This is a genomic window from Pedobacter polysacchareus, assembly GCF_019802255.1.
Classification (GTDB): Bacteria; Bacteroidota; Bacteroidia; order Sphingobacteriales; family Sphingobacteriaceae; genus Pedobacter; species Pedobacter polysacchareus.
Genome location: NZ_JAHYSS010000009.1, coordinates 1 through 115,343 on the forward strand (window position 1 = coordinate 1; position 115,343 = coordinate 115,343).

Sequence of the window (115,343 nt, forward strand, 5' to 3'; positions counted from 1 at the left end):
GACAAGTCAACAGTTTTCAAGACTGCCGCAATCGACCACTCTGCCAACTCTCCGGCACAAAAGTACGAACTCCAGTCGGTTCTGCAAATTATGATTCATTTTATTTAATGAAGTCTTTATAAAGAGCTAAAACTGAGTAGTTTTATTTTTCAGGAAATCTTGTTTTTAATCAAAAAGCGTCGGTATAATCAGTTCGTTGTATGGTTTAATGAGGTCAAGACCCTTATTCGGGCTCTTTTTTGTCGAAACCTTATTCACTTTTTTACTCACTTGCGTCCTGCTCATCAGATGATCAGGATAGGGTTTACACATCTCCAGCAATTGTTCTACAGATAGCTTTTTGTTTAACCACCTTAGTTCTTCATTTCGATGCAGGATAACCGGCATTCTTTGCTTATCATGAATTTCGCCTACCGTCTTATTCGCTTCGGTAGTCATGATGCCAAAAGTCCGGTATTTCTTGCCGGTTTCCGGGTTTACCCACTGACTCCATAATCCTGCGAAGCAGAAAGTTTTTCGCTCATTGGTAAAGCGATATGGCCGCTTGTCGGTATCAGTAATCTTTTGCCACTCATAAAAGCTATCTGCAATGATCAAACAGGTTTTACGATGTTTCATTAAAGGAGCATAGGTTTTCTTTTCCATGACCTCTTCACTGCGAATGTTCCAGGTATCAAAGGTTAGTACATTGCTGCTCGCAGTGTGGGGAACAATACCGAAAGACATCTGTTGAATCATATCAGGCTCATCAGAAGTAATGACCAAACCACCATCGGTAACGGCAATATTAGCATCCGGCTCGTAAGCACCAACAAGTTGATACGGATTGTTTTTTAGAATCTCTTTTTCTTCGGCTGTTAGGGTATATCTTGCGCACATAATTTAGGATAGCAAATCTATTTTATTTCTGCTGAATTTAGAAGGAAGCGGATCCTGTTTTACAAAAGATTAGACCGCTGTGAATAACCTAAGAATAAAGCGATAATATCTTGCTGGAGCTGATCGTTAATTGAAATTAATTTAACATCTTTAATTTCATCTATAAACACTCTCATCTTAGGCGAAATGACTAGATCTTTTTTGTTCTCAATTACTTTATGGTTTCTGTTTTCAATATTTTCTATGAGCTTATATGCTCAAGGCGTACCTGCCATTTTCTTACATACAGATAAAGGTGCCTATTTTCCAGGTGATACCGTTTGGTTTAAAAGTTATGTGCTAAATGATGGGTTCCTGGATGAATCGTTAAGGAATTTGTATATCGACTGGGGAAATACTGAAGGCACAATTCTGGAGCATAATGTTTACCTGCTCAGTGATGGCGTTAGCCCATCTCATTTTGTCATTCCCACAAACTATGAAGGCGATATCCTCAATTTAAACGCTTATACCACCATCATTGCGAAAAACAAGGAGATGGGGTATTTCAGGTCGATCCCTATTTTACAGCAAAAAGCAAGGAAAAGGGAAAGAGTTAAAAGGGAGTATTTTCTGTCTATCCAGCCGGAAGGGGGTGTACTTTTAAAAGGCGTTATGAACAAAGTTATATTGAGTGCTTACGACCAAACTGGTCATCTGGCAGCACTTAATGGTAAAGTGTTAATGAAATCCGGTGAAGAATTACTCAGCTTTAGCAGTAAGGAGGATGGCTTTGCTGAAATCGCGATGATTGGGACGGAGGAAGAAAAAACAATCGAGTGGTCTGGTCCGGATGGAAAAATATCCAGTATAAAGCTTCCTGCAGTACTTAAAGAGGGTGCAAAACTCAGTGTCAGCAGTACAAAAGATACCCTTAGTATAGCGCTGTTGACCGCAATATCGCAGCAAGATCCGCAGACAGGTGTCTCACAAGAATATACGATTGAAGCAAGATTAAACCGTCATCAGCTATTTAGAAATCAATTCAAATTAACACCCGGAGCACGTGGTCATGTAAAGCTGCCTAAAAATGACCTTGATGCTGGAGTATTGCAATTGCTGTTATTTGACCAGAAGGGTAAAATGATTGGCCAGCGTTCGGTAATGATTGAAGACGAAGAATTAGTGATCAGCCCTAAACTGGAGGTGAAAGATTTTTCCAGGTATCCAAAAGGAAGGAATACACTTCAGATTGGATTACCTGAAGGAGAATATGCCAACCTATCAATTTCGATTACTGATGCGCAAGCTCCGGTAGACAGTACACATACGATTGTGGATGCTTTACTATTTAGCTCCTTGAGTAAGCATAGAATCATTGAGCCATTTAGTTATTTTAAGAATAAAACGATGCTGAACCGTTTCGTTCAAACCAATTCCTGGCAAACTGATTTCTCTAGTTTTGATGCGTTAAAGCCATTAAAAGATAGCTTGTTGTATTTAAAAGGTCGCATTCGGATGAACAATAAAGATAAGCTGACTTTTGATAAAAGGCTCGCTTCCTTAAAGGAAAGAAATTCGAAAAAGGGTAAATCAGTTAAAGGGGTTTCTTTAGGGTATCGGCCGTTGTCGGAGGGTCTGATGAAGTATACCACACTTTCTCTTGATGAACAGGGTAGGTTTGAAATGAAAAAGTTTAACTTTTTAGACTCCATGGAGCTGCGGTTTGTGCAAATTGAAGAGGCGGTTAATGCGATTAGATTTCATGTCGATTACGAGTTTGCGGCAGTCCCTAAGCCTGATCGTTTATACCTCCCATCTGCTGTGGAAGGCCTAATTGAAAATCAAACCTTCCCGGAGAAAATATGGGAATATAACCCACGCTACTTTAAAGATAAAAATGGAGTAGTCACACTAAGGGAAGTTCGCATCAAAACAAGGCGAAATTATCGAATAGAAAATATGGATAAATACTACGCCAAAGGTTGGTATAGCAGGGAAGGGCTCGCATCTATTGATATACAGAATGATTCAAACCTGATTGATATCTACGATTATAATGATCTGGTACGCTACCTGCAGCTTAAATACCCTATTATACATAAATTAAGGCCTATTTATGTGTTCGACGGGATTTATCATACCAACGGAATTCCAAATAGTGGTTTCAGCCCCCGAGTGAGAGATTCAACTGCTGCAGCTGTTGAATATCCTGATGTGAATCAGATCGCTTTTATTAAAATTTTCGAAACCCATCCCAATAATCCTAATGGTGGGGCAATTGTATTTTATACAACAGGGCCGGATGGCGCTAATAAGAGTCTGGGCCGAAGAATAGATCTCCAAACTGTTGGAGGTTATGTAGGGATTATTCCATTTTCTAATCGTCTTTACTCGAATAAAGAGAAAATGAATCTTTTTTATGATGATGATAGGCAAACCCTATACTGGAATCCAATGGTATTGATGGAAGATAAGAGTTATAGCCTTGAATTTGATAACAATAGCAACCCCAGAGGTTACTGGGTAACGATTCAAGGGGTAACAAAATCAGGTAAAATGGTTTATTATCAAAAATTGATAGAAAAAGCAGATCAGTAGGGAAGGAGTCTTCATTTATATATCTCTGGTAAATCTAGCCGGGCAACGCCAATACGGTTATCAGCCATGCCATAATAAACATCGAAACGATTGGGCATTCCCAGATCATCCCGCCTGTCTATACCCGTTGGAAACACCACATTGGCAATAGTGCCCACCTGCTCTTCCGGTAGATCTGGCGCAAGAACAGGTTCCGGTGAACGGTATAAGATTTGGTGGGGCTGTTCTTTATCCAATATCATGATACCAGCGGAATAACTCAGTTCATGCTGACTACTATTCTGAAGGTCTGTTTCCCTAACCCCGTGGTATAAAATCAGCCAGCCATGTTTTGTAAGTACAGGCGGTGTGCCTGCACCTATTTTTATATTTTCCCAATCTGCCTGTGGAATTGCCAAAGGTTGGTTGGATACAAATTTAGGCAAGTGTCCAGAGGGATGATTCTCCTTGTTAATGTGAGAATAAGAAATCCAGATACATTCATGATGCTGTCTGATTTCATGGTCGTGTGGACGGGTTCTAAGCTCTTCCGGGCTGGTTCCAGGGAAAAGTGGGCGATGGAGCATGGCAAAAGAAGGATGGCCATGTGGACTCACAATAGATTCTGGAAATAGACAGGCATCCTTGTTGTTAATCTCGTTAAATTGAATGTGTTCATAAGGTTCAAAACTGGCCAGACCAAGTCTTTCCCAATAGATCAAGTCCTTGGAATAGGCAATCGCGATGCGAGGACCATTTGCGGAAAATGCAGTATAAGTCATCACATAGATCTTTAACGATATGATATAAGTAACCCTGGGATCTTCACATCCACCTCCACCATCCGGTCGCTTTTCATAATCAGCCTCGGGTTCCAGTGCTACACCCTGTCGCTCAACACCAATTGGGTCACCAACTTCGTTAAAGATGACTTTCGCAATCCCGATTCTGGAATAGTTATTTTTACCGACTAAGCGTGGAAATAAGTAAAGGTCTCCATCAGGACCTCTTACTGCAGCTGGATTTAGCACACCTTCTATTTCCAGCTCATTTCCTGGCTGAGGCTCCATGATCAAGCCCATTCGCTTTAATTTGATCGAATCCATCTGAGATTTATTTGCTTTCATTTAAGGTGTTTTTATCAGAGTTGTTTAGACAGGCAATAATGGTTTCGATTACTTTTTTAGTTTCCTGAGGGTCTTTAACAGAGATACAAACTACCCCCGTTTTTCGGGCAGGATGGTCATTTCCTCCTTCAAAAAGCGCATCGCCAATGAATATCATTTCTGCAATGGAAATTTTAAGCGTTTCCTGAAGTTTATGAATGCCGTAAGCTTTGTCGATCCCAGGTTTCGTGATGTCGATAGAAGTGGCACCACCCATCTGCACGGAAAATTCAGACAAGGACTGGTCTAGCTGTGCTTTGATCACCTTTCGTTTGCTAAAATCAGGATCCCATACTTTCTTGGCTTCAAGAGGGGCCTGCTGACCTAAAGCTGAATAGGTGATCTGGCTGCCGCGATCTTCAATCTGCTCTCCCCAGGTCTGCGCAGGCGTAAAGCCGGAAAGCGATATGGCATGATGCAAATTATCCAGTATTTTTTGCCGTTCTGCTGCAGTAAAATTTTCTTCGTAAAGCTGCTTCCAGTCATGTTTATATTGATAATATTTGGTGCCGCAGGTCGGTAAAATTGACAAATGCGTAAGATTAGCTGCAGCAGGAAGATGAGAAAGGACCTGCTTTTCAAATTGTGGCCAATTGCCGCCAGAAATGATCGCTACTTGGGCAACTTGCAGTAAGTCGTTTAAGCATACGGACATTTCCGGGTCGATGGCAGCTTTGCTTTCCGCTAAAGTGCCATCAAGGTCAAATATGATCAGTTTTTTCATGATGCTTCAGCGTCATTTTCCATTCCATGATGGTACTCCGCTCTGCGTGCGGCACTGTTGCAGGCTGCACGATGGGCCAATGCCTTTTGCGCCCTGGCCACGTTTTGATCCTCACCCTTCCAGATTTCTAATGCCGGTTGCTGGATCGCCCTGGAAAAGGAAAAAGTTAAAGGCCATGGCAGAAGTGATCCAAACCTGAGCTGCATCATGTTCAGCCGCTCAGAAGCAAGGACAGGAGATTGTCCTCCTGAAAGAAATGCAATGCCGGCAACAGCCGCAGGGACAACATGGAGAAAAGTAGACACGGTTTGCTGGGCGATCGTTTCTGTATCACTTTGCGCTGGACAAGCCAGACCAGGTAATACCATATTCGGTTTTAAAATCATGCCTTCCAGAAACACTTTCTGTTCATACAAAGCATTAAAAACTTCTTTTAAAACATCCTGTGTGACTGCTGCACACCTTTCCAGGGTATGGTCTCCATCCATCAACACTTCTGGCTCCACGATAGGCACTATTCCGGCCTCCTGACAAAGTATCGCATAACGGGCAAGGGTATAAGCATTGGCTGCTATACAGGCTTTTGTAGGAATATTTGTGTCGATATGGATCACCGCACGCCATTTGGCAAAACGTAAACCCATTTGATAATAATCGGCCAGGCGAATTCCTAAACCGTCCAGTCCTTCTGTAACCGTTTCTCCTGAAAAAAATGGTACCGTTCCCCGATCTACTTTTATCCCCGGAATTATGCCTTTTTGTTTAAGAATAGCCAGAAAAGAATGTCCATCACCAGTGTTTTGATGAAGCGTTTCTTCGAAAAGTATCGCACCGCTGATGCTTTCTTCCAAATGAGGCGTAGTTACGATCAATTGGCGGTATTTGCGGCGGTATTCTTCGGTTTGTGGAATGCCTAAGGCCTTAAATCTTTTGTCGCAGGTACCGGTACTCTCGTCCATCGCCAGCAATCCTTTATCCTCTCTCATGAGCCTTTCGGCTATGTTTTTAAGTTCTTGGGTGTTCATGCTTTTAAGGGTTTTTGGAAGAATTAATTTCCTGAATGATCTGCTGTGTAGTAGCGAAGTCCTGGTGATGAAAGCTTCGGATACCGAGTTTCTGAGCAGTTTTTATCAGCATCAGACGGTCGTCAAAATAAATGCATTCCTCCGGGGAAACCTGTGCGATGCCCATAGCCAGATTAAAAATACCTGGATCAGGTTTACGCATCCCCACCTCGCAGGAGGAAATAAAAGCATCAAAGCAATCGTGTAAACCAAACTTCTGAATGCGGTAATTGTTGAGCTCCCGACCTTCATTATTGATAGAGATGAGCCTGTGGCCGCAGGTCTTTTTCCATTCTTTTAACCAGGAAAGCAGTCCAGGCAATTCTACCGATTGCGCAAACATGAAGTCCTTAAAATCTTGTTTGCTAAAAGATCTTGGATGATTGAAAACGACTACATCCAGGTAATCGTCCAGGGTAATTTTCCCTATCTCATACACATTGAAGATAAAATCGTGGAGCACATCCATTTCTTCATAATTCAGGTCGAAAAGTTTGGCCGCCTCTTGCCTGGATTGGTGCCCCCAGCCATTATTGAGCAACACACCGCCGACATCAAAAAAGAGTACTTTAATTCTGGAATCTTTCATAATCAAATTTAGATGATAACAAAAATTCCAGACGTTAGTTTGCGGAGCGCTTAACCCAAGTGCAGCTCTTTTTTATTTTTTGATTTCCTTAGGCCCTAAAAATAAGAGGATAACGGCCGTAATTTTTAAGAAACCAGAAAATAGCTGTAAGGTATAAGGGGAGTTGAGGTTGATTTCTGGCGCGGTGGCCGACAGCAAAGGGAAAATGCTCAGCACAGTCACAAACAGGGCCACCCATTTTACCCAATGTTTTCCAATGAAAGCAAAGTAACCTAATGTCATAAACATTAATGAGGTTTCTACGCCAACAGATAGCTCAAAGTTTGCATCTTGTCGACTTTGAATGACGCCGACAATTACATCAACTAATATAGCCGCAAAAATTATATAGGAGGCAAATTTGAAACTCTGGTGCACCTGATCTTCCATTTCTATCTTAAAATGGCCAAGGTACTATTAAATTCATCAGAGCCCAAACCCAATCAGGCTTTGTCGCTTAGCCTGTTAAGGCTTTTAGCGGTAGGAATGAAATTATAAGCGTCTTTGCTCAGGTAGATAAACGGGGAGAAAAAGCAATAGGAACAATCATTTTTTTATGAATGGGGAGGGCTAAGTTGTTAATTGTCTTGATTTTAAATACCTTGTTTGTAAGATCGCTCCTCTATGAATAAAACCGCTCTCCCTAAAACGCAGCAACAGCACCGCACAAAGGTTGTTTTTCTGTTGATTTTTATGATCATCCAGTTGCTCACCGCTGGATCAATTCTCAACGCTCAAAAGCCTAAGACATCCGAGATCCTATGGGATAAATACGGGGTACCTCATATATATGGGAGAACTACGGTCGAAATGTACTATGGTTATGGCTGGGCACAGATGCGTAACCATGCGAATCTGATGCTTAAGTTATACGGACAAGCCAGAGGGCGTGCAGCCGAATTCTGGGGAGAAGAATACTTGCACAGCGATCAGGTAGTTCATTTGTTTGAATTGAAAAAACATGCAATGCAGGAGTATCAAGCACAGTCACCATTGTACAAAAGTTATCTTGATGCTTTCGTTGCAGGGGCAAATGCTTATGCTAAAGCACATCCTGAAGCCATTCAGCCGGATAGGAAAGCAGTTTTACCCATCAGCCCTTATGATGTACTTGCCCACACTAAATCTATGATTTACCTGAAATTTTTAGCCTACAGCGACCTCATTATGCCGGAAAAATTGGCCGCCCCGCCCGGCTCTAATGCGATGGCAATTTCTCCTTCAAAATCAGCAGCTAAACATGCGATGCTCATGGCCAATCCACATTTGATGTGGAGCGATTCTTTTACTTTTTTTGAAGCACAGCTCAACGCGCCGGATTACAGCGCCTATGGCGTTAGCCTGGTTGGCACCTGTACCCAAATTATTGCATTTAATGATCACCTGGGCTGGACGCACACCGTAAACACTATTGATGCTGCAGATCGTTATGAACTTAGCCTGTCTAATGGTGGGTATTTACTGGACGGAGCCACAAAACCATTCCTAAAAAGAACAGATACGATAAGGGTCAGACAAAAAGACGGCAGTCTTAAATCAGAGATATTGGAATTTAAATATGCCCTGCATGGTCCTGTCATGGAAGAAAAAAATGGCAAAGCTTATTCACTCAGAATGGCCGGAATGAACAATCACCAACTTTTGCAGCAGTATCATTTAATGGGAAAAGCAAAAAACTGGAAGGAATTTGAAACTGCTGAAAAGATGCTGCAGATACCGATGTTCAATGTGATTTATGCGGATCAGGCTGGTAATATTCATTACCTCTTTGGAGGAAATGTACCCATTCGTTCTTCCGGTGATTTTGCCTTTTGGAATGGGCTTATTGATGGGACTCAATCCAAATATATATGGCAAAAGACACATCCCTATAAAGACTTACCAAAACTCTTTAATCCTTCCACAGGTTTTGTTCAAAACTGTAATGATGCGCCTTGGATTAGTACCTATCCGGCACAGCTCAATCCCCTTGATTTTCCGGCTTATATGGCTCCTCAGGAAATGGATTTAAGAGCGCAGCGTTCCGTTAACCTTGTGAAAAATAATCCATCTATCACATTTGATCAGTTGGTGGCCTATAAATTGAATACCGGAATGGAAGCCGCTGATCGTTTCCTGCCGGCACTTTTATCAGCAGTAAAAAACACTCCGGATAGTGCGATAGCAAATGCTGCGAAAGTGTTAAACTCATGGGATAAACAAACTGAAAATACCAGTAGGGGGGCTGTTTTGTTTGCAGCCTGGTTTGATAAGCTGAAGCCTGAAATGTTTGCCAAAGCATGGGATATTAAAAATCCGGTAAGTACACCTTCTGGCTTTAAAGACGACCAGCAGATCCAGCTGCTTTTTAAAGAAGCAATAGCAGAAGTCCAGCAAAAATATGGCAGTATCGAGGTTGCTTGGGGGGATATTAGTCGCTTCTCAAAGGATGGAATTGATTATCCTGCGAATGGTGGTCCAGGAGAATATGGGGTTTTCCGAACGATTTATTATAAGGGGAATACCCCTCACAAAGTACAAGCATACTTTGGCGATAGTTATGTTGCTGTAACAGAATTTGGACCTAAAGTTCGTGCTAAAGTAAGTTTAAGCTATGGCAACGCTTCACAAGCTGGTATTAAACAATATGATCAATTGAAGATGATGTCTGATAAACAACTGCGTGATGCTTTATTGGATAGAAAAGAAGTCCTGCAGCATTTAGAGGAAAGAGAAGTTTATCTGCCATAAATAAAATAAAGAAGCAATATTGCTATATGATCTCTTTTTTATCACATGTATCGCTATCATCAGCCTCTGTTATAGCTCAGATAGGGAATGCAAATTCTAATAAAATAAAATATTAGCTTTGGATAACCTATGTTTAAAACTATGACGATCACCCTAAAAAAATACAGTCGATTTTTCTTTCTGGCATTTGGAATGCTGACTTCAATTCCTGTTTTCGCGCAGGAAGACAATCAAGCATGGATAGAAGCTAGTTCTGCCAGCAAGGCCTATCATGCCAGCCGTTTTAAAAATACAACACCTCCTTATGGATTGTCCAAAGTAAAGGCAATGATCGCCGGAATAAAATCTACAGGCGGCGATGGAGATACTTACTTTAATGTGCTGAGCCCAAAACTTTACCAAAGCCTTTCGCTTCCGGAAAAGTTCACTTATCACATGATCCACCCTGAAATCTCCAGTCAGAACTGCGATATCCCTACGCCGATTTTAGAAGAAGACCTGAAGATATTCGGCAATTTACCTGATCCTTTTGAGGAGCAAAACTGGAGTGAAAGACAGCTGAATTTTATGGTCAGCAACCGGGATACGGTGCTTTCGCTGATTTCAGAATCGATCAATAGGAGTAAAAAAGTAGGCTTGAACTACAAAACTGCCATTGAGCATGTCAATGGCTGGGAACTGATTCCAGTATTGATCAAGGCCTATAAAACGGACCGTAAAGATCATGATATCCTGACTGTCCTGATCCAGCTCATGAAGAAAAATGACTATCAGCCTTTCATGACTTCCGCCTCCTATATCAAACTGTATGGCAACAATAGTACCTACACGAGTTTCATTAGTTTTAATCAGGCCAATGAAGACCTGGTGATCAATAGGGCCGAAGCCTTTTACAATGGTCGTAAAAAATAAGTTTATAAGGATACTGCTGCTTTGCTTGATGGGCTTGACCTATCAGGAAGCAGCAGCACAGTCAGACACCAGTTTTGTCCATATTCCCAAAGGAGAATATTGGCTGGGTAGTCGCGAACATCAGCTTAATCCACTAAGAAAGGTCAGCAGCCCTGGTTTTGCTATCGCGACCACAGAATTGACCAACCGCTTGTTTGAAAAGTTTGTAAAAGCTACACATTATAAAACAGATGCAGAACGTTTCAAAAATGCGATGGTTTTTGCACCCGGACTTGCAGAATTCCGCTGGCTGAGTGACAGCACTGCTTATTGGAGATTTCCAAATGGAACCAGTCGGGAGGGAATAACAGATAAAATGAACCATCCTGTAACCACCATCAGCTATGCAGATGCGGAAGCTTATTGCAAATGGGCAAAAGTGAGGCTGCCAACACTCGATGAATGGGAAATCGCTTCACGTGCAGGCGCTAAAACTATTTATTTCTGGGGCGAAGATCCTAAGCAGATCAGGGAATATGCCAACATCTGGCATGGACGTGACCACCTCAGCACAGACCTTACAGATGGCTATATGTATACCGCCCCAGTGGCCAGTTTTAAACCCAACGGCTTTGGCTTGTACGATATCTATGGCAATGTATTTGAATTTTGTGAGGGAACGTTAAAAACAGATCCCAAAAACCGGAAAATAGGCCATGCCAGGGGAGGCTCCTGGTGGTGCAGCAATTACGCCTGTGGCTTTTTCAATTCATTGGATGTTGGAAGGAATAATCCGCATGCTTCTTTTAGCAACCAGGGCTTTAGGGTAATTAGAATTTCATCAAAATAATGCCAATTAAAGAAATTATTTCTTGCGATTGCTGTAACCTATCCTATTAAGGTTAAGTCAAACGACCATATACCTTATACATGGCGCTTTCGATCAACAACCTGAGTAAACAATACAACGCACAAAAGACCGCAGTTTCCAATCTATCGCTTCAGATAAATAAAGGAGTTTTAGGCTTATTGGGTCCAAATGGTGCGGGTAAGTCAACCCTAATGAAGATGATTGCTACCATTAGCATCCCTTCCAGTGGCAGCCTCCTTTTAGAGGGGATAGATATTGTACAAAATCCCAATTCCATCCGCAAGGTGCTGGGCTATTTGCCGCAGGATTTTGGGGTGTATCCCAACCTCAATGCTTATGAGTTTCTGGAATATATAGCCGCTATGAAAGGGTTGGGAGGCAAAGGACTTCGCCAGAGAATAGACCTGCTTTTAGAAAGTGTCAACCTGACTGCTGATGCCAGGAGACCTATCGGCACTTATTCCGGCGGGATGAAACAGCGTATCGGCATCGCACAAGCCTTACTCAACGATCCGAAAGTGTTGATTTTTGATGAGCCTACAGTGGGCTTGGACCCTGAAGAACGGATGCGTTTTCGTCAGTTGATTGCCGATCTTGCCCAGGATAGCATCATCATCCTTTCCTCACACATTGTGTCTGATATTGAAAGTATTGCTGATGAGGTGGCGATTATGCAGGAAGGCAAACTGATCACACATGCCAAGCAATACGAAATCATTAAACAAGCCGAGGGGAGGATCTTTGAAGTATTATTGGACAATAATGACCTTAACGCCTTTAAACAACGGTATAAAGTAATTGATACCGCACGTCAGGCGGATCAGGTCAGGACACGTTACATCAGTATGGTGCAAGCTGCAGCGCCATTGTCTATCCAGGTAACGGCGACTTTAGAGGATGCTTATTTGCTTTTAACCCAAACTAACTAAGCGTATGTCTTATATGTATCCCATCATCAAAGCGGATTACCTGCAGCGTACCCGCAGTTATTCCTTTTTGATTACACTGGCCGTAACTGTATTTATGGCTTATTCATTTATTCCTGACCAAAATGCCAACTATACGACCTTAAGTGCCTCAGGGTACAAGGGAGTTTATAATTCAGCTTGGGTGGGCTATGTATCCGGTATTATGACCACGGTAATGTTATCTTATTTTGGCTTTTTGCTGATCAATAGTGGTATCAAAAAAGACATTGAGACTGAAGTCGGACTCATCATCGCCACTACGCCCATCAGCAACTTTAAATATCTGCTGAGTAAACAGCTGAGCAATTATCTGGTACTCCTAACCATCGCCGGGATTACTTTTTGCGTCAGTATTGTGGTGTTTTTTATTCGCGGAACTGGCTATCCTTTTATTTTAGGCAATTTTATATTTCCCTACCTGTTTTTTGCAGTACCCGCATTGTATGTTGTATCCGCACTAGCGGTAACAGGAGAGGTGTTTTTGGGGAAGCGCAGTATCCTGCAATTCATCGTCTACTTCTCAATATGTGGGATCGGTATGGGCTTCATCAATAGTAAGGCCGGAGCGGAAACTGCTGGAGCTTTTGACCCCTTCGGTCTCAGCCTTTTGACCAAAAGTGTGACTCAGCATATCAATACCCATTTTAATGAAAATATCACAAAGGTATCCTTTGGGTTTATTTTTAATGGACAGAAAAGTTATAAGCCCTTTGTCTGGGAAGGCTTGAATTGGTCGGCCCTGTTTATAGGAAGTAGATTGCTGTGGATCGCTTTCGGGTTCGCATTGGTCTATTTCTCCTCCCTATTTTTTCACCGCTTTGATTTTAAACAGGCAGTCAGCACTAAAAAGAAGAAGGAAGTCATCAATACAGTCGCAGCTAAACCGCTGAACAGGCCTATTGGATTAAGCAGGGCGAGTCTGCCAGCAATAAGCTTCAACTATGGGATCTATCCTTTTATAAAAACGGAATTCTTATTGCTGATCAGGCAAGGGAAGAAATGGGTATGGTTGTTGAATGCTGGTTTATGGGTAGCATTATGTTTTGCACCGTTGCAGTTCGCCTATAGCTATCTCCTGCCGATACTTTTGTTTTTACAGGTCACCCGCTGGTCGGAGCTGGCCACGAAAGAGAAGAGTAACCGCGTCCATTATTTTGCTTATGCGGCTTACAAGCCTTTACAGCGTATGCTGCCCGCACAGGTTTTAGCTGGTGTCATCTTAGCCATCGGATTGTGTTTGCCGGTCATCATTCGCTGTGCTTTAGCCGGTAACGGCTATGCTGTGTTCAATATCGTCAATGGGGCAGCATTTATTGTGTTGTCTGCTGTAGCACTAGGAATATTAACCGGGGGTAAAAAAATGTTTGAAGTGTTTTTCTTCCTGCTAACTTATGCGGTAATGAACAAGGTACCTGTGACAGATTACCTGGGTAGTCTGCCCCATCAAAATATACAGTTGTTGATGCTGGTCATATTGGGTATAAATGTGGCGCTGGCCCTAGTTAGTCTGATGACAAGAAGGTACCAGGCCAGACATTTGTAAGCATAGCGCTGCTATTTAGGGCAGCGCATTCTTACGGGCAGTTATTTTATTTCCTGACTCAATGCCAGGGCAACCTCCAGGTGTTTTTTTAAAGCAGGTAATTGTTTTAAGCTGAAAGCTTTAAGTTCTGTATCCTCAGCATTACTTGCTCTGGTATAAAGGGAAATGAGGTTACGGTTACTTTCCAGCATCATGGTCACAAAGCCCAGATCTGTTTTAGGCGTGCCTCCCCATAATACATCTTTTTCCAGTACAATGTTTTTCTGTGAACTTAACTTTTTCAAGTCCTTTTGGATTGTGGTAAGATCGGCAGAAACCATATTGGCATAGTCCTTAATTTTGTCCTTGGTTACCGCATGAACAGCCCTATTACTTGCACTGATTTCCATTTGCTGAGCTGCAACGATCCTGCTGATCAACTCTGCGTCGGTCAGTGCTTCCAGAGACAGCTGTTTTCCTCTAGCGATCATATTAGCTCTTCCAATTGCATCACTGGCGATGTTGTTCGCCGCTACCTTTGAACCAGCAGCCCTGGTTTGAGTGATTCCGGGTGTTAGCCCATCACCACTGGCATTAATTACAGACCTGGTTGGGTTATTTATCGTCGGGTTAACCGTAGTGATTTTACCGCCTTTTCTTTTTCCTTCAGCAGAGAAATTCCTGGAAGTAGAGCAAGAATAGATCAGACAGGATAGCAGTATTGAAATTGCAGTGATGCGAAGTGTATTCATGGGGCCTGGATTTAAATGGTTTGGCAAATCAAAGCTATGGAAATACTACTAAGATAAGCTAAATAAAAATGTGATAACTGCTAAAATGATCCGAAATTAGGGAATACTAACCCCACTGAAAAACTTATAAAAGGAAATGATCGCTGAGTTCTTTAAATCCATCAAATTTGAGCTGGTACTCTGAAGTCTGACCAAATCCATAACTGACAAAAGCAAAGGGGATTCCTGCGAGTTTACTTTGCTTGCTATCGCCATCGGTATCACCAATATATATGGGATGCTGTAGCTGATGTTTATCGATCAGGAGCTGGATGTTGTGGTGTTTTGGTTTGAAGTTTATACCATGGGCAACTTCATCGGTTATCCAATCATTGATCTTTGCCCAATCCATAAACAAACGTATCACACCTGCATCGCAATTGCTCACAATAAACAGTTTATAATGCCTGGAAAGTGCTGCTAAGCCCTGCTGAACATCCTGATACAATTGCCCTCCGGTTTCTGGAAGCAGTTGTCTGGTGAACGTTTCCACGTCAAGTATCACCCGGTCACAGATGGATGCTTCATATCCAGGCATAATTTTATCGATGAGGTCACTTCTTTCCAGTCCGGTTAAAGCACCAATGTCTTCCCTGCTCAATTGAAGGTCTAATCCATTCTTCTTAAAACTACTGTTCCAGGATGCTGCATATAGATTTGCAGCATCCCATAACGTCCCATCCATATCAAAGATCAGGCTGTCGTACTTCATTATTTCCATGTTTTAAAGAATGGATGTGCTTCCGTATTCAGGACACATTTATCTAAACTAAACGACTTTTCCGGAGCAAAAAGCAGGTAGCAATATTTCATGGTCTCTGCAAAGAAGAAGCTTTCCAGCGTGTCCCATTTTTCCATGGTATTCACATCTTTTATCTGGACATAACCATTGTCTACCTGACAATATTTCTCAATAGATTCGAACATAGTCTTACCCTGCTGATAGTATTGGTCATCTTTGGTGTAGTGCCATAAGTAATAAGTAGATTCAATGGCTTCAGGGCGGATCATGTAATAAGGCGCTTTGATTTCCATGTTGCTATAATCTATAGATTCCGGCTCCAGACCTTTTAAAGTCCACATTTTGTAAATAGAAGCCTGCAGTTTCTTTGCGGTCTCCATGTCATCGTCCAAGCATAGAATGGCACCATAAAAACAATCCAGGGCACCAAAAATGGTAGCGGTTCTTTTTCCAGAATCCATATCTGCATAACCATACCAGAACCCGCTTGGAGCCTGATCACCGAGGTGTTTAGCGATTCCTGCCTTACTTACATCCCACATGTTTTTCAAATCTTTGTCTCCAAAAAGCAGCCAGCCTTTTAGCAAGTACTCATAATAGGCGTCAATGCGACCGCTGATATGGGCACTTTTGTCCAGCCATTCTCCAGTCTCCACGCTAATCTCAGTACCTACCAGGTCTGTTTTTCCCCTGCGATCGTAAAGGGCTACAACACCTCTTTTACATTTCTCATAATAGATGGGATTGTTTGTCAGCTTGCTCAGCATGCCATACTCCAATAACATAGATCCGATTTCGCATGGATTTGTGGTGGCACCGCTGACCTTTCCTGTACGCAGGTTTACCAGACGATAAGGCATTCCCGTAGGAGATTCAAAAACGGGTAACATTCTTTTGCCCAGATCTTCCGCCAGACTAAGAAAGCGTGGGTCCCCATCCAGTTGATAGGCGGATAGGAGCCCGCCCATGATCCGGATCGCAATTTCAAATTGCTGAATCTCCATATCTTTATCGAAATTAAGCTTGCTGAAGATGAGCGCTTTCGCTTCTGCCATTTCCTTTTTAAGGCCCATCACGTGCATGGTGCTAAAAGCATCTACTGGGGTCATGAGTAAGGTTTCCGAGTACCAATTGTGCCCTTTTTTAGCGATTGGGTTAACGGCATCCATTCCTTTGGCATAGTCCATATAAGCTTTCCATCCCTTTTTAAAGGCTGTTTTTACGCGCCCCGCATATATTTTTTTCTCATTTGCTGCCGGATCTTTTTTCTGGGCATTGCAAATGCCAAAAGTAAAGCAGAAGAGGAGGATTAAGCTGATTTTGTATTTCATAGTGTGTTTGTTAGTGTTTATAAAATGGGTATTAGCGATCATTTAAGTAAAGGATTTATTTGTACTTCTCTAGCGGGAATCGGGAATTTTAAATTCTCTTCTTTAAATACGGCTCCGCCAGGCATGACATGGCCAACTGCTTCGCTAAAAGTTCCGGTTACGGGATCAAAGATTTTTCTGGTTCTCACGATGTCAAACCATATTTTGCCTTCTGCACATAATTCCCAGTACCTTTCCTTCCAGACTTCCGTCCTAAAGTCGTTTTTACTCATGCCGCTGAGTGGTGTTAATCCCGCACGCTTCCTGATGCTATTTAAGGCATCATAAGCGACTGCATCTGCTGTGCCCTCAGCTTCATTCTGTGCTTCTGCATAGGTTAATAACACGTCGGCGTAACGGATCATCGGGAAGTTTTTGGCAGAGTTTGGAGCTGTGCTAATGATTCCTGGGTCAAAGAACTTATAAATAGCCCAGGGGAAATTGTACTCATTGCCTTTTACAATAATGCGGTTAAAGAAAAATCCCATATTGTGCATGCCCCTTAGGTCGTCAGTATGGTATGATTTAAGGAAATTAGCAGTTGGGTAAAAGCCGCCAAACTGCAATGCATTTACAAATTTCACTTCTTTTGGAAGAAAATAAACCGGCAAAGAACTGTTGGCATTATTTATCGCATAGTTGGCCATCCAGATGTGCTCCTCTTTATTGTCGAAGGCTGGGTTATTCAGTTTATTAAACCAGGTTAAATTGGCATCGCTTTGAAACAGTCTGTGCTGCTGACTGCTGATGACTTCCCCTGCTTTTGCTTTTGCCAGGGCATACTTGTCGGTTTGTTTTAGAGCACCTGCCATACTTAGGTATACTTTGGCTAATAACGACTTCGCAGCGGCAACAGACACCCTGCCATTTCCTTCTGTGCGAGGATTTAGCGGCTGAGCTTCTGCAAATTGAAGATCTGGCACGATTACTTTTTCATAAATATCTTTTACAGCAGTTTTCGCAATATTGGCCTCAGATGGTTTTGAAGTAGGGCTGATCTTCATAGGGACATCTCCATAGATGTTGACCAGGGTGTAGTAATAATAAGCCCTTAGAAATCTGGCTTCCCCAATTAATCTATTTTTGATCTCCTCATTCATGGCAATTGCCGGGATATTTGCAATGGAAAGGTTTGCCGCTTCAATGCCTTTATAGCTTTGTTCCCACCATACCAGGAAATCTGGATTGGAAGCATCATACTTCAGGTTCATGTAATCCTGCCCGTATTGCCATTGTGCTTTACTGTCATAAATCCCGGTCACCAGTTCCAGCATGGAATAAGGTACGTCATCATATCCAAGCTTATTAAATGGTTGTTTGAGGTAGTTGTAAATTCCAGCTACTGCTGCTTGTGCATCACCTTCGGTTTTAAAATACTGCTGGGTAATGATGGTTGATCTTGCATCTTCCAGCAATTGGTTCTTGCAGGATCCGGCTGTCGTCCCAATTGCGACTAGTGCCAATAGGTATATTTTTACTATTTTTTTCATGTCTGTGCTACTTAAAATGTAAGATTGAGGCCTAAAATATAGCTGCGTGCATTCGGGTATCCGAAGTAATCTACCCCCTGGCTAAAAGTGCTGCCTGCGGAAACACTGGACAATTCAGGGTCATAGGCTCTATATTTGGTGATCAGGAAGAAGTTCTGCGCATTGGCGAATATCTTCAATGATCTGATTTTTATTTTGCTGAGCGTCAGTTCGGGAAAAGTATAACCCAGCGTAATGTTTTTACCACGGATGAAAGAACCGTCTTCTACAAAATGACTGTCGATATATCCGGAAGGATAATCACTATACATCGCGTCTGCCTGCGTTCGGATAGCCGGAACCATGGTGTTTTGGTGCTGAGGTGTCCAGGCGTCATCGATCAGGCTGGCATAACTGCTCAGATAATACTGCCTGTCTTCGAGTTCGAAGCTGGAAGCATTCACCTGCTGGTTACCTCTTCTCATTTGGATGGTAGCAGTCAGGTCAAATTGCTTGTAACGCAGCCCTAAATTGAAGTAAAGCTCATATTTAGGAAAGATATTGCCGAGTATGGTGACATCATTCTGGTCGTACACGTAATCTTTGTTTACATCTTCTCTTTTGATATCACCAGGTTTTCTATTGTATCTGGCGGCTTCTGCGGCTTCGTCAGTACCCCATGTTCCTAATCGTTTATAACCAATCAGGTCACCTACAGCTCCACCAACTCTTAGCACATTGTAAACCAGGCCTCCAGGTACTCTACCTGGTAAGATATCTGCATTTGTTTGTCCCAATGCCAGGATTTTGTTTCTATTCTGACTAAAAGCAACACCCAGATTAGCAGAGAAGTCTTTGCTTTCCACGATCGTGCCATTCACAGAAATTTCTACTCCACGATTCCTGACACTTCCTATGTTTTCCGTTACACTGCCATATCCGGAAACGAATGATACCGAATTGTCCAAAAGCAGGTTGGTTGTTTTTTTAGCATAGACATCTGCAGTAAGGGCCAGTCGGTTATTAAACATGGTTAGGTCCGCTCCGGTGTTGAGTTGTGCGGTGCGTTCCCATTTTAAGTCGGGGTTGGAAATGTTACCCATAGTGGTCCCCACATTACGGATGCCATTGAGGTAAACCAGCGTGTTGTTGCTCAAGGTTCCCAATGATAAATAAGGAGCAATTCCCGAGTTACCAGTGATCCCATAACTTCCTCTTAATTTTAAGGACGAAATGGCTTTAGATGATTTAAGGAAATCTTCTTCTGAAACATTCCAGCCAAGCGCTACCGATGGAAAGAAGGCGTATTTATTTCCGCTTCCAAATTTAGATGAGCCATCTGCCCGTCCGGTTAGGGTAATCAGGTATTTATCCATCAGGCTATAATTTACACGGGTGTAAAAGGAGTTCATCCGCTGACTGGAGTAATTGGAGCCGGGTGTTCCTGGAACAGAGCCCGCAGATAGGTTGTAATATTTAAAGATATCGGTTGAGAAACCTGTTGAACCTGCATTAAAGCCTTCGCTGGTTGATCCTGTCCAGCTGCTTCCCAATACGGCATTGATGCGGTGTACATCTAGTTTTTTCGTATAGGTCAGGAAGTTTTCCGACTGCCAGTAAAGTGTTCTGGAGTAATCGATTGAAGCTCTTCCGCCAACATCTTTACCAATGTCCAGCAGCTCTTTTGAGGCATAGAACTGGTTGTTGCTATCGAAAAACTGTGCACCAAAAGTAGTTTTAAATTCGAGGTCTTTTGTAAGGCTAAACCTGGCATTCAGGTTCCCGAGGAATTGATGCTCCGTTCTATTGTAAACAAGGTCTTTTAATAATTGAACAGGATTGTTGGCGGTATAAATGCCAGTCTTATAAAAGCCAAGAAAGTCATTGTTACTGTTGTAATTATAGCCAAATCCAAAATCTTCCATGGTGCTGTATCTGCCATCCGGGAATTTTACAGGGGCGATAGGGATCATGCCGGCAAGAAGACGGGTAGCAGTCATGGATCCTACACTATAGTCATCCGCCTGGTTTTTTTTGTTGTAGTTATAAGCCAGACTTCCACCGATAGCCAGCCAAGGTTTCAGGTTGATGTCTGTGGTATAACGAATGGTGTGCTTTTTATAAAAAGACTCTTTTAAAATCCCATTGTCATTTATCAAACCAAGATATAGGCCCTGTTTTGATTTCTCTGTCCCGCCAGTAATGGAAAGATAAGTGTTGTTGGATACGGCATGGCGACTAGATTCCTTTTGCCAGTCGGTATCATAAATAGGAGATCCATCTGCTTTAAAGAGCTCAGGGTATAAAGTGCTCAGCTGATTGGTGGGGAAATTCCCTCTTTTAGGATCATATTCCCAGGAACGTTTTTGATATTCCATGTATTGCGCTGCGTTTAACATTTTAAGTGGGCGCGCCATGGTGCCCACACCAACATTACTGCTCAATGAAACCGTAAACTCACCTGCTTTTGCACGTTTTGTGGTAACGATGATGACACCATTTGAAGCTTGAGAACCATAAATCGCAGTTGCGGAAGCATCTTTTAAAACGTCGATCGACTCAATATCAGCAGGGTTGATGGATTGAAAATCTGCACCAATAATCCCGTCCACTACAAACAATGGTGAATTAGAGGCATTAATGGAATTGATTCCCCTGATGGTGGCGCTGAAACCACCGCCTGGCCTGCCAGAGCCATTGCTGATGTTCAATCCCGGCACTCTTGAACCGAGTGCGGCCAAAGGATTGGAAACCGGCATTGCGGCCAGGTCGCTGCCCTTAATCGTGGAAACGGAACCGGTCAGGTCTTTCTTTCGGATAGTTCCATAACCGACTACTACGACTTCATTAAGTCCTTGTTTTGTCTCATTTAAGGTGATTTTTAGTGGCCCCTGGACATCAGCTGTATGCTCCAGGGCTTCATAGCCGATATAAGAAAATACCAAGATGGCATCTTTGCCAGGTACCTGGAGTTCAAAAGCACCATTGCCGTCGGTGGTGGTACCAGTTTTTGTCCCCTTCAGGTAAACACTAACGCCGGTAAGCGGTAGTTGCTCTTTGTCGACTACAGTACCCTTCACCTTAAAGGGTTGCCGGGCAATCGCATTAAAAGAAAGCAGCACACCTGCAAACAGGCAGAAGAGCAGCATGATTTTTTTTAATTTCATAATAATTTCTGGTTAATAATTGGTTAGGTGATCAGCAATGAAATCCCTGCACCTGTAAAAGGCGTGCTGGTACTTGCTTGATTTTATTAGGAATCAGGCAGGCAATCACTGCGGAAATGGTGAATTGAATGGTTTATCCTCTAGGTCAGTTTGTCATTGCTTTCTGGTCATAAGGCCTACATAAAAAGGCTGGAAGATCACTGTTCCGGTCTACAGTAATATTCAGTTCTTTCTATTCGTTTGCTGGTTTATTTTGGTGATATCCTTTAACAAATATAAACCGTCATTTTAATATAAAAACGACAGAAGTTTAGCTATAACCTTACATTATTTATGTTATAACGACTCAGGCAATAATTTGAGTGGTTTTGCGGTAGACCGATGGAGGTTGGTGATAGGTGTCTTTAAAGATGTTGTAAAAGTGCCCTAGATTAGTAATGCCGCAATCCATACAGATGGTCTTTATGGGAACATTGGTAATAGAAAGCTGCTGTGCTGCATAGTTCATTCTCAGTTCGTTTACCAGGGCAGAGAGCGTTTTGTTGAACACTCTTTTCACGGTCCTATTGACATGGTCAATATTCTTCTCACATAAACGGGCAAAACCATTTGGGCCTGTCTTGAACAACTCCGGTGAGGAGAACTCCTGAAGTCCCTTATTCAGCCATGCTGGAATAGATTCATTCTCTACTTTCACCTTGTCATAAAGACTGATGAAGCGGAAAATACTCAGCAATATGCTGTCAATATAAAGGTGTGTTTTCTGGCATTTCCAATAGTTTTCTGCCCGTTTAGAAATCTGGTTTATGGTGTTGAGGTCCATGAGTTTATGAAAGGGCAGGGCATCCTTAGTCCAGAAATAGGAATTGCTGTCTGGAAAATACCGGCTTCTTAAATGCTCCATTGTTTCCAAAGGAAAGGCCAGGTTCATAATCGTAATGCCATTCTTATCGGAGGTAAAAGTATGCTGATCCTGAGGACGGATCATCACCAGGTGCCCGGGAAGAAGGTTGATTTTATGACCATTCACCAAATGCTGCCCAGTACCTTTTTCTACCCAAAATATTTCAGCATAATCATGATCATGCAAAGAAAGGTCATTGCGGGAATGAATGGTGGTACGGGCGATATGAAACTTATCATTTTCCTGAATGAAATTTTCTAATAGGAACCTTTGGGTTTTCATAAGCATGTTGATTTTATGTGTTGCTGATCTTCAAAGATAACAGGATTCCTGTATTCGGTTTTACAGATAAATTAGTGGATTATTTCCTTTATTTTCCCCTCTGCAATGGTAGATTTTATGCTTTTCATTATCTGGGTGCTCCGGATTGAGGATCAGGTCAGTACTGAAGTAGCGCATGGTATAGCCAGTTCTTCTCGTGGTACTGGTATTGGCATTGGCCCCATGTATAATGCGGGAATCATGCAAAGAATAATTGCCCTGGTTTAATTCAAACCAGACTACATTGCTTTCATCCAGCTGATTTGAATCTTTAATCTGAATGGTGAAAATCTTATGATCAGTATCGATCTGCTCATATTCTGAAGTCTGGTTTTTATGAGTACCAGGGAAAACACCCATGCATCCGTTTTCCTTAGTCGCTCGATCTATGGCGAGCCAAACCGTTACGATTCCGTCAAAACTGTTGAAACGGCCATCCCAGTAGGCACTGTCTTCATGCCAAGGTGTTTTATTTCCACTGCCAGGCTCTTTACAGATGAAATGACTGCTCCATAAGCCAATATTTGGACCGATCACCGCTTGTACGATATCGAGGACTTCATCTGCCATCAGGAATTCAAATAACCGCTCATCATGCATGTGAGGTACGTCCAGCTCATCAGGCTTTAAAGTCCCCCGACTGGCCAGGTGATCTTCAAAAATCTGGAATAGGCGATCAAATTTCTGTGGATTAAACATGGGCGCTTCAGGAAGCAGATAACCGTTTTCATGATAAAAAGTAGTCTCCTGCTGGCTCAAGTTATTGCTAGTTGTTTTCATATTTTAAGTGGTCTTGTAAATAGGTTTTCATTAATAAATTCAATTCCCATTGGGAGGCGATAGGTGCATTTGTGAAAGGCAGACTGTGCATATAGGGGCTGGGCCCAAACTCACAGGTAATGGTTAACCGTTCTTTTTGCTGACTGATGTGTGCTTTCAGAATGGCCATCCACCAGCTTAAATGCTGCTGCAGTTCCAAATGGTACTCTGGTGCAAAAGGGTGGGGAACCTGTGGGCCCTGAGCATAGCCCACTCTGGCATGGAGGTGACTGCAATGCTGAATGGCCCTGTCTAATGTAGCCTGCTGCTGTTCTAACAAAGATTCTGAAACGACGCACCAATGAGAAAAATCCGCAGTTAGTTTTAGTTCAGGGAAGGCCTCAAAGTAATCGCTGATCAGGGGGGCGCAGAAACTAAACCTGCCCCGGTGAATTTCATGTGAAACGGAGATACCTGCTGCTTTGGAAAGCTGATCTGCTGCAGTTAAGAATTTCAGGTTATCGGGGATGCTAAAATAGTCCCGCCCGGTATGGCAATTGACCATCACAGGTTCGATTGCAAGAATGCGCTCAAGTTTGCTCAGGTAGTCAGGCAGCATCTCATTTGCAGTAACACCAGCAGCGTAAGGATGCTGTGCGATCAGTTCCAGCTGAGCATCATCACATTGTTCTTTGATGGTTTTAATATCCATCGTATCGGGATTCAATGCGATTTCGACACCATGATACCCGTCATTTCTAGCCTTTTCAAGGAAGGACGTGATGGGCATCGGGCGCATGCCCCAATAGGGGCAGTAAAAAAGGAGTTTTGTCATGTTTTTCCAGTATGGCTCTACTATGTAAAAGTAGAACTTGATGCTGATGTTAAAACGACAGAGTATTACTGGTATAGGTGTTTTTATTATGCTATAGCGATGTTTTTTAGCAATGGCTGATTTCCTTACTCATATTTAAGTGCATCAATGGTATTGGCAGTTGCCGCTTTGTAAGATCTGATACTTACGGTGATCAAGGTGATGATCATAGAAATACACATGGCCAACACGAAAGGCCATACGCTCAGGTCTATCCGATAAGCAAAAGTCGACAACCATTTGGAAACAAATAGGTAGGCCAATGGCCAGGCCACCAGGTTTGCCAGAAAAACCATCACCAAAAATGATCCATTGAGCAGCTTCACCAATTCTAAAGTAGAAGCACCTAATACTTTTCTAATGGCCACCTCTTTAGTCCTTTGAGCAGCTACAAAAGAGATCAAACCAAATAAGCCAATGAAAGAAATAAAGATAATTACAGCGGCAAAGACCTTAAATAATACTCCCATTATCGCTTCACTTTCATAGTAGCTATTGATTCTTTCCTCCACAAAACTGGACTCGTAAATCCCTTGTGGGAAGCTCACATTCCATAAGGCTTCAATTTGCTGCATCGCAGGAACCATATTTTTACCCTCCAGCTTTATAGCTGCAAGCCAATATTGATTTTTATCTGAAGAAATGGCCAGGCCCGAAATGTTCTCTTTTAAAGATTTATCATTGTAATCTTTGACTACACCAAGGATAGGGATATTGACGTTTGACGTCCTAATCATTTTGCCAATGGCCTTTTGAGGGTTAGTAATCCCTACTTTTTTAAGAAAAGTTTCATTGACCACATAACCATTAGTTGTATCGCTTTTCTTAAAAATCTTGCCCGCAATAATTTTCAGGTCAAACAGCTTAAAATAATTTTCATCTGCTTTAGAGACCCTGACTTCAAAATCATGATTTTCCTGCCCATCGAAAATGAAGCTGCTTGAATTTACATCCTGGGAAAGTGGGGGAGACTGACAATAACTCAGCATCTGAACACCCGGGATTTGAAGGACCTTCTCTTTGAAAAGTTGGTGTCTGCTTTTACTCGTACTATCTCCCGGCATGCCAATCATGGCTACCGCAGTGGAGCTAAATCCCAATGGCTTTTGCTTCAGATATTCCATTTGACGAACGATCACCAAGGTGCCGATAATCAGTATGATGGTAATCGCAAACTGTACCACTACCAGGATTTTACGCATGCTTAGGCCACTGTTATTCAGTGCTACCTTATTTTTTATGGCCAGTGCCGGATTAAATCCAGAGATAATCATTGCGGGATAGAAACCTGCTAAAAAGCTAACAAACACCACCAACAAGGCCATAAATACAAAAATAACAGGATGACCAAACAGGCTGAATGTGATTTGATTTTTGAAAAGATTCTGCATTAATGGGATCGCCAGCTCCGCAAGGATGCAGGCAAATAATAAGGCGATGACCACTAAAACGACCGTCTCGGTTAAGAATTGTACCATCAGCTGTTTACGTTTACCACCCATTACTTTACGAACGCCCACTTCTTTAGAGCGGTTTACCGCCTGAGCAGTATTTAAATTGATAAAGTTGATGCAGGCGGTACAGATTAAAAATAAACCAATGATGGCCAGACCATAAATCTGATGTTTATTTATCGTCGAACTGGCGAAATTATCATAGAGTTCCGCAAAGTGAATCTCTCTTAAAGGCTGTAGTCTGTTGACCTGGTTACCAGAAACCTTTTTATCAGTGTAATGTATTTTGTTGAATTTGGCCAGCGTCTCTTTAAGGTCCTCAGCTTTTAAGCCCTCTTTAAGCAATACATAACTGCTGTAGCTTGAATTTATACAATCCCAGCAGGTACCATTTCTTTCCGAAAAACTTTTGTAGCTAATGACCAATTTTATGGGTAAACTGGTGTTTTGAGGCATATCCTGAAATACACCTGTCACCTTTAATTCTGTTTTAGTACCCATGGTGATGCTTTTGCCAATTGCATTTTCAATGCTGCCAAAATATTTTAAAGCATTCGCCTTAGATAAAGCGACGGTATTGGGTTCTTTTATGGCTTCTGAAGGTTTACCATATAACCAATCTATTTGAAGCACCTCAAAAAACTCTGGCTCAGCATAATAAACATCTTCCCGGGTTTTAATAACCTCTTTACCTTCTTTATCTTTGATACGTACTATGTTCCCTCCCTTGGCAATTGTACCTATCTTTTCTATGCCCGCAATTTCATTTCTGGCTGCCGCAGTGAAAGGTAAGGGCACACCAGAAGAGTAATCGTCAAAAGAATTGTATTTCCAATCGGTCACCACACGGTAAATGCGGTCCTCATTTTTAAAGCCTTCATCAAAACTCAGTTGGAAACGGATAAATATAAAAATCAGGATACAGCTTGCCATGCCAATGGAAAGACCAAGAATATTAATCAAGGTGTAGCTCTTGTTTTTCCAGAAGTTGCGCAAAGCGATTTTTAAATTGATCCTAAACATCATGCTGTTTTTCTTTTCCCCTTCGCTAAGGATATGCCAAAGCCTAAAATAGGGAATAACTAAGTGTTAAATCGCATTTAGAGATTTTAAACTGTTCGTTAATGCACAGCAGCTGATCGAAACTGCACAGCTTATTCTGGAATATTCCAGATAAAATTAATAGGAGAGAGTTATGTATTTCATACAGCCTCCCGTTTTGTTTTCCAATTAAAGTAGTAATTGATGATCAAATTGTAGGCTTAGGTGCTACAATTGTTCATTGTGATGTAGCCTGGCTTGGGCATGTGATTGTTGATGCTGGATATAGATTGGCCTAAGGAATTTATGGAGCATGTTTTTAATAAGAGTGGTTAAGTATTAAGGAAAACAGAAAATCCTGGAACCGGTAGATTCCAGGATTTCATTTACTTTATTTTTACATATTTAAAACCACAACCTTCTATACATGGTGGGCTCAGAATTAACGTGTCATTTTTTATCTTATAATAATAATTCCATACAGAAGTATCTTTTTTTACAAATGATAAACTAGTGCTGTCGGATTTAGTGTAGATTTTGAATGCTTTGTCACGACTCCACTCCAGTTTTCCATCCTTTTTGAAAAGAATATTTTCAATAGGAGCATTACTATCGACAGGTCGCCATTTTCCACTGCCATCACCTGGGTCTGCTAGTGTTTCAATAAGTTTCCAATTTCCAGAGAGTGCCGGATCAAGATTTGGCTTGTTAACCGATTTATCTTTGCTGCAGGAAATCACAAAGAATAAACACAGAATAGAGGTTAATTTAAATAAGGTTTTCATAATGTTTTGGTTTTTCTATAAAAACGTAATTTTTTGGAAAAACGCTACACTATAAAAAAATAAATTTATGATCATTCAATTCATTCCTATAGCTGCCTAATGACTTATTTTATAGCGTATAAAATTATAGAACCGTTTTTTCGCCGTGAGATGTTGGTTTGGAAAACCGACTCCACAAAAGGCTTTTTAAACTTGGATAGGTCTGTACAGGCGGGTTTAATTAGTCGGAGATAGCAATAACATAGCACAGGAAATCCAAGGTAATAAACAACAACCATCATCAATGGTACTATGCCCTCTGGTTTAACAGGATCTGTGTGGTATGTTTTTACCAATAGCTGCGAGCCAATTGTCTTTTCCTTCGAGAACAAAATCATGGAACAGAAATTATACCCCAGGTGAATTATTAATGGGAGTAGGATAGTGCTGGATTTTACAAATGCCAATGCCAGCAAATATCCCATGATACCGGTAGAAATAAATACCGTCAGCATTTTAAGAGGCTGGCCTATTATGCCATAGGAGAACCAATGAAAAATGCCGAAAGCGATTGCGGATATGGCAATGGCTTTATTGGTGCCGAGTTGCCTGATCAGCAGGTAAAACAATGCGCCGCGAAATAGGAGTTCTTCAAAGATGACCCCTTTAAGGACAAAAAAGGAACTTTTAAAAAAATCAATAATTGTATAATCCGGATTGAATTGATAAGGGTTTTCTACCAATAAAGAGATGCTGAGGTAAAGGAGGGATAGATAAAAAAGGGGGAAGGCAAATCCGAATCCCATTAAGCGGGCTTACTCATCATATTATTGACAGCTGCCTTTCTTTCTCAATCCAACGGCTTTCCTGAAACAAGTTTTGAACTGTTCTTATTTCTGGCCCTAATTGTGGCAACGAGTGGATTTATATTTTGGCGTATAAACACATACTAGTACCTTTAATTGTAGTAGTAAAAAAACAATGATGAAGAATTTGATAAAATGTTTATTGTGCTGTATTCTGATGTCAAATATAACTGATGTCAATGCACAAAATCCGCTGGTTAATAAAACGGTTAAGGACTCAGATATGCTGGTTCGTATTTCAGAGATCGAAGTTTTTCCCGAGTATTTGGAATCTTATAATGCCATATTAAAGGAGGAAGCTGCGGCTTCTGTAAAAATTGAACCTGGTGTTATCGGAATCTTTCCAATGTCTATAAAAGAACAACCTAACCAGGTTCGGATTGTTGAAATCTATGCCAATAGGCAAGCCTACCAGGCACACCTGGAAACAGTGCATTTCAAGCATTACAAGACAGCAACGTTAAAAATGGTGAAGTCGCTGAAACTAATGGATATGGATGCCCTGGATTCTAAAACTATGAAATTAATATTCAGTAAAATGAAGTAGCATTTTTAAAAGGAGTGTAGTCCTGGATGCGGCTACTAAAGTGATGCCATTGCTACAAAGCGCCTAAAGTTTATTCTGCCAATCTACTTAGGTGTAAAAATACCCTAGCAGATCGTTTTCTGATTAGGTTTAAATTATAAATTAACTACATGAAATATTTCTTTTTAATCTTGCTGGGCATGACTGTCCTCTCCTGTAAATCACAAACAAAAACAGATCTTTTAGCCTTAAAATTCGATGAGAGTATATCAGGTATTGCCCAGGCAGATCCGCAATTGAAAAAGGATCAGGATCCTAATCTTGGATTGAACGCGTTCAGGACAAATCAACCAGGTAATTATAATATTGGTGAAATTAAACTGAGTACTTATTCTTTTCCTACTGGGTACCCTGCAGATTATAACCAGCTGTATTTGTTTGTTGACAATAAGGATCAGGCCAGCTATTTAGGTTTTAAATACAACACTGTTCATCAGGAAGAAACAAAGGCCATCATCAACTATTTAAAGAAAACCTATCCAAAGTACGAAGAGAGAGCTACGCAGGGAAATGGCGAGTCGTTTTTCTGGGATTTACCAACGCTGAATGCATGGGTTTTTGTTGATCAGGGAATTTCAAAAGACAAGAATGCAAAGCAATTTCTGAGCACCAATTTTATCTATGTAAAAAGAGGTACACGAATGGAGAATAGCAAGGATAGTAAAGTGATCACTATTAAAGAATATGATAAAATGATGTATCCGGATGTCCTTAAATAATCCTGGCTTGGCTGCTTGTAATAAATCGATCGTCGCTACAAACCTTCTTCTGCATTGTGTTTTTAGCGCAGAGGAAGGTAAGTTTCTTTTAGAGGTTCATTTTTACGATGAATAATTACAGCAGCACAGTTTCCTTCTGCTGTGATTTCAAATGCAATACCTTGATGACTATCGTATAAATCGTAATTACGAGGAGAAGCATTAGACAGACTGACCTTTTTGAGGTCAAATTTATCTTTTAACAAAGATAAAGGGGAGGAAACGCCCAGACCATCTTCAGTGCGGTATGCTGGCGAATTGAGTCGGATTTGCCTGATTCTCGCAATAGGATTACTTCCTGTATCCCTTACCGTATAAATGGCAAAGGAAGTAGACCTGGGATCATGTTCTTTATACCAGAAAGCAACTGTTTTTTGCATGGCTGCATCGCTTGAATCAGGTTTTCCTAAGGTTTTCAAAGCCTCCGAGGCATCCTGTTCTATAGCGATATTCCCTGCTGAAACACCAGGTATGAGTAAGGAATCTCTATTCAGTTTACTTTGTGGAGTTTTTGTGGTATCGCTTTCGCTTACAGCTGTATTTTGGCTACTTTGGTTACATGCAGCCAATATGGTACATAGGAGTAGAGTCGGGTAAAATAATTGGTGCTTGAAAAATTTCATGGTATTTTGTTGTTGATCGGTAAACCAATAAACAGGCAACCACCAGCATTGTTTGATCATCAAGCCTAGTTCAGCTCAAGTAGAGATTTGAGTCTACAATAGGTTATATATGATTGGTTGTATATATCTTTACCACAGAGATGAAAAGCGAGTATATTAAAGAAGCCTTCGGAAATATTGATATTTATTTATTCGACCAATTGGCTAAAGGCACCTACGATGAGTGCAATGTCATTTTGGATGCCGGTTGTGGAACAGGCAGGAATTTGCTTTACTTTTTAAATAGTGGCGCAAAGGTTTTCGGGGTAGATCAAAATCCGGCAGCGATCTTGCAGCTCAGGAACCTTGCCAGTCAATTTCCTCAGATCAATCCAGAAGAAAACTTCAAAGTGACAGCAGTTGAACAGCTGCCCTTTGAACCAGAGCAGTTCGACCTGGTGATGAGTAGTGCTGTACTCCACTTTGCTGAAAACCTCAATCACTTTGAAGCGATGCTGAATTCCATGTGGCGCGTTTTAAAGCCTGGAGGTTATTTTTTCTGCCGGCTAGCATCAGATATAGGAATAGAGTCGTTGGTAAGGTTTATCGGAAACGGCAGGTACATACTTCCAGACGGATCAGAGCGCTTTCTGGTCAATCAGGAAATGTTGCTCAGACTCACCAAAAATCTTGGCGGGGAACTCCACGAACCCATAAAAACCACTAATGTCCAGAACCTGAGAAGCATGACGACCTGGTGTGTACGTAAAAAATGAAAACCTGATTTTCGACTTCAGTAAGGGTATGACGGGTGAATATCATTCTTGCTACCTTATAAAAGTCTTTCAATTTCGTTATTTAAATCTTCAATTAAAGTATTTGAATATCCATCCAGTGTAAATGCAATTTCGCCGCTTTGGTTTATGATAAATAATGCAGGTGAAGTATACACATGGTATAGTTTTTCTATCAGATTCCCTTCGTAAACGGTGGTCATGGTTAAGGCTCTATTCTTCATAAATAAGGCTAGCTTATCCTTTATTGGATCATCTTTTGTATTTACACTCACAAAAACCACTTTACTCTTGTCAAATTTATCATGAAGTTTTTGCAAGTCTATCATCTGCTTTTGGCAAGGTGCACAGGCCTTGTACCAGAAGTCAAGGATAACAATTTTGTTTTTAAGATCATTTAGTTTTAATGTTCCGCCAGTTAACAATGGCAATTCCCAATCAGGCGATATACTGCCTTTTTTGAGGAGTTCATCACTTTTAAGCTCAACTGTCTCATCAATTGTGATTTCCCTGTCATAGCCTGATAAGGATTCCTTATTGAATTGTTTGTCGTTAATAGTGGTATTAGGTTTAAAGTCCGAAATCCAGATTTCAAAAGTCTGGATTTCTTTTGCGCTTGCAATCGTATTTTCAATAATATGCTCCAGGCCAACAGGTATAAAACTGTTAACAGAGACATAATAGTTCGCAAAACTCCTGTTATTTTGACCAATGTATGGTGGTGCGCTTATCTTATAGCAAGATTGTCCTTTATAGCTGACCTTATTTGGGAATAAAGTCCATTTTTCTAGCTTTTGTTGTTTAGTAGTACGCTGAAATTCATAATTAATTGATTTAATAAGGGGAACAAATAAAGTGCCTTGTTTTAATTGTTTAATTTTCTGAGGATTGTTCACTAGAGGGGCTATTTCGAGCTTCCTATCCCATGGTATTAATACGAGCAATTCGCTGCCGTTATAAAGCTGCTGAACGCCTGAACTGCCTAATGATGAGATCTTGTAGCCAATTATTGTATCTAAAGGATTTGACTTAAAATAATAATCGTAGGACTCGAATCTCTTACTACTATCTTCTCCCACTGACACTTTTGTATAATTGTCATTTAGTTTGAGATGGCCACTTTTTATTTGTTGGGTAGCATCATCAACCTTCTTGAATAGTGTAGGCAAATCAATTGTTTGTGATTTTGCATATAGACAAATCACCTGGAATAGAATGGTAAGAATTAGATTTTTCATTAAAAGAGCGCTTGATATGAGATTTGAGAGGTGTATGATTTGAAGGCTTAATATACCTCTTTTTTAAATGTTGACTGAATTTATGTCTATTTGATTCGTGGATCTTCAACCTGTGAGTTGTTTAGATAGAAAAATGGTATGTGATTCAAGTTGTTCATTAACTGTGAAATGAGGTTTGTTCGGTGAGTACCTAAAAATACCTTTAACCTTATATTTGAATTTGTACTTTATTTGGCTTTGGTTTTAAATTGGATAGACCATGGCAAATTGATCCCACTTCGGCAATTTTGTAATAACCCCAATTGCTATTAATGGTAAGTTGATTAGATCTTGTTTTGAAAATGGCGAAGTAGGGACAGTCAAATTGGTTTCTCCAGTGTGGTTACTAAATTAAATCAGCCTAAAACTTACTTTAGTAAAGCCATATCTTTTCCCACTTTAAAAAAGTAAAACAAATTTAACTTTGCTACTAAAAAAGGATTGGTTGAACATCAAAGCAAGATAGTCTGCTTTGGAAAATCAAATTGTTCTCCGTCAATGGTGGCTCTTTGTTCCAGACAATCGTGAAATATTTATTGGTGCCGTCTCTGCCATAAAAAAACGATCAAAATTTAGCGGTTCGTTTCTGCAAAATCGCACAAAGTACCGAGTATGACGCTCAGAATTTCACCTTTAGGGGTCAAAGAATATTGAGTTCTTGCTGTTGAATTCAGTATATTAATTTTAGTAATCAGGCCATGCTGGTGGAGCAGTTTAAGCCGGACAGCTAAAATGTTGTCACTAATGTGCTCAAGATCTTCTTTTAAGCAACCGAAATGATGGTTGCCCTCCTCGATACTGAATAGTACCTCAGTCATCCATCTTTTACTCAACATATGGATCAGTTCATTAAGTGCACATTTCTCTTCTAAAAAAGATTGGTTATGGAAGTTAGTAGAGCTTTCTTTTCGTTCAGCAGTCATTGTAGCAGTAAATTGATCCACCCTAAGTTAGCTATCTTTTGGATGAATCAATTGTAACATTCTGGCTTACTTTATCAGCCTCAGTTCATTTACATATTTGGTAATCAGATCTATTTCTTCCTGGTTGAGTTGAATGTCGGCTGCCTCTGCATTTTCCAGTGCCTGTTTTGAATTTCTTGCTCCGACAAGAGCAATGGTAATGCCTGGTTGCAGCACTGTCCATTTAAGAACGAGCTGGCTTAGGGTGATGTTCCTTTTATCGGCGATTGGGGAGATCCGGGCAAGGAAATCATTCACCTTTTGTAGGTTTTCGTCCTTATAAAAGTGAATCCCTGACCGGTGGTCACCTGCAGTGAATTTATAGCCAGGCTTCATTTTTCCGGTCAGAAGGCCTCTTTCCAACGGGCTGTAGGCAAGTATTGATTTACCATGTTCCATGGAATAAGGGATAGTTTCCATTTCAATCTCGCGCTTGACCATGCTGTAGGGAACCTGATTGGAAACAAGGTTAACGTATTTTTCCGCTTCGTGCATATGCTGAGCACTGTAATTACATACGCCTGCGTACCGAACTTTTCCCTGTTCGATCAGCCGACTGACGGCTTCCATACTCTCCTGTATAGGAGTAATGATGTCCGGCCAGTGGATCTGGTAGAGGTCTATGTAATCGGTACCAAGCCTTTTCAGGCTGTCTTCACATTCCTTGATGATACTTTCTTTACCAGCATATTTATAGATGTCAATCGCTTTACCGCTGTTGTCTTTACTGTGCATGGCCAGCTCTCCTTTAACCAGATTCCAGCGCATACCAAATTTGGTCAGTATCTGTACCTTGTCCCGGGAAATGTATTTGATCGCTTCTCCGACAATCTCCTCACTCAGGCCTTGTCCGTAAATCGGTGCGGTGTCGATCGAGGTCACCCCCGCATCAAAAGATTCTTTAATGGCATCTATCGCTTCACCTCTTTCGGTGCCTCCCCACATCCATCCTCCTGCGGCCCAGGCACCAAAAGTGATCACTGATAATTTAAGATCGCTGTCACCTAATTTTCTATATTCCATCGTATTTCATATTATTGTTTTATCTCAGCGCTTGGCAATTGTGTATTTCGTTTGCAAATTAACATGAAATTCGCGTTGAACCCTGCAACTCATAAAATTGTGAGTAACTCATTGAGCAAGGTATTTGTTAGCTTTAATCTCTATTTACACACAAATCAAATATTAAACTACATGTCAAAGAAAGTATTACTGTTATTTTCGCTGCTGTTTGTTGTTCTGGTACCACAGATGTCAAAGGCAGCCGCAAAGCTTGATTTCTACCAGATCAAAATCTATCATCTAAAGACTGCTGAACAGGAGAGCCGGGTCGACCAGTTTTTAAAGGATGCCTATCTTCCAGCTTTGCACAGGGCTGGGATTTCCAGTGTAGGTGTATTCAAGCCCATTGTTGAAGCCGGTAAGGTAGCTGAAGAGAAGTTGATCTATGTGCTGATCCCTTTTACTTCCCGGGATGAGTTTTTTAAACTGGATTCGAAACTAAGCAAAGACCAAAAGTTCCATTCGGATGGTGCAGCGTACCTGGATGCCAAATACAATGAGCCTCCGTACAGCAGAATGGAGACGATTTTGCTGAATGCATTTGAAAAGAACCCGAGGTTCGGTCTTCCAAATCTAAGCGGAGCAAAGAAGGATAGGGTTTATGAATTGAGAAGCTATGAGGGGCCAACAGAGAAAATATCAGCTAATAAAATCCGGATGTTTAATTCAGGAGATGAGGTTGGTTTGTTTAAACGATTGGGCTTTAATGCCGTGTTTTATGGACAGGTGGTGGCGGGTAGTTCAATGCCGAACCTGATGTACATGACCACGTTTGAAAACCGTGCTGACCGTAACAAGCACTGGGATGCGTTCGGAAAGGACGATTACTGGAGAAAGCTTTCTGCAATTCCCGAGTATCAGAATAACGTTTCCAAAGGAAATACTTGGTTTCTGTATCCTACTGATTATTCAGATATATAAATTATTGGTTAGAATGGCAATATAAGCTGCGCTGTCTTTGGCAGTGCGGCTATTGCAGGCATGATAGGCTATTTTAAAACGAATTGTTGGCAAACTCACCCTTTTCTGTGACTACCTGATTTCCCCAATCAGTAATTGTTTTTAAGACTGGTATAAATGTTTTTCCAAAATCCGTTAGACTGTAAACAACTTTAATAGGAGGTTTTTGGCCATATGCTTTCCTCAATACTAAGCCGTCCTTTTCTAGTTGTTTTAACTGTAAACTCAATGTCATTTCAGTAATATTTGGTATTTCTTTCCGAAGCTCGCTATACCGTTTTTCAGCATCTTTTAAATGATACAGAATTACCGCTTTCCATTTGCCGCCTATCAAATCCATCGCAAGACTTATCGTACACGGATAAGCTCTCCCTTTTAGTTTTACATAATCACCAATACATTCTGTTTTCATTCTGCATTTTTTAACCTATCTGTTTGGATAGTTATTGTAAATGTAACCTACTTAAAATAGTTTTACGCCCGTTTGCTGGACGGTGATAAAGCAAATGAAAGTCTCAATTTATTATTAAGTAAGTATACGCTGAACAATTTGTTTGATACTCATCCACCTTTTCAGATCGACGGTAATTTCGGTGGAACAGCTGGTATTGCAGAAATGCTTTTACAAAGTACCAATGGAACAATTCGCCTGTTGCCGGCCTTACCAGGCGCTATACCTGATGGTCAAATGAAAGGGCTTTGTGCCCGTGGTGGTTTTGAGTTAGAAATGGATTGGAAAAATGGAGAATTGATAAATGCCAAAATTTTGTCTAAGCTTGGCCATCCGCTAAGGATTAGTTACAAAGGTAAAACTGTAGAATTTAAAACCGATAAAGGTGGAAGGTATGCTTTGTTAAAAGATTTGGCTTTTGTGAAAAGCAATTGATGTGTACCCTTCCATAATCTCTAACCTGTCTGCTGACCAGAATGCAAATTACAAAAGCATCAAAGTTATTAGCCAGGATAAAATTTTTGATTTACTCACCGAATCACTCACCTACAGGATTGGAAATCGTGCAAAAATTGTAACCCTTTAAAATGCAAAAAGCCTGCTATCTTACGATTTGCAGGCTTTTAGTTGGTTTTGATGACCATTTAGCGGAGAGTGGGGGATTCGAACCCGCGGACCCTTTGACAAGTCAACAGTTTTCAAGACTGCCGCAATCGACCACTCTGCCAACTCTCCGGCGCAAAAGTACAAATCTTAACTGGTTTTCCAAATTTAGATTGAAATATTTTTAACTTTTTTCAAAAACCTTGATTTAACACCTGTAATGGCCTATTCGAAGGCTATTTTTATTTCTTCAACCTGAATTAAGAACCGAATTTCTACATGTTTTACCGGGCTAACCTTTCTATTTTGATCGCACTTCCCTCAAATCCGACTAAAAACCTAATCAAACTACCTGGAAAAACAAGTTCATTACCTGTCTTATTTGCCCCCTCATTATGTCGTTTTTGCACTAGTACAAATTCTACTTTCCGATATAACTTTGGATTAGTAAATTTAACTTAATCTCTAATGCCATGATAAACAAACTAATTAGTCAGAGGATTACTGCAAACTTATGGTTTGACAGAAATGCGGAAGAAGCGGTCAATTTCTACACCTCAATATTTAAAAACTCGAGCATCAAAGGAATGACTCATTATACAAAAGAAGGGTTTGAAGTACATCAAATGCCGGAAGGAACCGTGATGAACATTGTATTTGAACTTGATGGGCAAGAATTTCTAGCTTTAAACGGAGGCCCTATTTTCAAATTCAATGAAGCCGTTTCTTTTGCGGTCAACTGTTCCGATCAAGACGAAATCGACTATTACTGGAATAAACTTGCTGCAGGTGGAGATCCGAAGGCGCAAGTCTGCGGCTGGTTAAAAGATCAGTTTGGACTTTCCTGGCAAATTGTGCCAACGATTTTGTCAGAACTGCTCAAAGACAAAGATCAAAACAAAACCAGCAGGGTAATGGCGGCAATGATGCAAATGAAAAAGATCGACCTCAGTTTGCTGCAAAAAGCTTTTGCTCAGCCGTAAAAGCTTTCGCCAACTCATGAAAACAATAGAAAAATAATCAACCTAATTATAAACCAATAAACACAATTTTAAACCAATGAAAAGGAACAAAATAATCTTCTGGACGGCCACCATTCTTATTTTCTTATTTGAAGGAGTAATGCCAGCATTCACTTCTCAAACAGAAATGGCAAAAGAAGGCATCCGACATCTGGGCTATCCCGAATATTTCGGCATTGCGCTCACTGTTTTTAAAGTACTGGGTGCAATTATATTGATTGTCCCTAAAGCACCAAAGCGTGTCAAGGAATGGGCTTATGCAGGCTTTGGTTTTGATTTCATTTTCGCCTCAATCAGTCATTGGGCAGTGGATGGCTTCGGAATGGAGGCGATATTCCCTTGGATCGTTTTCGCGGTTCTGGCGGTATCTTATGTGTATTATCATAAACTTTCCGATGCGAATCCAATAGGATAAAATGCAGCTGTAAAAACCTCTTTAATGAACAATGCCCAACTGATGCTGGGCATTGTTTTATATTTTAAGAAATATTGCGCTTTATTAAAAGCCAGCAATGTTATTTCTTATTGTTCTCCAAATAAGTTTCTAGAATGCTTTTTAGATAAAGCTCAGGCTTAGGCATGATGATCACTGTACCAGGCTCTTTATCTTGAGAATGCTTGATGTAATTCGCTTTGATCTTTCCCCATTCTTTTGAATAAAGCTGGATAAAAGTATCTACAAATTGTTTATCAGTATAATCTTTTGGAAGCTTACTTAATACAACTTCAATTTTCTCTTCTTTTCTATGTAATACTGCCATGGTAATTTCTTGATATTTTCTACGGCAAAGCTATGAAACAAATCCGAGTTAAGGCTTATGATTCTTCAGGATATGTGCGGCAATAAGTATTTTTAAGATAAAATGGTTTTATTTGGATATAATTTTCCCATATCGGATTAAATTCGAATCCCGATCAATGTCATTGATAAAATAGAAGATGGCTTTTAGTGTTAGCCAGGCTTTCCTGGCAAGTGTTCCAGTTTGTTTTTGAGCACCTTATATTCTTTTTCCAGGTATTTAAAAGCCTTCGTTTCCAACGGCATGCCATAGTTTTCTTTCAATTGACCTAAATAACTGCTGGCCACCTGATCAAACCTCGTTTTTACCTGCTGATATTGCTGCTTTGCCTTCTTTTCTTCCTGATTTTCAGCGATACCATTCAAATTACCCAGGTAAACACTGTCGGACACCATGGCCCATCCGCTGAAATAAAGGAAATGTAAGGTTCTATTTGTTGGGTTAATTCTTTGGCAGATAGTGGAATAAAGCATTTTCCTTCAGACCTTCTGGCAATGTTCAGATACTGACGACCCTTTTCGATTTCCGGTAAGCAAATCATCAGAATCACACTGTCGTTGCCTGCTAATTCCTCTTCCTCTTGAGTATCCCAGCTGATTTCCAAACCATTTTCCACTTTAATGATTTTTAAACCTTGAGTTTCCGGCATGCTGCCCTGACTCGGCATCACCTTACTGTAATCGATCTGAATATTAGGATATTCGCCCTTTAAAGCATGTTTTTTATGGTAGGAAGTAGCCAGATTATGGGCATTATGAACGGTACCTCTGGCCTGTAAACCATAACCGAGCTTAATAAAATTACCCATGGTTCTGAGCAGTTTGGTAGTCACTGCCATTGCCAATAAGATTGAAGCACAAACATGCCGATTCAGCACTTAAGCTGAACACAGGTAGAATAGGGAAGAAGGTTAGAGGTAGCTTTAAGTAGGTAGCCTTAAATAGGTATTCAATCTAAGGAACAGGAAAACCGATCGCCGCAAGAAGCTCGAATGGTAAAAAGAAGCTCAGAATAGGTTTCGAAAGCGCGCGCGGGAATCTGGAATGAAAAGCAAATGCTAAAAATGGGAGCCGTTTAAATCAATAGCCTGGCTTTACTACTTGTTAGTTTTTGTTCCTGTTTTTTCAGGATGTAAAAATTTATCTGTTTCAGCCCTTAATTCGTCCAGCCGATGGTTGACTAGTTCGGTCTTTTTTTTAAGCTCAGCAGTATGTGCTGCAAGATTTTTGGTGATTTCGGCACTGCTTTGTGCAGCATCCTGTTTGTTTGATTGATCCATGACGATTGGAATTAATACTTAAATATACTAGAAAAATTAATCCTTGTTATTAAAAACAGGTTAAATTTTTCTACTTAAACCAAATAGGAGTGTACTCGTTTTTTTGCTTACATTTCTCCTTTTTTTAATGGTAATTTTTCATGTTTACCATCCGATTTTAAGTCGTCGATTTCTTTGTTTAAGAAATAAGATAAGCCCGTTCTAATCACTACAGTGCCCGCTAAAATCCCTAAATCCTGAAAAGAGGGATTAACGATGGTTTCTATAATGTCTGAAGCAATTAGAAACTCTAAGCCCAATAACAAATAATAGCCGACCTCAATTTTAATATGAACTGTTTTTTGTAAGGAGAACCCTTTACCCAATCGGTTTAACTCATTCTTTATAAAATGATAGAGTCCGATTACTGCACCGTAACAGATAATACCGATACTGACATAACTGATGATATGAGAGGTATAGATCAGTATATCATGCATAGCTGATTACAATGTATTAGAAAACGTAATGAATTAACCCCCTGTTTATTACAGGAAGTTACGAAACTTATATCAATTTTTTAAATCCTTTTTAATTTCTTTCCTCAATTTGTAATCCTGTGGAGATATGCCCATTATTTTGCTAAACATTCTAGAGAAATAATAAGGATCATCAATGCCTAATGCTGCAGCAATCTCTTTGATCCGAAGGGTCGTCAACTGGATATACTGACAAGCTTTTTGTACTTTTAATTGGTTGAAATATTTAATCGGTGCGAGTCCGGTTTGCTCTTTAAATATAGCTGAAAAATGAGATGGGGAAAGATTTACCGCATTGGCTATCGCTTCCAGCGTCAAGGTCGTATGGAGGTTTTTCTGCATATAATCTATCGAAATCTCTACCGGATTTAACACGTTTTTCCTGGAAGCATAACTGAATTTTTCTTCAAAAATGAAGGAAGAAAGAAAGTGCCAGAAACTCATACTCGCATAACAAAGGTTATCCATGCTATATCCTCTTTCCAGATTCAGGTAGATGTCGTCAAAAAGCTTGATCCTTGATTCATCATATTGAACGTTTCCCTGCAAACTCTTTTGCCGTTTCAACAATAAAGCAATTATAGAAGGTACTTGTTCTCCTTTAAAATGAGCCCAGTAAATTGTCCATGGCTGCTGTTCATTTGAGCAATAAGAATGCGCTTTTTCTGCCGGAATAACCAGGAAATTTCCAGTACTGATCAGGTAACTGCTTTCTTCGATACTTACCGCTCCTTTTCCACCCACGCAATAAAGGAGAATATATTGGTCAATGCCTTTACTGCGTTCCCGGTAATGGAACTTTGCTTTCGGGTAAAAGCCGATGTCTGTGAGCTGAATGCCCGCTAAAATTGGATGCTGACTGGCCGCTTTTTGAAGAATTCCCCTTGGGATTACAATGGATTTCTGGCCGTTAAACCCTTCTTTTTTCTTCATCACAGGACTTGGTTTGATCGTCATTTTTACACTGGCTTGAAGCCCTGAATTTATAAAGATAAACCATAAGATTGTCCATTATGTCAGGATTATTTTTTTTGACACACACATTCTTTACTTAACTTGCATTAAACCACAGCAAATGAATACCTTGAATTTTAACCATAAACTAACTGCAGTGTTTGTTTTCCTCCTATGGATGCAAACTCAGGCACAAGGGCAGTCGAGACTGTCCCCCTTGCCAGAAAAAATGAGCCCAAATATCATTCAAAACCATACTGAAAACAGCAGCTCAAATGTGCTGAAAAAGCAGGATAGAGGCAGTCAGCCCATCATTTCTCTGGATGGCAATTGGGAATTTAAACAAGGCAATAAACGAAGCAGCATTGCTGTTCCCGGCGAATGGGGCATGCAGGGCTTTGAAGTCAGTCCCGGAGAGAGTGTCACCTATAGTAAAAAAATAAATATCCCCGCAGATTGGCAGGGAATGCGTGTTAAAATTCGTTTTGATGGGGTAAGTTCACATGCTGTTTTGCGAATCAATCAGCAGAAAATAGCAGAACATGAAGGTAGTTTTGTTCCTTTTGAAGCGGACCTCAGCAGCCAGGTAAAACCAGGTGAAAATATACTGGAACTGGAAGTTTCAGCATTGACGATCAGTGATATTCTGGCTTGTACCTCCCAATATGCCGCGCATACCGTTGGTGGCATCCTGCGCAAAGTGACCCTGTTCGCGCTTCCGCAAATGAATATTGCTGACCTTAGGATAGAGACGGATTTCGATCCGCAGTATAAAAATGCTTTGCTCAAAATCAATGCTAAAATAGTCAATGAAGCTGCTATTGCTACAGCTGACGCTTTTTCATTACGTTATACTTTAACTGATCAGAAAGGAAAAACTGTTTTTCAAAAAACAACCGCATTAAATGCCCCTGCTCCCGGAAAAGACCTTCTTTCTAAACAAGAGTTTAAAGTGCTGCAGCCGCAGCATTGGAATTCCGATGTGCCTTACTTATATCGTCTGCATACAGAGTTGTTACGGGATGGAAAAACCATTCAGAAAAACCTGCAGCGTGTTGGTTTTCGGGAAATAGCCATCCGTGGAAATGAGCTGCTCCTGAATGGTAAACCGGTGAAATTGCGAGGGGTAAACCGACATAGTGTACATCCATTAACTGGAAGAAGTATCTCTAAAGATTTAGAATATCAGGATGCCAAACTGTTCATGGAAGCCAACTGTAATTTTATCAGAACTGCTCATTATCCACCTTCAGAAGAATTCCTGGAAGCCTGCGATGAATTGGGTCTTTTTGTAGAAAATGAATCTTCTTTAACCTGGATCAATCACCATGCTTCGCCGATCTGGAAAATATGGAATTATAAAGATGAAAAGTTCTTGCCAGTGATGATGAATGCGAATCTGGAAAAAATGCAGGCGGCGATCAACCATCCATCAGTCATCATCTGGTCGCTGGGCAATGAATCGAACTGGAGTCCTTTATGGCAAAAAGTGCAGGATGCGGTAAAAGCATTTGACCCAAGCCGACCTACTGCTTTTCATGACCAATGCTGGGGAGGATTTAACAATCTAGGGAGCAAGGCTGATATTGCCAATTATCATTATCCTGCAGTGAACGGACCTGCCGCAACAGACACCATGAGCCGGCCTACTTTATTCGGTGAGTATGCCCATCTGAGTACTTATAACCGCAGAGAATTATTGACAGACCCAGGCCTGCGCAGTGCTTATCAATTGCCGCTGGTCAGTATGTATGACTCGGTTTACCAGCATAAAGGTACCCTTGGAGCGGCGGTCTGGAGTGGAATCGACGATACTTTTCATCTTCCTGATGGCAGGATAGTAGGCTATGGGCCATGGGGGATGTTAGATGGCTGGAGAAGACCAAAACCGGAATATTGGGGAATGAGAAAAGCATATGCGCCCATCCTCGTTAAAAATCCCAGATCTCCGAAGATAAAAAACGGTAATTTGACATTATCAATTGAAAACCGCTACGATTTTATCCGCTTAAATCAGGTGGAAATCATTGCGCTAGTTGATGGGAAACGGGTAAAAATAAGTGGAGATCTGGCACCACGCAGTCAGGGGGAAATTAAGATTTCTGTTCAGGCAAACACAAAAGAGGTTTATATTTCATTTAAAGATCCTAGAGGTTTTGTACTCAATGAAGAGCGGATTTTGATCGCGCAGCAAGAAGTTCCGAATTTGCTTGCAGCATCAGACTTAAACGAACTCAAATCTATGCCAGATTTGAAAATGCATGAAAATGAAGCCGCTTATCGAATTCAGCATGGCTCACTGACTTTTCTTTTGAATAAAACGACCGGCATATTGACTTCAGTAGAAAACAAGGGAAAAAAAGTGCTTAAACAAGGACCAGTATTCTGTTATGTACCTATAAATAGTGAAGATGGAGGTAAACCTAATGTAGCTGGTGAAACGTATCAGAATGATATCTATCCGGTAAAAAATTATCCGCTATACACTTTATTTGTTAAAGAGCTATTGGTGAAAAGTACGGACAGCGGACTGGTCTTTACCATGCACACGACTTATACCAATGCCACTGGAAAGATCCGTTACCTCTTCAGAAAAGATGGAAAAGTGCAGCTGGACTACGAAATTCAAATGGACAAATCAGTGAAAACAGGACCTTATCAATATGGCATGCTATTTCAGCTCCCCAGCAGTTATGAAACCTTAAAATGGAAACGCAAAGGAGATTTTACGGTTTACGACGAACAGGATGTCAGTAGAAATGAAGGTACTGCGAGTTTAAATGCGAAGTGGTTTCCTGGAGTAGAAGCGTTTGGTAAAGCACCTTCAGGCGCCTGGAAAGATGATGCAAATGAAATGGGTTCCAATGATTTTCGTGCTACAAAAGCCCATATCTTACAGGCAGAATTACTGGATAAAACCGGTAATGGTTTACAAGTCAATTCCAATGCAAAACAATCGTCCAGAGCCTGGCTGCAGGATGGCAGCATTCAGTTTTTAGTGGCTGATTATAGCAATGGCGGATCTGAACCTTTTTATGCTTCTCCATTTGACCAGGGAAGAATAGATGGAACCAGTACCAAGCTAAAAGGCAGTTTACAGTTTGAATTAAAGTAGTCAATCGTAATATAGTCCATTAAAATAAAGGTTATATCCATTTAAGATTGCCCTGGCTTCGTTTAAGTTTGTGTCTGCTGAAGATCCAATTTGAAATCTAATCTGAATCGGAGCAATCGGCCTATAAAGCTGGCGCTCCCTGATGGGAATTGCCAGTAGACACAAAAATGAAAAGGAATGAAAATTAGATTTTTAGCATGGGTAGGAATGCTGCTTTTATTTGCCAATAAGAACTTCGCACAGGAAAAATTGTCGTTGGCAGGAACATGGAACTTTCAACTGGATGCAGCCAATATCGGTGAAAAAGACAAATGGTTTGATCAGGAGTTGAAAGCTACAATTGCACTTCCGGGAACCACAGATGAGGCAAAACAAGGGACAAAAACACAAGGTGCAGATTATGGGATTCTATCCAGAGCCTATAAATATATTGGGCCAGCATGGTACAGCAGGACCATCACCATCCCGGCAAACTGGAAAAACAAAGAGATTTCCCTATTCCTGGAAAGGGTAATGTGGGAGTCTAAAGTTTGGGTTGATGGTCGGTTAATGACTACACAGGACGGTTTGGGTGTTCCTCACCTACATACTTTGGGTAAACTCAGCCCTGGAAAACATAGGTTAACCATTCGCATCAACAACGATTTAATTCATAACATAGGAGATAAAGGCCATGCCTATACGGAATACACACAAAGTATCTGGAATGGGGCAGTGGGTAAGATTCAGTTACAGGCAGCAGCAAGTACGGCAATTGAAGATTTGCAGGTTTATCCGGATGCAGAAAAACGACAATTGCGGGTATTGATGACAATGAAAAATCCAGTTCGCATGAAGGTGAATTACCGCATCATTGACCTGCAGACAAACGAAACAGTTTTCAACAAGATGGAGGATTTGCTGGCAGATCAACCGCAAAGAAAGCAACCGCAAAGAAAGCAATTGCAGGGAAAGCAATCGCAGAGACCGCAATCGGAGAAACAAAAATCCGGAAAACAGGAACTAGAGCGAAAGGAGCAAAAGGATCTGGTTTTACAACTGGATTTCCCCATTAAATTGTGGGATGAGTTTACACCAAACCGCTACCGCATGGTGCTGAAACTTGAAAATAATAATGAAACAGCTGCGGATTTTGGTTTTAGAAGCATCGGACATAGCCAGTCGAAAGTATTGATCAATAATGCCCCGGTATTTATGCGCGGTAACCTGGATTGTGTGCATTTTCCATTAACCGGATACCCTTCCTGCGATGTCAAAGAATGGGAGCGGATCTTTAAAATTTATAAATCTTACGGCTTAAACCATGTGCGTTTTCACTCCTGGTGTCCACCAGAGGCAGCTTTTGAAGCGGCAGACAAGTTAGGGATTTACATTCAGGCAGAAGCGATCTGGATTGATTGGTGGATGACCGATCCGCCAAAAGATAGACCGGATATGCTGACCAAAGGATTGCCTCCCGGCTTAGGGAAAAATCCTTCTGCGGACAGTTATACCCAGGATGAGCTGGAGCGCATGCTCAAAGCGTATGGAAACCATCCTTCATTTACCATGATGTGCATCGGCAACGAGCTTGGAAATTCCGACTTCAATGTGATGGCCAAATGGATTGAAAAACTAAAGCTGAAAGACAATAGGAGATTATATGCGGTGTCTACCGCAAGAAAAATTATGCCAGTAGACGATTATTCTGCGACGCATAACATTCCAAATGTAGGTGGTACCTATGGCTTGCAAGGTGGAAGAAGCGATTATGACCTGGAAAAGAACTATTCGAAAAGTAACATCCCCATTTTCGCACATGAAGTAGGGCAATTTCCAGTCTATCCTTTATGGTCGGAGATAGACAAATATACCGGTGTTTTAAAAGCTAGAAATCTGGAAGTCTGCAGGGCATCAGCCATTGCTAACGGACTAGAACATAAGGATGCGGCCTTTCATCAGGCTAGTGGAGCGCTTCAAAAGATTTTGTATAAGAGCTTAATCGAAAACTTTTACCGTACGCCTTCCAGCGGAGGATTCCAGATGCTGAGCATGCAGGATTATCAAGGACAAGGGGAAGCTTTGGTGGGATGGCTCGATGCTTTTTATGACGACAAAGGAACCACGGATACCACTTATTTTAAGCAGTACAACAATGAAGTGGTACCTCTGGCAAGAATAAAGAAATTTGTATGGGAAAATACAGAAACTTTTAGCGCAGGGTTAGAAGTTGCAAATTATGGAAGAGGGGACCTGAATACGGAGATAGAATGGAAGGTGATTGCTGAAAATCAGCAAGTATTAGGCGAAGGGAAAATCCCTGCTTTATCCATCAAAAGAGGAACAGTAAAAAGTTTCGGAAATATAGAACTGGGATTGGGAAAAATCAGGGCAGCCACAAAAGCAAAGCTCATGATCAGTTTGCCTGGTACTAATTTCCGAAATGAATGGGACCTTTGGATTTACAGCGATTCATCAGTTAGTTCTTCAGATGCAGCAGGAAGATGGGCTGGAAAGGAAAACAAAGTTTCGAAAAGTAGCAAGGGTTTGAAAAACAACAATGTACTCGAAACCAATGTGCTGGATCAGAATGCATTGGACGCCCTAAAAAAAGGTAAAACGGTCCTGCTTTACGCTGCAAACTTAGGCAGTGCCGAGGTGTCCAGACCTTTGTTCTTTAGTCCTTTATTTTGGTCCAACGTTTTCTTCCCCGGACAGGAGAACACCACACTTGGTGCCTTAATTAATGATAAACATCCTGCATTTGCATGTTTCCCCACCGATTCATTTACAGATTGGCAATGGGAATCCATCAGCAAAGGAAGGTCCTTCAAAATGAAAGACTGGCCGGCAAATCTGGAGCCTATCGTGCAGCCGATCAGTGATTTCCACCTGAATGAAAAATTAGCAGCAATTTTTGAATGTAAAGTCGGAAAAGGAAAGCTGTTGGTTTGTGGCTATGATATCGATCCTCTGAAGCAGCAGGGAGCGAAACAAAATCCAGTAGCCAAACAATTAAGGTACAGTTTACTGAAATACATGGAGAGCTCCACTTTTGATCCTCAGGTGCTGATCGATCCCCTGCAATTAAAGAAAAGTTTTCCTTTCATTAAGGAGGCGGCATCAGGCGTTCCCGCAGAATTTTCAACAGCTTTATTGTATGTGAAAACTGGGGATCAGGCTCCGGTATTGAAACGCAATACCAGTTATAAAATGAGCGGCGAAGAAGGAATTTGGGAATGGGATGGAAAATCTGCCTGGTATGGAAAAAACCTGGAAATCACAATTAATCCACCTCAAGGTGTGATTGGGGAGCTATACTTACATTTCGAAGATTGGAATAATGAATCCAGATCTGCGAAAATATGGATGGATGGTCGGGAATTCATGACTGGTACGCTAGACAAAAAGGGAAAATGGATCAAGCTTTTTGTGATGCGGGAGGATACCAACGACGGAAAGCTAACTATCAAAATAGGAGCGATGGCGGGCAGTAATGCCATGATTTCTGAAATCGTGTTTGTGGAATAGAAGTAGTGTTTATGGAACATAAATAGTCATGTAGGCGGAACAGAGATCGTGTATTTACATAGTAGAGATAATGGGAATAAAAGTTCCGGAATAAATGGATTGTGGTACAGTAGTTGCTCCTTTAAAATTTTACAAATTAAGTTGTACTGTAACGGATATATAAGATTATGAGATTACCTATTGTACCATCCTTGTTGATCGCTGTGGCTTTATTAGGCCAGGGTTGTGTGAGTAATAAAAAGTTTGCAGACCTGCAGTCTAGTTATACGCAATTACAAGAGAAAAACCAGGGCGTGAATCAGGAGCTTGCCAGTTCAAACACTCGTGTAAAAAGTTTGGAAGAGCAGATCGCTACCCAGCAGGAAAATGTTAAAGCCTTACAAATCGCGTTGAATAAATGCTTGAACTCCAGCAGCCAAGGAAATACCAATATTTCTAAACTGGTAGATGAGATCAATGTAGCGAATAAATATATTCAGCATTTAGTAAACACTAAAAATACCAGTGATTCATTGAACCTGGTATTGACCACCAATCTGACCCGTTCATTGAGCAGGGAAGAAATGAGTGATGTAGATATTAAAGTACTAAAAGGTGTAGTTTACATCTCCTTGTCGGATCAAATGTTGTACAAGTCAGGAAGTTATGAAATTTCTGATCAGGCAGGCCAAACCTTAAGCAAAATTGCTAAAATCATTAAAGATTACCAGAATTATGATGTGTTGATTGAAGGAAATACGGATAATGTGCCTATTTCACAAGTCAACATTCGCAACAACTGGGATTTAAGTACTTTGAGAGCTTCTTCTGTAGTTCAATCTTTACAGAACAATTACGGTGTAATTCCTAAAAGATTAACCGCTGCAGGTAGAGGGGAATATAACCCGATTGCCAGCAACGATACTGAAGCTGGAAGAGCAAAAAACAGACGTACAGAAATTATCATTACCCCTAAACTGGATCAGTTTATGGAGCTGATTGGAAAAGCCCCGGAACAAGCAAAAGAATAGTTGATTACAAACAACACGTTAAACAAAACGCTCTGCTCATATCCATGTTCAGGGCGTTTTGTTTGGATCAATATATTAAGCATTTTCCAGATCTGCGATAATCAGCTTTTTCATGCCCATTACGGTCTGCATCACCCGCTGACCACGCTCCGGATCACTAATCAGTTTTCCGATTATTTTAGGAACGATCTGCCAGCTGATACCGTATTTATCGGTTAGCCAGCCACACATCACCTCAGATCCTCCATGAGCAGTCAGCTGATTCCAGTAATGGTCGATTTCTTCTTGTGTTTCACATTCAACTACTAAAGAGATCGCATCATTAAAACCGAACCCATGTTCCGCGGAACTGTCCATCGCCATAGCTACATAACCATTTAGTTTAAACTGTGCATGTTTCACAAAATCGGTGCGGTCGCCTTCTCCTTCTGCGTATTTCAAAACTCCTTCAATCTCGGAATTTGGGAATATGGAAGTGTAAAAACGGAGGGCAGTTTCTGCCTGACCGGCCTTATCTCCGGTAAACATTAACGTCGGACAGAATTTTTGGGAGGAATCTTGTTTTGCTGCAGTATACAATTGCCAGGAAATCCCGAACTTGTCTTGTATCCAGCCATATTTCGGACTCCATGGATAGCTGTCTAAGGCCATCATAATCTTTCCGCCATCTTGTAGATTATTCCAGTATTTTTCGGTTTCTTCCGCGCTTTCGCACATCACCATAAATGATATGGAAGGATTCGGATTGGAAGAAGGCCCTTCATTTAGCAGCAAGAACTTTTGTCCGCTCATTTGTATTTCTATTACATAAGGGTTGGAGACGCCGGTCTTACTTCCCCCATACGTCTGGGTATAAAATTCGGCAACCTCGCTGATCTTTCCCCTGATGGTTAAACAAGGATAAATGAAATTTTTCATATAGATTGAGCTTTAGGGTTTTATAAAAATAATTTATGGTTTTATCAGCTCTAAGTTACCGAATCTTCCAGCAGCAAGGGCAGGGGGGTAAAAGACATTTAAGGGGGGAGCTTGCGACAATAACTCTAGAGCATAACAGGTAGATTTACCTCTTTTAAGAATATAGGTATTTATGCCTGTAAATTTTATTGTTCAATTTGTCAACTTTAAATCATATAAACATCGTATTTAAGCGCTCTCTTAATCGTACGGTAATATCTTTATTGGTGATGGCTGTTGTTTTAAATAGAAGTCAATTTTGGTATTCCTGAGGTTTGCTCACTCATTTAAGATGTTTTGTAGGAAAACAACTTAATCTCCCAACATAATGGCTTATTTAAATTCACCACGACTCACCTTTTCGGGGAAGTTTCAGGCAGATCCTTCCACAGTCAACAATGACGTCGAACACTACGACAATGCAACATTCCTACCGAGTTATCAGGATTATGGCCCAAGCGGCACTAATGGCTGGTGGAACCCAGATGGGACCGGAAACTGGCGATTGCTGGATTGTGTAATCAACAGTGTCACCTACAAAGATGGAACCAGTACCACTGATCCGGCAGTAGATCCTATTATTGGAATGAGTGTCATGGATGCAAACACGCGTGTCGCAGGAAAAATTGTAGACCTGGATCCGCAGCAGCAATCTGTTTCACAGATCTGGGGCATGGTAGTTAGACTCGGACAAGCAGAGAATTTCTTTTTAAAAGGGGATTTCACACCCGTTGGTTTCAACGACATCTGGTGGAATAGGTCCATGGATCTGAAAGGCTCTCCGGGGGCCGCGGCAACGTACCAATCGGTACTGACCAACCTGAACTGGTCGATTGATGGGATCGATTCCCGTTACCTGAAAGAGTTGCAGGCGGAAAGTCCAGATCAGCTGTCCATGAAATTTAACGTAGACATCTTCAATCAAACAGTCACTGATGCACATTTTACCATCGGTAGATTGGTGGGCAGCATAGGTCCATCCAGCGCAGCAGAGCCCGATCATTTTACTTTGGGCAGGCAGTTTGTTCCCGATATGGTTTGTCAGAGTGGAATGTATTTACCGGAAACAGTAGGCAGTTATCCTTTATATATGGCCACCGCGCTAGTTAGAGAGGACACCAAACAAATTGTACTGGATTTGGGAAATTGTTTAAAAACCAAAACTAAAGAAGGACTGATGGCGGATGACAGCGACCTGAAACTGGCCTACAATAAAGGAAGTGGACAATACATCCTTCTGGGAGATCTTCCTTTCCATGCCCCTGGCTGGTACGAAACCAACGCCGGTCTGATCACGCTTCCTTTAACTGATGACCAGCTGGCAGCAGTATTGGAATACCCTTTAACTATCGTTACACAAAACAATATCGGAGGTATCAGCCCTTTATTAGCAGAAAAAGCGAGTTACCTCAGAGCCGATCAATTTGTCTTTAGAATGAATGATGGAGAAACTGATGAAATAAATTTTTATGCCACTTATTTAGGAAAACCATTGGCCGGTAAAACGGTGTTCTGCGAAATCCAGGACAGCCTGATGAACATCATGGGACAAGGGAATGGAACCCCGACAACGGCTACTCCGGCAATCCTTGCTTTTGATGCACAATTGAATACAGATGAGAACGGGAAAGCTGTGATGGGCATCGCCGCATCTGATCCGAAAAACCCAAGGGGATATATCGACGGACAAGTATATGCTTTATGGTATTACCTGGAAGGGGAAGAGAATACGCCTTTTTCTTTCACTGTTCCTGCCGATCCTAAAGCAGCCCCAATCGTATTGCCTGCCACACTTTCAGGTGTTGATCCTAATAATTTCATTAGTGTGCTGGTGTTCAATAGCCTGAGTCAGGAAGCCATTCAGAATCCGCAATGGGAGCAGGATGTGCAGCCGGTGATGCAGCAATATGCCAACCTTTATCCGCTCATGTCTAAAGGAATTTTCAACCTCGCCGACAAAACTGTGGTAGACAGTAATGCGAAGATTTTAAGGTTCGTGTTTGCCTTGCCAATTGATGATCCTAACCATATGCCAGTCACCAGAGACCTATCCAGGGATAAACAGCTCATGATCCTGAATTACCTGGATACGGTGATCGCAGAAACTGCCTTACAAGAAGGTGCCATTACTGAAAATGTTAATCAAAACAACGCCTAAACCCGAACCACATGCTTTTTCTTAAAGATATAAAACTGGATACGCTCGCCGACCTGAAGTCTGCCCTGCAAACCGCCATTATGCTGGAACATTCCACCATTCCTCCGTATTTAACCGCTGTGTTTACTTTGGTGAACACAGGTAATGATCAGATATCCAGTCTGATAGGATCGGTGGTAAAAGAAGAAATGCTGCATTTATCCATTGCCTGTAATATCTTAAATGCGATTAACGGCACACCCGTGTTGAATCAGCCAGGCTTTATTCCTACCTATCCCGGACCGCTTCCTGGAACCGTGGAAAGTGGCTTGATCGTACCCATTGCCAAGTTCTCTAAAGACCTGATCAAAAACGTGTTTATGGTGATCGAAGAGCCGGAAAATCCAATGCATATTCCAGTTAAAGCGATGAATGAAATGGCAGCGCCGCTGACGATCGGTATGTTCTACCAAAAAGTGAAAAACCTGATCACTATACTGGAAGCCGAAGCAAAATTACTGGGGAAAACCATTTTTACTGGTGACCCTGCCAAACAGATGACCAATGAAAAGTGGTTTCCACTGGAAGAATTGTTCCCGATTCTGGATAAAGATTCTGCTTTTAGGGGAATTGACCTGATTGTGGACCAGGGAGAAGGAACCTCGGAAGATCCTTTTATCAACCCAGGTGATCTTGGTGGAGATGATGTAACTACAGATCCAGCACATTATTACCGTTTCGAAGAGATCTTCTACGGAAAAACACTCGAAAAAGATCCTTCAGAACCATGCGGGTATTCGTACTCTGGTCCGGAGATTCCCTGCGATTTATCGAAAATCCCGAATATGTATGAAAACCCTAAAATGGCAGATTATCCATTGGATTCTGTAGCTTATAAAAACAGTAAATTCTTCAATTATACTTATACCAACCTGCTGAACAGTTTACATGAAACTTTTAATGGAGAGCCGGATAAAATCAATACCGCAATGGGCTTGATGTATTCATTAAGGCTGTATGCTGGTAAATTGCTGGCTTCAGAAGATCCTGCTCATCCAGGTTTTGTAGCCGGACCAAGTTATGAATATGTAACCAATGATAACCTGAGCCCTGACGAAAGACAGTTGCTGGCTGCAGATCGTAAAGTACACGCATAAACCATTCACAAATGTATGAACCAGCAGCAATGAATACGCAATTATTGTTAGCCGAATTCCTTCGGGAACAGCTGTCCGATGCAGAATTGAACTGGCTGCATATAAATGTTAAATCCTTGGAAGAGAATGAACTGCTCCGGCGGTTCATTCCATTATTCAGTTCGGTACCTAGATTTATTGCCCGCAGAAAGGCGGTATTTTCGACAGCCGTCCTGGCACTTTTTGAAGCGAGATACCCCGGCTTTTCAAATTCTGAATGGGATTTACAGGAGTTGTGCCGGATTTCGCTGATGCTGGAGCTGCCGGTCTCGAAAAACGAAGCGGCCTTGAAGGAGCTTTTTGAAACTGCAGCTATTAATGAGCTTCGGGTGCTTTATAAAGGTTTGTATTTCCTGGAAAATGCCGCAGATTTTACCGGAAGACTGGCGGAAGGCGTCCGTACCAATATGACGGATGTATTTGATGCGATTATAGTTCAAAACCCATTTGCTGCAAAGTATTTAGCCGAAGATGCCTGGAATCAGCTGGTCATGAAAGCCGTGTTTACCGGCAGACCTTTGTTCTCCATTTACGGACTGGATCAGCGTGCAAATGAAAAGCTGGCGAAAATCCTGCAGGGATACATTCGGGAACGCTGTTCCGCAGGAAGAACGGTTAGTCCGGAAGTATGGCGCGTGATCTATCCTTTTGTGACAGATGAAGTAGCCACAGAACTTAAAAGAATTTTAAACTAAAAAAGAAAGCTATGTATTTTATAGACCCACATATTCACATGGTCTCCAGAACAACGGACGACTATCAGGCGATGCGTGCAGCAGGAATTGTTGCCGTAATTGAGCCTGCTTTTTGGCTAGGTCAGCCAAGGACTTCTGTAGGCTCTTTCAAAGATTATTTCAGCTCATTGATTGGCTGGGAAAGGTTCCGCGCCTCACAGTTTGGCATTAAACATTATTGTACGATGGGCCTCAATTCCAAAGAAGCAAACAATGAAGCACTTGCCGAGCAGGTCATGGAAATATTGCCGCTTTTCGCAGGAAAAGAAGGTGTGGTGGCGATTGGCGAAATCGGTTATGACGACCAGACTCCTGCGGAAGATAAATACTTCCGGATGCAGCTGGAGATTGCCAAAGAATTCAACTTGCCGGTAATGGTGCATACGCCGCACCGCGATAAGATCAATGGCACCATTCGAAGCATTGATGTGATTGAAGAACATGGTATCCCGCCACATATGGTGGTGATCGACCATAACAATGAAGAAACCGTAAAACATGTGCTGGATAGAGGTTACTGGACGGCATTCACCATTTACCCGAACACAAAAATGGGAAATGAACGGATGGTGGAAATCGTGAAGCAATACGGATCGGAAAGAATTATTGTGGACAGTTCCGCAGATTGGGGCATCAGTGATCCTTTATCGGTTCCTAAAACCGCAGCCTTGATGCTGGAAAGGGGCGTGTCGAAAGCAGACGTGCATTTAACCTGTTATCAAAACGCATTGAGCGCTTACTCGCAAAGCGGTGCCATGAATGAAGCCGACTGGCAGCAGGAAATGACCGTGGAGCAGGCCGAACTTTTTGATGGCAGCGGCATTCTTAGAGGACAGGAAGCGCAGGTGATTTCTTATTCCAACATCATCACAAATTAGTCTTATGGAATGCAGGGAAGCTAAAGAAGGGCGCAAAGGCTATTATTATCTGACCCTGATGCGGCCCTCAAATTTGATGACCGCGCTGTCCGATATTCTCGGAGGAATTGCCATATCCGGATTTTTTGGTCTGGCAGACTGGTCCTCGGAATCGCTCAGTTCCATCGCTTTGTTATTACTTTCCACCATCGGTCTTTACGGTGGTGGAATCGTTTTTAATGATGTGTTCGACTTGAAAGCAGACCAGGTGAGTCGCCCGGAAAGGGTGCTGCCAAGCGGAAAAGTAGGTTTCAGGGAGGCAGTTCAACTGGGTGCTTTCCTGCTACTGATCGGTATTGCTGCGGCAGCAATGGTATCCATGCTTAGTGGCCTGATCGCCCTTGGCATTGCCATACTCGCCTTGCTTTACAATAAGGTAGCGAAACACCATGCCTTTTTTGGCCCGCTGAATATGGGCCTTTGTCGAGGGGGTAATTTATTGCTCGGCATGAGCATCCTTCCTGACCACTTGTTTCAGAACGGCTACATCATCCTGGTACCAGTGATATTTGTCGCCGCCATTACCCTGACTGCCCAGAAAGAGGTGTCAGGGAATAATAAATCTGCCATTCTTTTGGCGATGTTCCTGGACATCATGGTGGTCGCGATGTTTTTCGCCATCAGTCAGTTCAGCGGATTGAACCTATGGATAGCGGCACCTTTTCTCCTCCTTTGGTATGGATTAAATTTCCTGGCAAAGTTCAAAGCTTACCAGCAGAATCGGCCAGATTGGATCAAACGCGCGGTTAAAACTGGGGTACTCTCCCTGATTTTACTGAATGCCTGTTACATCGCAGGATTTGCCAACTGGTTTTACGCCCTTCCGGTTTTGTTTCTATTGCCCATCTCCGTGTTACTGGCCAAGCGATTTGCCGTGACCTGAGCCTTAATTAAACCCTATGAATTATGTATAAAGCCCAAACCGTTCAGCAGCATTTTCAAGTGGATTACCAGTACCCTGTTATTTTTACGCGGAATATATTCTACCCAGGCAACCTGGAACTGATCCAGATCATCAAGCCTGGCTCCGCTAAAGCAGTGCTGGTGATCGAAAATACGCTCCTTATATCCAATCCTGAATTAGTTCAGGAAATCAATTATTATTTTAAACATCATAAGTTCAGCTGTCAGGTTCTGCTGATGGAAGGCGGGGAGGGCATCAAAAATAACCCTGCACGCATCGAGGAGGTCTTGACTTTCCTGGACACCCATCAGATTGACCGCCATTCCTACCTGATTGCAATAGGCGGTGGGGCATTGCTGGATGCAGTAGGTTATGCGGGGGCGATTGCACACCGCGGCATCCGCCTGATTCGTGTGCCGACCACGGTATTGTCACAGAACGATTCCGGTGTTGGTGTCAAAAACAGTGTGAATTATTTTGGCAAGAAAAATTTCTTAGGTACTTTTTCTCCGCCTTATGCGGTGATCAATGATTCGGTATTTCTGGAATCTCTGGATGGTAGAAACTGGCGTTCGGGCATTGCAGAAGCAGTAAAAGTTGCGCTGATCAAAGATGAGTTGTTTTTCGACTGGATTACGGAAAACATAGAAGAACTGAATAACCGCGATATGGGGGTGATGGAACAGCTGATTTTCCGCTGTGCCCAACTGCATGTTGCCCATATAGGCACTGCCGGCGATCCTTTTGAAAAAGGTTCTTCGAGGCCTTTGGATTTTGGACATTGGGCCGCGCATAAGCTGGAATACCTAACCGGTTATCAGCTACTGCATGGAGAAGCCGTGGCCATTGGGATTGCGCTGGATACGGTCTACTCCGGATTGTCTGGCAGGTTGAACAGCATTTCTGTATCCCGGGTGCTGCATTGCCTGAACGCATTGGGATTTGATATTTTTCATCCTTTGCTGCTGGCGGAGAATGGTCTGGAAATAAATGCAGCACTGTATCAGGGACTGGAAGAATTCAGAGAACACCTCGGCGGAGAGTTAACGATCATGTTATTGGCAGCGATCGGTAAAGGTGAAGAAGTGCATGAAATGCACCAGCATTTGCTTTCTGATGCTGCTCAGTACTTATTTAAGTTCCAATTCCAGGTACAGGAAGCACCTGTTTTAATCCCTCAAATGGTATGAAAATAAAAGACAATGCGCATTTAACGTACTGCACCAATATTCATTCCGGGGAATCCTGGAAAGAAGTATTTGCCAGTCTGCAAAAATATACGCTTCCTGTAAAAGCGAAAATCTCCCCATCTGCTCCCTTTGGCATCGGCTTGAGGTTATCCAATGAGAGCGCCCTGACTTTGCAGGAAGAGGGAACGATGGCCGCTTTTAAGCAATGGCTGCAAGAAAATGACCTGTATGTATTTACGATGAATGGTTTTCCTTATGGGAATTTCCATGGAAAAGCCGTAAAAGCCCAGGTACATGCGCCGGATTGGCTCAGCAGGGAAAGGGTAGATTATACGATTTTACTTTTCAACCTGCTGGCAGAATTGCTGCCGGAAGGCGTGACAGGCGGGATTTCTACTTCTCCGCTCTCTTATAAATACTGGCATGAGGGGGAAGCAGAAAGTGAAGCAGCGAAAAGGAAAAGCTGTGCCCAGCTGATGGAGGTGGTGGTTCACCTGGTACAGCTGCAGCAGATTTCCGGAAAGCAAATGCACCTGGATATAGAGCCCGAACCAGATGGCTTATTAGAGAACAGTGCGGACTATATTGATTTCTATGAATCCTATCTTTTGAAAGAAGGCTTGGCAATTTTAATGGAGAAACTGAACTGTACCGTGCTAGCAGCAGAAAATTATATCCGGGAACACCTGCAGCTTTGTTATGATGTTTGCCACTTTTCGGTAGAATTTGAATCGGCTGAAGCAGTGATCCGTGGAATGGAAGAAAAGGGGTTGAAGATTGGAAAGATGCAAATCAGCGCTGCACTCAAGTGCAGTGTATTTTCAAGAGACAGTCGGGCGGAAATGGTCAGGCAGCTCGCGCAATTCAATGAGCCGGTTTACCTACATCAGGCCGTATTGAAAAAGCAGACAGGGGAGTTGCTGAAGTTTCAGGACTTGAAACCTGGAATAGAGGCGATGAAAAATGGAGATTTCGCAGAACTGCGGACCCATTTTCATGTGCCTATATTTTTATCTTATTATCAGGGCTTATCCTCTACACAGGATGACATTCTGGAGGCCATGAATTTATGGACAGAAAAGCCATTCACCGGGCATCTGGAAGTAGAAACCTATACCTGGGACGTATTGCCGGCACAGCTGATGATGGACTTAAAGCAGGCCATACAAAGGGAGCTTTCCTGGGTACTGGCACTGATAGAAAGCAAAGCAGAAAAAGCGAAAGGAAATTTAATTAAAACAGTTACAGATGAAACAGGTCGCAGTTATTAATATTGTAGGGCTGAGCACTGCGCTGCTGCAGCACAAAGGACTTTTTTTAAGTAAATGGTTAGAAAAGAATGGCGGGATTCATACGGTTTCGCCGGTCTTTCCAGCGCTGACTTGTACGGTTCAAAGTACCTATCTGACTGGTAAATGGCCTTCCGAACATGGGATTGTGGGCAATGGCTGGTATTTCAAGGAGGAGGCAGAAGTTAAATTCTGGAAGCAGTCGAACCAATTGGTGCAGGCGCCGAAGATATGGGATCTGGCAAAGGAGCTCAATCCGGATTTTACCTGTGCGAATATGTTTTTGTGGTACAATATGTATTCCAACGCAGATTTCTCCGTGACGCCAAGGCCGCAGTACCGGGCAGACGGACAAAAGAAGCCGGATTGCTATAGTCAGCCAGCAAGTCTGAGGGACCGTTTACAGGAGCGCCTGGGTATCTTTCCATTGTTTGATTTCTGGGGCCCGAAGACTTCCATAAAATCGAGTAAATGGATTGCCGAAGCGACAAAACTGGTGCAGGAATGGCACAACCCAACCCTGACACTGGTTTACCTCCCGCACCTGGATTATTGCTGTCAGAAGTTTGATCCGGCAGCACCGGAAGTGTTAAAGGATTTAAAAGAAATCGATGAAGTCTGTAAAGATTTGATCTTGTTTTTTGAAGCAAAGGGGATCCAGCCGATCCTGCTTTCCGAATATGGAATTACTGCGGTGCATCAGCCGATTCACCTGAACAGAATCCTGAGAAATCAGGGCTATCTAGCCATCAGGGAGGAAAACGGATTGGAACTGCTGGATGCCGGAGTATCTGCTGCTTTTGCAGTCGCCGACCATCAGATTGCACATATTTATTTAAATGATCCTTCCCTAAAGGGAGCGGTGAAATCCTTGCTGGAACAGCTGCCAGGGGTTGAAAAGGTCCTGGATGAAGCAGGGAAAAAAGAATACCATATTGATCATGAGCGTGCTGGCGAACTGATCTGTATCGCCGATAAGGACAGTTGGTTTACTTATTATTACTGGCTGGACGATCAGAAAGCACCTGATTTTGCAAGGATGGTAGACATCCATAAAAAGCCCGGTTATGACCCAGCAGAAATGCTGCTCGATCCGCATAAACAGCTGATGATACCCAGGATTGTAGCTAAGCTGCTGAAGAAAAAACTGGGCTTCCGCACGGTCATGGATTTCATTGGCCTGGACGCCACTGTGGTTAAAGGTTCACATGGCAGGGTTGATGTTGCTGCGGCAGATCAACCGGTATTGATCGGTGCTGGCATCAAAGGGACAAATTTAAAAGGAACAGAAGTCTGTCCGATTATTTTAGAAGCCATTTTCGGTGTTACTGTAAAAGAAGATCAGGACTCAACTGCTGTTCTGGAGAACATTGTACTTATAAACTAAACAAGTTATAAAGGTTCAGTTGTCTTCAAAAGGTGTGTTCATAAATCAGCCTATAGAAATTAACACTTCAAAATATGGATTTTAAACAAATGATGCAGACCGATCAGGTGATCATCAAATTATCGGTCAGTGATGTATTGAAAGCGCAGGCTTTTTACACAGAAATATTAGGTTTTAGCGTGAATCAGAGCTATACGATCAATGCAGGAGGAAATTATGGGATGGACTCTTATGTACAGCTCCATCATGAAGGACTGAAAGGAGCCGTAGCATTGGGCCTGTTCAAGGACATCGAGCAACCTATGGCCCCTCAGGAAACAGGCACTGCCGCCACCTTTATTGTGAAAGATATAGTGAGTACCCGAGATTTTCTGATTGCTCAGGGATTGGAGGTTGGCGGAATTATTGAAAATACTTCCGATCATGGACTAATTGACCATTTCGCATTCTTTGCTGATCCTGATAACAACACATTAGTGATCAGACAGAACATGAATTAAGGCCAAAAACTTTTAAAGAAGAAGAGCAGTTGGTTTTATTCAACTGCCCTTTTTCTTTAATCGGCAACTGGATTGATGGCCAGCTGGTATTTTTCTTCATCAAATTCTTTCTCACTTTTAGCGATCACCACTACGGCAATGCCATTGCCAATCAGGTTGGTGATCGATCGGGCTTCCGACATAAACCGGTCTACACCCAATAAGATCGCCACATTCTCTATCGGCATGATGTTCAGGGAAACCAGGGTAGAGCTGAGTACAATGAAACCACTGCCGGTGACGCCGGCAGCACCTTTGGAAGTCACCATTAAAATCCCCATGGCGGCAATTTGCTCTGCGATGCCCAGCTCTATTTTGAAGGCCTGGGTAAGGAAAATCAAAGCAATGGAAAGGTAAATGGAAGTACCATCCAGGTTAAAGGAGTAGCCGGTGGGAATCACCAGTCCGACGACAGATTTGGAACAGCCAAAACGTTCCATCTTTTGGATCATACTTGGCAATACCGACTCGGAAGAGGAGGTACCCAATACTACCAGGATCTCCTGACGGATATATTTCAGGTATTGCCAAAGGCTGAATTTATACAGGTAACAGATGAAATTGAGCACGACAAAAATAAACAGGATACAGGTGATGTACACCACCAACATCACTTTTCCCATCGGGATCAGTGTAGAAAGGCCATAGTTTCCTATGGTAAAAGCCATTCCTCCAAAAGCACCAATTGGGGCCAGTTTCATCACAAATTTCATCATGTTGAAAATGATCTGAGAGAGGTTTTCAAAGGCAATAATCGTGTGCCTGCCTGCACGTCCCATTTTGCTGAGGGCAAAGCCGAACAGGATGGCAAAAAATAAGATCTGGAGAATATCGCCTTTGGCAAAAGATTCGAAAATATTTGGGGTAATGATGTGGCTGAGGAAATCCATCCAGCTCACATCGGCAGGAGCAACGGAAGCCGCGGCATTGGCAGCAGTAGGACTACCGGGTGCGATCACTGCGGTAGCAGTACTTGGATGCTTAACAACAGGATTTAATCCATCGCCAGGCCGCATTAAATTAGCGGTCACCAGGCCGATAAAAATCGCTACTGTGGTGATCAATTCGAAATAAAGCAATGCTTTTCCTCCAACGCGACCCACCTTTTTCATGTCGCCCATTTTGGCGATACCGAGTACAATAGTGAAGAAAATGATGGGGGCGATCAGCATGCTGATCATGTTGATAAAAGTCTTGCTGATGAGTTTGGCTGTATTCGCAAATGTGGGGAAGAACATCCCTACCAGGATGCCAAAAATGATTGCAATAATCACCTGAAAGGTCAGGTGTCTGGAGATGTTCTTCATCATGTAGTAGCTGGTTTTTATACTTGGTTAAAAAAAGGCGCCGAATCCTCTAATATAGGATACCGGCACCTTAAATGGAGGTAGAATATTTTATTGTCCTAAAGAAATGAGGTTGGTGAACAGGCGATAAGCCCCTGGGACACCTGCAGGAAGCTGTCGGAACCAGGAAATTCCAGTGTAGACAAAATTTCCTTTTCCATATTTGGCGACCAGGATACTGCTGTTTTTAGGACTTTCTCCCGGGTCGTTGATCGAAATCAGTGCTTCATATTCCTTTGCCCATTCGCTTGGGAAGTATAAACCACGTTCCTGCACCCAGCCGTCAAAATCAGCATTGGTGATTTTATTGGGCTTTTGGAAAGCCGCATGCTCAGGGAGCAATACGCGTACTTCTGCACCTTCCACAGTTACCCTATCGGTGGATAGTTTCATCGGGTAGGGGCCAGGATTAGTTTTTAATCCAGCATTGGTATTGTACTGGATCAATACATTACCTCCGTTTTTCACATAATCCATCAGGCGGTCATGGTAAAAGTTAATGCGGTCTAAGGTATTGTAGGCTCTGATCCCTACGATTACGGCATCAAATTTCTCGAGGTTTTCTGAGTTGATGTCTCCATCTTTCAATAAAGTCACATCGTAACCGATCTGCTGCAGGGAGCGCGGTACTTCATCACCCGCGCCAGGCAGGTAACCGATGCGTTTGCCTTTCACATTCAGGTCTAGCTTTACCGCTTTTGCCAAGGCTACGGGGAACAATACCTGTTCCGGAATGTGCTGATAATTGATCACGCTGATCCCTTTATTATAAGTTTTGTTATCCAGAGTAACGATGGCCTGGATTTCTGCAATATTGGAATTCGCTGGTGGAGTGACCATAAACCTGGCAGTTTGTTCTGCTTTTTCTTTTTCGATATCGAAAGGAATGGAAGCCGGGCTCACTTTCCATCCTTCGGGAAGTTTCAGCGATACTTCGCCTTTGATGTTTGCTTTACCTGCTTTCAGAAACACGTTCACTGGTTTGGCATCCGGGCCGTTGAACATGTATACGTTTTCGGCAATATTGGCGAATACCGGCGGACTCACCGACAGGGGCTGGTACAATTCGCCGTATACCAGGTCGTTGTGTTTATAAACTACAGGAACAGTAAATTTAAAGGGTTGTCCGCCGATAGTCAGGTTGACTGCGACTTCTGCAGCAGGGGTGTTTTCCGGTAAGCCAACATCCGACTGTTTTAAGATGTCGAACATACCCAGCGTATCTGCTTTCTGCAGCCAGTAAGGCTGAGAAAAAGCCAGATCTGCCGGAACGAGGAGTTGTTTTTTATACTTCTGACCTGCGGAATTGGCCAGGCCGGTATTGATAGTGGAGTCATTTTTCTGGTAAGGGAAATGGATGGAAGTGATCTTTACGGCAATCGGAGATCTGTTGATCACTTCCGTTTGTACTTCTAGTTTTCCTCCAGGTACCACTGCAAAATTACCGGCAGTGGCTTCAATGTAGAGTCCGGTGGCGCTACGGATCAGTTCTTGAAGCTCTTCTAATTTCTGGTTTTTCCAGAAAGAGTCCGGTAATTTCTGTAGTTCTGCTCTCGCTGTTAATAGGAGCGGGACTACTGCAGATGGATTGGCGGCGTTATAAGTAGCAATGGCTTTGGTAATGGCTTCCTGTACTTTTCCACTGTTTGGCACTCTGGTCCAGGTGGTGTTGATGTCTTCGAAAAGGTCTGTTTTTGCAGCTGGGCCCATGGTGTGCTGGAAATAATCGAAGTTGCTGCCGCGGGTACCTGTGGAACCAAATCCCTGGCTTTTGTGCATGCTGCGGCTTTCCGCAGAGATCTCGCCATAAGATTTTCCGAGTAAAGGATTGAATACCCCAACATCTACTTTAAGCAGAGAGGAAGCAATCTTGTCGAATGCAGCAGGATCTTTGAAAGCCCAGGAGCTGATGTTCCATACCAGGCGTTTGGCTTGCCATGGCTGTACATATTTCAGCTGCTCAGGAAAGCGTTTCGGATCGGCAGCGGCCACAAAAGCATCTTCTGCTAAAATAGAGGAGGCACTGTGCTGACCATGACCTGCGCGGGAATCTTTAGGGAACCTGGTGATGATGACATCGGGTTTGAAATTACGGATCACCCATACCACATCGGCAAGGAGCTTTTCACGGTCCCAGATGCTGAATACTTCTTCCGGGTTTTTGGAGAAACCGAAGTCGTTGGCCCGGGTAAAAAACTGGTGACCGCCATCTGTTCTTCTGGCTTGCAGTAACTCCTGGGTACGGATCACACCAAGGCGTTCCCGGATTTCAGGACCGATCAGGTTTTGTCCGCCATCCCCGCGGGTAAGGGATAGGTAGCCGGTATGGTATAATTTCTGATTGGCTAAGTAGGCGATCAGGGTGGTGTTTTCATCATCCGGATGCGCGGCAAGGTAGAGCACATTGCCTAATTTGTTGAGCTTTTTTAAGTCCTGCAGGATTTTTCCAGAGGCAGGTTTTGGCGGATGCTGCTGCGCATTGGCGTTAATGCTCAGGCATACCGATAGCAAAGAAAGGATAAATACGGAGTTCATCTTTTTCATACGTTGTCATTTTAACAGGTCGCCATTGTAAAGCGGGCGACCTGTAGTTTGCTGGTTATAAACTCTTTAGATTGGATTTTGGGTATAGGTGTTGTTGATGTCCAGTTCACGCTGAGGGATTAGGAAAAGCAGTCTTGGAGTTTTTCCTTGTGCTTTCATTACTTCGGCAGCCTTGCCAAAGCGCAGTAAATCCGGCCATCTGTGGTTTTCGAAAGCAAGTTCTACGCGTCTTTCTTTGAGTAGTTTTTCTGCGAAAGTACCTGGGGTACTGCTGTCAATTCTGTTCAATCCGGCACGGAGCCTCACTTCATAGATCAGGTCGTAGGCTTCGGTTCCTTCTCCTAAAGCTTCTGCGAGCATCAGCAGGGCATCTGCATAACGTAGTACCACGAAATTGTAATCCGCATCCCCTTCATTATAAGCGGTAGTCGTGCCATATTTAAGGATGAAACGGCCGGCATTTAATGGCCCGTTGATGGGGTTCATAGAGATGGCAAAACGCTTGTCGTTTGGCTCATAAGCAGCCTGCATTTCGGCAGTTGGCCTGTTTTTATAAGCACCGGTGCTTTGGATCATCAATGGAGAGAAAGCATTGGTAAAGGCATTTCCGGTATTGGTACCACCACCTTTATATTGTACTTCAAAAATGGACTCTACATTGTTTTTATTGGCAATTCCCCAAAGCTTGTCGTAGGTAGGAACTAAGGAATACCCGTAAGTTTTAACTCTTCTCAATGGGGCAACGGCCGAAGCTTTATCGCCCATGGTCAGGTAAATTTTGCCCATTAATGTGGCTGCAGCTCCTTTAGTTGCTCTGCCTACATTGTTGCCGGTATATTTTACATCCAGGAAACCTTCGGCAGTGGCGAGGTCGGCCACCAATTGCTTATAAACTTCGCTGGCTGGCAATTGCGGATAGGATTTACCTTCTTCTACGGTGATTTCTTTGAGCACCAATGGGATTCTTCCGAAGTTGACGGCCAGGTTGTAATAGAACAGGGAGCGCAGGAATAAAGCTTCGCCTTTCACTCTGTTTTTAAGGTTTTGGTCCATGGGTACTTCTTCAATCCTGCTCAATACGATGTTACATCTGCTGATGCCGACATAGGAATCCAGGTAAGAAGAGGTGATCAATTCGGCTGTTGCCGCATTTTCATTGAAGTTGTCAATGGCATTCAGGTCTGCACCCAGTCCGGTATTATCGGCCCCGCCATCGGTATTGTCGGAACGCATTTCGTTCAGGATCCAGTAACTTTGGTTGTAAGCACCGTTCATCTGCAGCGCTTTATAAGCTGCATTGACGGCAATCACCATATCGTCGCTGGTTTTATAGAAGGCATTTACGTTACGCTGAGAAATCGGGTTCAGGTCGGTAAACTCTTTACCACAAGAGCTGAGTATTCCGGCAGAGATCAGGATATATATTAATTTCTTTTTCATTTTTTCTGGTTTTTAGGTTTAAGAACACTACTTAAATGAGGCATTAATACCAAAAGTGAAATTTCTTGATAACGGATAGGCGCCATAATCCTCACCTTGTACACCGCTTGAGGTCGATTGGTTATTTACCTCAGGGTTGTAGCCGATATAATCGGTTTTGGTGAATAGGTTGGTTCCAGAAGTATATACACGGAAAGAAGAGAAATATTTTCCTACCCATTTGGCAGGTAGGGTATAGGCGATGGTTACATTTCTAAGGCGGATGTAAGAGGCATCTTCTACCTGATAAGTGGAAGGTCTGTTGTTAAATCCGTGTAGGTCGCCTAACCTGTCTGCGCGAGGTGTTTTACCATCTCCAGGTTGATCCGGGGAAAGCCATCTGTTTTTCAGCACTGAATAAGAGTTGGTATTGGCTTCGCCATTGGCCAGGTGTCTTCTGGTTAAGTTCAATACTTGTGAACCTTCTACACCCTGGATGAGGAAGCTCAATTCTATGCCTTTATAGCCTAATCTGTTGGTGATGCCATAGGTGTAATCTGGCTGATAGTTGCCAATTACAGTACGGTCGTTGGCATCAATAACGCCATCACCATTCACATCTTTAAACCTGAAATCTCCAGGCGCCGGAGCGGCTGCTAATTTATCTTTCGGGGCATTGTTGATTTCTTGCTGATTTTGGTAGATGCCTTCTACCACATAACCGTAATAGCTGCCGATTGGGTCGCCGATGCGGGTAATGTGACGGATACCTGCACCACCAGTGCTTAGGATCGGATCGCCGGAAGCGCCTAATTTCAATACCTTGTTTTTGTTGGTAGAGAAGTTCATATCCGTGCTCCAGGTGAAGCTGCCTACTAAATTCTGAGTAGAAAGGGAAGCTTCAAAACCTTTGTTTTCCACCTCACCAATGTTCATTAACGGGTTAGAGTTACCGTAACCCACTACTGCAGGCACTTGTACATTCAGGAGCAGGTTAGAAGTTTTCTTGTTGTACCAATCTAAGGATGCGAAGATCCGGTTGCTCAGGAAGCTCATGTCCAGACCGATATCTACTTGTGTGTTTTTCTCCCAGGTCAGGTTTGGATTGCTTGGGGTAGAAGGGGCGATCCCGTTGGTCACGACATTGCCAAATACATAATTGTAAGGGCTCAATAGTCCAACAGCGGCATAGTTAGGGATCAGGAAGTTTCCTGTTTTACCCCAGCTTCCGCGCAGTTTAAAGTCGCTGATCCATTTGATGTTTTTCATGAATGCTTCATCAGACATTCTCCATCCGGCAGAGAAGGAAGGGAAGTACCCCACCTTGTTTCCTTCACCAAAGCGGGAAGCTCGGTCGGAACGGATGGTAGCAGTCAACAGGTAACGGTCCATAAAGGCATAGTTTACCCTACCCAGGTAAGATACCAGCGACCATTCTTCTTCCGTTGCGGTACCACCGGTTACTTGTCCGCCGCTTACAGTTTGAACTAAATCGTCAGGGAAGTTTTCTGCTTGTACCTGATTGTTTCTGATCTTGTCTTTCTGTGCAGTATATCCGGCTAATGCAGAGATGCTGTGTACCCCAAATACCTTGTTGTAAGTCAGGAGGTTTTCCGACAGCCAGTTGGTTTCCAATGAGGAGTTAGACTGTCCATAAGGAACCCCTACAGTGGCAGCACGGTCAATAAAGGCCTTTTCTCTGTAATATTTTCTATTGTAGTTGTTGATGTCTGTACCGATCATGAACTTGTATTTCAGGCCATCCAAAAAGGTATATTCTGCATAGGCGCTGGCAAAACTTCTGAACTGTGAAAGGTCGTCGTGGATGTATTTTACTACCGCCAGCGGGTTACTGGAAGCGGTCATATTGGTACCGGTTCCGTTTTCTGTGTTCAGGTGACTCTGGTTATTGCTTTGATTGATCGTACCATTTGGCAGGTAAGGGCTTACTGTTGGCGAATGTACCAGGGCGGTATAAACTGCTCCCGGAGGATCTGCGAAATAAGGGGCACTGGTAGATCCTTTGGCCTGATCTGTAAATGAAGGATTCACAATGGCACCGATACGCAGGTTTTTTACCGGATCAGATTCGATATTGATGCGGAAACTATAACGTTTAAAACCGGTTTTATCGATGATACCACCTTGATTGAAATAGTTACCAGAGATGTAATAACCTAGTTTTTCTGCACCACCAGAAAGGGATAGGTTGTAGGATTGGATGTTGGAGTTTTTGAACAGCACATCCTGCCAGTCGGTATCTACACCTGTAGGATTGATGAAATCTTTAGGCAAGTAATAACTGGTATTGGTACTTCTGGTATAACGTACCGAGTTCGGGTCGTTGATGCTGGCATTTGGGAAATCCTGGAGGTAGGCATTGTTCTTCGCATTCAGCACATATTCGCTGAGCTCTTTTGAGTTCATCAGGTCTACCTTGTTGGCCAGGGTTTGGATGCCATAATAGGAGTCGAAATTTACCGAAGTAGTGCCGTCTCTTTTTCCTTTTTTGGTGGTGATGATGATGACTCCGTTTGATCCTCTGGAACCATAAATGGCGGCAGCGGCAGCGTCTTTTAGCACCTCTACAGATTGAATATCTCCCGGGCTGATGGTTCCCAGCGGATTTGCCGGGGCAGGGCGGAAGGCTACTGTTCTTTTAGAAACATCGCCCTGCGTGGCAGATTCTACGTTTTTAGAGATGGGGAAACCATCTACTACATATAATGGTTCGTTACCTGCGGAGATGGAACCGACACCACGCACACGAATGGTGGTTGCGGCACCTGGTTCGCCACTTGGCTCTTGTACCTGTACCCCTGCGATCTGGCCTTGAATGGCATTCTCGAAGCTCGTTACGGGAATGTCTTTGATGCTTTTCGCACTGATTGAAGCAATAGAGCCGGTTAAGTTTCTTTTCTGCTGTGTACCATATCCTACACCTACGACTACAATTTCATCTAATTTTTGCTGGTCAGGCATTAAATCTACATTGATGACTGTAGAAGAGCCTATGGCTACTTCCTTCGTGATGTAACTGATGTAAGAAAATACGAGAATACCTTTTTCAGGAACCCTAATGGTATATTTACCGTTAGAATTGGTGCTGGTGCTGATGTTTTTCCCTTTCAGTTTAATGGAAACGCCAGGCAGTATCTCCCCATTGCTGCCATCGGCCACTTTACCAGTGATGGTCAACTCTCTATAGACTTCGCTAAGGTTATTGGCGTTTTCTGCCGGTGTCGGTTCGGTACTGCCTTTTTCCTTTGGGCCGGTCTGACGGTGATCTGCTGAAGTTTTTGAATCCTTGAAATTGATGACATAAAACTGGTCACTAATCTTTTTATAGTTGATGTTTACCGGAGAAAGCATATTGGTCAATGCCGTTTCAATGCTTTCATTTTGTGGTTTTTCTTTGGTTTGAACGAGAATGTTCTCGGCAAGCTTGCTGTCGAACATAATGGATACTTTGTGTATTTTTTCGAGTCCTTTCAATGCATCTTTAAGGGGCATCAATTGACGCATGGCCTCTGAAGGTGTGGTGGTGGCACTTTCCGGCACAAATGCAAAGGACTGCACACGACTAAATACCATCGATGCGCTGCCGATCACGAGGATCAGCAGCAAGTGTAGAATTTTTACCATGGTTTGGTTGGTTTAGTTGATAAAATTAGTTAGTTGACTCAGGGGGTATTCGTAACAATAAGCGTATCTCCTTTTTTAGTGAAATTGATATTAAATGTTTCTGATAATGCATGAATCAGGGTATTGATGTTGGTAGTTGGGGCAGATCCGGACAGGTTCATGTCCAGCATTTTAGGATCTTCGACCAGGATTTCCAGTCCATAAGTGTTGTGTAGGGTGTTGAGTACTTCTTTCAATGGCGTTTTGTCGAACACCAGGCGGTCGGTTTTCCAGGATGAGTAAATCGTTGGATCTACCATCCGTTTGGTATAAGATTTTTCCTTGCTTTGGTACTCTACAAGGTCGCCAGGCTTCATTTGAATGATATTGGTTTTGTGGTCCTGTCCTTCCATTCGGAAGTCTATTTTTCCTGAATTCAGCACCACACGGGTATCGTGGTTTCTGGCGCTGATGTTAAATTCAGTACCCAATACTTCAACTGACAGTTGATCCGGCATTCTTACAAAAAACTTTTGGTGGGAGCGCGTGTGTTTTACCGAGAAGTACGCTTCTCCATCCACCTTTACTTCCCGATCCCCATTGCCGGACCAGTTTTTACGATAGCTCAGCTGACTATTTCCATTCAAGGTCACGACAGAACTGTCGGGAAGAACAACACGTAAGGTTTGTCCATACTTGGTGAGGTGATGGATTTCTGCGTTTTGTTCTTTTAAAAACCATACGCCGATGGTGGTCACCAGGATCAGCATTGCTGCAGCAGCGATGATCTGTTTATTGAACCAGGGCTTTAGTTTCCTTACCGGCGTTTCTTGGTCGTCCAGCATAGGAGCTAGCTTTTCCCATGCGGCATCGATTCGTTCCAGGTCGTTTTTGAAGGTTTTTTTAGTCATTTTGTGTGGGGATGATGTGTTATTTTACGCTAAGACGCTGTGTTTTTGGTTTTGTACTGTATAATTGTGATTATTTTTTAATTGACTTTTGCGGTTCTTCATTTCTTAACCAGTAAAGCAAGTAAGGAACATTGTAAGCATGTGTCCAGCCGAATACACGAAGTCCGTTTCTGACATCCCATTCTGCATATTCTTTTTCCGGATCCTGAGGGAAGTGGGTTATCTTTAACAAGGTTTCTGCGAGTTGTTTCTGTGTGGCATTGTTGTCAAACTTAACATTGGCCTGGTCTGTTTTTAGCACTGCTGCACGTTCCAGCGCTCTGTCCATAAAGCTTTGATCTTTGGTGAACTCATAGCCAATCAGTAAGCTGTGGATAGAAGATAGGTAGGATTCCATGAAGTAGGCGATTGGTTCATTGTCTCTCACCGAACGGGCATGGGTAATGAGTGCCTGTTTCACTTTTTCATCTCGGGTGATCCGGTAATATTTGCTGAGGCCCTGAGAGGCATATACCTGCGAATAGCCGTAACGGTCTACCACCAGACTGCTGTTTTGTTCAGTTCCGTTTTGCAGGTCCAGCATGTGTTTGATTCGGTCTTTCAGATCGGTCAGGTAGATTTCATCTTTGGTCGCATCGTATACTTCGGTCATGTTCCATACAGATAAATAAAGACGGCGGCCCATCAGGTCATGATCGCCCCAGATGCGTTTTACATAGGTGTCTGCAGTCTGACGGGCAATTTCCAGGCCTCGGTGATCTCCGGTCAGGTAATAATCTGCCAGCCATCCCTGTACCCAGACGTGTGCGCTCAGTACTGCCGACCAATGCTGATCGCCATGTCTTTTTCCGATGCCCAGGTAAGGGGTCGTGTTGTCTGGTGCTTCTTTGCTTTGCAGGTAATCGAGCACAGGATTGGTATCCCCGTGGTATACTGGTTTTTTAGGCCAATGGATATTGTCGATATCCATGGTATGTCTGCTCATCGCCTGTGCGGCATTGTAAAACCTCGGATCACCGGTTCTCATGAATTGCATCCATAACATATAGTCTTGTGCAGGTTCGTTGTTGGCCCACATTTCCCATTTGTTGTTGATGTAGTAGTTTTTAAAATCGCCATGTTCAAACATGCCATACCATGGGGCCCAGTTTTGGTTGAAGAACATCCAGTCGAACTTATAATCCATTCCACGCTCAAATTCCGAGAAGGTCGTGTTGTGAGGGGAGAAGGAGCCAAAAACTTTCGATACAGCATAGGCTTGCGGAGCGGCATGTGCCACTGGTGGATCCAGGAAATAATTGAGTGATTTTTGAATGGCAGGGGTACTCACACTGGCCTCATGGAAGTAATAAACCAGTTCGCTGGTTTTTGCGAGTCCTTGTGCGAAATTCCCTAATATCCCATCATCCGGGGCGTTGGTATCCCTGGCAAAGCTCATCGGCCCTGCTTGCGGCGACCATAAATAGGCGGTAGCAAGCTGCTGATCTGCGATGATGTTCAGTTCTTTAGGGTATTCTTCAAAGAAATGCTTGATGCCGATGGCAATGCCCCATTTTTTATCACTGATGTCCATCCAGCCACTGGCTTTCGCGGTTTTTAGCTGCTCCTTATTGTCGGTGGTTAAGCTGGCAGAGAAGCCTTCAATTCTTTTGGTATCTGTAGATTCCGGTACTGGAGCTACTTTATTTGGTTTCGGCCCGGTTTGGAACAGTGAGGTGTTCTGTGTTCCATTTCCGGAGAATTCGTATACTTTTTCTGCCGGGTTTTCCCACCATTTACCATCTTTATACCCCACTTTGTAGGAGATGACACCATTTAATTTGTAATGGAGAGAGAAGCCTGTGCCTGCAATCTGGTCGTTTGGTTTAGACCAGCCTTTATCGCTGCTTTCTTCTTCCGAAAGGATGTCTTTGCTTTGTGTAGCGATCCTGGCATGTTCTCCTTTTTTGATCTCATGCTGATCCGGGACGCCGGTGTAGACAAAGGTATGGAGCACTTTAACATAAGATTTTCCAGCATAAACATGGACTCTGAGCACGAATGGCGCGGGGTTATTGTCTTTTCTGTTGTAGCGGTATTCTCCTTCAAGTCGGATGATGCCATGTAATGGCCCTGAGCCTTTTTCGATGACGCTTCTGGTGATGACCGCCTTGGATTTGTCTATGCCGGCCTGATCTAAAAGATCGAGGAAGGAAGCCCTGTCTTTTGCACCTTCCGCGATGATGTCTGAGACATTGAACCCGTTTTTATCGGTGTCTAGCTGTACGGTTTCAAAGAAACCCCCATTGTCTTTCTTGATTTTGAAGTTCAATGGGCCGGTGCTGACTTCCGTATAGCTGCCCATGGGTTGTACATTTCTGATCACTACACGATCGCCTTTAAAGGTTTCTCTTTTGACATCGCTGCCGTATTCCAGGGTATAATTGTCGTTGGCATCGGTAAAGAAAAATACCCAGATCCATTTGATGCTGTTGTTAAGGGGCATCCAGTTGTTGACTTCCGTGATTTGGGAAGGGATTTCTTTGCCTTGTTTATTGAGCAGTCGGACATGGTCCGGAGAATATAGTGCGCCGATTGGAATGGGGATACCCATGGTAGTTGGGGCGCCTTCCTGGTGTTTTTCAACTTTTAGCGGGATTCGTTCTGCTGCGATTGCATTGAATTGAACCAGGAGGAGCAAGGATAAGGTAAGGAAGGTTTGGCTTAGCTTTTTCATTGGCATATTGGTTTTTATCGGTTCGTAAGCTACCCTAAGCTTATTCCTTACATTTTAAGTAATGGACAAAGCTTAGGTTGGTTTTAGCTGTGGATAGGTTTGTTTCCTGATAAGACGGGGCAGTTTTGATTTTGTACTGTGTTTATTTGGTTTTTCTTGGGAGGGGGATAGTTTTCCTTGAAGGGATAAGTTTTTTGCAGGCGGATATTGTTTTTGAGGTTAAGGCTAATGTTGTTTTAATGTGTTTTGATGAGTGTGTTGGAGTGCTTACGGTTTTTATATTGAGTAGCTTGCATAAGCTAGATAGGTATTTGAGTACAAAGAGGCCAAAGAGGTGGTTATTCTATGGTGGGACTCAGCTCCATAGAATATTTTATCTTCTAGTTAAAATATAATGCGGCAGCGCCGAGAATGGCAATATTCTCTGTTTCTGAAGGGGTAATCTGGATGTTTTTAATCACTGGCTGATAAGGAAATTCCTGTAATTCTGCCCATAAGGTAGTCCTGAAAAATGGGAATGCTTTACTTACCGATCCGCCCATGACAATCATGTCCGGATCTACGGCATAGAGGATGGTTTTAACCAGCCAGCTGAGGTGTTTCCCATATTCCTGGAAAACTTGTAATGCGGCAAGCTCTCCACTGGCTGCTCTTTTATACATTTCCTCACCAGAGCTTTGGTGGAAATGGCTGAAGAAATTGCCGCTGCAGTAAAACTCATAGTTATGCTCCAGGTAGGGGATCATTCCAAATTCACCGGCACCGCAGTTGCGGCCTTCATAAAGTTTGCCATCGCAAATGATGCCTGCGGCTACACCAGTACCTAGAATGAGACCAGTTAGGTTGTTTTTTTTCTTGCCCATACCGTAATGCCATTCTCCGACAGCGAAGCAATTGGCATCGTTGTTCATGAAGACTGGGACCTGGAAATGATTTTCCAGAATGGCTTTCAGGGGCACTGCTTTCCAGGAAGGGATATTTTGTACATCGTAAACGATGCCTTCTTTGGTGTCAAGAATACCGGGAACACCAATTCCAATGGCTTCCACTTTAGGGTTCATGACTTTGCTGATCGAGTCGATCACCTGTTTGATGACTGTGGATTCATCGCTTTTGGATTGGATCCGATCGCTGTCGATTTTAGTTATTTCTTGTCCGTTTACCAGTCCGGAGCGCACATTGGTGCCTCCAAGATCTACGCCAATCAGTATCTTATTGTTCATCGGTTAAGTTGTTCATCAATTAAGGTTTTCTTTTTTCTAAGGGAGATCGTTTCATTTTGTACCAGTGGTTTTGCCCAAAAGCCAAGACTTAATATATAACCAAGCATGACAAATATAAACACCATTCCGGTTTTTAGTGAGGTCATATCTCCAATCCAGCCGATAATCAATGGCAGGACTGCTCCGCCGCAAATTCCGGTGATGAGGATACCTGAAAGGGCACCATGATGCTTGTCCATGGAGTTGAGTGCGAGCGAAATGATGATTGACCACATCACTGAGGCAAAGAAGCCGATCATTGGGAAGGCCCATATGGCTACACCAGCGGGGCCAAATAATGCGAAAGCCAGGCTGATCATGGCTGCTGCGGTAAATAACACCAGGACTTTTTTGCTGTCCATGAATTTCAGGAGCAATAAACCGAGTAAGGTGCCGATGGTGAGCATGCCCCAAAACCAGGATACGGCGGTTGCACCACCGGTTTTGGGATCTATTTGATGGTAAGTATGTAGAAATTCTGACATCCAGTTGGCCACACCTTGTTCCAATCCTACGTAACAGAAAATGGCCAGGAAGTAAAGTCCGACTGTTGGATTTTTGAGGAGTGCGATATTGGTTTCCATTCCGCCCACCTTTTCATCTCCTTTCAGTTCTACTTTGGGGATTTTTATAAAAGCAATCACGATCACCATGAGAATAGAAACAATACCGAAAATCCAGTATAGAGAAATCCATGGTAGTCCTGCCGGCACGATCGACTCGAAAAAAGTGATGATGGGACTGGAGTCGCCTTGAGGCTTTCCAATATTGAGTACCAGATAGGAATAGACTAATGGGCTTAAAAAAGAGGCGAGACCAAAAAAGAATTGGGCGAGGACAGAGTTGAAAGCAAAGTGTTCTTCGCCTCCGGCCACGCGAAGCAATGGGTTGATGGCTACTTGCAGCATTGCCATACCTGCCCCGATGAGGAATAGGGAACACATATAGCTGAAATAGCCGGGCGTAAATACAAAAAGCATGGCGCCTAAAAAGGAAATAAAGAAGGCGGCCGACATCACTTTTTTCTCTCCGTATTTTTCAACGAGGATTCCAGAAGGAATAGACATGACACCGTAAGCGATAAAAAAAGCAAAGGGGAGTAAGGCTACTGTGGTAAGGCTCAAAGAAAAGCTCCTGATGATATCAGGAACCAGTGGTCCGATGATATTGGTTAAAAATGAGATGACAAAGAATGTCAGTAAAATGAGTCCTAGTACAAAGTAGTTTCTTTTCATTAGTTCATCGGTTTATGAAGATAGAGACGGGGCTATGCTGATTTTGTACTGGGTTTTTCTGATAAATATTATTAAAAGGCTATCCAGACCTGGAAGCGATGTTTTTGCGGAGTATTTTAATGCCTTCATGTACGCAGTTGCGAATCGCCTGATATTTTATGGGAAGGATTTCTGCGATTTGTTTATAGGAAAGGCCCTCAAAATAATGGAGCAGCATCACTTGGCGCTGTCTTTTCGTAAGGTGTTTTAAAGCCTGATGTAAATGCTGGTTTGCTGCTGCCTGATTCTGCTGCTGGATAATGGTTTCTTCAATACTGCTTTCTTCCTGCGGATGGTCTAACTCTCCAAGATTGATCTCCCTTCTTGATTTTTTTATCGCTTCAAATAATAGCCGGATATAGGCACGATAGAGGTAACTTTTTACAGAATTGATGTCTCCCAGATTTTCCCTGTTCTTCCAAAGTTTTAAGAACAGATCCTGTAAACAGTCTTCAGCAAGGTCGGTATCAGCAGAGGTTTTTACGCCGTACTTGTAAAGCAGCATGTAGTATTTGTAATAGATCGCTTTGAATGCGTCCTTATCGCCGGATTTGAAGCTGTCCCAAAGCTCCGATTCAGAAATTTTATCATGCATACCCCTATGTTTACAAGAATTGAACTAAACGAAAGAAATGTTAATGTATTAATAATATTTTGTAAGTTCCTACAGCATTTTGAAAATGAGCATTAAGGTTAGCCTTTGATAGTTAGTTGTTTATGGGGCTTTTTTTGTGGGATTATATCGTTTTACTGGTCTAAAACGATTAATTCAAATTATTTTCTATCGCTGAATTTCAGTTGAAAAAATAATTAATTGTCATCTCTATTTTACTCGAAATTGGAGTGCTTCCCGTTTGGTTCTTCCCGAAAATTAAGGATCTCACTGACAGATCAGGAAGTGTCGGATTGTTTTTTCTCCCCGTTTTTCATCAGGATCCTAAGCTGATTTAGATTTGTTCAGTAGGTTTATTTTGTATATTTAAACCGGAAAATGACTAAACTTACTAACCAAAATATACTGGCAAAACGAGTATTACTGACCATCATACTCAATTGCTTTTTCTTACTTTCTTTGGCCCAATTGTCTTTTGATCATTTGTCGGTAACGAATGGATTATCCCAAAGTACGGTATTGTCGATTTGTAAAGACAGCAGGGGATACCTATGGTTTGGTACCCGGGATTGTCTGAACCGTTACGATGGCAGAGGGGTTAAAATTTACCGCAACAATCCTGATGATCCTGCCAGTATCAGTTCGGAGGATTATATTTATGCCTTATTATCAGATAAAAAGCAAAACCTGTGGATCGGTACTCAAAACGGATTGAACAGGTACATTCCAGAAAAAGATGCTTTTGAGCGCATTCCTTTTGATCCTAAAAACCCGAATAGCATTAGTGATAAAATTATACTTTCCATACTTTCGGATCGTAAAGGCCGGGTATGGTTTGGTACAAATACCGGTTTGAGCATGCTGGAAGATCCTGCCTCCAGGAAGTTTAAGAAGTTTTACCAAAAAGATGGGCTGGCAGGAAATTCTGTCTATACTGTTTTTGAGGACAGAAAGGGGGATATTTGGATAGGGACTACGGAGGGGCTCAGCAGAATGAGCTGGGAAAATGGTAAGTACGTATTTACAAACTTCCGCCATCGTCCTGAGCAGCAGCAGAGCATCAGTGGGAATTTTATCAGAACCATTGCTCAGGATCAGTTGGGTAGAATCTGGATAGGAACTGATGCGGATGGCTTGAACTTGTTTGTTCCGGAAACACAGTCTTTTATTCGTTTTAAATACCAGGCAGGTCATCCTTATGGGATCAGCAATAATATCATCCGTAAAATCAGCGTCAACAAAAATGGAGATTTATGGGTGGCAACGATGAACGGACTGAATATTATCGACCCGCATACGCTGCGCTTTACCAATTATAAACATGATGCCGATCAGCGCAAAAGTTTAAGTGACAACTCCATTAAAGAGATTTATGAGGACAATCAGGGTTCTGTATGGATAGGTACCATGTTTGGCGGTGTCAATGTAACGCATAGCAATACCATTCCTTTCGACGTTTATAAATACAATAAGTATCGGAACAGTATCAGCAGTGATATCATTAGTGTGATTGCAGGAGATGAAAAACAGCACCTCTGGATTGGAACGGAGGGCCAGGGACTGAATTATTTCAATACTCAGACCGGCGTATTTAAGAAGTACCAGAATGATCCGGCAGATCCGGGAAGTTTAAGCAACAATACCATAAAGGCGATATTTAAAGATAGCAAGAATCGAATTTGGATTGGGCTTTTTCAAGGTGGATTGGAGCTTTTTAATCCAGCTACGGGTAAGTTTAAACATTATCGCCATGATCCCTCTAATCCTAATTCATTGAGTTATGGTTATGTAAGCAGCATTACGGAAAATCCGGATGGACATTTATTAGTGGGCACCTCTTCAAAAGGATTGAATGTGTTTGATCCCGAGCAGGAAAGATTTTCACTGATCAATGAGCTGCCAAGCTCGGGACTTCGACTGAGCAGTGGTTACATTCGTTTTGCCTATACCGATTCTAAGAAAAACCTCTGGGTAGGTACACCGAGAGGTCTTAATCTGTTAAATTATAAGCATTCAGCTTTTAAGTATTTCTTTAAAAGTAAGGACAAAGACAGCTTAAAATCCAACCAGATCAATTGTGTAAAAGAAGACCAGCAGCATAACATCTGGGTAGGTTCTTTAAGGGGTGGATTGAGCCTTTATCATCCTAAAACCAATACTTTTACTACCTATACCAAGGCGGATGGTTTGGCTAGCGACAATATCATCGATATTTTGGAAGACAATGAGGGAAATTTATGGCTGAGTACCGACCGTGGCCTGACCAAATTTGATAAAGCAAGGAAGTCTTTTAAAAATTATAACATTAGCGACGGACTGCCTGCCAATGAATTCAATGTAAACTCTGCTTATAAGGATGAACATGGGAAATTATATTTTGGAAGTTATAATGGCCTGGTGGCATTTACTCCCAGAGATATTAAAGAAAATACGACTGTCCCAAAAATCGTGTTTTCAGGTTTAAAGTTATTCAATAAACCCGTTGCTATTGATGGTCCCGATCAATTACTAAAAGCCGACATCAGCTTTACCAGGGAGATTACTTTTTCTGCAGGACAGAATATTTTTACCATAGATTTCCTGGCGCTGAATTATATCCAGCCTCAGCGGAATCAATACGCCTATAAACTGGAAGGATTTGAAAAGGATTGGAATTATGTGAATATGCCTTCTGCAACTTATACCAATCTGCCGGCAGGTAAATACAGGTTTTTAGTCAAAGGGAGCAATAATGACGGCCTTTGGAATGAAGTTCCGGCAAGTATGGAAATTCGTATTTTACCTCCATTATGGCAAACCTGGTGGGCTTATCTGGGTTATGCGATTGCAGCAGCAGCGTTGCTTTATTTTGTCCTGCGCTTTACCCGCAGACAGCAAAGGTTAGAATCCGAGTTGTATTATGAGCAGTTGAATAATGAAAGGCAGGAAGAACTGTACCAGATGAAGCTGGATTTCTTTACCCGTATTTCTCATGAGATCCGTACTCCGCTTACCCTTATTTTTGCGCCGCTTGAAAAACTGCTCAAGCTGACCAGAGAAAATAATACCGTTCATCAGCCATTGCTGGGCGTGAAGAAAAATACCGAAAGACTGCTTCGGTTGATCAGCGAATTGCTGGACTTTAGAAAGATCGAAACTGGAAATACCAGACTTCAGGTTTCTTCCCATGAACTGGTTGCTTTTTGCCGCAGCATTTATGAAACCTACTCCCATCTGGCTGAGCTTAAAAATATAGACTATAGTTTCAGCAGTAATGTGCCCGAAGTTCAACTTTATTTTGACGCTGGCCAGCTAGAAAAGGTGTTTTACAATATCCTTTCCAATGCCTTTAAATATACCCCTGATGGCGGTAGAATTAGTTTTTCCATCAATTTGGGCAAGGATCAGGTAAAAGTGGTTATCGCGGATACGGGAGTTGGGATTCCTGCAGAATTGCAGGATAAAATCTTTGGTAATTTTTACCAGGTAAAATCTAAAAATATTGCTGCTGAAGGCTGGGGAATCGGTCTGGCCCTGGTTAAAAATATTGTTGAACTGCATAAAGGAGAAATTTCAGTTTCCAGTACAGCTGCGGTGGAGGGGAAAGATGGAGGAACCATGCTGACTGTAGGTTTATGGTTAGGGAAATCACATTTCAAGGAAGAAGAAATCAGCGATCTTGAGCACTCGGCAAAAACGATGTCTGAACAGCAGGAATCAGTAGGAGTGCTAACTGAACCAGCAGTAGGGGGCGCTGGATTGGCAGAAGAGCCAACCGAATCAGCGGATCAATTGGCTGCGGAAACAGCACTGCAATCTGATGAAAAGAAGTACAGCATTCTGGTCGTTGAAGACAATGATGAATTGAGGGGATTTATTGTACAGTCGCTGCAGTCTGTTTATCATATTATTGAAGCGGTGAATGGAATGGAAGGATGGGAGATGGCCACTTCACATCTTCCCGATCTGATCATTAGTGACGTGACCATGCCGGAAATGAATGGCCTCGAACTTTGTCAGCGGTTAAAAAAAGAAGAGCGGACGAATCACATCCCGGTGATCATGCTCACCGCTATGGCCTCAGCGCTGCATCTGGTAAATGGCCTGGAGGCAGGAGCAAATCTTTACATGACCAAGCCTTTTAGCATTCAGGTGCTGGAGCTCAGTGTCCGTAATATTTTACAGGGGCGGGAGGAGTTAAAACAGAAATACCTGCGTCAGTTAATGCTGACCCCAAAACTACCGGAAACGGAATCTCCGGAAGGGAAGTTTTTAAATAAGCTGATGCAGCTGATGGAAGAAAATATGGAAGATCCTGAATTCAATGTGGGCGGTCTGGTTGAACATATTGGAATGAGCCAGACGGTACTTTATAAAAAGATCAAGGCCATCACGGGTTTATCGATCACTGATTTTATCAAATCCCAGCGGCTAAAAAGAGCAGCCCAATTATTGTCGGAAGGCAAACTGAATGTTTCTGAAGTGGCCTATGCGGTTGGTTTTAATGACCGGAAGTATTTTAGCAAAGAGTTTCGCAAGCAATTCGGACTGGCTCCATCAGACTATATTCAAAAAACAGATTAATGCCCCCTTTTTAACTGATTTGTCGCCCTTATTTCCTGGATTAAAAATGAATATTTGAATCCTATAGGACCAATATTTAAATCCTATAGTAACCAAATATCCCAAAAAGGCCAGGTATGAACCGTTTGTTTTTCGTTTTATTATTTATTTGCTGCCAGACCATGAGCAGTTTTGCGCAAACTCAAGCTGACGTTTGTGAAAGCAGCGTTCCAAAAAAATGGACTGCTGTGAATGGCAGCTTATCGATGAGCAGCAATCATTTTAAATTAGGGAAGCAATCTATAAAATGGGACTGGAATGGGGCTGGGAAAAGCATGCTGACGATTTCTGATGAAGGTCTTAAGGCTGTTGTGGGAAACCCGAGAAGTACTTTCGTGGTCTGGATTTATAATGAAAAACCACTGAATGATCAGCTGGTATTCAAATTCGGAACAAAGGATAAAACCATGAGCAGTTTTAACTTTAAGCTTAATTTCAAAGGCTGGAGAACTGCCTGGGTTATGTATCACAGAGATATGGCTGGGAAACCAGCTGCAGAAATGAATCAGCTGAGCATATCGGCCCCTGCCAGCTTGAATAAGGGTAGCCTTTTTATCGATCAGCTCATCCTTACAGCCAGCATAAATCCACGTTCCCCGATGCGGGATGAGCAGGTACCATTTGTTAATCCAGACGGAGATAAAGCGGCAAATGCACATTGGACCTCCTTATATGCATTTAATAGAATGCCGCAATATTTGCCATTACCAGGGAAGCTGAGCACAAGCATTCAGGCGGAGCTTGACCAGATTGGCAAAAGGTATCGGGAGCAGCTGTTGCTGCCTGCAGGGAAAACTTCGACAAAAAATGCTTTAACTGAATTGGAGCAAGCGTATGCCTATTGGAACATCAGCCGCGCTGGAGGAAGCATTGGTGGCCGGCCGGTATTTTCCACAAATGATGTGGAGCTGGTTTCCTTTTCTCCGGATGAAAAACTCAAGGAGATCAACCGTTTATCTGGCATCAAGCGCTATACCCAATTGATGCTGCAGATTGCCCAGGCTTATCATGCTCCTGGCTTTGTGAATGACAAAGAAAGACTGGGGCAACTATTTATAGATCTTTTGGATCACCTGGAAGATCAGGGCTGGGCCTATGGCAGCGGGATGGGGGCATTGCACCATCTTGGCTATAACCTTGCCAGTTATTATCCAGCTTGTTTACTGATGAAAGACCTGATTAAGCAGCAAGGTAAGCTGGACCGGACTTTTAAAAGTATGGCTTGGTTTAGCGGTTTAGGACGCAGTTTACAGCTTCCAGATCAGTTGCCGGCCTCCAATATTGACGTATTTAATACCTTGCTTGGAGGAATGCTGGCTTCGGTTTTAATCCTGGACGACGGCCTTGAAAAATTGCAGTATCTGCAGAGTTATTCCAAATGGCTTTCCAAAAATATAATACCAGATCACACGATTGAAGGCGCTTTTAAACCTGATGGTGCCGTTTTTCACCATGGTAATCTTTACCCGGCCTACGGTATAGGCGGTTATGCCGGAATCGCACCGATCCTTTATGTCCTGAGCGGCACCTCTTTTCGGGTAGAACCCGCTGCCCATGAAAGTTTAAAGCATAGTTTGCTGATGATGCATTATTATACCCATCCCTACCAATGGCCATTGAGCGTTTCCGGGCGCCATCCAACAGGCAGCGGGCGCATTGCAGATATTGCTTATGCCTATATGGCGATGGCAGGTTCGCCAGATGGACAGTTGAAAACAGATACTTTAATGGCTTCGATTTACCTGATGCTGAACAAGGGGAAACAGAACAAATGGATGACTGCTTTTAAGAATAGTCAGATTAAGCCCATAGGGTATACCAGCGGTCATTGGAACCTTAATTATGGTTTGTTTGATCTTCACCGCCGCGAGGATTGGCTGCTCAGCTTGCGAGGACATAACCGGTATTTTGTAAGTCATGAGTCTTATCCTGGCGCCAATGTATATGGGCGATACCTGGGCTATGGGCATCTGGAGGTCTTATTTCCGGAGACTAAAACAGGTGACGGCAGTAATTTTAGAGATGAGGGCTGGGACTGGAATAACATTCCGGGAACAACTACCCTTCATCTTCCTCTAGCGCAGCTGAAGGCCAACATCATCAATGCAGATGACGATAGCGGCATAGAAGAAATGCTGATTTCTGACGAGCCTTTCGCAGGTGGTACCAGCTTTGAGAAAAATGGCCTATTTGCGATGAAAGTTCATGGCCATGATAAATATGATATGGGCAGCTTCAGGGCTAGGAAATCCTGGTTTATGTTTAATCACCTGGTGGTTAGTTTAGGTTCCGGAATTAAAAATACGCGGGCTGATTATCCCACAGAAACCACTTTGTTCCAGAATTACCTGAATGATCCTGAAGCGGTGATCCAGCTGGATGGAAAGGAGATCAGCGCATTTCCTTACACTAGTAAGGGGGATGCGGGGAAAGTTTTAACCCTGATTGACAACCGCAACATTGGGTATTATATTCCTGACGGAGGAAATGCTGTGTTCAGTAAGTCTTTGCAGGTTTCCAGGGATCAGAAAGATAGCCGGGCAACGAGCGGCAATTTTGCAAAGTTGGTTCTGCAGCATGGAAATGCACCTGCAGATGCAGGATATCAGTATGCGATGCTAATCAAAACAAATCAGCCCGCACTAGATAGTCTGGCTTTAAAGATGAAAAGCGAGAAACCAGTGTACAAGGTTTTGCAGCAGGATACTGCGGCACATATCGTATGGTATGCTCCGGAGCAGCTGGTTGGTCTGGCAATTTTTGGGACTCAGCAAAAATTATCAGATAGCCTGGTGATGGGCAACAGCAGACCATGTTTGCTGATGTATCAGCAAAAGGGGGAGCGGCTGTCTATGTCGGTTACCGATCCAGATCTTGCTTTTTATGAGGGACCGGATGATAGTCCGGTGATGGCAGATGGTAAAAGGAAGGAAGTCAGCATTTATTCCCGTAAATGGTACCGTTCTCCATCAAAACCATCTCTGGTTAAACTGCTGATTAAAGGGAAATGGGCAGCGAAATCGGCTCAGGATAATGTGGAAGCGATAGTACAGCCAGATGGAAATACACTGATTTCTGTACCTTGTGCGGATGGGATTGCCACCAACATTGAATGGATTAAAAAGAATTAAAATAGTCTGAAAAATGAAGAATTTGATCATCTGTGCTGTGCTGGCTTTAGGGATTACCGGCAGTGCTGCAGCACAAAATAAGGCTTTAACAAAGCCTAATGTAATTGTTATTGTGAGTGATGATGCGGGGTATGTCGACTTTGGCTGTTATGGTGGGAAGCAAATTCCAACCCCAAACATTGATGGCATTGCGGCTAAGGGAATCCTGTTTACGGATGCTTATGTATCTGCATCGGTATGCGCACCATCCCGGGCAGGTATTTTAACCGGTCGCTATCAGCAGCGTTTTGGTTTTGAACACAATACGTCTCACCTGGTTGCTCCTGGATTCAATTTAACTGATGTAGGAATGGATCCTGCGGAGCAGACCATAGCTGATGAAATGAAGGCCAATGGTTATAAAACCATCGCCATCGGCAAATGGCACCAGGGAGAGGAAGCCAAACACTTTCCTTTACAACGGGGATTTGATGAGTTTTACGGTTTTATCGGTGGTCACAGGGATTTTTTTGCCTATAAAACTACACCGACCAAAGAGCAGGCATTGTACAGCAATTCGGAAGTAGTTCCGGAAAGTAAGGTCAGCTACCTGACCGATATGTTTACCGATAAGGCGATCAGTTTTATCGGCGAAAATAAAGAAAAGCCCTTCTTTATGTACCTTTCTTATAATGCGGTGCATACGCCAATGAATGCCAAGAAAGACCTGATGGAGCGTTATGCTTCGATTGCTGATCCTGGAAGAAGGGCTTATGCAGCTATGATGACTTCGCTTGATGATAATGTTGGTCGGGTTTTGGAAGCGATCAAACAGCACCAGCTGGATCAGCAAACCTTGATTATTTTTGTGAACGATAATGGTGGTGCCACAGTGAATTCATCAGATAATGGGCCCTTACGGGGTATGAAAGGGTCGAAATGGGAGGGTGGCATCCGCGTTGCGATGCTGATGAAATGGCCGGGACAGCTTCCTGAAAACAAAACATATACACTTCCTGTCAGTGCATTGGATATTTTGCCAACCGCTATTGCTGCGGGGAATGGCAAACAAAAAGGGATTAAAAAACTGGATGGTGTCAACCTATTGCCTTACCTGAAGGGACAGCAGCAGAAAGCTCCTCACCAGGCTTTGTACTGGAGAAGAGGAGTAGCTGCAGCTATGCGGGAAAATCAATGGAAACTAATCCGTGTGAAAGACAATGTTTTATTGTTTGATCTGACAAAAGACTTTTCTGAAAAGCATAATATAGCGCAGCAGCATCCAGCTGTTGTAAAAGCGATGCTGGCGAAACTTATGCAATGGGAAAAGGGATTAGACCAGCCCCATTGGATCAGTTCTTATGGCGATCAGAACCAAATTATGAAACATCGTATGGAAACTACCGGCCGTGAGATGGAAAGAATGTATCCTTAACCTAATAAAAAAAAGAACCAACCAAATTTAAGCGCAATGAAGAAAATCTTGTTAACAGGGGTATTGGCGGTAATGATGCTTAACCCGCGACTAGCAGCAGCACAGCAGACTGACCCAGCTGGATTAATTATGCAGCGGATAGTGCTCGACCTTAGAAAACCGGTGCTTTCCCTGGATAAATCAGCAGAAAAGAATCTCGCAACGATACAAGCGAATGGCAGTTGGAAGGGAATAGATTATGCTGCAAACACGATTACCAATTGGCAGCCTGGAGAGCATTTGTTGAAAGTAGAAAATCTTGTTCAGGCCTATGTGACAAAAGACAGTCGTTTTTTTAGCAATGAAGAGGTGCTGAATGATATCAGTAAGGCCTTGAAATATTGGTACGAAATGGATCCTAAAAGCAGCAACTGGTGGCACAATGAAATTGCAACACCACAAGCTTTAGGGGAAATATTGATCATGCTGCGGAATGGAGAAAGCAGGATTCCTGCAGATTTAGAAGCGATGCTGATCGAAAGAATGAAGCGTGGAGATCCTGAAAAGCAGACTGGCGCCAATAAAACGGATATCGCTCTGCATTATTTTTATAGGGCATTGCTGACACGTGATCAGGCCTTGTTGGCAACATCAACTGCTGAACTGTTTGATCCGATCAAACTGGTGCATTATAAAGAGGGTTTGCAATATGACTTTTCTTATTTACAGCATGGTCCGCAGCTGCAGATCTCCAGCTATGGTCTGGTATTTATCACCGGGGTATTAAAAATGATCAATTATGTACAGGGCACGCCTTATGCCATTAGTAAGGAAAAGCTGGAACTGTTTTCTAAATACTACCGTGAAACTTATTTGAAAGCCATAAGAGGGAGTTATATGGACTTTAACGTAGAGGGACGCGGTGTGAGCAGGCCGAATATTTTAAGAAAAAACACGGAGAAAAGCAGGCTGCTGATTGCAGCTTTGATTGATCCATCGCATGGGGAGGAATGGAAAGCGGCAATTGCGCGAACGGACAGCAGTGCCGCACCGGATTATAAGATTACGCCTTTGCACAAGCAATTCTGGAACGGGGATTATGTGATCCACAGCAGACCTGGGTATTCTTTTAATGTCAGGATGGTCAGTAACCGTACCAAGCGCAGCGAGTCTGGAAATAAAGAGAATTTGTATGGCAGGTATTTGTCGGACGGCGCAACTAATATCCAGGTTCGCGGACCGGAGTATTATAACATTATGCCGATTTGGGAATGGGATAAAATTCCTGGAACGACGACCAGAGATTACCAGGAAGATCGCCTGACCTCGAAGTTCTGGGGTGAAGATGGCAGCAATGCTTTTGCCGGCGGGGTATCTGATGGCGTTTATGGTGCATCGGCCTATGCCTTGAATTATGATAGTCTTTCCGCAAAAAAGGCCTGGTTTTTCTTTGATCAGGAGATCGTTTGTTTGGGAGCAGACATCCACAGCAATACTGCAGAACCGATTGTGACTACGCTTAACCAGAGCTGGTTGAACGGCGATGTATTGGGTACTGCTTTTAAAGGTAAATTTGGAAAAGGGAAAACGGAGAGTTTCCAAAATGAACAGCAGAGCTGGATCCTACATGATGGAATTGGTTATGTTTTTCCTGAGCCTGCGGCCATCACTTTGAGCAGCAGTACCCAGAAAGGAAACTGGTTCCGCATTAATAATTCCCATCCAAAAGCGGAGCTTTCCGGAAATGTGTTTAAATTATGGATCAACCATGGGCTGAAACCTGCAGGTGGAAAATATGCTTATGTCGTTTTTCCGGGTATTAAAAATACAGCGCCTTTGAGCGATTTCAGCAAGTCTGGGATTAAGATTCTGGTGAATACCGGGGCGCTTCAGGCGGTGAGTCATGAAAAGTTAAATATGATTCAGGCGGTGTTTTATAAGCCTGGAGTTTTCAGCACTGCAGATTATACAATCCAGTCAGATAAGCCTTGTGCGCTTTTAATTAAAATGGAAAACGGGAAATTTGTCATCTCTGCTGCGGATCCTCTGCAAAAGGAAAGTAAGGCCCTGATCAGCATTAAAAATCTAAAAGATGGGAAGACTGCGGAACATCCGATTAGCTTTCCTCAACAAGCATTTGCCGGTTCTACGGTAACGCTGAAATAGTTTTAACCGATTATTACCCTCAATTAAATTAAATAGCACCCCCTTGTTAACCACATTGATGCTCAAATTTGATTGAGGTAATCTTCGGGTTGCTTCAGCATAAACCAAATTTAAACCAATTGAAGTATGAGAAAAATTTACATGATTTTTATGTGCCTTTTTTTTGCCATGACTGCTTACGCGCAACAAACGCGGCGGCTGGAAGGAAAGGTCACAGAACAAGGCAGCGGGGATCCCTTGGTTGGCGTAAGTGTGCAGTTGAAGGGAACAAAGGTTGGCGCTACGACCAATCAGGATGGAAAGTTCTCTATTCAGGTACCAAAGGAGGGGAGTGCCACCCTGGTATTTACCTATATTGGTTATCTCAAGAAAGAAATTGTTGTTGGCGATAGGAGCACGGTTAATGTCATCCTCGCTGAGGACAGCAAAAACTTAAACGATGTGGTGGTGATCGGATATGGTACTTCTAAAAAAGCAGACCTGGTCAGTTCAGTAGCACAGGTGGATATGAAAGACCTGGTTAAAGCACCAGTTCGTTCGATCGACGAGGCCCTTGCAGGCCGCGTTGCCGGTGTACAGGTAAACTCTTCAGATGGACAGCCGGGTTCTTCCGTAAATATCGTGATCAGAGGAGCCAACTCTATCACTCAAAATAACAGCCCTTTATATGTAGTAGACGGTTTTCCGATTGAAGGTTTTAACCTGAATGTATTCGATCCTCAGGAAGTAGAATCTATTGATGTGCTTAAAGATGCCTCTGCAACCTCGATATACGGGGCAAGGGGTGCGAATGGAGTAATCATGATTACGACTAAAAAAGGAAAAGTAGGCGATCCTGTAATTTCTTTCAACCCCACACTGAGTTTAGATAAAAACATCAAAACGATGAAGTTGATGAACAACTACGAGTTTGCTAAAATGCAATTGGAGTTTGTTCCCAATTCTCCGGGCTCGGCAGCAGATCCAACTCCGATTTATGTATTGCTGACTAAACCGAACAGAACGCTGGAAGATTATAGAAATGTTCCATTTACGGATTGGCAGGAACCATTTTTTCAGACCGGAGTCAGACAGGATTATTCTTTGGCTTTAAGGGGTGGTGCCGGCAAAACTGTTTATTCGGTTTCCGGAAATATCAATGATCAGAAAGGAACGATCATCAATACCGCTTACAAAAGATATCAGGGGAGGGTGACTTTGGACCAGACCCTAAATGATAAGTTAAAAGTAGGGATCAATGCCAACTACGCTTATTTGCTGCGCTCCGGAAATTCGGCTGCTCAGGGAACTGGTGGAAGTGGAACTACTAATATCCTGTATAGTGTATGGGGATATAACCCAACCAGTGAACTGACTTTTGATGATGCATTGGATGAGACGACTGCCAGTGGAATTGATTATAAATTTAATCCGATTCTGAACCAGAAAAACCTGTTGAGGAATAATATGACACATAATCTGAATGCAAGCGGTTACCTGGATTATGCCATTCTTCCTTCTTTAAAATTAAGGATCACCGGAGGTATTAATAATTCCAGAGTGATCAGTGAGGTGTTCAACAATTCGAACACTTATCCTGGAAGTCCAAAAACTTCACCAGGAAAAATCAATGGCGTGAACGGCTCTATTGTTGAAGCCAACAGCAATAACTGGTCAAATGAGAATACCTTGACCTGGACGAAGGCTTTTAATAAAAAGCACAACCTGAATATGCTGGCTGGTTTTTCTACACAGGGCAATACTTCCAATGCTTATGGTTTTGGGGCCATTCTTTTGCCTAATGAAAAGCTGGGGATTAGCGGCTTAAATGAAGGTACCATTAGCCCTGTAACTACTGCTACGAGTTCATTGTGGACTTTGGCTTCATTTTTTGGAAGAGCGAAATACAATTATCAGTCTAAATATTACCTGGAGGCTTCTTACCGTGCGGATGGTTCTTCGAAGTTTTCTACGGATAATAAATGGAGCTTTTTCCCTTCTATCGGGGCTTCATGGCGCTTTATTAAGGAAGATTTCCTGAAAGACAGTAAAATCCTTTCAGATGGTAAGTTAAGGGCAAGTTATGGTAAAACAGGAAATAACAGGGTAAGTGATTTTGCGTATTTATCGTCGATAGACATCCTTCCCGGCAATTCCTATCCATGGAACAATGGTTATGTGACAGGTGTGATTCCTACTACTATTGGAAATCCAAAGGTGAAATGGGAAACTACGGATCAGTATGATGCAGGTATAGATTTGGCCTTTTTGAAGAACCGAATCTCGCTGACTGCGGATGTGTATAAAAAGAATACTAAAGACTTATTATTGAGGGCAACATTGCCTACTTCATCTGGTTATACTTCTGCATTTAAGAATGTGGGCGCGGTGTCTAACAGAGGATTGGAGCTGACGATCAGCACGGTCAATATCAACAAAAAGGATTTCCAGTGGAATAGCAGTTTCAATATTTCTTTCAATAGAAATAAAGTGTTGGCCCTGGCTGAGGATCAGGAAACGTTGCTGTCTACGACTAGCTGGGACAATGCCTATTCCAATATTCCATCTTATATCGCGAAAATTGGTGAACCTTTGGGTTTGATGTATGGCTTTATCTGGGAGGGAAATTACCAATATAGCGACTTCACAAAAAGCTCGACTGGCGAATACCTGTTGAAGGATAATGTGCCTGGAAACGGTAACAGCAGACAGAACATCCAACCCGGAGATATCAAGTATAAGGACCTCAATGGGGACGGTACCATCAATTCTGCTGATCATACCGTGATTGGGAATAGCTTGCCCTTACATACCGGTGGATTTTCTAACAACTTCACGTATAAGCACTTTGATTTGAACGTGTTTTTTCAATGGTCTTATGGCAATGATATTCAGAATACCAACCGTTTGGTGTTTGAAGGAAATGGATTGGGTAAAAGATTTTTGGAGCAGTTCGACAGTTATTCCAACCGCTGGTCGCCAGAGAATCAAGGGGCATCAAATTACCGTACCGGTGGTTTTTCTGTAGCTGGTTATTCATCAAGAACAGTAGAAGATGGTTCCTTCCTGCGATTGAAAACTGTTTCATTCGGGTACAATGTTCCTAAAACTTTGCTGAAAAAATTGAAGGTGAAATCGATTAGAATGTTCCTTTCTGCGCAGAATCTGTATACCTGGACAAAGTATACTGGTCTTGATCCTGAGGTGAGTACTTATAATTCGGTATTAACCGGAGGCTTCGATTATAGTGGTTATCCTAGAGCAAGAACCATAGCTTTTGGTGCAAACGTTAATTTCTAACCTACAAATCCTATTCAAATGAAAAAGTTAATATTTTCAATTCTTCTGTTGAGTGTAGGGTTAACTTCCTGCAAAAAGTTCCTGGAGACTGTTCCTACAGATAATTTACTGCCTAAAGAATATTATGATACCGAAGCAAAGTTGTTAAACGCTTTGGCTGGAGTATATTATCCGCTGTCTACTGAGCAGCTATATGCGAATTTTTTAAATACAGATTTCAATGTTTCTGATGAGGCATTTTATCAGAGATCGACACAAGCTGATGGGGTTGCTGTCTATAATTTTGACTATGCCAATGTGAATGTTGCTGGTTTATGGCAGCAGTGTTATGTAGGGATTGAGCGGGCAAATTTGCTGATCAGTAACATCAATGTCGCCAGTATGGAGGAGTCGAAACGCAAGCCGATTTTGGGCGAAGCGCTGTTCATGCGCGGCTATTATTATTTCCTGCTGGCCAGCAATTATGGCGATGTGCCGCTTAAAATTGAGCCTACTCAATCGCCATCCGGCGAAGATGTACAGCTACCACGTACACCGGTAAGAGCTGTATATGCACAGATTCTAGCTGATATGGAGCAGGCAGAAAGTCTGACGAACAACATTACCGATTTCGGATTTGGCGGTCGCGTGTCAAAAACTACCGTTCAGGGAATCCTGGCCAGGGTTTGTTTAACCATGGCTGGAGCGCCTTTAAAAGAGGAATCAAAATATGCAGCCGCAAAGGCCTGGGCTTTGAAAGTTAAGGAATCCGGATTACACAGTTTAAATCCGAGTTACAAGCAGCTGTTTGTAAATATGCACCAGGACTTATATGACATTAAAGAAAGCATGTGGGAAGTGGAGTTCAAAGGGAATGGGGCAGATGGCCTGGGCTCTGGAGGCAGGGTTGGCAGTTTAGCGGGAATCCAGCAGCAGGCGACTAATGGTATCGAGCTGAAAATTGGCTATTGTTATGGGTTTTTGCACACGACCTCAAAATTGTTTAATCTATTTCAGCCAGGTGATTTAAGAAGAGACTGGAACATTGCACCTTTCAATTACATCAGTATTTATACTGACCGTTATTATTACAACTATTATACGCCTGCGCAGGTCTTCAATCGTGATGCGGCGAAGTTTAGAAGAGAGGCTTATCTGAATGACAATAAAAATAAAAATGTAACCCCTATCAATTACCCTCTTTTAAGGTATGCAGATGTGTTATTGATGCTGGCAGAGGCCGAAAATCATTTGAATGGGGCAACGAGTCTGGCTTATGATGCTATCAATCAAGTGAGGAGGAGGGCTTATGGAATTAATGTGGCCACGGCTAATGTGAGCGTTTCTGTGTTAAATAACATCAATTTAGCGACAGCGGGAAATACGGGTTATAACATTACTTTGAACAATATCCAGGTAACGATTACTGGCGGCGGAGGTACAGGTGCGACTGCACAAGCTACGGTTTCTACTTCTAATGGAAAAGTAACGGCCATCTCGGTATTGAATCCTGGTTCTGGCTATACTTCGGTCCCAACGGTAACGATTGGAACTGCCTGGGCTGCAGGTACTGTTTATAGTGTGGGTACACAGGTATTCAATGGGAATAATTTGTATACGGTAACTACTGCTGGTACTGCTACTGCAACAGGGCCTACGCAAACTTTTGGCGCTTCTTCGGCTGTGGTAACTGGAGCGGTATTCACTTATGCAGGTCTCAGAGCGACAGCAACCGCAACTGTTGCGACTTCTGTTGTTGACCTGACTGCAGGATTGAGCAAGGATAAATTCCAGGAGGCAATTGAGGATGAACGTGCAATGGAACTTTGTTTTGAGGCTTTGAGAAAACCGGATTTAATTCGCTGGGGAAAATGGCAGAGCACGATGAATGCGGTTGGTGCAGATATCCGGGCAACTGGAGGTACTACCTTTTCTTACGGTGGTTTGGCAGGCTCTAATGTACAGCCGAAGCATGTGCTGTTCCCGATCCCTGCAGCAGAGATTACAGTAAATAAAGCAGCAGTTCAAAACCCAGGTTGGTAATCCTTTAAACACAGAAATTATGAAACTTTTAAATATAAGCTTAATGGCCGGCATACTATTTTTGTCGGCCTGCAGCAAATCAATAGATGAAAAGCCTGTTTCATTTGAGGTCATGAGTACGAAAACAAATGGAGAGGCCAGTGCTGCATTTAATACAAAAGATACGATTGTCTATAAAATCAATGGTAATCCTGATGTGCTGACTTTTTATTCTGGTGCTATCGGTCAGCGTTATGAGTTCAGAGACCGGATCACTGCAAATGGGAAGGCGCAGCTCCAATTTACCTCGTTAAGGGCAAATGGTACGCAGGCCAATTCCATTCAATTATTGGTGTCCTCAGATTTCAAAGGGGTAGTGGCGAAGTCGCAGACGATCCTGGGCGTGATTACCAGAGATACGGCGGCCACGAATGCGAATATTGCGTCGGCTACCTGGGTGGATATTAGTAGTCGTGCGGCCTGGTCTACGGGAACTGCAGTTTCCTCAGGGCTTATTGATCTTTCTGATTTTACGGAGCAGGGGAAGCCCGTGTTTATTGCTTTTAAATACAGTGCGACCGCAGGAACGATTCAGAACAAATGGACGATCAGTGCTTTATCTCTCCAAAATGTGCTGGAGGATAAGACGGTTTATACGCAGGCAAATTTTGCGGCTTCGAACCAATCGATTACCAATTACGGCGTAAATTCGCCAGGATTGGGCTGGTTAAGCATCAGTAATCCGAATTTAAATACCCTGGGTTACAATTGGGTTTACAGTGCTGGAATCGGTACTGCTGGTTCATTGGTGATTACCGGTGCGAGCACTGCGCTAACGGCTACTGCTCCGGCGGAGTCCTGGGCGATTATGGGGGCTATTGATTTGAGAAAAGTGACGCCTGATGGTGGGGTTGCGGTGAAGGACATCAATACATTGCTGAAAACTTACAAGCCATTGGTCACTTATCCGGCAGGTGCTTACAACGTGACATTTGTGGCCTCAAACAATACTGTAGATGGAATGTCGGCAGTAGTCAGACAATTGCCAATTACCATTATTAATCCCTGATTTTCTTTAAAATCAGCGGTTTTATGCTTATAAAAATAAATATCTTTAGAATATATAACCTACAAATACACACGAATGAAATTAACCAATCTTAAGAAGAAAATGCGTAACCTGCTGCTGGCATCGGCACTAGCGGTGTCGGTAACCACTTCTTCATTCTTATTGTTTTCGCCAAAGTCGGCAATGATTAAAAATGATTTTGACGTTGCAGAGCAACAGTATGGGCAATTGTTGAAAACGGCTACAGACTTAAGTCAGTTTCCGCGAACTACCAATAAAGACGGCTCGGTAAAGAGCACTGATGTTTGGGACTGGACGGGTGGATTTTTTCCAGGCGGACTCTGGTATATCTATGAATACACGCAAAAGCCAGAATGGAAAGCTGCGGCGACAAAATGGACGGAAGCGCTGGAAAAAGGGCAGTTTTTAACCCAGCACCATGATGTTGGCTTTGTGATGTACTGCTCGTATGGTAATGCACTAAGATTTGAAAAAGATCCGGAGAAAATAGAGAAATACCATAAGATCTTAATCCAGTCGGCAGAGTCTGCATTGACTAGGTTTGATCCTAAAGTAGGTCTGATTAAATCCTGGAATGCAAAGAAATCATGGGATAATAAAACCACCTGGCAATATCCGGTGATTATTGATAACATGATGAATTTAGAAATGCTGTGTTATGTTTCAAAGTTAACAGGAAATCCAAAATACAAAGATGTGGCGATTAGTCATGCTTTAAACACGATGAAGAATCATTTCAGGCCAGATTTCAGTACTTATCATGTGGTAGATTACGATGCGAATGGAAATGTGGTTCATCAGCAAACCAATCAGGGATATGCAGACAATTCGACCTGGTCTCGTGGACAAGGCTGGGCGATCTATGGCTTCACGATGATGTATAGAGAAACAAAAGATAAGCGTTTTTTGGCAGCAGCTGAAAAAGCAGCAGATTTTTACCTTAACCACTCCAATCTGCCAAAAGATAAGATTCCTTATTGGGATTTTAATGTGAATCAGGCAGGATATAAGCCGGATTGGGCTTATGATGCGAAAAAACTGAATTACATTCCACGTGATGCTTCGGCAGGATCGCTGACTGCTTCGGCTCTGTTGGAATTGAGCACATTTTCAGCAAAAGGTCCGCAGTATTTTAAAGGGGCAGAGCAGATGTTGACTTCTTTATCGGGTCCTGATTATTTAGCGAAACCAGGTACCAATTCTGGTTTTATCCTGAAACATTCTGTGGGTAGTTTGCCTCATAATTCTGAGGTTGATGTGCCCTTGGTTTACGCGGATTATTACTTTTTAGAGGCTTTGCTGAGGTATCAGAAGTTGATGAAATAAGGTTTAAAGCTTATAAAAATGTTAAAACCCCTTAAATCTATTGATTTAAGGGGTTTTTGAGGTTTTAAGAAGAATGTAAATTCCCCATCAATGGATCCGTAAAACTGTCTTTCGAATGTTCTACATGTCCTGCAAACTGTTGGCTATAGGTTTGGTTTCCATCCGAGGTTACGGTAAAATCATACCAGCTGTGGCTTGCTTTTAATTCGATTGGAATAAAGATTTCCTCCTGACTTTTATTGAGCACTGCATTGATGACCGGTTTTTTATAGCTATTGTCTTTTATGGCTATTTTAATGGGATTGCCTTTGGCCAGGCGTCTGATGTGTAGCATCACATTCCCATTAGGTTTACTACCATCTTTTTCTGCCTGATATTTTAGGGAGATGAGGATTTCCGGATCGTTGGCATTACCGATATACCTGCGGTAAAAACCATTTGCGCTATATACTTTCAGATCGTAGGTCTGCTTGCTGAAATCTGCTAATGGCCAATGGTAATCGATGGTGTCACCTGCATCAACGGTGAAATCCCAGTTCTTATCTCCGGAATAAACGATAAAACCGGCACCTTTTGCCTTTTCTCCGAAAAACTTAGTGCCGGCAGTAAAGTCGATCTTCACCTGTTTACCAGCTGGATCTAAACCGGCATGTGCATACAGCTCATACGGAATAGCGTTTGCAGGTTTGATCCCTGGTTCCTGCTTTGGTAAATTAGGATTGCCTATCGGGTTTTTCAGGATTTCATCAATTGCGGCCCTATCCAGGTTTTTGAAGTTGCTGGGTAGTTTTGCAAATTGAGCCTTGTGAATCCCTTCTAGGAAAGGCATTCTTTCTACTGTTTTTGGTAATGGGATATGCTCGCCATTGTAAGGTCTGAAAACAGAGGTTAAATCACCACAGAGACTTCTTCTCCAGGAGCTGATGTTATCTTCATGGATCTTCTGACCAGTTTTATGGGATAGGAAATGTTCCAGGAACTGAATGGAAGAAGTATGGTCAAAGGTTTGAGAATTGACATATCCACCTCTTGACCATGGAGAAATCACCACCATTGGCACACGGAAACCGAGGCCTACTGCACTTTCTCTTTCGCTATTTTTACCTTTGTAAATGTATTCTGCGCTACTGTCCAGTGATTTAGATATTTTTCCTTTAGTTTCATCTTTCGGGTTTGGCGCTACAAATGGAGGCAAGTGGTCGAAATAGCCGTCATTTTCGTCGTAAGTCAGGATAAAGATGGTTTTTTTCCAGACTTCCGGATTTTTGGTCAGGATGTCCATGGCTTCTGATAGGTACCAGGCACCGTACCAGGGAGCTCCAGGATGATCGGAGAAATTACATGGTGCCACTAACCAGGAAACGGTGGGCAATTTTCCGGCATCCACATCCGCACGGAACTGATGCAAGACATCACCTTTGGGGATTTTTGCGGTGCGTTCGGTACCATTGTCATGATAGGTATGGCTTTCCACAGTATGGAAATCAGGGTCGTTTCTATTGGTGACAAAGGCTCTTTTATGGAGGTCCTGTTGCTCAGGACTCAGTTTTTCCAATGGATTAAGTTCTAAAAATTCGATCTCTTTACTGACAAAATCAAGTTTCTTCTGAAGTTTCGGGTCTGCCTTTTCTTTCAGTTTATCTTCCAGTTGTGTTTTTGCTTTACGTAGGTAAACCAGGTGTTCGGGATGTCTTTTTACATGGTATTGTTTAAAGAATTCCATGTCATTATCGGTAAAGTTGGCCAGCCAGCTTTCTTCTTCATCTTCCAGACCTACGCCTACACTGAGTTCGTTCTGATATATTTTCCAATCTACTTCATGTTTCGACAAGCGTTCTGGAAAAGTACTCCAGGAAATGCGTTCTGAACCGTCGATATAACCATTGGAATGGTGTGCGGTAGAAGTTGCATTTTGCTCTTCCCTGATTTTTCCGGTCCAGAAGAAACATCTGTTCGGACTTGTTCCGGTTAAAATAGAGCAAAAATTATGGTCGCAAACGGTAAAGGCATCCGCCAATGAATAGTAAAAGGGAATGTCTTCTCGGTTGTAATAGCCCATGGTTAAAGGCATATCTGCATATTCCTTGTTGCCGGATCTTTTCGCTTCCAGCCAGCCATCATAATGGCCATTGTTGCGGGCATCCACCTGATTTTCCCAGGAATGGGGCAGGGCACTCATCCAGGTGGCTTTGGTGTCTTTAATGTTTAAGCGGAAAGGAGCATAAGTTTCTCCTTTTTTATTGCTTTGCAGCCAGACCGGATACTGGCTCGGCAGGGTAATGGCTCTGGGGTTATTAAAACCACGGACTCCTTTTAAGGTACCAAAGGCATGGTCAAAGGATCTGTTTTCCTGCATCAGAAAGACCACGTGTTCCGCATCTAGGTAGCTGCTCCCTACGCTGGGGTTAATGGCCATTGCTTTTTGGATGGAGGCGGGTAACATGCCGGCCATACCTAGTGCACCGGTTAGTAAGGTTGCTTTTTTAATAAAATCTCTTCTGGTTTCCATTTGGTTTGTGTGTTGTAAAAAAAAAGATTGATCAGTCGAAACTAATCAATCCTTTTAAAATTATCATTTAGCAACGGTTATTTTACCCACACATTTGTTGGTCGATTTTGTTATTTTTTGCAGTGAACTGACTTTTAATGGTCTTAGAAACATTGGCTTCAAGCACCTTTAATTTATTCGATCCAAATGAACTATCTGTTCAGGTTACAATAATTGTCATTCCATTCGGTCAATACTTGAATCACTGGAAGTAGGGTAATTCCAATCTCAGTCAGTTTATATTCTACTCTTGGGGGAGATTCTGCATAGGCTTTCCTGCAAATGATTCCATCGCGTTCGAGTTCCCGGAGTTGTATGGTCAGCGTGGTTTGCGCAATATCATCCATTCTTCTTTTCAACTCTCCAAATCTGGATACGGAATCTTCAGCGATGATTTTAATCAGCAACATCTTCCATTTGCCGCCCATGATTTTCAAGGCATTTGTCACGGCACAGTTATTTGTTGAAAATTCGTCTTTTTCTTGTTTTGTAACTTCCTGGTTATGAATGTTGGTATTGTTTTCCATACTAAGTATCGTTTTATTAACTACTTGCAGGTACTTACAAGTAGGCACATCTTTGCGGTCAGAACAGGGTTTATTGCCTTGTTTAAATGACCTAAAATATGATCAAGCAAATCAATGACCAGCGGATATTGTCCATTCTTTCCGCTGCTGCCTTTCTCTCCGTGCTGGATATTTTTATTGTAAATGTAGCACTTCCAACGATCAAAAAAGACCTTCATGCGACAGATGCAGATATACAGCTGGTGATTGCAGGATATTTATTAGGCTATGCCGTGTTTTTGATCACCGGTGCCAGAGCAGGGGATTATTATGGGAGGAAGAAAGTATATGTGATTTCTATGTGCTGTTTCACATTGGCTTCATTGCTTTGTGGGATTGCACAGACTCCGCTGCAGCTAAACATTGCCCGGTCATTACAGGGGATCAGTGCGGCGTTTATGGTACCGCAAAGTTTAGCTTATATTCAAATGCTTTTTCCAGATCAAAGGACCAGGGCTAAGGCATTGGGTTTTTATGGTGGTGTTGCTGGAGTTGCCTCGGTTATCGGGCAATTTCTAGGTGGTTTATTACCGGATATACATTTTTCAAATGAACTGTTTAGTCATCTGGATGGCTGGAGGTTGATTTTTCTGATCAATATCCCTCTGGGAATCGTTGCTGCCTATAGTGCTTATCGCCATTTAAAAGCGCATAAATTACTGCAAACTGGGAGTTTTGATGTATCTGGAGTTGTATTGGGAAGTCTGGCGCTTTTAGGTTTGATCTATCCGCTGATACAGGGGAGAGCATTAGGCTGGCCATTGTGGAGCCTGGTGCTTTTAGCTAGTTCTTTCCTGCTATTGTATGGATTTGTGAAAAACCAGCAAGCTAAAATGAAAAGAGGTGTGCCTGTTTTGATTGATTTTAAGCTGTTTCATTATGCGGATTTTAGGATTGGTCTTTTCATTGCCTTGTTCTATTTTATCGCTCAGGATTCTTACTTTTTAATTACGGGTTTAATGCTGCAGGATGGTTTACATATCAGTTCTTCAGAAACAGGTTTATTATTTGTTTTTCAAGGTTTGGGATATGTGTTGGGTGCAGTGGGTTCAGTGGCATTAATCAGGAAGTATGGTAAAAAAATGATTCAGCTAGCGGTGTTATTGATGATCGTATCCTTGGTTTTACATGTTTTTCTTTTTAGTGCAGCAAAGGTTGATTGGTATTTGTCTTATCCGTTATTGCTGATGTATGGTGTAGGCTGCGGGTCGGTATTGCCATCTATTATGTCCCTGGCACTGCAGCGTATTCCTGCTGATTTAGCGGGATCGGCCTCAGGTTTATACTCCACAATTCAGCAGGCTGCAGTTGCTTTAGGTATTGGATTAACAGGAGGTGTTTTTTTTTCTTTCTTATATGAAGGAGCCAGTAAGGCTGATTTTGTCAACGCTTATATGGGGGCAACAGGGTTGAATATTATAGCATTGCTTTGTGTGGTGGTTTTTCTTTATAGGTTTCCTGAGCGCGGGAGGGGGAAGAGGTTTAGGGGTAAATAAAAGTAATGTGTTGGTGTTCAGGTGACTCAGCGCATATTCATTTGGCCATATGATGCTGTATGTATGATTTCCTTCTTCGTCGAGCACCTTAGGCCCAACTATGTTAACCTCTGCTGGTGGCACAGGAGTACCAGTCACTTTACACCTCCTAAATCTTTAACGGCTTTTGTCGTACGCTCTTTGCACAATGGTCGCTTTAAAGGTGCTGATATATTAAATTTTAGTTGTTTATTTTTTTTGTATCTTGTAACGAAATCAGGTAATATTTTCTGGAAATTACAAATCTTTTAATCTAAAATTTAGCTCATGTTACAATTGTTAATTGCTCTTTTACTGGGCTTTTCAAGCCCTAAATCTTCCACGGATGAACATCGTAATGTTGTTGCTAGTGCATCAGCCTCAAATGATACAATCGGAGAAGGTGGTCAAATTCCACCAAAAAAACCTAATAAACCCGTCAAATAATTTTTTCAAAAGAAAAGGGAAAAAATCCTAAGATTATTTCCCTTTATCTAAATTAACGCTCTCATATATAAAGACGCTTAAACCGAACTTATATTGTGTGCGATTAAAATTAAATCAATTGTTGTGTTATTCCTTTATGAATGCAATGGCATCGACTTCCACTAACATATCGTCCAGTGCTAACCTTGGCACAGGGATTAATGTGCTAGCCGGAAATTGATTATTTTTCCATGTGTTGTGCATTTCTTCTGTCCATATTGCGAGTTTCTCTTGATTGTGGTCTACAATTAATACCGTAATTTTAAGGACGTCATCAGGCTTTAAATCATATTCTTTAAGCACGGTTTCTAAATTTCGCAATGCGAATTGAACCTGGGTCCTGAAATCTTTGGAGAGATTATGTTTTAGGTCTTCACCACCACTTTGTCCTGATATAAATATGTATCTCCCATGACCTGGAGTACTTGTAGCGTGTGCAAAAGCAAATGGAGTAGGGTCAAAAAGTGTTTTCGGGTTTTTATGAATGATATTGCTCATATTTTTTTGAGTTTTAGTGTAGTTATCTTCAGTCTGCTTACAAGCCGAAAAAGATAGTATAAAGGTGGATAAGGTTAAGATGCATTTTGTCAGGTATAAAGTGCTTTTCGGATTACTCATGATTTGTAAAGAATTGATTGAATTGAAATATTTGAGTGATTGCTGCTTTAGACCAATAGGCCGCATTGTGCTCTCCAGGTCGTTCTTCATAAATATGAGGAATCTTTAATAGCAGGAGTTGTTCATGTAGTTTTCTGTTTTGTCCAATTAATAAATCTTCGGTTCCGCAGCTGATCAGGATTAGTTGCTTAGAGTTTTTTAGCTTTTCTATTTGGGAGATCGCAGTATAGTCTTTCCAATCTTCTGTATGATCTCCTAGTGTTTTTGGTACACCATAGTCCCTTCCAAAAGGCCTAAAGTCGATCACGCCACATATACTTCCAATAGCGGCAAATGTGTTTTGATGTCTGGCACCAATGTATAAGGCACCATGTCCGCCCATGCTCCAGCCCATTATTGCAGTTTTTGAGGGTGCTGATTTATAGTGGTTTTGCACGTACTCAACCAGTTCTTTCGCTACAAATGTTTCATACTTCGAGTTTGTGTTTTCGCTGTCTACATACCAGCTGTCGTAATTTCCATCGGGTAAAACAAAAATCATTTTCATTTCTTTGCTTAGCGCCTGTAAAGCAGGGATATCCTGAGTTAATGTTCTTTTTGGATAACCGGTGTAGCCATGCAAAATGTAAACTGTAGGTATTGTTTTTCCTGTGGTTGATGTAGGGCGGATCACTAATGTTTTGACCTCTTTTTTCATAGAGGGACTGTAAATATTTAAGGAGTCCAACTTTTGGGAAAAGGCTTGGAAACTGATGAAAATTACAGAAAGGGTAGTTAATAATATTCTCATTGCATTCTTGTTTTAATTTGTTCATGCAAAGGTATTGCTACTCGTTTTTCAAAACATATACATATGTTGAGGGAGTCAATATATTATAAAAAAAGCCCCCATAAAGTGTCTAACTTTTTGGGGGCTGTGCAGTCTGACTTTTTGGTGGCTTTAAAAGCTTTATAAAACGGCTTTTTTTATAAAATTAGGATCGTATTATAGTGAATAGCGTAGTGTAAGTCCATAAGTTCTTGGATCACCAAGTACACCTGCATACAAACCAGCATTACCTGCTGCGGCTTGTAATTGTTCATAGTAAGTTTTATTTGCGATATTTCTTGCCCAAACAAATAGGGAGAACTTATCAGATTTGAATCCTAATCTGGCATTAAACAATGAATAGGCTTCCACATTTAACACACTGGAAGGTGTTGGGTTAGAAGAATATTCAGAACGGTAACTCGCATCTGCAGCAATAAAAAATCTACCTGCTACGTTTGCTAAGTTGCCTGGATTGCTGAATTCTGCACCTCCTGAAATATTCCATTTAGAAATACCTGGTAATCGGCCTCCGGAAGCATCTTTAAATGCCACTTGTGTAGCTACACCATTCACAAGTTCCGTATGACCGGTTTCTTCTAATGGCAGTGGTGCATTTTCGAATTTCACATACTTGCCATCAAGATAAGCTAATGCTGCATTTAGCGTTAAGAACCTTCCTAATTGATAATTTCCATCAACTTCCAGGCCTTTTACATTCACTTTTTCAGCATTGGCAAGGTAACCTCTGTTTACCCCCAATTGTGGTGATTGCACGTTAGTTTGATAATCTTTAATGTCTGTATTAAAGGCACTCACGTTTACAATTGCACCTTTAAATGGTTTGGTTTTAACACCTAATTCATAATGCTGTACATATTCTGGTTTAACTACGGCCAGAGAAAGGTCCGCTTCTCCAGTAGAAGTGGTTGGTAAACCACCAACATTCACACCAACTGGTTTGTAAGCGGTTGAGAACGTTCCATAGGCATTTAATTTAGTGGAAGGTCGGTAAGATAAAGTAACGTTACCAGATAAATTGTTGTTGTCTACATTGGTACTGAACTTTTGGTTGTTATAAACTGCAGTTTTAAGCGCAAGTAAGGCTGCATCTGTAGTTTGCAGACCACCATAAGTTACCCTGTCGTAGTCTACATCTTTTTTATCGTAAGTGTATCTTAAACCTGGTAAAATATGAAAGTGATTTAGGAATTCCCAGTCCGCCTGTGCAAACACGGCAGTGCTCAATGATTTAATCGTTGAATTTGTTCTGATACCGTAACCATCTAGTAAACCAGGAGTAGCGTATAATGCCTGCGAACCTGTATTACTTGTTTGTACAAATCTCCATTGATCTTTACCTACTTCTTCTGTCTGTTCCAATCCTTTCAAATTCTGACTTAGGGCAAATACACCAATTACACCGGTTACTTTTTCAGCGATAGTACCGGCATATCTCACTTCCTGTGAATATTGATCATGGCGAGAGTTTCCCTGAGATTTAGTCAATGCAGACAATTCAGAGAAATCCCTGTCGTTCGTAGGGTTCCAGTTCCAGAATCTCCAGGCAGTAGTGGAAGTCAGCGTTCCATTGCCAATTTTATAATCTAAGTTTACGGAGATACCACCAATAGACTGGTCATGCTTCCAAGGTGTATTGGTATTGATTTCTCTGGAGGCAGGATCTGCTACAGGCTGCTGATAACCTAAATCAGAAACAATTTTGGCATACTGACGATATGCGCTTCTTTCTGTTGTGGTCACACCTGCAATTACCAATGGGTAACCAGCTGGGTGCTGGACACTTGCATCACCACTCAACAATACCTGTAATTTCTCTGAAGGCGTGTAATAAAGCTGACCTTTAAAACCAATGTTATTTTGGCCACTATATCTACGCTGTTCTTTTGTGTTGTAAATGGTTCCATCTCTTTGAGTTCCTGAGATCGATAATCTTGCTGCAAGATCTTTTGCAACACCTCCTGAAACCGATGTTTTTGCTTGTATAAAATTATAGTTTCCAAAGCTCAATTCCACTTTTCCGCTTGGGGTCTGAGTTGGTTTTGCGGTAGTGATGTTAAATGCACCTGCAGTTGTATTCTTACCAAATAAGGTTCCTTGCGGGCCACGCAGTATTTCTATTTGCTCAATGTCAAGGAAATCTGTTGAGGTTGCTGCCGGACGCGCCTGATAAACTCCATCTACATAAAAACCTACTCCAGGATCAATACCATCGTTGGTTAAGCCAAATGTTGAACCTAGTCCGCGGATATTAAGGGTCGTATTTCTTGCGTTTGAAGCATATAACTGTACAGAAGGAACCAGTTCTTTTAAGCGGTTAACGTTAAAAGCACCTGCGTTTTCAGCGGCCTGGCCACCGATCACAGTAATGGCGATAGGCACATCCTGAAGTACTTCTGAGCGTCTTCTGGAGGTCACTACGATCTCATCCAGAAGTTCGCTTTCAATCAGAATCAATTCAAAAGGAGCTTCCTGAAGTTTTAAAATCTGGAAATCCTGAGATTTATAACCTATGGAGCTGATTCTGAGATAGAATGGGAGATCTGTCTGTGCATCAATACTGAACTTACCATCCTTATCGGCAGTTGCAGAAATCTTAGTGCCTCTGATCAGCACTGTGGCATGTGGAACTGGAACGCCGTTGCTGCTTTTGATCACACCTGTTATCGGATTTTGAGCGAATACAGCATTCGCCGTCAGTATCAATAAGAAGATAAGGAGTAAATGTTTTTTCATTTTGTGTTTATGTTAAATGGTTTGTTGGTTATACATCGCCAGAGTTCTGACGTTATTTTTGGCCGGTACCCGCAATAAATAAATTGCAAAGCGTGGCCATGTGGATGTTTTTAACATCCGATTAGGTTTAAAGAATAGGTTATAGGTAAGCTTTTAGCTTTTTCAGTGATTACTGAAAAGAATCATCATCAACAACAGTGACAGCCTAGTAGAAAGCGGGTTCCTTCTTTAGCTGTTTTTCTTTGCATTTTCATAAAATGTAAGCCTGTTTTCATTGGGTTCTAGATTGTTAAGAGTTTGTATTGATAATACGAAGATAGGATTCTTTTTTTATAAAACGAATAAAATCTACGGATTTAGTAGTTTTTATTTAATTGTATTCACAAACCTTGATATTTTATAGGTTTAAGCTTGATTTTGAGCCCATTGCTGAGCTCTATTTGTCACTTTAAAAGAATTTTTTATGGAGATTACTTCCATAGACTTAGCCTCAGGTTCAGCTCAAAACTTCCGTTGGTATAGCCGCTAAGTGCAGAAGTTTGTGTGGTGTAATTGCCACTGATCAGGTATTTTTTTCTGAAGTCCATACCCAGTCCAAAAGTTGCATTTTTTGTGCTGTGGTACATTCCTGTAATAAATACTTGCTGATTGGCAATTTCTAATTGTGCACCTGCATCCCAGATGTTATCAAAACCCTGAACGCCGCGGTAGGCAATCATTGGCTCCAGGTCCATACCTTCCGCACCTTCAGTAAGCTTAAAACGGTAGCTGCTGGCCGCATAAAAGGTAGTGACGTCGGCAAGTTTGATGACATCCTTTTTAAGGACGCTTTTCAAGTTAGGAATAGCTGCCTGTAAGCTGAAAGTACCGGAGGTATAGGCGATACCAAAATCTCCGTCCAGATAAGTTTTTCGGTCATTGTACTGGCCAACCATTGGGTCATTCGGGTTTCCATAGATGTCGCTGTTTTCCAGCCTCTGGCTCATAAAGCCTAAGGAAATACCAAAATGCAGCTGCTGCTGTTCTTCACCCAATTGCAGGTGATAGGCATAGGTACCTGTTACACGAGTTTGTCGCTGCAGACCGGCACTTTCATTATAAACATTCAAACCAACACCTACTTTTCCCTTTCCATAATCAGCGGTGAGGCTTTGTGTAAGTGGAGAACCGGGTACATTACTCCATAGTTTTCTGTAAGCGGCATTCACTCTTATTCCATCGGTTGAACCGGCATAAGCGGGATTGATCAGAAATCTATTGCTATAATACTGCGCGGCTAATGGATTCAATTGTGCGTAGCTATTGCTACCGGTGAAAACCACCAGTAGCAATGCCAGAAATTTGTATGTTGTTTTCATCTTTATAAGCATGCGGTTTATGAGGAGGATTAGTTTTCTCTGACGATGGTAATGAAACCTTTAAATTTCGGCCTGTTGTTACCAAAATCAATCACGTAATAATAGGTGCCTTCAGACAGTGCCGTGCCATTCAGGGTGCCATCCCAAGTGTTATCATATCCTCTTTTGCTGTAGATTTGTCTGCCTGCCTTATCAAAAATTTTCACCTCATTGTTTGGATAAACATCGATATTTTCGATGATCCATTTATCATTGTAACCATCTCCGTTTGGAGATAGGATATTAGTGGCTTTAATTTTAACCAGGTCATCCAGCACTTTAACCGTAAATGTGCTGGTTTCTGAACAGCCATTTGCATTGGTTACAGTAACGGTATAAGTAGTCGTTTCTGTTGGCCTTACCATGATGGTCGAAATATTTGCTGTGTTGTTCAGGATGCTGCTGGTTGGCGACCAGGTATAGGTATTTCCTCCGGTAGCAGTAAGTGCTACAGTTTCTCCTTTACTTACCTCGGTACTGTTTCCTGATATATTTCCAAGGTTCGCCTGAATCGTAATCAGGGGTAAAGGATTTACAGTAATTACAAAGCTTCTAGTATAGGTGTCTACGCCACCATTTTCTAGGCCTCCATTGTCTTTTACGGTTACCGTAATCGTTGCAGTACCATAAGCACCATTTTTAATGCGGTAACTGAAATTACCTGTTGCACCTGTTTGGTTTATAGATAGATTTTGCAGCAGGTTGGTATTGCTGTTGGTATAGCTTAGCGTGGTCTTTTGGGTAGTCTCAGGCCCTGCACTGATTCCTGTTAAAGGAATGTTCTGCGAAGTACTGGTATAGCAAAGCGTCTGATCGGCAATAGCTGCAAGTGTAGGTGCCTCGTTTACATCGCTGATTGAAACATTAAATTGCTGATCCAGGGACAGACCAAATTGCGTTGTCGCACGTACGCGGATGGTATAGCTGGATTTGCTTTCAAAGTCAAATACCTGATTGCTTTTTAACTGATCTCCAGCGATGCTAAATGCCCCATTGTCTATATCTCCGCTTCCTGAAACCAATGAATAGGTAAAAGTAGCGGTAGGATTATTGGAAGTGGCACTTAAGGTTCCTGCTTTAGTTCCTGAAGCCAGATTTTCATAAAGTGGTACCGCAGCTAATAATACCGATGTTGGTGCGCCAGGCAGTACTTTTAAATTACCTTTTACATAACTGAAACTGTAGTTGGCGGCCAGACCTCCAGCTACGGTGATCTCATAATCTCCAATTTCTGAACCAGTTTGGGCAAGGGTAGAAGCCATAGGGGCAGTACTAAGATCTGCCACACCTTCTGCGGTTACAAAACCAGCATAATCAAGTGTGAACACTGGATTTGGAGTGCCCTGGTATTTAGTTTGATCTTTTGCGGTTACCGTCAGCAATTTTTTGGAAATGTTTCCAGTAGTACTGGCAGTGCTGGTGATGAGGCTATAATTGCTCTGATCAGCACCTGCAAGAATAAAGCTGGCCGCATTAATGGTTTTTCCATTTCCAGCAGTTTCGTCTGCATAGTTTGCTGTTCCGGACACGCTGACTAAATCTGATCCTTTTATGCCGATTAGACTAAAATTTGCCGGACTTAAACTCGCCGAATTGGTCTTATCGTATTCCTTAGTAATTAATGGATTGGCATTGAGCGCTAAACTAAGCGGGAATTTTGTAATGTCACCAGTAGTAGCAGCTGTGGTATTGCTGAGCAGGTAATTCCCCTGATCTGCGCCCGTTAGTACAAGGTTCTGCGCATGAATGGTTTTCCCATTTCCTGCATTTTTACTGTCATAGTTGACCGTTCCTGATACGCTGACAATATCGGATCCCAATACTCCCGATAAACTGTAATTCGCAGGAGCAAGGTTCGCTGTCGTATTGTTATCATATACTTTATTGATCAATGGTGCTGCGTTTAAGCTGGCAGTAATGGTTTTTTGACCAATGTTTCCTTTTGTGCTGGCTGCGGTTGTCGTCAAGCTGTAATTTTCTTTCTGCGCACCTGCGAGTATAAAGTTATTCACGTTAATGGTTTTTCCATTTCCTGCAGATTTTGTACTATAATTTGCCGTTCCTGAAACGCTCAGCTCGTCTGAACCCAGAGTGCCGTTTAGGCTGTAGTTTCCGGCTGCAAGTGTTGCCGAAGTATTGTTGTCGTATTCTTTGCTGATGAGTGGAAGTTCATTCAATACCAGTGTCACAGCTTTCTTCGTAATGTTACCTGTAGTGGCAGCACTGGTCGTCGTCAGACTGTAATTGTCTTTCTGTGCACCGGCAAGTACGAAGTTAGTCGCATCGATATTTTTCCCTATGCCTGGTGTACTTGTATCGTAATCGGCCTGACCAGATACCGTAACGGCATCAGTACCCAGAATTCCGTTTAACGAATAATTTGCCGGAACCAGTGTTGCCGATGTGCTGTTGTTATAGGTTTTGGTGATGAGCGGATTTGCGTTTAATGCTAAGGTCAGTGCTGCCGGAGTTACTGATCCGGTAGTGCTAGAACTGCTGGTGCTCAGACTATAATTGTCTTTATCCGCTCCTCCAAGTATAAAGGTCTGGGCAGTGATGGTTTTTCCGATCCCTGCATCTTTGCTGTCGTAAGCTGCAGTACCAGACACCGTAACTGCATCTGTACCAATAATTCCGCTTAAGCTGTAGTTTTCAGGAACTAATGCTGCAATTGTACTGTTGTCGTACACTTTAGTAATTGCCGGCAATGCATTTAGTGTTAAAGTAATCGGAGAAGCTGTGATATTACCTGTGGAGGCAGCAGTGCTGGTAGTCAATAGATAATTGTCTTTCTGTGCACCTGATAGCGCAAAGTTATTGGCGGTGATGGTTTTTCCTGTACCTCTGGTTTTGGTATCATAGCTGGCTGTTCCTGACACAGTAACTGCATCTGTGCCAAGTACCCCTGTTAACACATAATTTGATGGGATCAGTGTTGCCGCGACATTTCCATCATAGATTTTAGTGATCAATGGGCTGGCATTTAAAGCAAGCGTAATAGGTTTTACATTGATCTCTCCCGTAGTGGTAGCAGAGAGGGTATTCATTATGTAATTGCCTTGATCTGCTCCTGCAAGTATAAAGTTGCCGGCAGTAACGGTTTTGCCGGTTCCTGCATCTTTAGTATCGTATGCTGCAGTACCAGATACAGTAACTGCATCTGCTGCTATGATTCCAGTTAAGCTGTAATTTGCCGGAACTAATGTGGCTGTAGTGTTATTGTCATAGGTTTTGCTCGGTAGGGGTAAAGCATTCAATGTTAAGGTAAGTGGAGCAGCGCTGATATTACCTTTCGTAGCAGCAATAGTGGTCGTCAGACTGTAATTGTCCTTCTGCGCACCTCCGAGTATGAAGTTATTCACGCTGATGGTTTTTCCTGTTCCAACAGTTTTTGTATTGTAACTTGCTGTTCCTGTAACGCTCAGTTCATCTGAACCCAGAATGCCGTTTATGGTGTAATTTCCAGCTGCAAGGCTTGTCAAAGTATTGTTGTCATATTGCTTGCTGATGAGTGGAAGTTCATTCAATGATAGGCTAACCGATTTTTTCGTGATGTTACCTGTGGTGGTAGCAGTGGTTGTGCTTAGACTGTAATTGTCTTTTTGAGCACCAGCAAGAACAAAGTTATTCGCAGTGATGGTTTTTCCGTTTTCAGCGATATTCGTACTGTAATTAGCCTGACCTGATACGCTTACCGCATCGGTACCCAGGATTCCGGCTAAACTGTAATTGGCAGATGTAAGCGTTGCTACAGTGGTATTGTCGTATATTTTAGTAATTAAAGGACCTGAATTTAGAGACAGGGATATTGCTGCCGGACTAATTGTTCCTGTCGTGTTTGCAGTACCAGTCAGCAGGCTATAGTTGTCTTTATCCGCTCCGCCAAGTACAAAAGTATTGACTGTAATGGTTTTTCCGCTTCCTGCATTTTTGGTGTCATAATTTGAAATACCGGTTACTGTGACCTCGTCTGATCCGATTTTGCCGTTCAAGGTGTAATTATCGGGAACCAGTGCCGCATTCGTGTTATTGTCGTAAACCTTAGTAATCGCTGGCAAGGCATTTAGCGTTAAAGTAAGCTGAGCTACGCCAATGTTACCCGTAGTAGTAGCAGTGATCGTCGTCAGACGGTAGTTGTCTTTTTGCGCACCAGCTAAGTTAAAGTTGTTGACTGTAATGGTTTTTCCATTGCCGCTGTTCTTCGAATCGTAGCTTGCCGTTCCTGAGACAGTCACCGCATCTCCACCAAGTACTCCGTTTAAGGTATAATTTGAGGGTGCCAAAGTTGCGTCCGTGTTTCCAGTATAGACTTTACTGATCAAAGGACTGGCATTCAGGGCAAGCGTAATCGGTTTTGTATTGATCTCTCCTGTGGTCGCAGCAGAGGTAGTACTCAAATGATAATTGTCTTTATTTGCCCCTGCAAGTATAAAGTTCCCTGCAGTAACGGCTTTTCCGGTTCCAGCATCTTTAGTGTCGTATGTGGCAGCACCACTTACAGTAACCAACTCTGAACCTATGATTCCACTCAGCTGATAATGTGCTGGAAGCAATGTCGCTGAGGTGTTATTGTCGTATGTTTTGCTGATGAATGGGCTTGCATTTAAGACTAAAGTAAGCGGAGCAGTGCCGATATTACCTTTAGTCGCAGCGCTAAGGGTAGAAAGACTGTAGTTGTCTTTCTGAGCACCTGCCAGCACAAAGTTGTCAACGGCAATGTTTTTTCCTGTTCCAACAGCTTTTGTATCAAAGGCTGCTGTTCCTGTAACTGTGACCGCATCGGTTCCAATAACTCCAGGTAAACTATAATTCCCTGCTGCAAGTGTGATTGCAGTTCCATTATCATAGGTCTTGCTGATCAGCGGCAGCTCGTTCAGTATAACTGTGATGGCTTTCTTCGTAATGTTTCCTGTAGTACTTGCAGTGCTGGTTGTTAAATTGTAATTGTCTTTATCCGCACCTGCAAGTATAAAATTGCCGGATGCTATATTTATTCCGGTACCCACCTGATTCGTTTCGTAATTGGCGGTTCCGGAAACGGTAACTGCATCCCCGGTAATTTTACCGTTTAAAGAATAATTCGCGGCAACCAGTTGGGCTGATGTGGTATTGTCATATGCCTTACTAATCAATGGACTTGCATTCAAGGCTAAAGTCAGGCTGGCAGGAGTAATTGCATGGCCACCCGTAGTGGCTGTAACTGTCGATAGTGTATAATTGCCATTCTGAGCACCATTAAGGACAAATGTTCCGACAGTTATGGTTTTATTGGTTCCAACGTTTTTATCACCATAGGTAGCAGTTCCTGTTGCAGAAACCTCATCTGTACCTAACTTTCCAGCCAATATATAGTGCTCTGGAAGAAGTGATGCTGCAGTAGTGCCATCGTAAACTTTATCGATGGCTGGTACTGGATTCAAGGTCAGGCTAATTGCAAGTGGAGTAATCTGTCCAGTAGTACTTGCAGTAGCATTGCTGATGCTGTAATTGTCTTTTTGTGCCCCAGCCAGTATTAGATTTCCAGCAGTAACAGTTTTTCCAGTACCTGCATCTTTAGTGTCATAAGTAGCAGTACCGCTCACTGTCACTACATCTGTTCCTAGTTTTCCATTTATTACATAATTAGTTGGAACAAGGCTGGCGGCATCTGTATTATTGTAGATTTTACTGATGATTGGAGTAGATTGCAGCGCAACAGTTAATGGTTTAGGAGTAATCACAGCGGTATTTGTACTCGCAGTTGTTGCAGTCAAACTATAATTCCCCTGTGCTGCACCTGCTAAGGTAAGATTGGTCACAGCTAACGTTTTCTCTGTTCCTGCATCTGCGCTGGCATAACTTGCAGTTCCTGAAACACTGACTACATCGGGAGCAATTAAACCGGCTAAATTATAATCGGCAGGAAGCAGGGCAGCCGTTAGGGTATTGTCATAGACTTTACTAATACCTGGGCTTGCATTTAAAGAAACTGTGATTGGTTTACGTGTAATTGTACCCGCCACATTAGTGCTTATGGTAGTTAAATTGTAATTGTCTTTTTGTATTCCAGAAAGTACAAAATCACGGACATAGATAGTTTGGTTTCCAGCAATCATACTATTGTAAGTAGTTGTTGCGCTCACTGTGATGACATCGGCCGGAAGTAGGCCATTCAATGTGTAATTTGAAGGGACAAGTGTAGCGGTGTTCGTCCTATCGTATTCTTTTGTGATTAGAGGGCTTGCGTTTAAGGTTACCGTAATGTTCTTTTTGCTGGTTGTTATCGTACTTGTTACCGGTGTTGCAGGGTGATAATTTGCATTTCCTGCTTGTGTTGCCGTAATAATTGAAGTACCTACGCCAACAACGGTTACTTGATTTCCAGTTACAGTCGCAACTGAAGGTGTTCCTGATACATAGGTGATCGGCAGCCCAGCACTTGAATTTAGCGGTAAGGTAAATACGTCACCGTAGACCTTTAAATAATCGATAAGGGTGATGGTTTGATTCAATACCCCTACAATTATAGAATAAGCCTGACTGGCCGTATTAGGAGTGACACAATTATCTGATACCTTAATCGTAAAATTAGACAGGCCCGGGGTGGAAGCGGTTCCTGAAATGATGCCTGTTGCAGTGTTTAAAGTTATGCCAACAGGTAGTGATCCTGCAGTGATGGCATAAGTATAAGTTCCTGTTCCACCAGAGACTCCTTTGATTTGTTCAGTATAAAGAATATTTGGGCTGGCAGTAGGAAGCGGATCAATAGCGATTTCAATCGGACTGACAAGAGATAAAGTCGTTAACTCGGAAACCGCTTCTGAAGAGCCTCGAGCTCTTACACGAAATTTCTTCTGATTCAATGTGCTTACATTGCTAATGCTTAAGGTGGCAGTATTGAAATTCGTATAGATTCCGCCACTAGCGGTGATGGGCACAAAAATGCCATTGTTGTCTGTCACTTCCCATTGGTAGCTGCAGGCTCCAGGAGCACCAACACTGAAACTTGTCCCTGTACCAGGACATAAATTAGTTCGGTTTATAGGTTGAGTGGCAATCGTAAAAGGGGAAACAAGGATTCCTGTATTCGGTAATAATGGATTGAATACGCTTCCATCACCTTTTATTTCCCAGTTTGTGGCTAAGTTAATTTTGGCGAGTAATTCAGATGGTGAGCCAACAAAGCCTGCAACCTCTCTATTGTATCTGGCAGCGTAAGCGGCTTTAGAAAAGGGATCTGTAGGATCAATGTAGGCAATCCCAAGATTCTGTGAGGCTGTAGCCAGAGTAGTTGGCAGGGTGGATAATTCAGCGCCATAAGTAGTGGAGAGCAGTGTGGTTTCCCAAGGAGTCCCCGGAGTTTTGTTGATACTGATTCCCGCTATAAAATTAGGACTGGCGATTGTACCGGTAAAAGCAAAAATCTGATCACCGCTAAACTCAGCAAGACTCATTTGCTCAGCTATAGGTACTAAATTTTGTGCGGTGTTATAAGAAGGTTGTGCGACGGTAATGACACCCTTTGGATTTCCAAAGTTGTCTTTTGCAACTAGTTTAAACTTACAATAAACGATGATTTCAGTTCCCGCAGAATAAATGGCATCTGATGTCCATTTAAGTATGGCATCACTTGGTGCATTAGCTGCGGTCTGGAAGGCCGTACCCGTCCAGCCAAGATCTGTAAAATAGATTTCAGAACCGACAGAAACTTCTTTTAACAGCACAAAAGAAAAGGAATCATCCCTTGTATTTCCATTGAGATTGTCATCCAATTGATTGTATCCTGTAAAGAGGATATCCCCCGGACTTAAGCTACATTGTGAAAATGAAGAGAGGCTGATGCATAATAATAGGCATAACGGAAGCAATACCTCCCATTTCAATTTATCTATAAGTATTTTCATGAGTCGCGTTTTTGTAAGGTATATTTCAAATCAGGTTAAGAACAGAGGTAGGTATTCAACCATTGTGAGGATATCCCCTCCAACTTAAACTGGATCATTTCATTAAAAGATTTTTCGACCTCTTCCATTGAAAGACTATGCTTTTTCCTGGAATGATCAGCAAGATTACTGTGTAGGTAATGAGCTGGAGAAAGATAGTGCCCGGTTTCTTCATGCAGCAGCATTTCTCCTTTTGCACCTTGAAGTTTTTTCAAAGCAGGGTCTTTAGCTACTCTTTTACCATCAATGGCCTTATTGCCTGAGATTTCTAAAATGGTTCTTAAGATCAGTCCGGTATCCCATCCCAACACCCCAAATGAATTTGGTACTCTATTGGTTTCCTCGGTAAAAATGCGGCAAAAGGTTTCATTTTCATGGTTATCCAGTTCTTTGAACCAGGTCGTAAAGCCGGATACTTCGATTGTTTCTTTTGAAAATAGATTTTCCTCTGCGGATGATTCCTCCAATAACACAGGGCTGGCATATAATTTTAGTTTTCTATCTGGATACTGCCTGCTGAGTTGATCATAAAACTCAGGTACCAATTCTCCACTCAGTATAGCGAGCAAAGTATCCAGTTCCGGCCTGGAATCTAAAAATGAAGTCAATGGCTGTGTGCTGAACTGCGCTTTTTGCTGGTGACCAACAAAATTATAGGCAATCTTACCGGATGCTTCCAGAAATGAGGTATAAAGTGCATGAGTGATGGAGTAGCCGCCATCGTAGTAGGAGTTTACTGTAGCAACCGTTTTATTTTCAGCTGCAGCTTGTTTTCCGGTAAGCCAGCAATTAGAGGCATTGTTCAGATGATGATGAATAACATTTGGCACTGTAGTCCAGCGATCAGGATATTTTGCACCATGGTTCACTACAATCAATAGTTTATTCAGCGCGGCAACAATAGGAAATAAGCAGTTTACCAATGGATAATCTGCGAAAACAACAAGTAAATCCACCCGCTGTTCCATCAATAAGCGTTCTGCTTCTTCTTGAATTACGGCCGCTTTCTCTCCGAAACCGATAAATGCACTGACACATTCTATTTCATTGGTTAGTTGATGCTGTTTAAGATACGCATGGAGGCCATCCATGAAGTTAAATGCGATCAGAGGATGGGTAGTCGATCTGGGTAATAATATACCTGTTTTCATCACTGTATTTGGTAGGGTAGGAGATGTATTGATATTAATTTCGGCTTGGAAACACACCTACTGTTGCGATAATGAAATTTACTGCCAGATAGGGCTGCATATTTTCATGTCTTGTATTTGAACCGACTGCTCCAATTACGTTGTTACTTTCTAGTGGAGCCATTTTTTCACTTGAAGGAGTTCTGCCAAAGAATTTTTTAGCTGTCGACTGCGCGATATAGTGACTGTCTGGATTTGAAAAATTTCCTGGCGCATCACCACGTGTTTTTAAATTAATAGAACCTGTGACCGCGTGGTTGTGAGTAGGTATTTCATTAATACTTAGCTGGATAGACCTCTTACCTCCAGTCGTTCCCAATGGATGATTCGTACTGGAATGCATTGGAGCTCTTCCTAGCAGATTAGGAAGCCCAAAGTTTGTTTGGCCATTACCGCCATAAGTCGTCCCCAATAAAGCAAATAATGCCTGGTTTTGGGAGATAGATAATAGAGCGCCATCGCAAATATGCCATCCTCTTGGTGCAAATTGTCCGGCAAACATGGTGATTTCTCCTAAGTATGGATCTATCATAAGTGTAATTTAAAATGTGAATGGATTAATTTCTTGAAGGAAATATACCTGTAATAACGATTAAAAAGTTAACGGTCAGATAGGGCTGCATGTTCCCATGGGCCATAGAATTTCCAGTAACTAGAGTTGTAGGAGCAAGGTTCAGATCCATTGGGGCCATAAGCCCTGCTCCGGCAGTCGCAGTGTATAAGAGCGTTGAGGTTGTCGTATTAGTATTAGCTGGCAATGATCCTTGTACGGTTGCTGTAGTTGCTGAGCCTCCGGTATTGAT

General features: G+C 42.4%; 83 protein-coding genes and 1 tRNA gene (1 of these 84 running past the window's edge). 35 read left to right on the forward strand and 49 right to left on the reverse strand.

Going from position 1 to position 115,343, the window contains the following annotated elements; genetic code table 11:
- Positions 1-165 precede the first annotated feature (165 nt).
- Entirely contained in the window at positions 166-879 is a 714-nt protein-coding gene (locus K7X70_RS22970; RefSeq protein ID WP_222539255.1) for an SOS response-associated peptidase, read from the reverse strand.
- Positions 880-1,122: 243 nt separating this feature from the next.
- Here K7X70_RS22970 and K7X70_RS22975 point away from each other — a divergent pair, with 243 nt between their 5' ends.
- Complete coding sequence (locus K7X70_RS22975) at positions 1,123-3,459, forward strand: hypothetical protein (protein WP_222539256.1); 2,337 nt, start codon at positions 1,123-1,125, stop codon at positions 3,457-3,459.
- A gap of 11 nt (positions 3,460-3,470) precedes the next feature.
- Here the strand turns inward: K7X70_RS22975 and K7X70_RS22980 are convergent, their stop codons facing one another.
- The 5 genes from K7X70_RS22980 to K7X70_RS23000 form a co-directional block, all read right to left on the reverse strand.
- Positions 3,471-4,565, reverse strand: coding sequence for a glycoside hydrolase family 130 protein (locus K7X70_RS22980; protein WP_255607583.1), 1,095 nt, complete (start codon positions 4,563-4,565; stop codon positions 3,471-3,473).
- Positions 4,552-5,328: an HAD-IIB family hydrolase gene (locus K7X70_RS22985; RefSeq protein ID WP_222539257.1), complete on the reverse strand. Its 777-nt coding sequence runs from the start codon at positions 5,326-5,328 to the stop codon at positions 4,552-4,554. The genes K7X70_RS22980 and K7X70_RS22985 overlap by 14 nt, the downstream gene beginning before the upstream one ends.
- On the reverse strand, positions 5,325-6,353 hold the full coding sequence (locus K7X70_RS22990; protein WP_222539258.1) for a class I fructose-bisphosphate aldolase: 1,029 nt from the start codon (positions 6,351-6,353) through the stop codon (positions 5,325-5,327). Before K7X70_RS22990 ends, K7X70_RS22985 begins: the two co-directional genes overlap by 4 nt.
- A 4-nt stretch (positions 6,354-6,357) precedes the next feature.
- The gene (locus K7X70_RS22995) at positions 6,358-6,981 is read right to left on the reverse strand and encodes an HAD family hydrolase (RefSeq protein ID WP_222539259.1); all 624 of its coding nucleotides are present in this window, start codon (positions 6,979-6,981) and stop codon (positions 6,358-6,360) included.
- A 72-nt stretch (positions 6,982-7,053) separates the two neighbouring features.
- Positions 7,054-7,410, reverse strand: a complete 357-nt coding sequence (locus tag K7X70_RS23000) for a hypothetical protein (protein WP_222539260.1) — start codon at positions 7,408-7,410, stop codon at positions 7,054-7,056.
- Positions 7,411-7,644: 234 nt separating this feature from the next.
- On the opposite strand from K7X70_RS23000, the gene K7X70_RS23005 reads away from it, so the two are divergent.
- From K7X70_RS23005 to K7X70_RS23025, 5 genes are all read left to right on the forward strand, one after another.
- Complete coding sequence (locus tag K7X70_RS23005) at positions 7,645-9,750, forward strand: penicillin acylase family protein (RefSeq protein ID WP_222539261.1); 2,106 nt, start codon at positions 7,645-7,647, stop codon at positions 9,748-9,750.
- Positions 9,751-9,891: 141 nt separating this feature from the next.
- Positions 9,892-10,662 (forward strand): hypothetical protein, encoded by a 771-nt coding sequence (locus K7X70_RS23010; protein WP_222539262.1) that lies wholly within the window; start codon positions 9,892-9,894, stop codon positions 10,660-10,662.
- Positions 10,646-11,491 (forward strand): formylglycine-generating enzyme family protein, encoded by an 846-nt coding sequence (locus K7X70_RS23015; protein ID WP_222539263.1) that lies wholly within the window; start codon positions 10,646-10,648, stop codon positions 11,489-11,491. The genes K7X70_RS23010 and K7X70_RS23015 overlap by 17 nt, the downstream gene beginning before the upstream one ends.
- 80 nt (positions 11,492-11,571) lie before the next feature.
- A complete protein-coding gene (locus K7X70_RS23020; RefSeq protein WP_222539264.1) occupies positions 11,572-12,441 on the forward strand; it encodes an ABC transporter ATP-binding protein in 870 nt (289 codons plus the stop codon).
- Positions 12,442-12,445: 4 nt separating this feature from the next.
- Positions 12,446-14,023 carry an ABC transporter permease gene (locus K7X70_RS23025; protein WP_222539265.1) on the forward strand — a complete coding sequence of 526 codons (1,578 nt, stop codon included), beginning with the start codon at positions 12,446-12,448 and terminating at the stop codon, positions 14,021-14,023.
- A gap of 41 nt (positions 14,024-14,064) precedes the next feature.
- Here K7X70_RS23025 and K7X70_RS23030 read toward each other — a convergent pair whose 3' ends face one another.
- The 11 genes from K7X70_RS23030 to K7X70_RS23080 all read right to left on the reverse strand — a co-directional run bounded on the left by K7X70_RS23030 (position 14,065) and on the right by K7X70_RS23080 (position 28,464).
- Positions 14,065-14,754: a DUF4142 domain-containing protein gene (locus tag K7X70_RS23030; protein WP_222539266.1), complete on the reverse strand. Its 690-nt coding sequence runs from the start codon at positions 14,752-14,754 to the stop codon at positions 14,065-14,067.
- A gap of 124 nt (positions 14,755-14,878) precedes the next feature.
- Positions 14,879-15,505 carry an HAD family hydrolase gene (locus K7X70_RS23035; protein WP_222539267.1) on the reverse strand — a complete coding sequence of 209 codons (627 nt, stop codon included), beginning with the start codon at positions 15,503-15,505 and terminating at the stop codon, positions 14,879-14,881.
- Positions 15,505-16,866: a glycoside hydrolase family 47 protein gene (locus K7X70_RS23040; protein ID WP_222539268.1), complete on the reverse strand. Its 1,362-nt coding sequence runs from the start codon at positions 16,864-16,866 to the stop codon at positions 15,505-15,507. The genes K7X70_RS23035 and K7X70_RS23040 overlap by 1 nt, the downstream gene beginning before the upstream one ends.
- 38 nt (positions 16,867-16,904) lie before the next feature.
- Positions 16,905-18,395 (reverse strand): RagB/SusD family nutrient uptake outer membrane protein, encoded by a 1,491-nt coding sequence (locus K7X70_RS23045; protein ID WP_222539269.1) that lies wholly within the window; start codon positions 18,393-18,395, stop codon positions 16,905-16,907.
- A gap of 11 nt (positions 18,396-18,406) precedes the next feature.
- Positions 18,407-21,541, reverse strand: coding sequence for a SusC/RagA family TonB-linked outer membrane protein (locus tag K7X70_RS23050; RefSeq protein WP_222539270.1), 3,135 nt, complete (start codon positions 21,539-21,541; stop codon positions 18,407-18,409).
- Between the two features lie 346 nt (positions 21,542-21,887).
- On the reverse strand, positions 21,888-22,727 hold the full coding sequence (locus K7X70_RS23055) for an AraC family transcriptional regulator (RefSeq protein ID WP_222539271.1): 840 nt from the start codon (positions 22,725-22,727) through the stop codon (positions 21,888-21,890).
- A gap of 60 nt (positions 22,728-22,787) precedes the next feature.
- Complete coding sequence (locus K7X70_RS23060; RefSeq protein WP_222539272.1) at positions 22,788-23,546, reverse strand: phytanoyl-CoA dioxygenase family protein; 759 nt, start codon at positions 23,544-23,546, stop codon at positions 22,788-22,790.
- On the reverse strand, positions 23,533-24,360 hold the full coding sequence (locus K7X70_RS23065) for a sugar phosphate isomerase/epimerase family protein (protein ID WP_222539273.1): 828 nt from the start codon (positions 24,358-24,360) through the stop codon (positions 23,533-23,535). Before K7X70_RS23065 ends, K7X70_RS23060 begins: the two co-directional genes overlap by 14 nt.
- A gap of 125 nt (positions 24,361-24,485) precedes the next feature.
- Positions 24,486-26,879 carry an ABC transporter permease gene (locus tag K7X70_RS23070; RefSeq protein ID WP_255607585.1) on the reverse strand — a complete coding sequence of 798 codons (2,394 nt, stop codon included), beginning with the start codon at positions 26,877-26,879 and terminating at the stop codon, positions 24,486-24,488.
- A 401-nt stretch (positions 26,880-27,280) separates the two neighbouring features.
- Positions 27,281-27,679, reverse strand: a complete 399-nt coding sequence (locus K7X70_RS23075; RefSeq protein WP_222539274.1) for a hypothetical protein — start codon at positions 27,677-27,679, stop codon at positions 27,281-27,283.
- Between the two features lie 104 nt (positions 27,680-27,783).
- Complete coding sequence (locus K7X70_RS23080) at positions 27,784-28,464, reverse strand: CPBP family intramembrane glutamic endopeptidase (protein ID WP_222539275.1); 681 nt, start codon at positions 28,462-28,464, stop codon at positions 27,784-27,786.
- Positions 28,465-28,681: 217 nt separating this feature from the next.
- Between K7X70_RS23080 and K7X70_RS23085 the strand changes: the two genes are divergently transcribed.
- Complete coding sequence (locus K7X70_RS23085; RefSeq protein ID WP_255607586.1) at positions 28,682-29,071, forward strand: putative quinol monooxygenase; 390 nt, start codon at positions 28,682-28,684, stop codon at positions 29,069-29,071.
- A 149-nt stretch (positions 29,072-29,220) separates the two neighbouring features.
- Positions 29,221-29,829, forward strand: a complete 609-nt coding sequence (locus K7X70_RS23090; RefSeq protein ID WP_222539277.1) for a hypothetical protein — start codon at positions 29,221-29,223, stop codon at positions 29,827-29,829.
- A gap of 62 nt (positions 29,830-29,891) precedes the next feature.
- Here the strand turns inward: K7X70_RS23090 and K7X70_RS23095 are convergent, their stop codons facing one another.
- On the reverse strand, positions 29,892-30,491 hold the full coding sequence (locus tag K7X70_RS23095; RefSeq protein ID WP_222539278.1) for a hypothetical protein: 600 nt from the start codon (positions 30,489-30,491) through the stop codon (positions 29,892-29,894).
- A 140-nt stretch (positions 30,492-30,631) separates the two neighbouring features.
- Between K7X70_RS23095 and K7X70_RS23100 the strand changes: the two genes are divergently transcribed.
- A complete protein-coding gene (locus K7X70_RS23100; RefSeq protein ID WP_222539279.1) occupies positions 30,632-31,246 on the forward strand; it encodes a class I SAM-dependent methyltransferase in 615 nt (204 codons plus the stop codon).
- Between the two features lie 56 nt (positions 31,247-31,302).
- On the opposite strand, the gene K7X70_RS23105 is transcribed toward K7X70_RS23100, so the two are convergent.
- From K7X70_RS23105 to K7X70_RS23115, 3 genes are all read right to left on the reverse strand, one after another.
- Entirely contained in the window at positions 31,303-32,502 is a 1,200-nt protein-coding gene (locus K7X70_RS23105) for a TlpA family protein disulfide reductase (RefSeq protein WP_222539280.1), read from the reverse strand.
- Between the two features lie 611 nt (positions 32,503-33,113).
- Positions 33,114-33,464 (reverse strand): winged helix-turn-helix transcriptional regulator, encoded by a 351-nt coding sequence (locus K7X70_RS23110; RefSeq protein ID WP_222539281.1) that lies wholly within the window; start codon positions 33,462-33,464, stop codon positions 33,114-33,116.
- A gap of 66 nt (positions 33,465-33,530) precedes the next feature.
- Positions 33,531-34,526: an aldo/keto reductase gene (locus K7X70_RS23115; protein ID WP_222539282.1), complete on the reverse strand. Its 996-nt coding sequence runs from the start codon at positions 34,524-34,526 to the stop codon at positions 33,531-33,533.
- Positions 34,527-34,697: 171 nt separating this feature from the next.
- On the opposite strand from K7X70_RS23115, the gene K7X70_RS23120 reads away from it, so the two are divergent.
- A complete protein-coding gene (locus K7X70_RS23120; RefSeq protein ID WP_255607587.1) occupies positions 34,698-35,486 on the forward strand; it encodes an NIPSNAP family protein in 789 nt (262 codons plus the stop codon).
- A gap of 73 nt (positions 35,487-35,559) precedes the next feature.
- Here the strand turns inward: K7X70_RS23120 and K7X70_RS23125 are convergent, their stop codons facing one another.
- The gene (locus tag K7X70_RS23125) at positions 35,560-35,937 is read right to left on the reverse strand and encodes a winged helix-turn-helix transcriptional regulator (RefSeq protein ID WP_255607588.1); all 378 of its coding nucleotides are present in this window, start codon (positions 35,935-35,937) and stop codon (positions 35,560-35,562) included.
- A 72-nt stretch (positions 35,938-36,009) separates the two neighbouring features.
- Here K7X70_RS23125 and K7X70_RS23130 point away from each other — a divergent pair, with 72 nt between their 5' ends.
- Entirely contained in the window at positions 36,010-36,411 is a 402-nt protein-coding gene (locus K7X70_RS23130; protein WP_222539283.1) for a glycoside hydrolase family 95-like protein, read from the forward strand.
- Between the two features lie 213 nt (positions 36,412-36,624).
- Here the strand turns inward: K7X70_RS23130 and K7X70_RS23135 are convergent.
- A tRNA-Ser gene (locus tag K7X70_RS23135) sits at positions 36,625-36,711 on the reverse strand.
- 341 nt (positions 36,712-37,052) lie between these two features.
- On the opposite strand from K7X70_RS23135, the gene K7X70_RS23140 reads away from it, so the two are divergent.
- Both K7X70_RS23140 and K7X70_RS23145 read left to right on the forward strand, forming a co-directional pair.
- Positions 37,053-37,562 (forward strand): VOC family protein, encoded by a 510-nt coding sequence (locus K7X70_RS23140; protein ID WP_222539284.1) that lies wholly within the window; start codon positions 37,053-37,055, stop codon positions 37,560-37,562.
- Between the two features lie 76 nt (positions 37,563-37,638).
- On the forward strand, positions 37,639-38,016 hold the full coding sequence (locus K7X70_RS23145; protein ID WP_222539285.1) for a DoxX family protein: 378 nt from the start codon (positions 37,639-37,641) through the stop codon (positions 38,014-38,016).
- Positions 38,017-38,116: 100 nt separating this feature from the next.
- Here the strand turns inward: K7X70_RS23145 and K7X70_RS23150 are convergent, their stop codons facing one another.
- The 6 genes from K7X70_RS23150 to K7X70_RS23175 form a co-directional block, all read right to left on the reverse strand.
- Positions 38,117-38,362 carry a hypothetical protein gene (locus K7X70_RS23150; protein ID WP_222539286.1) on the reverse strand — a complete coding sequence of 82 codons (246 nt, stop codon included), beginning with the start codon at positions 38,360-38,362 and terminating at the stop codon, positions 38,117-38,119.
- A 191-nt stretch (positions 38,363-38,553) separates the two neighbouring features.
- A complete protein-coding gene (locus K7X70_RS23155; protein ID WP_222539287.1) occupies positions 38,554-38,766 on the reverse strand; it encodes a hypothetical protein in 213 nt (70 codons plus the stop codon).
- On the reverse strand, positions 38,763-39,239 hold the full coding sequence (locus K7X70_RS23160; RefSeq protein ID WP_222539288.1) for a DUF6266 family protein: 477 nt from the start codon (positions 39,237-39,239) through the stop codon (positions 38,763-38,765). The genes K7X70_RS23155 and K7X70_RS23160 overlap by 4 nt, the downstream gene beginning before the upstream one ends.
- 258 nt (positions 39,240-39,497) lie before the next feature.
- Positions 39,498-39,680: a hypothetical protein gene (locus K7X70_RS23165; RefSeq protein ID WP_222539289.1), complete on the reverse strand. Its 183-nt coding sequence runs from the start codon at positions 39,678-39,680 to the stop codon at positions 39,498-39,500.
- 107 nt (positions 39,681-39,787) lie between these two features.
- Positions 39,788-40,159 carry a DUF1622 domain-containing protein gene (locus K7X70_RS23170; RefSeq protein ID WP_222539290.1) on the reverse strand — a complete coding sequence of 124 codons (372 nt, stop codon included), beginning with the start codon at positions 40,157-40,159 and terminating at the stop codon, positions 39,788-39,790.
- A 72-nt stretch (positions 40,160-40,231) separates the two neighbouring features.
- Positions 40,232-41,131 (reverse strand): AraC family transcriptional regulator, encoded by a 900-nt coding sequence (locus tag K7X70_RS23175; protein WP_222539291.1) that lies wholly within the window; start codon positions 41,129-41,131, stop codon positions 40,232-40,234.
- 142 nt (positions 41,132-41,273) lie between these two features.
- On the opposite strand from K7X70_RS23175, the gene K7X70_RS23180 reads away from it, so the two are divergent.
- From K7X70_RS23180 to K7X70_RS23190, 3 genes are all read left to right on the forward strand, one after another.
- On the forward strand, positions 41,274-44,267 hold the full coding sequence (locus tag K7X70_RS23180) for a glycoside hydrolase family 2 protein (RefSeq protein WP_222539292.1): 2,994 nt from the start codon (positions 41,274-41,276) through the stop codon (positions 44,265-44,267).
- A 177-nt stretch (positions 44,268-44,444) separates the two neighbouring features.
- Positions 44,445-47,777, forward strand: a complete 3,333-nt coding sequence (locus K7X70_RS23185; RefSeq protein WP_222539293.1) for a DUF8487 domain-containing protein — start codon at positions 44,445-44,447, stop codon at positions 47,775-47,777.
- Positions 47,778-47,944: 167 nt separating this feature from the next.
- On the forward strand, positions 47,945-48,787 hold the full coding sequence (locus K7X70_RS23190; protein ID WP_222539294.1) for an OmpA/MotB family protein: 843 nt from the start codon (positions 47,945-47,947) through the stop codon (positions 48,785-48,787).
- Between the two features lie 75 nt (positions 48,788-48,862).
- Here the strand turns inward: K7X70_RS23190 and K7X70_RS23195 are convergent, their stop codons facing one another.
- Positions 48,863-49,705, reverse strand: a complete 843-nt coding sequence (locus K7X70_RS23195; RefSeq protein WP_222539295.1) for a VOC family protein — start codon at positions 49,703-49,705, stop codon at positions 48,863-48,865.
- 367 nt (positions 49,706-50,072) lie between these two features.
- Between K7X70_RS23195 and K7X70_RS23200 the strand changes: the two genes are divergently transcribed.
- From K7X70_RS23200 to K7X70_RS23240, 9 genes are all read left to right on the forward strand, one after another.
- The gene (locus K7X70_RS23200) at positions 50,073-51,902 is read left to right on the forward strand and encodes a hypothetical protein (protein ID WP_222539296.1); all 1,830 of its coding nucleotides are present in this window, start codon (positions 50,073-50,075) and stop codon (positions 51,900-51,902) included.
- Between the two features lie 11 nt (positions 51,903-51,913).
- Positions 51,914-53,038 carry a ferritin-like domain-containing protein gene (locus tag K7X70_RS23205; RefSeq protein ID WP_222539297.1) on the forward strand — a complete coding sequence of 375 codons (1,125 nt, stop codon included), beginning with the start codon at positions 51,914-51,916 and terminating at the stop codon, positions 53,036-53,038.
- Between the two features lie 11 nt (positions 53,039-53,049).
- A complete protein-coding gene (locus K7X70_RS23210) occupies positions 53,050-53,772 on the forward strand; it encodes an EboA domain-containing protein (protein ID WP_222539298.1) in 723 nt (240 codons plus the stop codon).
- Between the two features lie 11 nt (positions 53,773-53,783).
- A complete protein-coding gene (locus K7X70_RS23215) occupies positions 53,784-54,689 on the forward strand; it encodes a TatD family hydrolase (protein ID WP_222539299.1) in 906 nt (301 codons plus the stop codon).
- Positions 54,690-54,693: 4 nt separating this feature from the next.
- Positions 54,694-55,611, forward strand: a complete 918-nt coding sequence (gene eboC, locus K7X70_RS23220; RefSeq protein ID WP_222539300.1) for a UbiA-like protein EboC — start codon at positions 54,694-54,696, stop codon at positions 55,609-55,611.
- A 23-nt stretch (positions 55,612-55,634) separates the two neighbouring features.
- Positions 55,635-56,822 (forward strand): 3-dehydroquinate synthase, encoded by a 1,188-nt coding sequence (locus K7X70_RS23225; RefSeq protein ID WP_222539301.1) that lies wholly within the window; start codon positions 55,635-55,637, stop codon positions 56,820-56,822.
- Positions 56,819-58,093, forward strand: a complete 1,275-nt coding sequence (gene eboE / locus K7X70_RS23230; RefSeq protein ID WP_222539302.1) for a metabolite traffic protein EboE — start codon at positions 56,819-56,821, stop codon at positions 58,091-58,093. The genes K7X70_RS23225 and eboE overlap by 4 nt, the downstream gene beginning before the upstream one ends.
- The gene (locus K7X70_RS23235; protein WP_222539303.1) at positions 58,071-59,498 is read left to right on the forward strand and encodes an alkaline phosphatase family protein; all 1,428 of its coding nucleotides are present in this window, start codon (positions 58,071-58,073) and stop codon (positions 59,496-59,498) included. The genes eboE and K7X70_RS23235 overlap by 23 nt, the downstream gene beginning before the upstream one ends.
- A 74-nt stretch (positions 59,499-59,572) precedes the next feature.
- Complete coding sequence (locus K7X70_RS23240; protein ID WP_222539304.1) at positions 59,573-59,998, forward strand: VOC family protein; 426 nt, start codon at positions 59,573-59,575, stop codon at positions 59,996-59,998.
- A 56-nt stretch (positions 59,999-60,054) separates the two neighbouring features.
- On the opposite strand, the gene dctA is transcribed toward K7X70_RS23240, so the two are convergent.
- From dctA to K7X70_RS23285, 9 genes are all read right to left on the reverse strand, one after another.
- Positions 60,055-61,347 (reverse strand): C4-dicarboxylate transporter DctA, encoded by a 1,293-nt coding sequence (gene dctA, locus K7X70_RS23245; RefSeq protein ID WP_222539305.1) that lies wholly within the window; start codon positions 61,345-61,347, stop codon positions 60,055-60,057.
- An 87-nt stretch (positions 61,348-61,434) separates the two neighbouring features.
- Entirely contained in the window at positions 61,435-63,927 is a 2,493-nt protein-coding gene (locus tag K7X70_RS23250) for a PIG-L family deacetylase (RefSeq protein ID WP_255607589.1), read from the reverse strand.
- Positions 63,928-63,993: 66 nt separating this feature from the next.
- Positions 63,994-65,367, reverse strand: a complete 1,374-nt coding sequence (locus K7X70_RS23255; RefSeq protein WP_222539306.1) for a RagB/SusD family nutrient uptake outer membrane protein — start codon at positions 65,365-65,367, stop codon at positions 63,994-63,996.
- A 27-nt stretch (positions 65,368-65,394) separates the two neighbouring features.
- Positions 65,395-68,991, reverse strand: coding sequence for a SusC/RagA family TonB-linked outer membrane protein (locus K7X70_RS23260; protein WP_222539307.1), 3,597 nt, complete (start codon positions 68,989-68,991; stop codon positions 65,395-65,397).
- Positions 68,992-69,029: 38 nt separating this feature from the next.
- Positions 69,030-69,881: a FecR family protein gene (locus K7X70_RS23265; RefSeq protein ID WP_222539308.1), complete on the reverse strand. Its 852-nt coding sequence runs from the start codon at positions 69,879-69,881 to the stop codon at positions 69,030-69,032.
- 70 nt (positions 69,882-69,951) lie between these two features.
- Positions 69,952-72,597: an exo-rhamnogalacturonan lyase family protein gene (locus K7X70_RS23270; protein WP_222539309.1), complete on the reverse strand. Its 2,646-nt coding sequence runs from the start codon at positions 72,595-72,597 to the stop codon at positions 69,952-69,954.
- 380 nt (positions 72,598-72,977) lie between these two features.
- On the reverse strand, positions 72,978-73,820 hold the full coding sequence (locus K7X70_RS23275; protein WP_222539310.1) for an ROK family protein: 843 nt from the start codon (positions 73,818-73,820) through the stop codon (positions 72,978-72,980).
- A complete protein-coding gene (locus tag K7X70_RS23280) occupies positions 73,817-75,094 on the reverse strand; it encodes an MFS transporter (RefSeq protein WP_222539311.1) in 1,278 nt (425 codons plus the stop codon). Before K7X70_RS23280 ends, K7X70_RS23275 begins: the two co-directional genes overlap by 4 nt.
- 79 nt (positions 75,095-75,173) lie before the next feature.
- Complete coding sequence (locus K7X70_RS23285) at positions 75,174-75,728, reverse strand: RNA polymerase sigma factor (RefSeq protein ID WP_222539312.1); 555 nt, start codon at positions 75,726-75,728, stop codon at positions 75,174-75,176.
- Positions 75,729-76,124: 396 nt separating this feature from the next.
- Between K7X70_RS23285 and K7X70_RS23290 the strand changes: the two genes are divergently transcribed.
- The 8 genes from K7X70_RS23290 to K7X70_RS23325 all read left to right on the forward strand — a co-directional run bounded on the left by K7X70_RS23290 (position 76,125) and on the right by K7X70_RS23325 (position 94,734).
- The gene (locus tag K7X70_RS23290) at positions 76,125-80,309 is read left to right on the forward strand and encodes a hybrid sensor histidine kinase/response regulator transcription factor (protein ID WP_222539313.1); all 4,185 of its coding nucleotides are present in this window, start codon (positions 76,125-76,127) and stop codon (positions 80,307-80,309) included.
- Positions 80,310-80,425: 116 nt separating this feature from the next.
- Positions 80,426-83,479 carry a chondroitinase family polysaccharide lyase gene (locus tag K7X70_RS23295; protein WP_222539314.1) on the forward strand — a complete coding sequence of 1,018 codons (3,054 nt, stop codon included), beginning with the start codon at positions 80,426-80,428 and terminating at the stop codon, positions 83,477-83,479.
- Positions 83,480-83,492: 13 nt separating this feature from the next.
- Positions 83,493-84,893 (forward strand): sulfatase, encoded by a 1,401-nt coding sequence (locus K7X70_RS23300; RefSeq protein WP_222539315.1) that lies wholly within the window; start codon positions 83,493-83,495, stop codon positions 84,891-84,893.
- Between the two features lie 36 nt (positions 84,894-84,929).
- A complete protein-coding gene (gene cslA, locus K7X70_RS23305; protein WP_222539316.1) occupies positions 84,930-87,038 on the forward strand; it encodes a chondroitinase-AC in 2,109 nt (702 codons plus the stop codon).
- Between the two features lie 126 nt (positions 87,039-87,164).
- Positions 87,165-90,317 (forward strand): SusC/RagA family TonB-linked outer membrane protein, encoded by a 3,153-nt coding sequence (locus K7X70_RS23310; RefSeq protein ID WP_255607591.1) that lies wholly within the window; start codon positions 87,165-87,167, stop codon positions 90,315-90,317.
- Between the two features lie 18 nt (positions 90,318-90,335).
- Positions 90,336-92,339 carry a RagB/SusD family nutrient uptake outer membrane protein gene (locus K7X70_RS23315; RefSeq protein WP_222539317.1) on the forward strand — a complete coding sequence of 668 codons (2,004 nt, stop codon included), beginning with the start codon at positions 90,336-90,338 and terminating at the stop codon, positions 92,337-92,339.
- Positions 92,340-92,358: 19 nt separating this feature from the next.
- Positions 92,359-93,387: a DUF5017 domain-containing protein gene (locus K7X70_RS23320; protein WP_222539318.1), complete on the forward strand. Its 1,029-nt coding sequence runs from the start codon at positions 92,359-92,361 to the stop codon at positions 93,385-93,387.
- Between the two features lie 75 nt (positions 93,388-93,462).
- On the forward strand, positions 93,463-94,734 hold the full coding sequence (locus K7X70_RS23325; protein ID WP_255607594.1) for a glycoside hydrolase family 88 protein: 1,272 nt from the start codon (positions 93,463-93,465) through the stop codon (positions 94,732-94,734).
- A gap of 64 nt (positions 94,735-94,798) precedes the next feature.
- On the opposite strand, the gene K7X70_RS23330 is transcribed toward K7X70_RS23325, so the two are convergent.
- A complete protein-coding gene (locus K7X70_RS23330) occupies positions 94,799-97,243 on the reverse strand; it encodes a phosphocholine-specific phospholipase C (RefSeq protein WP_222539319.1) in 2,445 nt (814 codons plus the stop codon).
- Between the two features lie 191 nt (positions 97,244-97,434).
- Positions 97,435-97,809: a winged helix-turn-helix transcriptional regulator gene (locus K7X70_RS23335; RefSeq protein ID WP_222539320.1), complete on the reverse strand. Its 375-nt coding sequence runs from the start codon at positions 97,807-97,809 to the stop codon at positions 97,435-97,437.
- A gap of 98 nt (positions 97,810-97,907) precedes the next feature.
- Between K7X70_RS23335 and K7X70_RS23340 the strand changes: the two genes are divergently transcribed.
- Together K7X70_RS23340 and K7X70_RS23345 are read left to right on the forward strand one after the other, a co-directional pair.
- The gene (locus tag K7X70_RS23340; RefSeq protein ID WP_222539321.1) at positions 97,908-99,344 is read left to right on the forward strand and encodes an MFS transporter; all 1,437 of its coding nucleotides are present in this window, start codon (positions 97,908-97,910) and stop codon (positions 99,342-99,344) included.
- A gap of 306 nt (positions 99,345-99,650) precedes the next feature.
- Positions 99,651-99,809, forward strand: coding sequence for a hypothetical protein (locus K7X70_RS23345; protein ID WP_222539322.1), 159 nt, complete (start codon positions 99,651-99,653; stop codon positions 99,807-99,809).
- A gap of 126 nt (positions 99,810-99,935) precedes the next feature.
- Here the strand turns inward: K7X70_RS23345 and K7X70_RS23350 are convergent, their stop codons facing one another.
- The 8 genes from K7X70_RS23350 to K7X70_RS23385 form a co-directional block, all read right to left on the reverse strand.
- Complete coding sequence (locus K7X70_RS23350; protein WP_222539323.1) at positions 99,936-100,346, reverse strand: RidA family protein; 411 nt, start codon at positions 100,344-100,346, stop codon at positions 99,936-99,938.
- 112 nt (positions 100,347-100,458) lie between these two features.
- On the reverse strand, positions 100,459-101,256 hold the full coding sequence (locus K7X70_RS23355; RefSeq protein ID WP_222539324.1) for an alpha/beta hydrolase: 798 nt from the start codon (positions 101,254-101,256) through the stop codon (positions 100,459-100,461).
- A gap of 195 nt (positions 101,257-101,451) precedes the next feature.
- Positions 101,452-104,031, reverse strand: a complete 2,580-nt coding sequence (locus K7X70_RS23360) for a TonB-dependent receptor (RefSeq protein WP_222539325.1) — start codon at positions 104,029-104,031, stop codon at positions 101,452-101,454.
- Between the two features lie 470 nt (positions 104,032-104,501).
- Positions 104,502-105,389 (reverse strand): PorP/SprF family type IX secretion system membrane protein, encoded by an 888-nt coding sequence (locus tag K7X70_RS23365; RefSeq protein WP_222539326.1) that lies wholly within the window; start codon positions 105,387-105,389, stop codon positions 104,502-104,504.
- 29 nt (positions 105,390-105,418) lie between these two features.
- Positions 105,419-113,311 (reverse strand): YDG domain-containing protein, encoded by a 7,893-nt coding sequence (locus K7X70_RS23370; RefSeq protein WP_222539327.1) that lies wholly within the window; start codon positions 113,309-113,311, stop codon positions 105,419-105,421.
- A 35-nt stretch (positions 113,312-113,346) separates the two neighbouring features.
- Complete coding sequence (locus K7X70_RS23375; RefSeq protein ID WP_222539328.1) at positions 113,347-114,501, reverse strand: ABC transporter substrate-binding protein; 1,155 nt, start codon at positions 114,499-114,501, stop codon at positions 113,347-113,349.
- Between the two features lie 34 nt (positions 114,502-114,535).
- Positions 114,536-115,072 carry a phage tail protein gene (locus tag K7X70_RS23380; protein ID WP_222539329.1) on the reverse strand — a complete coding sequence of 179 codons (537 nt, stop codon included), beginning with the start codon at positions 115,070-115,072 and terminating at the stop codon, positions 114,536-114,538.
- Positions 115,073-115,097: 25 nt separating this feature from the next.
- Positions 115,098-115,343, reverse strand: the end of a protein-coding gene (locus K7X70_RS23385; protein ID WP_222539330.1) for a phage tail protein. It continues 324 nt past the right edge of the window; 246 of the gene's 570 nt are visible here — the last part of the coding sequence; its start codon lies off the right edge, out of view — the gene reads right to left on this strand; the stop codon is at positions 115,098-115,100.

Bases quoted from the DNA above. Each gene is read 5' to 3' on its own strand.
- K7X70_RS22970 (WP_222539255.1), bottom strand. From the start codon at position 879: ATGTGCGCAAGATATACCCTAACAGCCGAAGAAAAAGAGATTCTAAAA.
- K7X70_RS22975 (WP_222539256.1), top strand. From the start codon at position 1,123: ATGAGCTTATATGCTCAAGGCGTACCTGCCATTTTCTTACATACAGAT.
- K7X70_RS22980 (WP_255607583.1), bottom strand. From the start codon at position 4,565: ATGAAAGCAAATAAATCTCAGATGGATTCGATCAAATTAAAGCGAATG.
- K7X70_RS22985 (WP_222539257.1), bottom strand. From the start codon at position 5,328: ATGAAAAAACTGATCATATTTGACCTTGATGGCACTTTAGCGGAAAGC.
- K7X70_RS22990 (WP_222539258.1), bottom strand. From the start codon at position 6,353: ATGAACACCCAAGAACTTAAAAACATAGCCGAAAGGCTCATGAGAGAG.
- K7X70_RS22995 (WP_222539259.1), bottom strand. From the start codon at position 6,981: ATGAAAGATTCCAGAATTAAAGTACTCTTTTTTGATGTCGGCGGTGTG.
- K7X70_RS23000 (WP_222539260.1), bottom strand. From the start codon at position 7,410: ATGGAAGATCAGGTGCACCAGAGTTTCAAATTTGCCTCCTATATAATT.
- K7X70_RS23005 (WP_222539261.1), top strand. From the start codon at position 7,645: ATGAATAAAACCGCTCTCCCTAAAACGCAGCAACAGCACCGCACAAAG.
- K7X70_RS23010 (WP_222539262.1), top strand. From the start codon at position 9,892: ATGACGATCACCCTAAAAAAATACAGTCGATTTTTCTTTCTGGCATTT.
- K7X70_RS23015 (WP_222539263.1), top strand. From the start codon at position 10,646: ATGGTCGTAAAAAATAAGTTTATAAGGATACTGCTGCTTTGCTTGATG.
- K7X70_RS23020 (WP_222539264.1), top strand. From the start codon at position 11,572: ATGGCGCTTTCGATCAACAACCTGAGTAAACAATACAACGCACAAAAG.
- K7X70_RS23025 (WP_222539265.1), top strand. From the start codon at position 12,446: ATGTCTTATATGTATCCCATCATCAAAGCGGATTACCTGCAGCGTACC.
- K7X70_RS23030 (WP_222539266.1), bottom strand. From the start codon at position 14,754: ATGAATACACTTCGCATCACTGCAATTTCAATACTGCTATCCTGTCTG.
- K7X70_RS23035 (WP_222539267.1), bottom strand. From the start codon at position 15,505: ATGAAGTACGACAGCCTGATCTTTGATATGGATGGGACGTTATGGGAT.
- K7X70_RS23040 (WP_222539268.1), bottom strand. From the start codon at position 16,866: ATGAAATACAAAATCAGCTTAATCCTCCTCTTCTGCTTTACTTTTGGC.
- K7X70_RS23045 (WP_222539269.1), bottom strand. From the start codon at position 18,395: ATGAAAAAAATAGTAAAAATATACCTATTGGCACTAGTCGCAATTGGG.
- K7X70_RS23050 (WP_222539270.1), bottom strand. From the start codon at position 21,541: ATGAAATTAAAAAAAATCATGCTGCTCTTCTGCCTGTTTGCAGGTGTG.
- K7X70_RS23055 (WP_222539271.1), bottom strand. From the start codon at position 22,727: ATGAAAACCCAAAGGTTCCTATTAGAAAATTTCATTCAGGAAAATGAT.
- K7X70_RS23060 (WP_222539272.1), bottom strand. From the start codon at position 23,546: ATGAAAACAACTAGCAATAACTTGAGCCAGCAGGAGACTACTTTTTAT.
- K7X70_RS23065 (WP_222539273.1), bottom strand. From the start codon at position 24,360: ATGACAAAACTCCTTTTTTACTGCCCCTATTGGGGCATGCGCCCGATG.
- K7X70_RS23070 (WP_255607585.1), bottom strand. From the start codon at position 26,879: ATGATGTTTAGGATCAATTTAAAAATCGCTTTGCGCAACTTCTGGAAA.
- K7X70_RS23075 (WP_222539274.1), bottom strand. From the start codon at position 27,679: ATGAAAACCTTATTTAAATTAACCTCTATTCTGTGTTTATTCTTTGTG.
- K7X70_RS23080 (WP_222539275.1), bottom strand. From the start codon at position 28,464: ATGGGATTCGGATTTGCCTTCCCCCTTTTTTATCTATCCCTCCTTTAC.
- K7X70_RS23085 (WP_255607586.1), top strand. From the start codon at position 28,682: ATGTCAAATATAACTGATGTCAATGCACAAAATCCGCTGGTTAATAAA.
- K7X70_RS23090 (WP_222539277.1), top strand. From the start codon at position 29,221: ATGAAATATTTCTTTTTAATCTTGCTGGGCATGACTGTCCTCTCCTGT.
- K7X70_RS23095 (WP_222539278.1), bottom strand. From the start codon at position 30,491: ATGAAATTTTTCAAGCACCAATTATTTTACCCGACTCTACTCCTATGT.
- K7X70_RS23100 (WP_222539279.1), top strand. From the start codon at position 30,632: ATGAAAAGCGAGTATATTAAAGAAGCCTTCGGAAATATTGATATTTAT.
- K7X70_RS23105 (WP_222539280.1), bottom strand. From the start codon at position 32,502: ATGAAAAATCTAATTCTTACCATTCTATTCCAGGTGATTTGTCTATAT.
- K7X70_RS23110 (WP_222539281.1), bottom strand. From the start codon at position 33,464: ATGACTGCTGAACGAAAAGAAAGCTCTACTAACTTCCATAACCAATCT.
- K7X70_RS23115 (WP_222539282.1), bottom strand. From the start codon at position 34,526: ATGGAATATAGAAAATTAGGTGACAGCGATCTTAAATTATCAGTGATC.
- K7X70_RS23120 (WP_255607587.1), top strand. From the start codon at position 34,698: ATGTCAAAGAAAGTATTACTGTTATTTTCGCTGCTGTTTGTTGTTCTG.
- K7X70_RS23125 (WP_255607588.1), bottom strand. From the start codon at position 35,937: ATGAAAACAGAATGTATTGGTGATTATGTAAAACTAAAAGGGAGAGCT.
- K7X70_RS23140 (WP_222539284.1), top strand. From the start codon at position 37,053: ATGATAAACAAACTAATTAGTCAGAGGATTACTGCAAACTTATGGTTT.
- K7X70_RS23145 (WP_222539285.1), top strand. From the start codon at position 37,639: ATGAAAAGGAACAAAATAATCTTCTGGACGGCCACCATTCTTATTTTC.
- K7X70_RS23150 (WP_222539286.1), bottom strand. From the start codon at position 38,362: ATGGCAGTATTACATAGAAAAGAAGAGAAAATTGAAGTTGTATTAAGT.
- K7X70_RS23160 (WP_222539288.1), bottom strand. From the start codon at position 39,239: ATGGCAGTGACTACCAAACTGCTCAGAACCATGGGTAATTTTATTAAG.
- K7X70_RS23165 (WP_222539289.1), bottom strand. From the start codon at position 39,680: ATGGATCAATCAAACAAACAGGATGCTGCACAAAGCAGTGCCGAAATC.
- K7X70_RS23170 (WP_222539290.1), bottom strand. From the start codon at position 40,159: ATGCATGATATACTGATCTATACCTCTCATATCATCAGTTATGTCAGT.
- K7X70_RS23175 (WP_222539291.1), bottom strand. From the start codon at position 41,131: ATGAAGAAAAAAGAAGGGTTTAACGGCCAGAAATCCATTGTAATCCCA.
- K7X70_RS23180 (WP_222539292.1), top strand. From the start codon at position 41,274: ATGAATACCTTGAATTTTAACCATAAACTAACTGCAGTGTTTGTTTTC.
- K7X70_RS23185 (WP_222539293.1), top strand. From the start codon at position 44,445: ATGAAAATTAGATTTTTAGCATGGGTAGGAATGCTGCTTTTATTTGCC.
- K7X70_RS23190 (WP_222539294.1), top strand. From the start codon at position 47,945: ATGAGATTACCTATTGTACCATCCTTGTTGATCGCTGTGGCTTTATTA.
- K7X70_RS23195 (WP_222539295.1), bottom strand. From the start codon at position 49,705: ATGAAAAATTTCATTTATCCTTGTTTAACCATCAGGGGAAAGATCAGC.
- K7X70_RS23200 (WP_222539296.1), top strand. From the start codon at position 50,073: ATGGCTTATTTAAATTCACCACGACTCACCTTTTCGGGGAAGTTTCAG.
- K7X70_RS23205 (WP_222539297.1), top strand. From the start codon at position 51,914: ATGCTTTTTCTTAAAGATATAAAACTGGATACGCTCGCCGACCTGAAG.
- K7X70_RS23210 (WP_222539298.1), top strand. From the start codon at position 53,050: ATGTATGAACCAGCAGCAATGAATACGCAATTATTGTTAGCCGAATTC.
- K7X70_RS23215 (WP_222539299.1), top strand. From the start codon at position 53,784: ATGTATTTTATAGACCCACATATTCACATGGTCTCCAGAACAACGGAC.
- eboC (WP_222539300.1), top strand. From the start codon at position 54,694: ATGGAATGCAGGGAAGCTAAAGAAGGGCGCAAAGGCTATTATTATCTG.
- K7X70_RS23225 (WP_222539301.1), top strand. From the start codon at position 55,635: ATGTATAAAGCCCAAACCGTTCAGCAGCATTTTCAAGTGGATTACCAG.
- eboE (WP_222539302.1), top strand. From the start codon at position 56,819: ATGAAAATAAAAGACAATGCGCATTTAACGTACTGCACCAATATTCAT.
- K7X70_RS23235 (WP_222539303.1), top strand. From the start codon at position 58,071: ATGAAACAGGTCGCAGTTATTAATATTGTAGGGCTGAGCACTGCGCTG.
- K7X70_RS23240 (WP_222539304.1), top strand. From the start codon at position 59,573: ATGGATTTTAAACAAATGATGCAGACCGATCAGGTGATCATCAAATTA.
- dctA (WP_222539305.1), bottom strand. From the start codon at position 61,347: ATGATGAAGAACATCTCCAGACACCTGACCTTTCAGGTGATTATTGCA.
- K7X70_RS23250 (WP_255607589.1), bottom strand. From the start codon at position 63,927: ATGAAAAAGATGAACTCCGTATTTATCCTTTCTTTGCTATCGGTATGC.
- K7X70_RS23255 (WP_222539306.1), bottom strand. From the start codon at position 65,367: ATGAAAAAGAAATTAATATATATCCTGATCTCTGCCGGAATACTCAGC.
- K7X70_RS23260 (WP_222539307.1), bottom strand. From the start codon at position 68,991: ATGGTAAAAATTCTACACTTGCTGCTGATCCTCGTGATCGGCAGCGCA.
- K7X70_RS23265 (WP_222539308.1), bottom strand. From the start codon at position 69,881: ATGACTAAAAAAACCTTCAAAAACGACCTGGAACGAATCGATGCCGCA.
- K7X70_RS23270 (WP_222539309.1), bottom strand. From the start codon at position 72,597: ATGAAAAAGCTAAGCCAAACCTTCCTTACCTTATCCTTGCTCCTCCTG.
- K7X70_RS23275 (WP_222539310.1), bottom strand. From the start codon at position 73,820: ATGAACAATAAGATACTGATTGGCGTAGATCTTGGAGGCACCAATGTG.
- K7X70_RS23280 (WP_222539311.1), bottom strand. From the start codon at position 75,094: ATGAAAAGAAACTACTTTGTACTAGGACTCATTTTACTGACATTCTTT.
- K7X70_RS23285 (WP_222539312.1), bottom strand. From the start codon at position 75,728: ATGCATGATAAAATTTCTGAATCGGAGCTTTGGGACAGCTTCAAATCC.
- K7X70_RS23290 (WP_222539313.1), top strand. From the start codon at position 76,125: ATGACTAAACTTACTAACCAAAATATACTGGCAAAACGAGTATTACTG.
- K7X70_RS23295 (WP_222539314.1), top strand. From the start codon at position 80,426: ATGAACCGTTTGTTTTTCGTTTTATTATTTATTTGCTGCCAGACCATG.
- K7X70_RS23300 (WP_222539315.1), top strand. From the start codon at position 83,493: ATGAAGAATTTGATCATCTGTGCTGTGCTGGCTTTAGGGATTACCGGC.
- cslA (WP_222539316.1), top strand. From the start codon at position 84,930: ATGAAGAAAATCTTGTTAACAGGGGTATTGGCGGTAATGATGCTTAAC.
- K7X70_RS23310 (WP_255607591.1), top strand. From the start codon at position 87,165: ATGAGAAAAATTTACATGATTTTTATGTGCCTTTTTTTTGCCATGACT.
- K7X70_RS23315 (WP_222539317.1), top strand. From the start codon at position 90,336: ATGAAAAAGTTAATATTTTCAATTCTTCTGTTGAGTGTAGGGTTAACT.
- K7X70_RS23320 (WP_222539318.1), top strand. From the start codon at position 92,359: ATGAAACTTTTAAATATAAGCTTAATGGCCGGCATACTATTTTTGTCG.
- K7X70_RS23325 (WP_255607594.1), top strand. From the start codon at position 93,463: ATGAAATTAACCAATCTTAAGAAGAAAATGCGTAACCTGCTGCTGGCA.
- K7X70_RS23330 (WP_222539319.1), bottom strand. From the start codon at position 97,243: ATGGAAACCAGAAGAGATTTTATTAAAAAAGCAACCTTACTAACCGGT.
- K7X70_RS23335 (WP_222539320.1), bottom strand. From the start codon at position 97,809: ATGGAAAACAATACCAACATTCATAACCAGGAAGTTACAAAACAAGAA.
- K7X70_RS23340 (WP_222539321.1), top strand. From the start codon at position 97,908: ATGATCAAGCAAATCAATGACCAGCGGATATTGTCCATTCTTTCCGCT.
- K7X70_RS23345 (WP_222539322.1), top strand. From the start codon at position 99,651: ATGTTACAATTGTTAATTGCTCTTTTACTGGGCTTTTCAAGCCCTAAA.
- K7X70_RS23350 (WP_222539323.1), bottom strand. From the start codon at position 100,346: ATGAGCAATATCATTCATAAAAACCCGAAAACACTTTTTGACCCTACT.
- K7X70_RS23355 (WP_222539324.1), bottom strand. From the start codon at position 101,256: ATGAGAATATTATTAACTACCCTTTCTGTAATTTTCATCAGTTTCCAA.
- K7X70_RS23360 (WP_222539325.1), bottom strand. From the start codon at position 104,031: ATGAAAAAACATTTACTCCTTATCTTCTTATTGATACTGACGGCGAAT.
- K7X70_RS23365 (WP_222539326.1), bottom strand. From the start codon at position 105,389: ATGAAAACAACATACAAATTTCTGGCATTGCTACTGGTGGTTTTCACC.
- K7X70_RS23370 (WP_222539327.1), bottom strand. From the start codon at position 113,311: ATGAAAATACTTATAGATAAATTGAAATGGGAGGTATTGCTTCCGTTA.
- K7X70_RS23375 (WP_222539328.1), bottom strand. From the start codon at position 114,501: ATGAAAACAGGTATATTATTACCCAGATCGACTACCCATCCTCTGATC.
- K7X70_RS23380 (WP_222539329.1), bottom strand. From the start codon at position 115,072: ATGATAGATCCATACTTAGGAGAAATCACCATGTTTGCCGGACAATTT.